The sequence below is a fragment of the Chryseobacterium sp. MYb7 genome, from assembly GCF_002979455.1.
Taxonomy (GTDB): Bacteria; Bacteroidota; Bacteroidia; order Flavobacteriales; family Weeksellaceae; genus Chryseobacterium.
In genome coordinates this window covers 57,672-173,014 of record NZ_PCOU01000005.1, presented here as the reverse complement: position 1 = coordinate 173,014, position 115,343 = coordinate 57,672, and the positions used below count along the sequence as shown (strand labels likewise).

General features: G+C 35.7%; 111 protein-coding genes and 1 other RNA gene (2 of these 112 cut by a window edge). 29 read left to right on the top strand and 83 right to left on the bottom strand.

The features are described 5' to 3' along the window. On the bottom strand, window positions 1-1,307 hold the beginning of the coding sequence (locus CQ046_RS06485) for a DUF2723 domain-containing protein (RefSeq protein WP_105701463.1). Its footprint begins 2,179 nt before the window's first position; only the first 1,307 of its 3,486 coding nucleotides appear in the window; it begins with the start codon at window positions 1,305-1,307; its stop codon lies beyond the left edge, outside the window. A 223-nt stretch (window positions 1,308-1,530) separates the two neighbouring features. On the opposite strand from CQ046_RS06485, the gene CQ046_RS06480 reads away from it, so the two are divergent. The 3 genes from CQ046_RS06480 to CQ046_RS06470 all read left to right on the top strand — a co-directional run bounded on the left by CQ046_RS06480 (window position 1,531) and on the right by CQ046_RS06470 (window position 4,869). After that, entirely contained in the window at window positions 1,531-2,568 is a 1,038-nt protein-coding gene (locus CQ046_RS06480; RefSeq protein ID WP_105701462.1) for a PLP-dependent cysteine synthase family protein, read from the top strand. An 84-nt stretch (window positions 2,569-2,652) separates the two neighbouring features. Then, window positions 2,653-3,924, top strand: a complete 1,272-nt coding sequence (locus CQ046_RS06475) for an aminotransferase class I/II-fold pyridoxal phosphate-dependent enzyme (RefSeq protein ID WP_185126156.1) — start codon at window positions 2,653-2,655, stop codon at window positions 3,922-3,924. 66 nt (window positions 3,925-3,990) lie between these two features. After that, window positions 3,991-4,869: a DMT family transporter gene (locus tag CQ046_RS06470; protein WP_105701460.1), complete on the top strand. Its 879-nt coding sequence runs from the start codon at window positions 3,991-3,993 to the stop codon at window positions 4,867-4,869. A gap of 72 nt (window positions 4,870-4,941) precedes the next feature. Here the strand turns inward: CQ046_RS06470 and CQ046_RS06465 are convergent, their stop codons facing one another. Both CQ046_RS06465 and CQ046_RS06460 read right to left on the bottom strand, forming a co-directional pair. After that, on the bottom strand, window positions 4,942-5,592 hold the full coding sequence (locus CQ046_RS06465) for an NADPH-dependent F420 reductase (RefSeq protein ID WP_105701459.1): 651 nt from the start codon (window positions 5,590-5,592) through the stop codon (window positions 4,942-4,944). A 138-nt stretch (window positions 5,593-5,730) separates the two neighbouring features. Next, window positions 5,731-6,318, bottom strand: a complete 588-nt coding sequence (locus CQ046_RS06460; RefSeq protein ID WP_105701458.1) for a Crp/Fnr family transcriptional regulator — start codon at window positions 6,316-6,318, stop codon at window positions 5,731-5,733. Window positions 6,319-6,671: 353 nt separating this feature from the next. On the opposite strand from CQ046_RS06460, the gene CQ046_RS06455 reads away from it, so the two are divergent. Next, the gene (locus CQ046_RS06455; protein WP_105701457.1) at window positions 6,672-7,433 is read left to right on the top strand and encodes a hypothetical protein; all 762 of its coding nucleotides are present in this window, start codon (window positions 6,672-6,674) and stop codon (window positions 7,431-7,433) included. A 125-nt stretch (window positions 7,434-7,558) separates the two neighbouring features. Next, window positions 7,559-9,748: a B12-binding domain-containing radical SAM protein gene (locus tag CQ046_RS06450; protein ID WP_105701456.1), complete on the top strand. Its 2,190-nt coding sequence runs from the start codon at window positions 7,559-7,561 to the stop codon at window positions 9,746-9,748. A gap of 399 nt (window positions 9,749-10,147) precedes the next feature. On the opposite strand, the gene CQ046_RS06445 is transcribed toward CQ046_RS06450, so the two are convergent. The 3 genes from CQ046_RS06445 to atpD all read right to left on the bottom strand — a co-directional run bounded on the left by CQ046_RS06445 (window position 10,148) and on the right by atpD (window position 12,924). Then, the gene (locus CQ046_RS06445) at window positions 10,148-10,966 is read right to left on the bottom strand and encodes a hypothetical protein (protein WP_105701455.1); all 819 of its coding nucleotides are present in this window, start codon (window positions 10,964-10,966) and stop codon (window positions 10,148-10,150) included. A gap of 80 nt (window positions 10,967-11,046) precedes the next feature. After that, window positions 11,047-11,328: a FoF1 ATP synthase subunit delta/epsilon gene (locus CQ046_RS06440; RefSeq protein ID WP_105701454.1), complete on the bottom strand. Its 282-nt coding sequence runs from the start codon at window positions 11,326-11,328 to the stop codon at window positions 11,047-11,049. Between the two features lie 87 nt (window positions 11,329-11,415). After that, on the bottom strand, window positions 11,416-12,924 hold the full coding sequence (gene atpD, locus CQ046_RS06435; RefSeq protein WP_105701453.1) for a F0F1 ATP synthase subunit beta: 1,509 nt from the start codon (window positions 12,922-12,924) through the stop codon (window positions 11,416-11,418). A 217-nt stretch (window positions 12,925-13,141) separates the two neighbouring features. On the opposite strand from atpD, the gene CQ046_RS06430 reads away from it, so the two are divergent. Beyond that, window positions 13,142-14,062, top strand: a complete 921-nt coding sequence (locus CQ046_RS06430) for a bifunctional riboflavin kinase/FAD synthetase (protein WP_105701452.1) — start codon at window positions 13,142-13,144, stop codon at window positions 14,060-14,062. Window positions 14,063-14,106: 44 nt separating this feature from the next. Here CQ046_RS06430 and CQ046_RS06425 read toward each other — a convergent pair whose 3' ends face one another. Next, window positions 14,107-14,598 (bottom strand): hypothetical protein, encoded by a 492-nt coding sequence (locus CQ046_RS06425; RefSeq protein WP_165790476.1) that lies wholly within the window; start codon window positions 14,596-14,598, stop codon window positions 14,107-14,109. Window positions 14,599-14,681: 83 nt separating this feature from the next. Next, window positions 14,682-15,035, bottom strand: coding sequence for an MmcQ/YjbR family DNA-binding protein (locus CQ046_RS06420; RefSeq protein ID WP_105701450.1), 354 nt, complete (start codon window positions 15,033-15,035; stop codon window positions 14,682-14,684). A gap of 118 nt (window positions 15,036-15,153) precedes the next feature. Here CQ046_RS06420 and CQ046_RS06415 point away from each other — a divergent pair, with 118 nt between their 5' ends. After that, the gene (locus CQ046_RS06415; RefSeq protein ID WP_105701449.1) at window positions 15,154-15,810 is read left to right on the top strand and encodes an NAD(P)H-binding protein; all 657 of its coding nucleotides are present in this window, start codon (window positions 15,154-15,156) and stop codon (window positions 15,808-15,810) included. Window positions 15,811-15,916: 106 nt separating this feature from the next. On the opposite strand, the gene CQ046_RS06410 is transcribed toward CQ046_RS06415, so the two are convergent. The 11 genes from CQ046_RS06410 to CQ046_RS06360 form a co-directional block, all read right to left on the bottom strand. Continuing rightward, a complete protein-coding gene (locus CQ046_RS06410) occupies window positions 15,917-16,432 on the bottom strand; it encodes a VOC family protein (RefSeq protein WP_317046993.1) in 516 nt (171 codons plus the stop codon). Between the two features lie 75 nt (window positions 16,433-16,507). Next, the gene (locus CQ046_RS06405; protein ID WP_105701448.1) at window positions 16,508-17,083 is read right to left on the bottom strand and encodes a glutathione peroxidase; all 576 of its coding nucleotides are present in this window, start codon (window positions 17,081-17,083) and stop codon (window positions 16,508-16,510) included. A gap of 34 nt (window positions 17,084-17,117) precedes the next feature. Further along, on the bottom strand, window positions 17,118-17,780 hold the full coding sequence (locus tag CQ046_RS06400; RefSeq protein ID WP_105701447.1) for a histidine kinase: 663 nt from the start codon (window positions 17,778-17,780) through the stop codon (window positions 17,118-17,120). A gap of 107 nt (window positions 17,781-17,887) precedes the next feature. Beyond that, entirely contained in the window at window positions 17,888-18,610 is a 723-nt protein-coding gene (kdsB, locus tag CQ046_RS06395) for a 3-deoxy-manno-octulosonate cytidylyltransferase (RefSeq protein ID WP_105701446.1), read from the bottom strand. Window positions 18,611-18,750: 140 nt separating this feature from the next. Further along, window positions 18,751-19,737 (bottom strand): phosphatase PAP2 family protein, encoded by a 987-nt coding sequence (locus tag CQ046_RS06390; protein ID WP_105701445.1) that lies wholly within the window; start codon window positions 19,735-19,737, stop codon window positions 18,751-18,753. A 249-nt stretch (window positions 19,738-19,986) separates the two neighbouring features. After that, on the bottom strand, window positions 19,987-21,240 hold the full coding sequence (locus CQ046_RS06385; RefSeq protein WP_105701444.1) for a pyridoxal phosphate-dependent aminotransferase: 1,254 nt from the start codon (window positions 21,238-21,240) through the stop codon (window positions 19,987-19,989). 28 nt (window positions 21,241-21,268) lie between these two features. Beyond that, the gene (locus tag CQ046_RS06380) at window positions 21,269-22,180 is read right to left on the bottom strand and encodes a hypothetical protein (RefSeq protein ID WP_123906580.1); all 912 of its coding nucleotides are present in this window, start codon (window positions 22,178-22,180) and stop codon (window positions 21,269-21,271) included. A gap of 17 nt (window positions 22,181-22,197) precedes the next feature. Beyond that, complete coding sequence (locus CQ046_RS06375; protein ID WP_105701442.1) at window positions 22,198-23,913, bottom strand: phospho-sugar mutase; 1,716 nt, start codon at window positions 23,911-23,913, stop codon at window positions 22,198-22,200. A 63-nt stretch (window positions 23,914-23,976) separates the two neighbouring features. After that, window positions 23,977-24,678 carry a GIN domain-containing protein gene (locus CQ046_RS06370; RefSeq protein WP_105701505.1) on the bottom strand — a complete coding sequence of 234 codons (702 nt, stop codon included), beginning with the start codon at window positions 24,676-24,678 and terminating at the stop codon, window positions 23,977-23,979. 436 nt (window positions 24,679-25,114) lie between these two features. Next, window positions 25,115-26,065, bottom strand: coding sequence for a glycosyltransferase family 2 protein (locus CQ046_RS06365; protein ID WP_047425488.1), 951 nt, complete (start codon window positions 26,063-26,065; stop codon window positions 25,115-25,117). Between the two features lie 16 nt (window positions 26,066-26,081). Continuing rightward, complete coding sequence (locus tag CQ046_RS06360; protein ID WP_105701441.1) at window positions 26,082-26,684, bottom strand: DUF4199 domain-containing protein; 603 nt, start codon at window positions 26,682-26,684, stop codon at window positions 26,082-26,084. 131 nt (window positions 26,685-26,815) lie between these two features. Here CQ046_RS06360 and ffs point away from each other — a divergent pair. Further along, window positions 26,816-26,913, top strand: an RNA gene (gene ffs / locus CQ046_RS06355) — signal recognition particle sRNA small type. A gap of 116 nt (window positions 26,914-27,029) precedes the next feature. Here the strand turns inward: ffs and CQ046_RS06350 are convergent. The 7 genes from CQ046_RS06350 to gyrA form a co-directional block, all read right to left on the bottom strand. Then, window positions 27,030-27,716, bottom strand: a complete 687-nt coding sequence (locus tag CQ046_RS06350; protein ID WP_077417039.1) for a metal-dependent hydrolase — start codon at window positions 27,714-27,716, stop codon at window positions 27,030-27,032. Between the two features lie 69 nt (window positions 27,717-27,785). Next, on the bottom strand, window positions 27,786-28,073 hold the full coding sequence (locus CQ046_RS06345; protein ID WP_105701440.1) for a hypothetical protein: 288 nt from the start codon (window positions 28,071-28,073) through the stop codon (window positions 27,786-27,788). Window positions 28,074-28,078: 5 nt separating this feature from the next. Then, window positions 28,079-28,525 carry an SRPBCC family protein gene (locus tag CQ046_RS06340; protein WP_105701439.1) on the bottom strand — a complete coding sequence of 149 codons (447 nt, stop codon included), beginning with the start codon at window positions 28,523-28,525 and terminating at the stop codon, window positions 28,079-28,081. Between the two features lie 18 nt (window positions 28,526-28,543). After that, window positions 28,544-29,473 (bottom strand): 1,4-dihydroxy-2-naphthoate octaprenyltransferase, encoded by a 930-nt coding sequence (gene menA, locus CQ046_RS06335; RefSeq protein ID WP_105701438.1) that lies wholly within the window; start codon window positions 29,471-29,473, stop codon window positions 28,544-28,546. Between the two features lie 75 nt (window positions 29,474-29,548). Beyond that, window positions 29,549-30,385, bottom strand: coding sequence for a 1,4-dihydroxy-2-naphthoyl-CoA synthase (locus CQ046_RS06330; protein WP_034697698.1), 837 nt, complete (start codon window positions 30,383-30,385; stop codon window positions 29,549-29,551). Window positions 30,386-30,605: 220 nt separating this feature from the next. Next, window positions 30,606-31,643 carry a tetratricopeptide repeat protein gene (locus CQ046_RS06325; RefSeq protein WP_105701437.1) on the bottom strand — a complete coding sequence of 346 codons (1,038 nt, stop codon included), beginning with the start codon at window positions 31,641-31,643 and terminating at the stop codon, window positions 30,606-30,608. Window positions 31,644-31,673: 30 nt separating this feature from the next. After that, window positions 31,674-34,262 carry a DNA gyrase subunit A gene (gene gyrA / locus CQ046_RS06320; RefSeq protein WP_105701436.1) on the bottom strand — a complete coding sequence of 863 codons (2,589 nt, stop codon included), beginning with the start codon at window positions 34,260-34,262 and terminating at the stop codon, window positions 31,674-31,676. Window positions 34,263-34,410: 148 nt separating this feature from the next. Between gyrA and CQ046_RS06315 the strand changes: the two genes are divergently transcribed. Next, entirely contained in the window at window positions 34,411-34,725 is a 315-nt protein-coding gene (locus CQ046_RS06315; RefSeq protein WP_105701435.1) for a DUF4286 family protein, read from the top strand. Window positions 34,726-34,768: 43 nt separating this feature from the next. Here CQ046_RS06315 and CQ046_RS06310 read toward each other — a convergent pair whose 3' ends face one another. The 4 genes from CQ046_RS06310 to CQ046_RS06295 all read right to left on the bottom strand — a co-directional run bounded on the left by CQ046_RS06310 (window position 34,769) and on the right by CQ046_RS06295 (window position 36,526). Further along, complete coding sequence (locus CQ046_RS06310; protein WP_228406888.1) at window positions 34,769-34,957, bottom strand: hypothetical protein; 189 nt, start codon at window positions 34,955-34,957, stop codon at window positions 34,769-34,771. Window positions 34,958-35,106: 149 nt separating this feature from the next. Further along, window positions 35,107-35,241 carry a quinol oxidase subunit 4 gene (locus tag CQ046_RS06305; protein WP_410493676.1) on the bottom strand — a complete coding sequence of 45 codons (135 nt, stop codon included), beginning with the start codon at window positions 35,239-35,241 and terminating at the stop codon, window positions 35,107-35,109. A gap of 275 nt (window positions 35,242-35,516) precedes the next feature. Continuing rightward, window positions 35,517-36,008, bottom strand: a complete 492-nt coding sequence (locus tag CQ046_RS06300; protein WP_105701432.1) for a GNAT family N-acetyltransferase — start codon at window positions 36,006-36,008, stop codon at window positions 35,517-35,519. Between the two features lie 5 nt (window positions 36,009-36,013). Then, the gene (locus CQ046_RS06295) at window positions 36,014-36,526 is read right to left on the bottom strand and encodes a DUF421 domain-containing protein (RefSeq protein ID WP_105701431.1); all 513 of its coding nucleotides are present in this window, start codon (window positions 36,524-36,526) and stop codon (window positions 36,014-36,016) included. Between the two features lie 119 nt (window positions 36,527-36,645). Here CQ046_RS06295 and CQ046_RS06290 point away from each other — a divergent pair, with 119 nt between their 5' ends. Continuing rightward, the gene (locus CQ046_RS06290; protein ID WP_105701430.1) at window positions 36,646-37,188 is read left to right on the top strand and encodes a DUF3828 domain-containing protein; all 543 of its coding nucleotides are present in this window, start codon (window positions 36,646-36,648) and stop codon (window positions 37,186-37,188) included. A 33-nt stretch (window positions 37,189-37,221) separates the two neighbouring features. On the opposite strand, the gene CQ046_RS06285 is transcribed toward CQ046_RS06290, so the two are convergent. The 7 genes from CQ046_RS06285 to CQ046_RS06255 form a co-directional block, all read right to left on the bottom strand. After that, window positions 37,222-37,356, bottom strand: coding sequence for a bacteriocin-like protein (locus tag CQ046_RS06285; RefSeq protein ID WP_089692266.1), 135 nt, complete (start codon window positions 37,354-37,356; stop codon window positions 37,222-37,224). Between the two features lie 108 nt (window positions 37,357-37,464). Next, the gene (locus CQ046_RS06280) at window positions 37,465-37,869 is read right to left on the bottom strand and encodes a hypothetical protein (RefSeq protein ID WP_105701429.1); all 405 of its coding nucleotides are present in this window, start codon (window positions 37,867-37,869) and stop codon (window positions 37,465-37,467) included. A gap of 246 nt (window positions 37,870-38,115) precedes the next feature. Then, complete coding sequence (gene uvrA, locus CQ046_RS06275) at window positions 38,116-40,947, bottom strand: excinuclease ABC subunit UvrA (protein ID WP_105701428.1); 2,832 nt, start codon at window positions 40,945-40,947, stop codon at window positions 38,116-38,118. 283 nt (window positions 40,948-41,230) lie between these two features. After that, window positions 41,231-42,118 carry a class A beta-lactamase, subclass A2 gene (bla, locus tag CQ046_RS06270; RefSeq protein ID WP_105701427.1) on the bottom strand — a complete coding sequence of 296 codons (888 nt, stop codon included), beginning with the start codon at window positions 42,116-42,118 and terminating at the stop codon, window positions 41,231-41,233. 86 nt (window positions 42,119-42,204) lie between these two features. Further along, entirely contained in the window at window positions 42,205-44,088 is a 1,884-nt protein-coding gene (locus tag CQ046_RS06265; protein WP_105701426.1) for a type VI secretion system baseplate subunit TssF, read from the bottom strand. Between the two features lie 24 nt (window positions 44,089-44,112). Next, a complete protein-coding gene (locus CQ046_RS06260) occupies window positions 44,113-44,553 on the bottom strand; it encodes a GPW/gp25 family protein (RefSeq protein WP_002979175.1) in 441 nt (146 codons plus the stop codon). 162 nt (window positions 44,554-44,715) lie between these two features. Further along, on the bottom strand, window positions 44,716-46,128 hold the full coding sequence (locus CQ046_RS06255) for an APC family permease (protein ID WP_105701425.1): 1,413 nt from the start codon (window positions 46,126-46,128) through the stop codon (window positions 44,716-44,718). Between the two features lie 142 nt (window positions 46,129-46,270). Between CQ046_RS06255 and CQ046_RS06250 the strand changes: the two genes are divergently transcribed. Then, a complete protein-coding gene (locus CQ046_RS06250; RefSeq protein ID WP_105701424.1) occupies window positions 46,271-46,768 on the top strand; it encodes a DUF4920 domain-containing protein in 498 nt (165 codons plus the stop codon). 238 nt (window positions 46,769-47,006) lie between these two features. Here the strand turns inward: CQ046_RS06250 and CQ046_RS06245 are convergent, their stop codons facing one another. Then, entirely contained in the window at window positions 47,007-48,116 is a 1,110-nt protein-coding gene (locus CQ046_RS06245) for a M14 family zinc carboxypeptidase (RefSeq protein ID WP_105701423.1), read from the bottom strand. A gap of 966 nt (window positions 48,117-49,082) precedes the next feature. On the opposite strand from CQ046_RS06245, the gene CQ046_RS06240 reads away from it, so the two are divergent. Next, window positions 49,083-49,619, top strand: coding sequence for a helix-turn-helix transcriptional regulator (locus CQ046_RS06240; RefSeq protein WP_105701422.1), 537 nt, complete (start codon window positions 49,083-49,085; stop codon window positions 49,617-49,619). 486 nt (window positions 49,620-50,105) lie between these two features. On the opposite strand, the gene CQ046_RS06235 is transcribed toward CQ046_RS06240, so the two are convergent. The 30 genes from CQ046_RS06235 to CQ046_RS06090 form a co-directional block, all read right to left on the bottom strand. Continuing rightward, the gene (locus tag CQ046_RS06235; protein WP_105701421.1) at window positions 50,106-51,275 is read right to left on the bottom strand and encodes a proline dehydrogenase family protein; all 1,170 of its coding nucleotides are present in this window, start codon (window positions 51,273-51,275) and stop codon (window positions 50,106-50,108) included. A gap of 64 nt (window positions 51,276-51,339) precedes the next feature. Beyond that, window positions 51,340-52,269, bottom strand: a complete 930-nt coding sequence (locus CQ046_RS06230) for a UbiA family prenyltransferase (RefSeq protein WP_105701420.1) — start codon at window positions 52,267-52,269, stop codon at window positions 51,340-51,342. Window positions 52,270-52,279: 10 nt separating this feature from the next. Next, window positions 52,280-53,206 (bottom strand): mevalonate kinase, encoded by a 927-nt coding sequence (locus tag CQ046_RS06225; protein WP_105701419.1) that lies wholly within the window; start codon window positions 53,204-53,206, stop codon window positions 52,280-52,282. Between the two features lie 132 nt (window positions 53,207-53,338). Further along, window positions 53,339-55,306: a M12 family metallo-peptidase gene (locus CQ046_RS06220; protein WP_228406887.1), complete on the bottom strand. Its 1,968-nt coding sequence runs from the start codon at window positions 55,304-55,306 to the stop codon at window positions 53,339-53,341. Between the two features lie 373 nt (window positions 55,307-55,679). Then, complete coding sequence (locus CQ046_RS06215) at window positions 55,680-57,170, bottom strand: MFS transporter (protein WP_105701418.1); 1,491 nt, start codon at window positions 57,168-57,170, stop codon at window positions 55,680-55,682. A gap of 106 nt (window positions 57,171-57,276) precedes the next feature. Then, window positions 57,277-58,455 carry an acetyl-CoA C-acyltransferase gene (locus CQ046_RS06210; RefSeq protein ID WP_105701417.1) on the bottom strand — a complete coding sequence of 393 codons (1,179 nt, stop codon included), beginning with the start codon at window positions 58,453-58,455 and terminating at the stop codon, window positions 57,277-57,279. A 57-nt stretch (window positions 58,456-58,512) separates the two neighbouring features. Then, entirely contained in the window at window positions 58,513-58,923 is a 411-nt protein-coding gene (locus CQ046_RS06205; protein WP_105701416.1) for a hypothetical protein, read from the bottom strand. 2 nt (window positions 58,924-58,925) lie between these two features. Beyond that, on the bottom strand, window positions 58,926-59,330 hold the full coding sequence (locus CQ046_RS06200) for a hypothetical protein (protein ID WP_105701415.1): 405 nt from the start codon (window positions 59,328-59,330) through the stop codon (window positions 58,926-58,928). Between the two features lie 342 nt (window positions 59,331-59,672). After that, the gene (locus CQ046_RS06195; RefSeq protein ID WP_105701414.1) at window positions 59,673-61,055 is read right to left on the bottom strand and encodes a nucleoside permease; all 1,383 of its coding nucleotides are present in this window, start codon (window positions 61,053-61,055) and stop codon (window positions 59,673-59,675) included. A gap of 22 nt (window positions 61,056-61,077) precedes the next feature. Next, on the bottom strand, window positions 61,078-61,677 hold the full coding sequence (locus tag CQ046_RS06190) for a bifunctional nuclease family protein (RefSeq protein WP_105701413.1): 600 nt from the start codon (window positions 61,675-61,677) through the stop codon (window positions 61,078-61,080). A gap of 188 nt (window positions 61,678-61,865) precedes the next feature. Further along, window positions 61,866-62,813 carry an electron transfer flavoprotein subunit alpha/FixB family protein gene (locus CQ046_RS06185; protein WP_034697637.1) on the bottom strand — a complete coding sequence of 316 codons (948 nt, stop codon included), beginning with the start codon at window positions 62,811-62,813 and terminating at the stop codon, window positions 61,866-61,868. A gap of 34 nt (window positions 62,814-62,847) precedes the next feature. Continuing rightward, on the bottom strand, window positions 62,848-63,594 hold the full coding sequence (locus CQ046_RS06180; protein WP_105701503.1) for an electron transfer flavoprotein subunit beta/FixA family protein: 747 nt from the start codon (window positions 63,592-63,594) through the stop codon (window positions 62,848-62,850). A 200-nt stretch (window positions 63,595-63,794) separates the two neighbouring features. Continuing rightward, on the bottom strand, window positions 63,795-64,811 hold the full coding sequence (locus CQ046_RS06175; RefSeq protein ID WP_105701412.1) for a T9SS type A sorting domain-containing protein: 1,017 nt from the start codon (window positions 64,809-64,811) through the stop codon (window positions 63,795-63,797). A 255-nt stretch (window positions 64,812-65,066) separates the two neighbouring features. Continuing rightward, on the bottom strand, window positions 65,067-65,771 hold the full coding sequence (locus tag CQ046_RS06170) for an SDR family oxidoreductase (RefSeq protein WP_105701411.1): 705 nt from the start codon (window positions 65,769-65,771) through the stop codon (window positions 65,067-65,069). Window positions 65,772-65,847: 76 nt separating this feature from the next. Next, on the bottom strand, window positions 65,848-66,786 hold the full coding sequence (locus CQ046_RS06165) for a T9SS type A sorting domain-containing protein (protein ID WP_105701410.1): 939 nt from the start codon (window positions 66,784-66,786) through the stop codon (window positions 65,848-65,850). A gap of 210 nt (window positions 66,787-66,996) precedes the next feature. Beyond that, the gene (locus CQ046_RS06160) at window positions 66,997-68,376 is read right to left on the bottom strand and encodes a dipeptidase (RefSeq protein WP_105701409.1); all 1,380 of its coding nucleotides are present in this window, start codon (window positions 68,374-68,376) and stop codon (window positions 66,997-66,999) included. Between the two features lie 157 nt (window positions 68,377-68,533). Beyond that, the gene (locus CQ046_RS06155; protein ID WP_105701408.1) at window positions 68,534-68,815 is read right to left on the bottom strand and encodes a hypothetical protein; all 282 of its coding nucleotides are present in this window, start codon (window positions 68,813-68,815) and stop codon (window positions 68,534-68,536) included. 128 nt (window positions 68,816-68,943) lie between these two features. Beyond that, complete coding sequence (locus CQ046_RS06150; RefSeq protein ID WP_105701407.1) at window positions 68,944-70,116, bottom strand: class I SAM-dependent methyltransferase; 1,173 nt, start codon at window positions 70,114-70,116, stop codon at window positions 68,944-68,946. 140 nt (window positions 70,117-70,256) lie between these two features. Further along, window positions 70,257-71,420 (bottom strand): methylmalonyl-CoA mutase family protein, encoded by a 1,164-nt coding sequence (locus CQ046_RS06145; RefSeq protein ID WP_105701406.1) that lies wholly within the window; start codon window positions 71,418-71,420, stop codon window positions 70,257-70,259. Window positions 71,421-71,517: 97 nt separating this feature from the next. Continuing rightward, window positions 71,518-71,874 carry an FtsB family cell division protein gene (locus tag CQ046_RS06140; RefSeq protein ID WP_105701405.1) on the bottom strand — a complete coding sequence of 119 codons (357 nt, stop codon included), beginning with the start codon at window positions 71,872-71,874 and terminating at the stop codon, window positions 71,518-71,520. A 3-nt stretch (window positions 71,875-71,877) separates the two neighbouring features. After that, window positions 71,878-72,492, bottom strand: coding sequence for a uridine kinase (gene udk, locus CQ046_RS06135; RefSeq protein WP_034697618.1), 615 nt, complete (start codon window positions 72,490-72,492; stop codon window positions 71,878-71,880). Window positions 72,493-72,702: 210 nt separating this feature from the next. Then, window positions 72,703-73,008 carry an ATP-dependent Clp protease adaptor ClpS gene (locus CQ046_RS06130; RefSeq protein WP_105701404.1) on the bottom strand — a complete coding sequence of 102 codons (306 nt, stop codon included), beginning with the start codon at window positions 73,006-73,008 and terminating at the stop codon, window positions 72,703-72,705. 10 nt (window positions 73,009-73,018) lie between these two features. After that, on the bottom strand, window positions 73,019-74,377 hold the full coding sequence (locus tag CQ046_RS06125; RefSeq protein ID WP_105701403.1) for a hemolysin family protein: 1,359 nt from the start codon (window positions 74,375-74,377) through the stop codon (window positions 73,019-73,021). 270 nt (window positions 74,378-74,647) lie between these two features. Further along, window positions 74,648-75,511 (bottom strand): ATP synthase F1 subunit gamma, encoded by an 864-nt coding sequence (atpG, locus tag CQ046_RS06120; RefSeq protein ID WP_105701402.1) that lies wholly within the window; start codon window positions 75,509-75,511, stop codon window positions 74,648-74,650. 76 nt (window positions 75,512-75,587) lie between these two features. Further along, a complete protein-coding gene (atpA, locus tag CQ046_RS06115) occupies window positions 75,588-77,165 on the bottom strand; it encodes a F0F1 ATP synthase subunit alpha (protein ID WP_105701401.1) in 1,578 nt (525 codons plus the stop codon). A gap of 16 nt (window positions 77,166-77,181) precedes the next feature. Further along, window positions 77,182-77,721: an ATP synthase F1 subunit delta gene (gene atpH / locus CQ046_RS06110; RefSeq protein WP_105701400.1), complete on the bottom strand. Its 540-nt coding sequence runs from the start codon at window positions 77,719-77,721 to the stop codon at window positions 77,182-77,184. Between the two features lie 2 nt (window positions 77,722-77,723). Continuing rightward, on the bottom strand, window positions 77,724-78,221 hold the full coding sequence (locus CQ046_RS06105; RefSeq protein WP_105701399.1) for a F0F1 ATP synthase subunit B: 498 nt from the start codon (window positions 78,219-78,221) through the stop codon (window positions 77,724-77,726). 83 nt (window positions 78,222-78,304) lie between these two features. Beyond that, the gene (atpE, locus tag CQ046_RS06100) at window positions 78,305-78,499 is read right to left on the bottom strand and encodes an ATP synthase F0 subunit C (RefSeq protein ID WP_002979108.1); all 195 of its coding nucleotides are present in this window, start codon (window positions 78,497-78,499) and stop codon (window positions 78,305-78,307) included. A gap of 47 nt (window positions 78,500-78,546) precedes the next feature. Next, entirely contained in the window at window positions 78,547-79,644 is a 1,098-nt protein-coding gene (gene atpB / locus CQ046_RS06095) for a F0F1 ATP synthase subunit A (protein ID WP_105701398.1), read from the bottom strand. A 59-nt stretch (window positions 79,645-79,703) separates the two neighbouring features. After that, window positions 79,704-80,075, bottom strand: a complete 372-nt coding sequence (locus CQ046_RS06090; protein WP_105701397.1) for a hypothetical protein — start codon at window positions 80,073-80,075, stop codon at window positions 79,704-79,706. A 155-nt stretch (window positions 80,076-80,230) separates the two neighbouring features. Here CQ046_RS06090 and ffh point away from each other — a divergent pair, with 155 nt between their 5' ends. Then, window positions 80,231-81,592, top strand: coding sequence for a signal recognition particle protein (ffh, locus tag CQ046_RS06085; protein ID WP_105701396.1), 1,362 nt, complete (start codon window positions 80,231-80,233; stop codon window positions 81,590-81,592). An 80-nt stretch (window positions 81,593-81,672) separates the two neighbouring features. Here ffh and CQ046_RS06080 read toward each other — a convergent pair whose 3' ends face one another. The 5 genes from CQ046_RS06080 to CQ046_RS06060 form a co-directional block, all read right to left on the bottom strand. Continuing rightward, window positions 81,673-82,335 carry an OmpW family outer membrane protein gene (locus CQ046_RS06080; RefSeq protein WP_105701395.1) on the bottom strand — a complete coding sequence of 221 codons (663 nt, stop codon included), beginning with the start codon at window positions 82,333-82,335 and terminating at the stop codon, window positions 81,673-81,675. Window positions 82,336-82,419: 84 nt separating this feature from the next. Continuing rightward, window positions 82,420-83,076: an outer membrane beta-barrel protein gene (locus CQ046_RS06075; RefSeq protein ID WP_105701394.1), complete on the bottom strand. Its 657-nt coding sequence runs from the start codon at window positions 83,074-83,076 to the stop codon at window positions 82,420-82,422. A gap of 460 nt (window positions 83,077-83,536) precedes the next feature. Beyond that, on the bottom strand, window positions 83,537-84,037 hold the full coding sequence (locus CQ046_RS06070) for a hypothetical protein (RefSeq protein ID WP_105701393.1): 501 nt from the start codon (window positions 84,035-84,037) through the stop codon (window positions 83,537-83,539). A 145-nt stretch (window positions 84,038-84,182) separates the two neighbouring features. Further along, window positions 84,183-84,848, bottom strand: a complete 666-nt coding sequence (locus CQ046_RS06065) for a porin family protein (RefSeq protein WP_105701392.1) — start codon at window positions 84,846-84,848, stop codon at window positions 84,183-84,185. Window positions 84,849-84,967: 119 nt separating this feature from the next. Further along, a complete protein-coding gene (locus CQ046_RS06060) occupies window positions 84,968-85,927 on the bottom strand; it encodes a PhoH family protein (protein WP_105701391.1) in 960 nt (319 codons plus the stop codon). Window positions 85,928-86,059: 132 nt separating this feature from the next. Here CQ046_RS06060 and CQ046_RS06055 point away from each other — a divergent pair, with 132 nt between their 5' ends. The 8 genes from CQ046_RS06055 (at window position 86,060) to rplI (ending at window position 93,546) form a co-directional block, all read left to right on the top strand. Continuing rightward, the gene (locus tag CQ046_RS06055; RefSeq protein WP_105701390.1) at window positions 86,060-86,887 is read left to right on the top strand and encodes an S-adenosyl-l-methionine hydroxide adenosyltransferase family protein; all 828 of its coding nucleotides are present in this window, start codon (window positions 86,060-86,062) and stop codon (window positions 86,885-86,887) included. Between the two features lie 63 nt (window positions 86,888-86,950). Continuing rightward, window positions 86,951-88,255, top strand: a complete 1,305-nt coding sequence (locus tag CQ046_RS06050; protein WP_105701389.1) for a dihydrolipoamide acetyltransferase family protein — start codon at window positions 86,951-86,953, stop codon at window positions 88,253-88,255. 155 nt (window positions 88,256-88,410) lie between these two features. Next, the gene (locus tag CQ046_RS06045) at window positions 88,411-89,844 is read left to right on the top strand and encodes a serine hydrolase (RefSeq protein ID WP_105701388.1); all 1,434 of its coding nucleotides are present in this window, start codon (window positions 88,411-88,413) and stop codon (window positions 89,842-89,844) included. Between the two features lie 261 nt (window positions 89,845-90,105). Beyond that, window positions 90,106-90,714: a hypothetical protein gene (locus tag CQ046_RS06040; protein WP_105701387.1), complete on the top strand. Its 609-nt coding sequence runs from the start codon at window positions 90,106-90,108 to the stop codon at window positions 90,712-90,714. A 42-nt stretch (window positions 90,715-90,756) separates the two neighbouring features. After that, window positions 90,757-92,109, top strand: a complete 1,353-nt coding sequence (locus tag CQ046_RS06035) for a chloride channel protein (protein ID WP_105701386.1) — start codon at window positions 90,757-90,759, stop codon at window positions 92,107-92,109. A gap of 146 nt (window positions 92,110-92,255) precedes the next feature. Beyond that, the gene (gene rpsF, locus CQ046_RS06030) at window positions 92,256-92,597 is read left to right on the top strand and encodes a 30S ribosomal protein S6 (RefSeq protein WP_105701385.1); all 342 of its coding nucleotides are present in this window, start codon (window positions 92,256-92,258) and stop codon (window positions 92,595-92,597) included. Between the two features lie 32 nt (window positions 92,598-92,629). Further along, complete coding sequence (gene rpsR / locus CQ046_RS06025) at window positions 92,630-92,932, top strand: 30S ribosomal protein S18 (RefSeq protein WP_034706728.1); 303 nt, start codon at window positions 92,630-92,632, stop codon at window positions 92,930-92,932. Window positions 92,933-93,042: 110 nt separating this feature from the next. Continuing rightward, window positions 93,043-93,546, top strand: a complete 504-nt coding sequence (gene rplI, locus CQ046_RS06020; protein ID WP_105701384.1) for a 50S ribosomal protein L9 — start codon at window positions 93,043-93,045, stop codon at window positions 93,544-93,546. Window positions 93,547-93,837: 291 nt separating this feature from the next. On the opposite strand, the gene CQ046_RS06015 is transcribed toward rplI, so the two are convergent. Next, on the bottom strand, window positions 93,838-94,641 hold the full coding sequence (locus CQ046_RS06015; protein WP_105701383.1) for a helix-turn-helix domain-containing protein: 804 nt from the start codon (window positions 94,639-94,641) through the stop codon (window positions 93,838-93,840). 214 nt (window positions 94,642-94,855) lie between these two features. On the opposite strand from CQ046_RS06015, the gene CQ046_RS06010 reads away from it, so the two are divergent. From CQ046_RS06010 to CQ046_RS05995, 4 genes are all read left to right on the top strand, one after another. Beyond that, entirely contained in the window at window positions 94,856-96,112 is a 1,257-nt protein-coding gene (locus CQ046_RS06010) for a TolC family protein (protein WP_105701382.1), read from the top strand. 5 nt (window positions 96,113-96,117) lie between these two features. Then, a complete protein-coding gene (locus CQ046_RS06005; RefSeq protein ID WP_105701381.1) occupies window positions 96,118-97,164 on the top strand; it encodes an HlyD family secretion protein in 1,047 nt (348 codons plus the stop codon). Window positions 97,165-97,363: 199 nt separating this feature from the next. Then, window positions 97,364-98,926 (top strand): hypothetical protein, encoded by a 1,563-nt coding sequence (locus tag CQ046_RS06000; RefSeq protein WP_105701380.1) that lies wholly within the window; start codon window positions 97,364-97,366, stop codon window positions 98,924-98,926. A 242-nt stretch (window positions 98,927-99,168) separates the two neighbouring features. Next, window positions 99,169-100,530 (top strand): aldehyde dehydrogenase, encoded by a 1,362-nt coding sequence (locus CQ046_RS05995; protein WP_105701379.1) that lies wholly within the window; start codon window positions 99,169-99,171, stop codon window positions 100,528-100,530. Window positions 100,531-100,603: 73 nt separating this feature from the next. Here the strand turns inward: CQ046_RS05995 and CQ046_RS05990 are convergent, their stop codons facing one another. Further along, window positions 100,604-101,176 (bottom strand): thioredoxin family protein, encoded by a 573-nt coding sequence (locus tag CQ046_RS05990; protein ID WP_105701502.1) that lies wholly within the window; start codon window positions 101,174-101,176, stop codon window positions 100,604-100,606. Between the two features lie 82 nt (window positions 101,177-101,258). Between CQ046_RS05990 and CQ046_RS05985 the strand changes: the two genes are divergently transcribed. From CQ046_RS05985 to CQ046_RS05975, 3 genes are all read left to right on the top strand, one after another. After that, window positions 101,259-102,143: a lysophospholipid acyltransferase family protein gene (locus CQ046_RS05985; protein ID WP_105701378.1), complete on the top strand. Its 885-nt coding sequence runs from the start codon at window positions 101,259-101,261 to the stop codon at window positions 102,141-102,143. A 6-nt stretch (window positions 102,144-102,149) separates the two neighbouring features. After that, window positions 102,150-103,127, top strand: coding sequence for a glycosyltransferase family 2 protein (locus CQ046_RS05980; protein ID WP_105701377.1), 978 nt, complete (start codon window positions 102,150-102,152; stop codon window positions 103,125-103,127). A 205-nt stretch (window positions 103,128-103,332) separates the two neighbouring features. Continuing rightward, window positions 103,333-103,887, top strand: a complete 555-nt coding sequence (locus tag CQ046_RS05975) for a 3'-5' exonuclease (RefSeq protein ID WP_105701376.1) — start codon at window positions 103,333-103,335, stop codon at window positions 103,885-103,887. Between the two features lie 33 nt (window positions 103,888-103,920). Here CQ046_RS05975 and apaG read toward each other — a convergent pair whose 3' ends face one another. From apaG to glgB, 8 genes are all read right to left on the bottom strand, one after another. Then, the gene (gene apaG / locus CQ046_RS05970; protein WP_065398091.1) at window positions 103,921-104,310 is read right to left on the bottom strand and encodes a Co2+/Mg2+ efflux protein ApaG; all 390 of its coding nucleotides are present in this window, start codon (window positions 104,308-104,310) and stop codon (window positions 103,921-103,923) included. 82 nt (window positions 104,311-104,392) lie between these two features. Beyond that, the gene (odhB, locus tag CQ046_RS05965) at window positions 104,393-105,646 is read right to left on the bottom strand and encodes a 2-oxoglutarate dehydrogenase complex dihydrolipoyllysine-residue succinyltransferase (RefSeq protein WP_105701375.1); all 1,254 of its coding nucleotides are present in this window, start codon (window positions 105,644-105,646) and stop codon (window positions 104,393-104,395) included. Window positions 105,647-105,685: 39 nt separating this feature from the next. Continuing rightward, window positions 105,686-108,499: a 2-oxoglutarate dehydrogenase E1 component gene (locus CQ046_RS05960; protein WP_105701374.1), complete on the bottom strand. Its 2,814-nt coding sequence runs from the start codon at window positions 108,497-108,499 to the stop codon at window positions 105,686-105,688. 125 nt (window positions 108,500-108,624) lie between these two features. Next, window positions 108,625-109,665, bottom strand: coding sequence for an SRPBCC domain-containing protein (locus CQ046_RS05955; RefSeq protein ID WP_105701373.1), 1,041 nt, complete (start codon window positions 109,663-109,665; stop codon window positions 108,625-108,627). A 239-nt stretch (window positions 109,666-109,904) separates the two neighbouring features. Beyond that, complete coding sequence (locus CQ046_RS05950; RefSeq protein ID WP_105701372.1) at window positions 109,905-111,173, bottom strand: glucose-1-phosphate adenylyltransferase; 1,269 nt, start codon at window positions 111,171-111,173, stop codon at window positions 109,905-109,907. A gap of 17 nt (window positions 111,174-111,190) precedes the next feature. Then, a complete protein-coding gene (locus CQ046_RS05945) occupies window positions 111,191-111,727 on the bottom strand; it encodes a hypothetical protein (protein ID WP_105701371.1) in 537 nt (178 codons plus the stop codon). A gap of 2 nt (window positions 111,728-111,729) precedes the next feature. Then, window positions 111,730-113,136 carry a glycogen synthase gene (locus CQ046_RS05940; RefSeq protein WP_105701370.1) on the bottom strand — a complete coding sequence of 469 codons (1,407 nt, stop codon included), beginning with the start codon at window positions 113,134-113,136 and terminating at the stop codon, window positions 111,730-111,732. A gap of 3 nt (window positions 113,137-113,139) precedes the next feature. Beyond that, entirely contained in the window at window positions 113,140-115,086 is a 1,947-nt protein-coding gene (gene glgB / locus CQ046_RS05935) for a 1,4-alpha-glucan branching protein GlgB (protein ID WP_185126153.1), read from the bottom strand. Window positions 115,087-115,286: 200 nt separating this feature from the next. On the opposite strand from glgB, the gene CQ046_RS05930 reads away from it, so the two are divergent. After that, window positions 115,287-115,343 carry the start of an alpha/beta hydrolase-fold protein gene (locus CQ046_RS05930; protein ID WP_105701368.1) on the top strand. The gene runs 1,065 nt beyond the window's last position, so 57 of the gene's 1,122 nt are visible here — the first part of the coding sequence; it begins with the start codon at window positions 115,287-115,289; its stop codon lies off the right edge, out of view.

The window sequence follows — 115,343 nt, the reverse complement described above, 5'->3', positions numbered from 1 at the left end:
TCATTTGCATAATTGAATGTAAAATCAGGAGCACCATACATAGAAATATAGTTCGCCATTACATCCTTATCTTCGTTAAACATTCTCGGCATTAAGCTTACCTGAGACTTGTTGAATACATAATTGAAACGGTCTCCGGTCTTTCTGTAGGTTCCGGTTTTTTCATCTTTTTCGTAGATTTCCCCGGTTTTTTGTGTTTTGAAGCTTCCGTCTTCGTTCTTTTCAATTCCATTAGCATCAAGGAATGCCGTGTAGTTTTGTCCGTAGATGGTAGGCCAGTCACCATACTGTTCTCTGTTATAATAATCCAGCATACCAATTGCCGTATCCGGATCATTAAGGTTCATTGGTGGGTTAGCATTCGCTCTGATAGGAATAACCATCCAGCAAGAGAATCCGATCATCATGAAAACTACAGATAATGCAGCCATTTGATAGATGTTTCTTTTTGCTTTTCTTGCATACTTAAGTAAGAAATAGCAAATCGCTACCATTAAAACAAAAGCTGCAATTGTTCCGGAATGGAAAGGAAGTCCAAGACCATTTACGAAGAAAATCTCAAGTCTTCCGAACATGGTCATAATTAAAGGGAAGATAATTTTGAAAACGATAATCAAAATCCCTAATGTGATAAGGTTTGCCCAGATAAAGTTTTTCCAGGTAAACTTATAATTTCTTGCATAGTATACCAGACATACTGCAGGGATTGCCAGCATACACATCATATGCACTCCCACAGAAAGTCCTAAAACAAAGAAAATAAGAATAATCCATCTTTCACTGTCTCCCGCTTTATACTCATTCTCCCATTTGGTGATTAACCAGACCAAAAGCGCAATAAACATAGAAGCCATAGAGTAAACCTCTCCCTCTACTGCCGAGAACCAAAATGTATCTGAGAATGTAAAGCAAAGTGCTCCCACTGCTCCGGCAAATAAAATAGAAATCTCCTGATGCTTTGTAATTTCTTCAAAATCTTTGTTTAAAAGCCTTCTCACAAAATGGGTGATCGTCCAAAACAAAAATAAAATAGTCAGTGCACTGAACAATGCAGACATCGCGTTGATCACGATAGAATAATTTTCGCCTTTCCCTAATGCAAAAATGGCTGCCACGGCACCCACTATCTGGAATAAGGCAGCTCCGGGAGCGTGCGTTACTTCAAGTTTTACTGCAGAAGAAATGTACTCGCCACAATCCCAAAAACTGAAATTGGGTTCTATGGTGGACAAGTACGTGAAAAACGCAATGACGAAAATCACCCATCCTGAAACGGTGTTCCATTGCCTAAAAGTCCAATTTTTCATAGTATTAAATCAATTATGCGAAAATAAGGCTTTTATCTTATTTTATGCGGGTTTTAACAAAATTTAAAAATTTTGGCGTAGTATTTGCGATTATAGACGTGTCAAAACTGTAAATACGAAAATAACTTTTTACAAAACTATGCCCTAGAAATCAAACAAAAGTTTAGTAATTATTTATTTTTTTGTATTTTTGCAGTCAGATTTTTATTGAAAATAACAAATAATGAGTAATGTTTACGATAATATTCTTGGCCTGATAGGACACACTCCGATGGTGAAGCTAAATACTGTTACAAAAGATATTCCAGCAACCGTTTATGCCAAGTTAGAATCATATAATCCTGGACATTCCACCAAAGACCGAATCGCACGTCATATTATAGAAAACGCAGAAGAAAGAGGCCTTTTAAAAGAAGATTCTGTAGTTGTAGAAACTACTTCCGGTAATACCGGGTTTTCTATTGCGATGGTATGTATCATTAAGGGATATAAATGTATTCTTGCAGTAAGTGATAAAACAAAACCTGAAAAAATTGCTTATCTGAAAGCATTGGGAGCTACGGTATATATATGCCCAGCCAATGTACCGGCGGATGATCCCAGATCATACTATGAAGTTGCTAAAAGAATCGCTCAGGAAACACCTAATTCTATTTACATCAATCAATATTTTAACGAACTTAATATTGATGCACACTATCAGACGACAGGTCCTGAGATCTGGGAGCAGACTGAAGGTAAGATCACTCACCTTTTTGCCTGCACAGGAACTGGTGGTACACTGTCCGGTTCTGCTAAGTTTTTGAAGGAAAAAAATCCAGATATCAAAATCATTGGTGTGGATGCAGATGGTTCTATCTTAAAGAGCTATCATGAGACAGGGGAAATACACAAAGAAGATGTACATCCTTATCAGATTGAGGGAATGGGTAAAAACCTTATTCCTGCTGCCCTGCTTTTCGACAAGGTAGATGAATTTGTAAGGGTAAATGATGAAATGTCTGCCTACAGAACCCGTGAAATTGCTTTGAAAGAAGCCATCATGGGAGGTTATACTACCGGAGCTGTAACGCAGGGATTGATACAGTATGCTCAATCTCATGAGCTCACAGAAAATGACTTAATTGTTTTAATATATCCTGATCATGGTTCCAGATATATCACTAAAGTATATAGTGACAAATGGATGGCCGAGCAGGGATTTGTCAATAATTGTGTTCACAATTATGATGAAGTTTTCAAAACAGAGTTTATCAAATAAGAACGAATAAAATCACGATACAAATAAAGCCTTTTGCGTGTTCTGACAAAAAAGGCTTTTTTACTTAAAAATTACGATACAATGTTGGATATTTTTGAAAGAATAAAAGAAAATCCAGGACCACTTGGACAATTTGCAGATTATGGTGAAGGCTATTTTATTTTCCCAAGATTAGAGGGACCTATCGGCCCTAGAATGCAATTTCAGGGGAGAGAAGTAATTTTCTGGAGTGCCAATGACTATTTAGGACTGTGTAATCACCCTGAAGTTATAGAAGCGGATGCAAAAGCGGCTGCAGAATACGGAATGTTCTATCCAATGGGAGCAAGAGCAATGTCTGGAGAAACAGATCAGCACCTTCAGCTGGAAAGAGAATTGGCAGACTTCGTAAAAAAAGAATCAGCATACTTATTGAATTTCGGTTACCAGGGAATGGTTTCTACCATTGATGCTTTGGTAAGCAGAAATGATGTCATTGTTTATGATATGGATTCTCATGCCTGCATCGTGGATGGAGTAAGACTTCATTCTGGTAAAAGATTTACCTACAAGCACAATGATATGGCAAGTCTTGAAAAAAACCTTCAGAGAGCAACTAAAGTAGCTGAAGAAACAGGAGGAGGTATTCTTGTAATTACAGAAGGGGTTTTCGGAATGAGAGGCCAACAGGGAAAAATTAAAGAGATCTGTGATCTTAAATCAAAATATCAATTCAGACTTTTAGTAGATGATGCTCACGGTTTCGGAACTCTTGGTACAACGGGTGCCGGTGTGGGTGAAGAACAAAACTGTAATGATCAGATTGATGTGTATTTCTCTACTTTTGCTAAATCTATGGCAGGTTTCGGAGCATTCCTTGCGGGTGACAAAGAAATTATCAGATATCTGAAATTCAACCTGAGATCACAAATCTTCGCAAAATCTCTTACGATGCCAATGGTAATCGGAGGATTAAAAAGATTAGAGCTATTGAGATCAAGACCTGAGATCAAAGCTAAACTTTGGGAGAATGTTGAAAAACTACAAAGAGGACTTAAAGAAAGAGGATTTAATATTGGAGATACCAATACTTGTGTAACTCCGGTTATGATGCAGGGAACTCCGGTAGAAGCAACTATATTAGTGAAAGATTTAAGAGAAAATTACGGTATTTTCACCTCTGTGGTGGTATATCCGGTCATTCCGAAGGGAATGATTCTTTTAAGACTAATTCCTACCGCTTCTCATACAGATGCAGAGATTAATGAAACTCTGGCAGCATTTGAAGCAATTCATGATAAATTAGTAGGTGGCTACTACAAGGAGCAGGAAGAAAAATTACTGCAGGAACAAGGATTAAGTTTTAAACCTATTTAATCTTAAAAAATAAAAAAAGCCACTGATTGATTCAGTGGCTTTTTTGTTTAATACCTATAAAAGCAAATGAAACTTAGAGGTTACACACTGGGAATTCTGTCGGCTGTTTCATATGGACTGATTCCGATTTTTATTCTACCTGTGAAGCAGGCACACTTTTCAATGGATATTACGCTGTTTTATAGATTTTTCTTTTCAGCTTTAATGGTGGGAGGATATCTGCTGTATTCGAGGGAAAGTTTTAAAATCAATAAAAAAGAAGCCTTAATTCTGGCTATTCTTGGAATCTGCTATGCCCTTTCTTCAGAGTTTCTGTTTTTAGGCTATGATTTTCTTACCCCAGGAATTGCCTCTACCGTTTTATTTATCTACCCAATTATTGTAGCGTTGATCATGCTTTTCTTTTATAAAGAGAAACTTACCAAATTATCCGGAGCATCTTTACTTTTGGCTTTTGCAGGAGTCATTGTTTTGTGTTTAAAAGGAAACGGATTGGAAATCAATTTTGCAGGACTGGGAATTGTGATGCTCAGTTCACTGTTCTATGCATTATATATGGTTATTGTCAACAAATCGAATATTAAGGTTTCAGGATTTAAGCTTACGTTTTATTCTATGTTTTTCACCTCAATATTCTTTATGACCAAGGCTTTGATGGCAAATGAATCATTTGCCATTCCTTCAACAGAGGTTTTCATCAACTTTCTTATTTTCGCATTTTTGACTACGGTTATTTCCAGCTTGTGTCTGGTATTTGCGATTAAATATATCGGTTCTACTCCTGTGGCTATTTTAGGAGCCCTGGAACCTGTGGTTGCTGTATTGATCAGTGTTTTGATGTTTCATGAAAAATTTACTCCCAATCTGCTGATCGGGATTACTTTAATCCTTTTTGGAGTTACGTTGAATGTAATTGGTGATCAAAAGAAAATAGGTCATGCTTAACTGATATAAAAAACAAAAAAAGCCGACTCCTAAAGAAGTCCGGCTTTTGTATCACTTGAGTTAAGTGTTTTTCTATAATTTTGATTGAGCTTCTGAAAGATTCACCGTTTTTCCCAGTGCTCCAAATTCATGCAGATCTCCAAAAACCTCTATACGGATCGACTGGTCAATCCCTCCTACTTTTAAAGGATTAAATCCTGCGCTTTTAATTACATCTTCAACATCTTTGTCTATTGAGGTATCATCTGACGCATAAAACAATACTGCTTTTTCCGGAATGTTGTTGGAAGCACCCGCAAGACTTCCTGCTCCTAATGTTCCAAATGCTTTTACCAGCTTAGCACCTTGAGGAAGCACTGCCCTGTTGAGTTCTCCAGCAGATTCTTTTTCTCCAATGATCTTTTTGAATCCTCCATTTCCATCCGGAGCGATAGGATTTGAGACATCAATAATGGTTTTTCCCTTCAGAATTTCCTCATGATCATTGAAGAATTCTTTAAAAGCACCAAACCATATTGCCGGAATAATAATGTCTGCAGTATTAATTGCCTGATCAATATCCATACTTTGAGCAAAACCATTAGACTGTTGAGCAAAATCAGCTGATTCTTCATTATTTCTTGAGGCTACAATCACTTCATGGTTGTTATTAATTAAATCACCGGCGATTGCTTTTCCAATATTCCCTAAGCCAATAACGGCTACTTTTTTTAATGTTTTCATTTCTTTTGATTTTTAATATTTATCTATGTCAAAATTAGGTGGAAACCTATTCAGAAAATGACAAACTAGTTTAAGAACTCATCTTGACATTTGGTAAGACAAATGATGAAACTAGTTTTATAAAGAAGATGAATATAATCAGTTTTTGATTCTTCGCTGTCTGATTTTACTTAAGAATTGGGGAGTAATTCCCAAATAGGAAGCAATCTGTGTATTGGGAAGCCTGTTTGCCAACTGGGGATAATGTTTGAGGAAAAACTCATACTTTTCTTCTCCCGTTGAGCTTATATTTTGAAGTACCCGATTTTGGAGCTCAATAAATTTTTGTTCAATAATTACCCTGAAGTTTCTGTCAAATTTGGGATAATAGGTATAAAGAAACCAAAGGTCATTTTTTTCAATCTGCAGTACAATGGAAGTCTCAAGAGCTGCAATATACAGCTGACTTGGCTTTTTATTATGAAAACTGTCTATATCCACAATCCAATCGTTTTCTGCAGCAAACTGAAGATTATGCTCTTCCCCATTCCCGTCTATATTGTACATTTTTAAGCATCCTGAAACCACAAACGTATAATACTGACAGATCTCGTTTTCTTGCAGAATAAATTGTTTTCGCTTAATTCTTCTTTCAACAAAACGTTCGTTCAAAACCTCAATTTCTTTCTTTGAAAGCGGAATATAGCTTTTAAAATATTCTACAAGCGGAGTGGTTTCTTTTGACATTGTAAATAGAATGTACTTGTTATACAGATTTTGAGTAAATCATTATTACAATATATCAAAAAAAACTGAACATTCTAAGGATGAATGACTCTAAAAAATCAATATCAAAAAAATATTTTCACATCGTTCTTTTTTGTATCAAAAATAATAAAATACTGCACAGGAGTTCGTAGAAGTCTGTTTATTGATAAAATAATATCATATTAAGATAAAAAAATATTATGTCTGAATATATTTAACAAAATAAATCCTTTACTTTCTGGCATAACAAAATTTATCTGACTATATTGCATCTGTCTATTAATAGGTGTTTCCTCCACTGAACAGACACATGTATATACTTTTAAAAGCCGATGAAAGAATTGCAAAAACTTACTAAAGATCAATTATACAAAAAGCTCAAAGAAAAATCAGAAAATCTATATAGCATTGCTCATGAAGCCTTGGAAAACAATTTTTTCAATGAAAGCTATTTAGACGAAGAAAGTCTTGCTGAATTTCTAGAAATGCTGGACGATGAAACAGCAGAAAAAATCAAAGATGCTTCTCTGCATATTAATAATGAAGATAATGCTCCCGAAATTGTCCTTATAGAAAATGAAAACAACATTTCTCTTGAATTGGTGACCATTGAAGATGAAGGGTACAAAATAATTCTTATAGAAGGTGACCTTCAGTTATCAAAAAAACTGTTTGTGGAAGATTACATTGTTCTCATTGTTACAGGTAATATTCAGGCTGAAAATATTATTGTCAACGGTTCATTATACTGTTCCGGAAATATTACATCCAAAGTATTATTCGGAGCTTCGGGCAATGATAATGAAACGTATATAGGAGGAAGTATTATGACCTCTCTTATTGCAGAAAACGGGCATTATACGGTGGCTGAAGGAAATATATATTCCAGATATTTAATCAGTTTTCATAATGAAATCATCGGAAAAACAGGAAAGTTCATCGAGAATATCAGTATTGAAAAACCTGGCGATATTGGATTATTGAAATCCGAAATTATTGATGAAGACGGATATTTCGATGAAAATTCGTTCCTAAATTTTATTGACAATAATTCTCCGGATGCTTTGTTTAATAAACCAGCCAATTTATTTTAGCAGATTCTCTTTTTCATTGAGAATGTAACAATGCAGAATTTTAAAGACTTTTCTTCACGGTGTATAATCAGGAGAAAAAATTTTTTTCTAAAAAAACTTTAGAATAACTTTGCAAAAAATTTCTGTTGAAAGACCTGCTTCTTATTACTCCGCCTTTTACCCAGCTTAATACTCCCTATCCTGCCACGGCTTATATTAAAGGATTTTTAAATACCAAAAATATTTCCGCTTATCAGGTAGATTTGGGGATCGATGTTATTTTGGAATTATTTTCAAAAGACGGAATTCAAAAGGTTTTCAGTAAAGAAATTGATCTTCATAACATCTCTGAAAACTCTCAGAGAATCTATGCCTTAAGAGAAGAATATGTAAAAACCATAGATCAGGTTATTACTTTTTTACAGGATAAAACGCCTACGTTGGCAAGACAGATCTGCAGTATGAATTTTCTACCCGAAGCTTCCCGTTTCAACCAGTTGGATGATATGGAATTTGCTTTTGGAAATATGGGGCTCCAGGATAAAGCCAAGCATCTGGCAACTTTGTATTTGGAAGATATTTCCGACTATATTGTAGAAAATATTGATTCTGATTTTGGTTTCAGCAGGTATGCAGAACGTCTTGGAAAAAGCGCCAATTCTTTTGATGAATTATATTCGAAACTATGTGGTGAACCCACATTTATTGATGAATTTACTTTAAAAATTCTTCGTGAAAAAATTGAAACTGTTCAGCCGAAACTGGTTTGTTTTTCAGTACCGTTTCCCGGAAATTTATATTCCGGATTCAAATGTGCCCAATGGATCAAAAAAAAATATCCACACATCAAAACAGCCATGGGAGGAGGTTTTCCCAATACAGAATTAAGGGAAGTGAAAGATCAAAGAGTATTTGAATTTTTTGATTTTATTACGTTAGATGACGGAGAAACTCCACTTGAACTTCTTCACCACAATTTAGAAATTCCATCTGAAGAAGGTGAGTTTAAAAGAACTTTCCTTCTCGAAAATAATGAAGTTGTTTATAAGAACAATTCTAAAAAACATGATTACAAGCAGTCTGAAATCGGAACTCCTGATTATACAGATTTAAAACTGGATCAATATATTTCTGTTATTGAAATCGCCAATCCGATGCACAGTTTATGGAGTGACGGAAGATGGAACAAACTGACCATGGCTCATGGATGCTACTGGGGAAAGTGTACATTCTGTGATATTTCTTTAGACTATATTAAAATCTACGAACCTATTTCTGCTAAAATTCTGGTTGACCGAATTGAAGAATTAATCCGCACCACTGGTGAAACAGGATTCCACTTTGTGGATGAAGCGGCACCGCCAGCCTTGATGAGAGAAGTAGCACTGGAAATTCTACGAAGAAATCTTGTCGTTACCTGGTGGACAAATATCCGTTTTGAAAAAAGTTTTACCCGCGATTTATGTTACCTCCTGAAACTTTCAGGATGTGTTGCTGTTTCAGGAGGACTTGAAGTAGCCAGTGACCGATTGTTGAAATTAATTGATAAAGGAGTTTCTGTAGATCAGGTCGCTAACGTAACCAGAAATTTTACTGAAGCCGGAATTATGGTTCATGCTTATCTGATGTATGGCTACCCTACCCAAACCGTTCAGGAAACCGTTGATTCTCTGGAAATGATTCGGCAGATGTTTGAAATGGGAATTCTTCAAAGTGGATTCTGGCATCAATTTGCCATGACTGCTCATTCGCCTGTAGGAATCAGCCCTGAAGATTTTGGAGTGGTTCCCGTAAAGCAGGAAATCTTATTTGCCAACAATGATATCGATTTTAAAGATAAAACCGGAATTGATCATAACAAGTTTAGTTTTGGATTAAAGAAATCTTTATTCAATTATATGCATGGAGTCAATTTTGAACTGCCTCTTCAGGAGTGGTTTGATTTTAAAATTCCAAGAACAACTATTCATCCGGATTATATTCATGACTGTCTTTTGGAAGATGGACAATTTAGTCTGAAAGGAAATTCAAAAGTGATCTTTTTGACCAAAAATGTAATCGCTGAGAATCGCGTAAAAAATAAAAAGAAATACTCTGGTACATATACGCTTCTTACATTCCACCTAAAAACCAATATTGTGAAGGTAGAGCTGGAACAAGAAAAGGCAGAGTGGCTAATGGGTGTATTGGAAGAAAATGCCATTGAAAATTCCAAAAAACCTACAGTTCAGCAACTTAAGAATCAATTTGAAGAAAATTTCGAAGATTTTGAGTTGTTCTGGTTCTCAAAACCGATGCAGCAATTGAAGGAAAATGGAGTAATTTTAAGTTTATAAAAATTTTCGTTTTTTTCTCAGGGATTTTTGAAATTGCAGAATTTTTTGTGAATTTTCATTTTTCTGGATGAATAAGACTTGATTGAATTATAATCTCCCGCAGATTACACGGATTTACACAGATTTTTATTTGAGGGAATAAAACCTTTTAATTTTTCATACAGAAAGGATCAAGTCTAAATTTCTGACTACTATAAATAAGACGTCAAAATATTCCCATCCTCTGGAGGGGTAGCGAAAATTCAAAGAATTTTTGACGGGGTGGTTTAAAGTAAAATTATATAAGTTTTGGCTAAAGCCGATGGAAATTTTATATTTTAATAAACGGGCTTCCTTCGTCTAAGCTCAGGATTATAACCCGTTCCTATTGATAATAAATAATTCCTTTTCTCAGATAAATCAATTAGGAGTCTCTTTTGTTACAGTTCCCACCGACACTTTCTCCTGTATTTTTATAAAATTAGGATCCATAATTGCCATACGCTCTGCAAGTGCTTTATAGGTTGGAAACTTTAAGATAGAAGCCCTGCCAGACATCTCCTTATAAATTGTAAATGATTTCCCTCCTGCTGTTTTCAGTTGTTTTGTAGTAGTAACATATCTTCCGATAAGTTTACTTTTGGCGTCATAAATTTCAATATCTATAGAGGTTTTATCCATGATAGTATCTTCCGAACCGAAACTTACCGGTAAATTGGTAAAATACCCTACAGGAACACCATTACTAAGAATCTCTCCTACTTTATTGACCTCAATATTCATCTTATCAATTTTCTTTCGGATAGCATATGCATCTTTCGTTTTAGTATCCAGCTTTCTTTTGGGTACATTGGAAAAAAGTTCATCGAGATTCTTGACATTGATTCCTTTGTTATCAATGATTTTAAGATCTTTAACTGAGGTAAAGACGGCAGATTTTTCCTCTCCGGAAAATGCAGAAGGTGATGAATAATCAATTTCGATGGTCTTATCCCTGTTGTATACTCTGTTGATGCTGATATAGCTGTCGCGAACAGAATCAACGATGCTTTTATCAATGAATTTTATCGTATAGAGCGGAGTCTCTTTTAAATCCATAAAAGTATATTCGCTGGATTTGCTGGAGAGCTTAGCTACCGGGACACCGTCAAGATTGATAATTCCTCTCTTGGTTTTAATATTCTGAGCATGGAGGAAAACACCCAGAACTGTAAAGAATATGATTATGCCTTTCTTCATACCATGAGACTTTTACATAAATAAAAAAAGTGTAACACAAAGTTACACTTTCTTGAAAATATATTTAGCTTTTCATTTAATTATTCACAAAGGATAATTCCTTTATTATGATTAAATTCTACAACACCGCTTTTGATAGCATAAGCAAAAACAGAGTCTTTTCCGGATTCTTTAGTGAAGTTTTTAGCAAAAGCTTCATCAATAGAATTAGCAAAAAGCTTTACATCACCTCCGATCAAAGAAGAAACGATTCCTGCGTGGTTTTTCATGATGTGAAATTCACCATTTTTTCCAGGCAATAATACTGAGTCTACTTCTCCTTCAAAAACTACGTATTCTGGTGTTAAAATTTTTATATTCATTTTAATTTAGATTTGAAGATTTCAGATTTCAGATTTCAGACAACCTAAAAGTCTCATGTCTGGTATCTTATATCTTGTGTCTAATTATTAAGCGTTTTCAGCTAACATTTTTTGTCCAGCTTCGATAGCTTCTTCGATGGTTCCTTTCAAGTTGAAAGCTGCTTCTGGTAAGTGATCTAATTCACCATCCATAATCATGTTGAATCCTTTGATAGTATCTTTGATATCTACTAATGATCCTGGAATACCTGTAAACTGCTCTGCTACGTGGAAAGGCTGAGATAAGAATCTCTGAACTTTTCTTGCACGGTATACAACAGATTTATCTTCTTCAGAAAGTTCTTCCATACCAAGGATTGCGATAATATCCTGAAGAGCTTTATATCTTTGAAGAATTTCTTTTACTCTTTGAGCACAGTTGTAGTGATCGTGACCTAAGATTTCAGGATTTAGGATTCTTGAAGTAGAAGAAAGTGGATCTACCGCTGGATAGATACCTAATGAAGCAATCTTTCTGTCAAGTACCGTAGTTGCATCCAAGTGAGCAAACGTAGTTGCAGGAGCCGGGTCAGTTAAGTCATCCGCAGGTACGTATACCGCCTGTACTGAAGTAATTGAACCATTTTTAGTGGAAGTAATTCTTTCCTGCATCGCACCCATTTCAGAAGCAAGCGTTGGTTGGTAACCTACCGCTGATGGCATACGACCAAGAAGTGCAGATACCTCAGAACCAGCCTGTGTAAAACGGAAGATGTTGTCTACGAAGAAAAGTACATCTCTACCTTGTCCGCTTTCTCCACCATCTCTATAGTACTCAGCCAATGTAAGACCAGAAAGTGCTACTCTCGCTCTTGCACCTGGCGGCTCGTTCATCTGTCCGAAAACGAATGCTGCTTTAGAATCTTTCATAGCTTCTAAGTCTACTTTAGAAAGATCCCAACCTCCGTTTTCCATAGAATGCATGAAATCATCACCATACTTGATAATACCTGATTCCAGCATCTCTCTCAAAAGGTCATTTCCTTCTCTCGTTCTTTCACCTACTCCGGCGAATACTGAAAGACCTCCGTGTCCTTTTGCAATATTGTTAATCAACTCCTGAATCAATACTGTTTTACCTACACCAGCACCACCGAACAAACCAATTTTACCTCCTTTTGCGTAAGGCTCAACTAAGTCGATTACTTTAATACCTGTAAATAAAACTTCTGCAGAAGTTGAAAGTTGATCAAATTTTGGAGCTGGTCTGTGAATTGGAAGACCACCCTCATTAGAAATATTTTGAAGTCCGTCGATAGCATCACCAACAACGTTGAATAGTCTTCCGTTTACCGCCTCACCGATAGGCATCATAATAGGATTTCCGTATCCAATTACGTCCTGCCCTCTTTTAAGACCGTCAGTAGCGTCCATTGCGATACATCTTACTGTATCTTCGCCAATATGTTGTTCTACTTCTAAGATTACTTTTTCACCGTTTTCTTTTGTAATTTCTAACGCGTCATAGATTGCTGGAACAGCTTCCACATCTGTGAAGACAACGTCGATTACCGGACCAATAATTTGAGAAATTTTACCTTTAATTTGGTTTGCCATTGCTAAATTTTTTCTTGGTGCAAATATAGTGATTCTTCATAAACCCGCAATTGGTAAAAAAAAGATTTTTATCATGCTTTTTAAGAATAGATTATTTTAGTAATATCCCGATATAACAATGTATCAAGGTAGCAATGTTAAGGTTACAGGTATTACTCTATTGTTATATTGATACATTGGTACATTATTTCTATATTTGCAATCAAATTTTTCCGTTTTGAAAGTTTTCAAGAATTTTATAGATTATTCCTCACAGAAGCCTTTAGCACTGTCTTTAGGTATGTTTGACGGAGTACATCTCGGGCACAAGAGTATCATTGATGAACTGACTAAAGTAGGTACAGAGAATAATCTGGAGACCGCTATCCTCACTTTCTGGCCGCATCCAAGGTTTGTTTTTAATCCTAATGAAGATTTAAAACTGCTGAATACGCTGGAAGAAAAGAAACAGCTGGTGGAGAAATATGGTATTGATAATCTGTTCCTGAAAGAATTTGATGAAGAATTCAGAAACTTAACCGGAGAAGAGTTTGTACGTCAGATTTTAGTTGATAAACTCAATGTAAAGTATCTTATTATAGGATACGACCATTCTTTCGGAAAAAATAAAAGCGGAAACTTCGAGCTTCTTCAAAAATTATCCAAAGAGCTTGATTTTGAAGTAGAACAAATGGAAGCTATTAACATCCACGAAAATAATATCAGTTCAACAAAGGTTCGTAATGCTCTTTTAAACGGAAATATTACAGAGGCTAATGAGATGCTGGGGTATCCCTACTCAGTATCTGGTACAGTAGTCCACGGTAAGAAGATCGGAAGAACCATTGGTTATCCTACCGCCAATATTGATACGGAATCTATTAAGCTTTTACCAAAAAAAGGAGCTTATATTGTAGAAGTATTTATAAAAGGTAATTCGTATAAAGGAATGCTAAGTGTGGGAACCAACCCTACGGTAAATGGAGAAAAATTAACTGTGGAAGTTTATATCCTTGATTTTGATGATGATATCTATGATGAAAAGATTACAGTAAGTTTCAGGGATTTTCTTCATGATGAAATCAAATTCGAAGGTCTTGAAAAACTGGTTGAAAGACTGGATGAAGATAAAAGATTAACAGAGAAATTTAATTTTTAAGATAAAAAAGGCTATTCAGTGATGAATAGCCTTTTTGCTTTTATTTATTTCAATACTTTTAAGTATATTTTTTGAGGTTCACTACTTAGTTTCACATTGGGAAAACGTTTATCATAATCAATAAAGAGATCCCCTTTTTCATCTGCTTTTCCGTTTCCATCAGAATCCCAACTTATTGTTACGTAATATTTTGCAGGACCTGTAGGTTTAGGATTGATCTTACTTTCGGCATCTTTAGGTACCGGAAGATCAATGGTGAATGGTACAGATTTCTGCTCGTACTCTTTTTCTGTAATTAAGGTAGCAGGAGCATCTGCCAGTTTTTCGTCTGCTCCATATAAACTTACTTTCAATTTTGGGTTTTTAATCGTAAAGTTCTCTGTTCCTGAAAATTCCAATTTAATATTTTCAGAAGAAGCTTCAGATGTTGAGGCTTCCGAAGCCGGATTTTCAGTAGTACTTTTCTTTCCCGGATTGGTGCAGCTTGATAGCATCAATGTGCCTGCTGCGACGAATAATAAAAGGTGGTTTCTCATTTGTTCTTTATTTTATTAACGTTAAATCTATATTTCACCGATAATAGATAACAAATTTCGTACCTCAATCTTTTCTTATACTTTTATAAAGAATTTACTTCATGCTGAGCTTTCTTTGTCAGAGATTTAAAAACCAGATCATACGACTGATCAATAAGCTTAAGAATCAAATCTCTTTTCAATCCTTCCAGCAATACAGAATTCCAATGGGTCTTGTTCATATGATAAGCGCCTGTGATCTGAGGATATTGCTCACGAAGCTCTGCACTCCACTCCGGATCTGTTTTTACATTGATTGCTAATGGCTGTCTTTCAAGCCCCATCAGTAAAAACATTTTGGTATCTACTTTCATTACAAGTGTTTCGTTATCAAACGGAAAGCTTTCCGTAACCCCTTTTTTGGCAAGACAATAGTCTAAAATCTCGTTGGCATCCATGCAGTTATTAATAATGTGTGATCAGTAATTAGTAATGATTAAATGATATAATTCTTTAATCTTTGATTCAAATTTAGTAAATTTAAGAAAGAAATAATCCCGCAAAATCACAATTATTATGAAAGCTCTGGTAATAGGCGCTACAGGTGCCACAGGAAAGGATCTGGTCAATCAGTTATTGAATGACAAAGAGTTTGATAAAGTGGATATTTTTGTCAGAAAACCTGTTGATATTCAGAATGATAAACTTAGAGTTCATGTTGTGAATTTTGAAAAACCTGAAGAATGGAAAGAAATGGTGAAAGGAGATGTTGCATTTTCGTGTCTGGGAACTACTTTAAAGGACGCCGGAAGCAAGGAAGCCCAAAAGAAAGTAGACTTTGATTATCAATATGAATTTGCGAAAGCAGCTAGAGAGAATGAGGTGGAAGATTATATTCTGGTTTCAGCTTATGGCGCGAATCCACAGTCTAAAATTTTCTATTCTAAAATGAAAGGAGAACTTGAAGACGCTGTAAAACAGCTCCATTTCAATAAGATCACTATTTTCAAACCGGGAATGCTTGAGCGAAAAGATTCTGAAAGAACCGGAGAAGTTTTAGGCAGCCGGATTATCAAATTTGCCAATAAATTGGGATTACTGGAAAGTCAAAAGCCCCTGCCAACCGATATTCTGGCAAAGGCAATGATCAATTCTTCGAAAATAAAAAGTAATGGCTACTCCAGTATAAAGCTTGGAAATATCTTTTGTTTTGCCGAGAAGAGTAATGAATGATTGGAATGTGGGGTTTGGGATGCGAGTTAATGGGGTTCGTGTTAAAAATGAGAACCTTCTTAGTAATTTTCATAAAACCTAATCCCTGCTACCTATCATCTATTACCTATTTTGTGGTTTTGCTGTTCATTTTCTGTCCTAATTTTTCGTATTCAACATCATTAGGCTCCCAAAGTTCTATTTTATTGCCTTCGATATCCATGATATGGACAAATTTCCCATATTCATACGTCTCAATCTTATCAACAACTGGTACGTTTTCTTTTTTTAACTGTTCAACCAGCTTTTCAAGGTTTTCTACACGATAATTGATCATGAAATCTTTCTCAGAAGGTTGAAAATACTTTGTCTTTTCACTGAATGGGCTCCATTGGCTGAATCCTTTTTTAGAGTTATCCGCACCTTGAAACCACTCAAATACGGCTCCGTATTCATTGGTATTGAGACCAAGATGGCTTTCATACCATTCTCTCATTTTCTTAGGATCTTTGCACTTAAAAAAGATTCCGCCAATACCGGTTACTCTTTTCGTATCATCAGATTTGTTTTCCGTAACAGCCTTAAAAGCAAACCCTAACATAAAAGAAGCCAGGACACAAAGAGTAAAAATTATTTTTTTCATAAGAAGCATTTACTAGGTTTAAAAATAAAAAAAGTGGATGTAAACACCCACTTGTAAAAATATAGTTTTTTATCTTTATTTCAGATACTTTGTAATCACCTCACCGTTAGGATTAGTAGTACTTACAAAAGTGTCTATCAGTTTTCCGTTTTCATCTACCAGGAATTTGGTGAAGTTCCAAAGGATACTTGTATTTTTTACTCCGTTTAATTCTTTCTCTGTTAAAAATTTAAAGATAGGTGCGGTATCATCACCTTTCACAGAAACTTTAGCAGCCATTGGGAATGTTACCCCATAGTTTTTCTGGCAGAAAGCTCCAATTTCAGTATTGGTTCCAGGTTCCTGGCCTCCGAAATTATTAGCAGGGAAACCTATAACTACCAATTTATCTTTGTATTGCTCATATACCTTCTCAAGATCTGCATACTGAGGGGTAAATCCACATTCTGAAGCAGTATTGACGATCAGGATTTTTTTCCCTTTGAAATCTGCAAAATTGATTTCTTTTCCGTCAAGACTTTCTACTTTGAAGTCATATATTGTTTTTCCCATAAGTTCGTTGGTTTTAGCTTTTGAAATTTCACTTTTTTGGTTGAAGCAGCTTTGCAGGCATGCGACGAAGGAAAGCAGCATTAAAAAAATCTTTTTCATTTTTTATCAGTTTATACAGCGAACTGCAATTGAATTAAAACTTGAAAATATTAGCCGGAAATACTTTATTGATATCTATTTTGTTTAATAACATCACGTAATCTCCGTCTTTTTTAGTACTGGAAGATTCTATTCTGAAAGGCATTGTAAGGTTTCCTACTTTTTTAAAATCAGAATAGACAAGCGTTTCATCTTTTTTCACTTCTTTTATCAGCATATAAGTTTTTGTATCAAAATAATACATATTCTTATTAACGTTCTTCGTAAGTTCCACTTTATGACAGTAGATCTCACCTATTTTTTCTTTTCCAAGGTATTTGGCATCAAACCCTTTATTTTCCCAATCAATGAAGTCATTATCAAAATTTTCCGGCACATATTCAGGATATTCCTGAAGCTTGTTCGCAGCATAATTCATTGCATAACCTTTGGAACCGTCAAAACCTTCAATCGCGGTTTCTTTTCCTCCGGTAGTAATCAATGTTTTAGTAAGATTCGGACGTTGCTGAAAAATTCTTATCGGATATTCATCTTTGATTCCCAATACTACTTTTCCCTGAAGCAATACCGAGTTCAGCAATTTCCAATTGGTTAACCCTCCGGATAATTCAATGTTTTTGTCAATAATTTCCTTTGCGGTCTGTCCAAATATTACATGCGAAAATATCAGTCCAAATACGAATAGTAACTTCTTCATTAATTTTATTTATAAATTCAAATATAGGGGGATTTATGTAAAGTTGCAAAAACACGAAGAAAGCAAAAAGGCCGATTGGCAAATTTACTGTACTTCTTTCTACAATTTTAAATTAACTTTCGGGCTTTTTCCAGATCTTCCGGTGTATCAATACCTACTCCAACGAAATTGGTTTCTATCATTTTGATTTTCATTCCGTATTCAAGATAGCGAATACATTCAATCTTTTCAGATATTTCCAATGGTTTCATCACCAGTTTTGAAAACTGCAGCAAGGCTTCTTTTCTGAAAGCATATACTCCAATATGTTTAAAATAACTTACATCATAGGAAACTTCTCTGTGAAAAGGAATTACGGAACGGCTAAAATACAAAGCAAAACCATTATTATCAGTAATCACTTTTACGTTATTCGGGTTTTCAATCTCTTCTTTTTCGTGCAGTTGAATTTTTAAAGAAGCTAAAGAGATTTCCTGCTGGTCATCATGCTTAAAAACTTCGATCAGCTGGCGTAAAGGTTCCAGCTTCAGGAAAGGTTCGTCTCCCTGAACATTAATTACAATATCACAGTCTATATTCTGTACAGCTTCAGCAATACGGTCGCTTCCTGTTTCGTGCTGTCCTGTCATTACGGCTTTCCCACCGTTTTTTATGATTTCATCAAGAATAATTTCGGAGTCTGTGGCGACAAATACTTCATCAAACAGTCCGGTTTCCACTACATTCTGATAGGTTGTAGTGATCACGGTTTTTTCTCCTAAAATCTGCATTAATTTCCCCGGAAAACGGCTTGCTTCGTAACGGGCAGGGATGACAGCGATTATTTTCATTCAATACGATATTAAGTAATTCTTTTAAAATCAGCAGGTTTTATTCCGGCCTTTACAAAAGCCTGAATAATCCTTTTATCCTGAGATCAAATGTAGTGAAAAGTATCTTATTTACTCTACAAAACAGAGATTTCAGCAGTTTAAAAAGAAAGTTTTACTCCTACCATATTGTATTCCCATTGGCGGGATGCTACAAAGTTGAGATTATATTTTGTCTTTCCTATAGTTCCTTCTGAAGAAGTATATCTGCTTTTTGAGATTGTTTTTCCAATGAAATATCCCATTAATAGAGCTAAAGGGTAATCTGAAGCCCAGTGAACTTTACTCTGCATCATCTGAAAACAAAGTGCGCCGGCTAAGGTATATCCTACCGGTTTAATCCATTTTGCATCAGGATAATTGTCTGCAATCACAGTAATACCAGCCATAAAGGTGGTTAGGTGTCCTGATGGCATCGCATCATAATTCGAGGTATTCTTTCCAAATGCTGAGAAACTTGGGAAAGGGTTCCATGCACCTCCTTTATTACCATTTATCTCTGCAATAAAAGGGCTTTCTCTTCCGGTAATTCTTTTAATAGTCTGGGTAAAAACTCCCGAAAGAATTAAACTTTCCATCAAACCACTGGCTGTGGCTTGTGCTCTGTAATCATTTTTAATCAAACCATAGGTTCCAAAACCAATTCCTAACAATACTAATGTAGAACCGTTTCCTACCAGGTACAACGCAGATCCGATGTCTTTTGGGATTTTAAATACACCTCCAACTTTGGTGTAGTTATTATCTTTGTCCATTCCCCATCTTTCTCCCAGCTCTCTGGAATTGTCAATCAGTTTCTGATCAACTGGTAAAAGAATCAACGTGGCTGCAACCGCTCCTCCCAGATAATAAGCATGATCCTGGGCTACAAAATCTTTATTGGTGTTGATAAAGTTTCTGGGTAGTTTGGTTACAAAATCTAATAATTTAGGTTTTGGGTACGTTCTGACAGATCCGTCTTTTAAGGTGTAGGTTTGTACTTTTGGAGACTCGAGGTCCTTTGGAAGTTCTTTTACTTGCAGCGTATCAATCTCTTGTGAGCATACCAGTATTGAAACTGGTAAGAGTAGAAATCTCAGTTTTTTCATCGTGTAATTTTCGACTTTATTATATTTAAGTGTGTGTAAAAGCCCCAAAGATAATTCCTAGTTGAGCTTAGTACAAAGAAATTATTTAATTTTTAATATTTATTTAATTTTTTATAAACAAACGTAAATTCAGTTTAAATATTTGATCAAAACGCTTCGGCTCCGCTCAGCATGACACTGATTCATACTCTTTTCGAGATCAAACAGTGTCACGCTGGGCAGAGCCGAAGTTTATATTTTACTAGAAAATTACTTTAATTTGTTCAAAGCGCTTTCCAGTTTTGGAAGCATTACTTTGATCTCATCTACAGCCAATCCTCCTACAGAAGCACGGAACCAAGGTTCTGATTTTTCTTCTCCGAAAGCTGAGAATGGTACTAAAGCTACTCCTGCATCATTAATTAAATAGAATACAAGATCTGAGGAGTTTTCAATGACAGCTCCGTCTGGTTTTGTTTTTCCGATATAGTTCAATTTAATGGTAAGGTAAAGAGCTCCCATTGGTTCAATACTGTCTACAGCCAGTCCTTTTCCTTTTAAATCCTGAATTCCACCGTGAAGAACTTTTAGACTTTCTTCAAGTTTAGCTTTAAAATCGTTAACGAAAGTATTTACATTCTCTGGATTTTCATAGAATTTAGCAGTTGCTTCCTGCTCCGGTTTTGGTGCCCATGCTCCAACGTGGGTAAGAAGCGCTTTCATTTTATCAAGAATATGAGCAGGCCCGAATCCCCATCCAACGCGTACTCCTGTTGCTGCAAGGCATTTTGAAATACCGTCGATGTAGATCGTATAGTTTTTCATTTCAGGGAAAAGAGAAACCGGATCTACGTGCTCAGCACCGAAAGTAAGACAAGAATAGATTTGGTCATACATTAAGTATAACGGTTTTTCGTCTGCTCCTCTTTTTTTGTTTTCAGCAATCACCAGTTCACAGATCTCTGAAAGCTGATCTTTTGTAAACATGGTTCCTGTAGGGTTCAATGGTGAGCACAGCGCCAATAATACGGCTCCATCCAAATGAGGTCTTAAATCATCTGCAGTTGGAAGGAAGTTGGTTTCAGGTTTTGTTTTTACTTCTACAGCGTTGGCTGAAGTAAGGTAAGCGTAATGGTTATTATTCCATGATGGTGTAGGATATACTACTTTATCACCTTCATCTACGATGGTTTTGTATACGGCATAGATCAAAGGTCTTGACCCTGCAGTAATCAGGATATCTTCAGGAGAATAATCAAGGTTCCATCTTTTTTTAAGGTCTTTGGAAACTTCTTTTCTTAAAGATAAAAGTCCGTTTGCAGGAGGATAGTTCGTCAGATTATTCTGATATGCTTTCTGAATCTCTTCCTTCAGCAATGCCGGGATAGGATAGATATTAGAATTCAGATCACCAATAGTAAGATTGGCAATTTCCGCTCCCTTTGCTTTTAGATCATTTACTTCGTTACCAATTTTTACAATTTCAGAACCTATCAGGTTCGCTGCTAATTTTGAAACTTTCACTTTTTTTCTTATTTAAAATTTACTAATATTATCGTTCTCCATTGATTCTCTCATCTATCTGATCTACGGGTGTTTGTGCATCAAAAAGGGTGATTATTTCCTTTGCCTTTTTTGCCGTATTGGAATTCGGATATTTTTTAATGATCCTATTGAATTCCGCTCTGTTTTCATCGTTTAGTTTTCCGGTTTCTTTGTCTGGTTCTCTTTCGTAGGTAGGTGTATTATCCATTCCCAGAAGATAATCGGACAGGTAGTAGTTATAGTCTTGTTTTACAGTTTTTATCAGCTTACTTTTAGGATATTTATTCATAAAATTCTCCCAGAACATCAGTCTGTCTCCCAGTTGTTCCCAACTGATTATCAATCCCGCATCTGCGGCATAATTGGTTTCACTTTCTTTATCAGTCTGTGAAATGTAGACTTCATAATCCGGAGTCACTTTATTCTTAAAAATAGTAGAATAATATCCCGGGATGGTCCATATTTCGGTGATACCTTCTCCTACTTCTCTGAATTCAAGACCTGCTTTCTTCAGTTCTGAAGCTATTTTTTTAACGTTATCCGGAAGATTATACTGATCCTTATCGTAATTATAATAATTCACATATTTATCCAAGACCTTGCTGTGTAAGTTCATCAGACATTCTGTATACTTACCTCTTATTTTTAAATAATCTTCGTATACTTTGTCATTCTGTTCCGGACTGTTTCCAGCTATTTCTTTTTCGATTTTGGTACGATACCACTGAAGAGAAGTAATATAATCCTCCGTTTTGTTGGTGGATGAGCAAGCCGTGTCTAGCGGCTTGTACTGATCTTCTTTAACCTCCGTTGTAACAACCGAATCGTTTACCGATTTTGTATCTGAAACTGCAGCTTCCTTTTTACAGGAAACTACAGCTGCAGACAATAGGCAAACTGCTATTATTTTTTTAATCATCTGCTATTTTCAGAGTATTATTCCAGTTTTAAATCTGTTTTAACGGCTCCGATTTTAGCTTCCAATGATTTTAATTTATCTCTGAAATCTGCTTCTGAAGTAATGGAATCCTTTACTGAAACATAGAACTTGATTTTCGGCTCTGTTCCTGAAGGTCTTACACATACTTTTGTTCCATCCTGTGTGTAATAGATCAAAACGTTTGACTTCGGAATCTCATTCATTACTTTTTTCTCGTTCGTAGAAATGGTAAGGCTTGTCTGTTCTTTAAAGTCTTTCACTTCTTCCACTAATGAACCTGCCAATTCTTTTGGTGGATTTTCACGGAAGTTTTTCATCATGTTCTGAATTTCTTCAGCTCCTTCTTTTCCTTTTCTTACAATATTGATTAATCCTTCGTAATACATTCCAAGATCTTCATAGATCTCAATCATGTATTGGTACATTGTTTTTCCGTTGGCTTTGCACCAGGCAGCAATTTCACAAGCTACAAGAATACTTCCGCAAGAGTCTTTGTCGCGTACAAAATCTCCGGTCATGAATCCGAAACTTTCTTCACCACCGCATACAAACTTTTGAGTTCCTTCTGCTTCACGGATCATTTTTCCGATCCATTTGAATCCGGTAAGACCTACTTTACATTCTACCCCGAATTTCTGTGCAATATCAAAGAAGATATCCGAAGTTACGATGGTAGAACCGATGAACTCTTTCCCGGTAATTTTCCCTTGTTTTCTCCATTCATTCAGGATATAATAAGTAAGAATTGTATTGGTTTGGTTACCGTTTAATAATTGCATTTCACCATCAAGGTTTCTTACTGCAATCCCTAATCTGTCTCCATCCGGGTCTGTTCCTATTACGATATCTGCATTGGTAATTCTTGCCAGATCCATTGCCATTTCCAATGCTGCAGGCTCTTCCGGGTTTGGAGAATCTACTGTAGGGAAATTTCCGCTCGGGATCATCTGTTCTCTTACAAGATCTACTTTTTTGAATCCTGCTTTTTCAAGAGCCTTAGGAACTGTGGTATACGTTGTTCCGTGGATAGATGTGAAAACTATATTTAAATTTTCTTTTCCAACATTCTGATAGGTAGAGTTTTCTATACAGGCATCGATATACACATCATCCTGCTCCTCTCCGATCCATTCGATCAGATCATCATTTCCGTTGAATTTAATTTCTTCGAATTTTACAGAATATACTTCATTGATAATTGCTTCATCATTAGGTGGAACAATTTGTGCTCCATCATTCCAGTAAACTTTATAACCGTTATATTCCGGCGGGTTGTGAGAAGCCGTTAATACAATTCCTCCATTACATTTTTTATCACGAACTGTGAAAGACAATTCCGGAGTGGGTCTGTGATCTTTGAAAAGCAATACTTTAATTCCGTTTGCTGTCAAAACATCTGCTACCAACTTTCCAAATTCTTTGGAATTATGACGAACATCATAAGCAATAGCCACTTTAATTTCTTCACCTTTGAACTGCTGCAGCATATAATTTGCCAATCCCTGAGTAGCCTGTCCTAGTGTATATTTATTCAAGCGGTTGGTTCCTACTCCCATTATCCCACGCATACCTCCTGTACCGAATTCCAGTTCTCTGTAGAAAGAATCTTCCAGATCAGGGGAATTGCTGTCGATCAATGTTTGTACAGCATCTCTCGTTTCTTTATCGAAGGTATCACTTAACCAAAGTTTCGCTTTTTCCAGTGTATTCATATTTGTATGTTGTTCTTTTATAGTTTGTAAAGTTCTTAGTTTCTAGTTTAAATAATACTGTTTTTAATCCAGTTTTTTGTTTTCGACTTTCGTCGTTTTATCAATCTTAAATGCTCTGATTGGATCGTTATAATAGATAAATTTTGCTGTGTTCTGAATATGCCCTTTTAACGAATCTTTTACATTTACTTCTGCATAATTTCCGTTTTTAGAATCAATATTCAGGTTGGTGATTTTCCAATAAGGAGCAATTAAACTTGCTGTATCTGAAATCTTTATCACTGCATTTTTTGACAATCCAAGAAAATTAGCACGGCTTCTGTTGTGCATTTCCACTTCTGCTCTTCTGGTGTTTACGGAACCCATGAAGCTTGCATTATTTTTCATATTAAGTCTGAAATTGTCTGTTTTGATTTCACTTGAAATATTGACTTCAACAGAATCAGAAACGGCTACTTTTTCAAGGTTATATTTTGAATAAATTGTTACGTTATAAAAATCTACTCCTTTCGTCCCTCTTTTTTCTTTAATGAAAAGAGTTTTGTCTTTTACATCCACATCCAGATTGCTCGCCACATTCGGATAGGTTTCTATTTCCACAAAATTTTTAGGACCTCTGGCATAAAATACACGGAATTTCCCTTCCAAATCAAGGTTTACGAACTCCGAAACATCCACATCTTTCTTTTCAATATTTCCTTTTGGAGAAACTTTTCCACAGGAAACTACTGCCACCAGCATTAATGTGTATACAACTTTTTTCATATTTAATTTTAAATATTCTATATTATAATCGCAACGATATTTACTGAAAATCACTGAAAACTTTTTCATGTCTCTCACAGGATTTTCAATATTACGTTTGAACAAAAATAGGATTAAAATTTCTAAAAATCTTTGTCTTTTGACAATAAAATACCTGATAATTTTCAATTTTGTGCTTTTTGGGAAAAGACTATTTCTTATTCTCTTTTTCGTTTACTTTTTATCTGATAAGTTTAAAATACAAAAAAAGCACTCTGTTTTTTACAGAGTGCTTCTTGTTTATTGAAATTGAAGTGATTATAATCTGTTAACCACCCCGTCAAAAATTCTTTGAATTTTTGACACCCCTCCAAAGGATGGGAATGGTCATATATCGACTGGATATTTACGCTAACAGATTGATTTTCATTTTGTTTCGAATGAGTATCTTTCCGTTTTATATCACTTCGTCAATATTATAATTCTTATGCTCGCGGTTCGTTCTGATAATCATTTCTCCTAAAAATCCTGCTACAAACAGAAGGCTTCCCAAAATCATCATTGTTAATGCAATAAAGAACCAAGGATTATTGGTAATTAAATGTCCATAGATTCCTCTCGCCACATCAATAAGTTTGGAAATTCCTAACCAAAGTGCCGAAAGAAAACCAACAATAAACATCAAAGTCCCAACAGCTCCGAAGAAATGCATTGGTCTTCCTCCAAAACGACTTACAAACCAGAGGGTTATCAAATCCAAAAACCCTCTTACAAATCTTTCGGTTCCGAATTTTGAAGTTCCGTAAGGTCTTGCCTGATGCTGTACTTCTTTTTCTGTAATTCTTCTGAAACCTGCGTTAGCCGCCAATACCGGAATATAACGGTGCATATCTCCGTAAACATCAACGGATTTTACAACCTGTTTTTTGTAAGCTTTCAAACCACAGTTGAAATCGTGAAGATATACTCCTGAAACTTTTCTCGCTGCTGCATTGAATAGTTTTGACGGAATATTTTTCGTCATTACATTATCAAAACGCTTCTTTTTCCAACCGGAAACAATATCATAATTATCATGAATTACCATATTATACAGTTCTGGAATTTCTTCCGGAAAATCCTGTAAATCGGCATCCATTGTAATTACCACATCTCCGTTTGTTCTTTCAAAGGCCGCATGAAGTGCCTGAGATTTTCCATAATTTCTGGAAAATTTAATAGCGTGGATCTGAGGATACTGAACTTTCATATTCTCAATAATACTCCACGACAAATCCGTACTTCCATCGTCTACAAACCAGATTTCGTAAGATAAATTGCTGGTTGTGCATACTTTATCAATTCTTGAAAAAAGCTCTTCCAGAGAGTCTTCTTCGTTCAGTAACGGAATAACTATAGATAAATTCATTTAATTTTAATAAAAATTAGGCTTGATTGGTTTCTTCAGGTTGATGTATCGTTCTTGTTCTGAAAAACGCTCCAAAAAACACCGACAAAACTACGTAAAATATAAGAATTGCTGCAAAATATCCTGAAAAATGACTTGCAGTAAGCATATCTTTTCCTTTAACAGCCTCAGGTGTGAAGCTTTGTAATCTTTCTTTGTACTTCTGATCCAGCTCATCAATATCTTTCTGATGCTTAAGAATTTTTCTTGCTGAAGTATATTCTGTATCCAGTTCTGATTTTTGTCTCTGAACATATTGGTAGTTCAACAGCTTTTTAGCAGCCGGATCTACAAAGTTTAAAAAGGCATAAATACTGAAGATGGAAAGAACTCCTCCCACAAACATTGGGACAAATGCTCTTTTGAAAGCATCTTTAAATTTTACTACTCTATGGTTGTTCCAGTAAGATTTTACAGACCAGAAAGCAGCTCCCGCATAGAGAAGAGGCAAAATAAAAGCATTGGATTTCAAAGAGATATCAAAATAATTGATTCCTGAGAAAAAAGTGTACACTACAAAGAAAACGATCATTGTAGCGATAAAAAGTATAATTCCTAGTGTTGATGGACTTTTCGTCATATTTAAATTTTTAAAAAAAAGTTGAAAAATTTTCCCTCTAAATGTCAGGCGTTTAGCTTTACTACTGCATTTTTTCAACTAATTTTCTTTGATAAAGTTTTGAAGTTTATAAAATATTCCTACCTTTGCAACGGCAAGTCCTAAACAACCAGCTCCTGAGAATCCTCCAGGGTGGGAACGCAGCAAAGGTAATCGGTCGTAGCGGTGTGATTTAGGTAGCTTGCCATTTTTTTTTGTTTTAAAGTAAGAAGAGAGGTAATTTGATAATTATCTTTTTTTGTTTTTAATACCTTACGCATCATTTTCATTTTCTAATTTTCAGATTACCTCCGGTTTCGTTATTGACTAAAATTCGAACGTCTCTCCCAATTTTGGTAAAACAAGTTCTACATTTTTATCTGCAAAATGCTTTAATGCACTTTCATGGTTGATTTCAATGGCAGGGAAAGTATCAAAGTGACATCCGATTACTTTCGGTGTTTTCAATAGCTCTGCTGCTGCAAAAGAGGCTTTTCTAGGACACATTGTGTAGTGGCTTCCGATGGGAAGAATAGACAGGTCTATGTTTCCGTATAATCTCGGGAACAGTTCCATATCAGCCATTACTCCTGTATCACCTGCCAAATAGATATTCTTACCTTCAGGAAGTCTGAAAATATACCCTACAGGAACGCCTCCATAGCTTCCATCCGGAAAAGAACTTGTATGATGAGCCGGAACCATGGAAATTTTAAGATCGTCGATTTTTGCCGATCCTCCTAAGTTCACATCGTCTCTATTTTTAGCCTGTTGAAAGTAACCACATACTTCAGGAACTCCAATAATGGTAGCTTCCGGATAATGCTGCAATACCTCTGCTACATCGGCAATATGATCACCGTGTGCATGGGTCAACAGGATGTAATCAATTTTTTGAGCAGAAATATCAAAACCTGATTCTGCTTTTTTGTAATTGTAAAAAGGGTCACTCAAAATTGTTTTGTCCTTGTACGTGAACAGGAAGCAATTTTGCCCTAAGAATTGTATTTTCATTTTAAATTTAGTTTAAAATTTTGAATAATGATGTCTCGTCCCTTTAAGGGAAAGAATCATCTTTTTTATTTAAGAACATCCCATGGGTGGCTTTAAAAAAAACTCATATATCAACAGACATGTTGGTATTATTATTAAAATCTGGAGACCCAATAACGGTTTCATTATTGGTAATTTCCCGATTAACACATAAAAAGCTAAGACAGCATTGGCAATGATAATCAAAGTGATCAAAGCAGGAATGAAATCAATTTCAAAAACTGACATACCACCCCTTAACTCTTCTATCAAATAATAAATAAGTAATAAAGCTAAAACAATAGACAAACAAGAAGTTATCTTTAAAGCAGTCTTCATATTTTCTATTTTTGCGGGAATTTATCCTCAATTAAGTTGAGATTAATTCCATGTTCCAGATAAGCTTTACACCCGTCTAAAACCGTTGTAAAACCTCCTGTATTGTCATTAATTACTTTTAACAGATCTTCACCACTCTGGCTGAATCCGTAGCTTTTAATGATAACAAGAGTTCCTTTTTCCATGGTTTTGAATTCATAGTCTACGTTGGTTGAAGGCTCTCCCCACTCTGTTCTGATGAGCTGGTTTGGAATAATCTGATGAACTTTCACCACAGATTTTGCTCCGTACATTTCCCATTCCCAGGTAATTGTTTTACCTTCCTCCAGCTTTCCGGTAGATTTTGTAAACCAGAAATGGGTGGTCACTTCCGGATTGATGAATGCTTCAAAAACATCTTCAACCGGTTTTCTGATAAGCATTTGAGCTTCAACATAGACATTGGAATTCATGAGTGTTTTATTTTTAAATTAGTTAAATAAATTAAGTCCGACCGCCGTTAGAATAGCCATTACAAAAGTCATGATCCCGACCTGCTTTAAATATTGGTCTAATTCTTTTGGTTCTTTTACGGATAAAATCTTTCTTCTCAATTTTGACAATGGGAATAATAGGATCATTACAATGAAAACGTAATAGTTTTGTCCCTGCATAAATCCATTTATTCCTAAAAACATAAGAATCAGCAATAACGGAAGCTGTAACAACACCATTTCATAGATCATTGCATTTCTGAATCCGATTCTCAATGCAAAGCTATTTTTTCCTGATAATTTATCACTTTCTATATCTCTCATGTTGTTCAGGTTAAGAACCGCCATACTCATCATTCCTACAGCTGTTCCGGGTAATAACATATCCCAACTGAACGTTTTTGTAAATAGAAAATAACTTCCACATACGGAAACCAGCCCAAAGAAGATAAACACGAAGATATCTCCCAACCCCATGTATCCGTAAGGTTTTTTACCTACTGTATATCCAATCGCTGCAAGAATACATGCTACTCCTAATCCTATGAAGATATAAAATTCATTCATATAGTTTGGAATGAAAGCTACATATAGCAAAGCAATGGTAGCAATGAAAGATAATGCTGCGAAAAGGATTACTGCATTCTTCATCTGTTTTGCAGTAATTTTTCCCGATGCTACAGCTCTTGCCTCTGCTTCATTGATCCTTTTGGCGTCTGTTCCTTTTACTCCATCACCATAATCATTAGCATAATTTGATAAAATCTGGTATAAAAGCGTCACCAAAAGAGCGAGTGCAAGGATCTTCCAATCCCAGGTTCCACCTTCTCCGTACAGTCTCCATTTTGCAATGAAGGCTCCCATAATAATTCCGCTTAGGGAAAGCGGTAAAGTTCTTAGCCTTGCGGCTTTTATCCAATCCGTCATACTATTTATAAGTAATAAGCAATGGGTAATAAGTAATGAATAATATTTTTCATTACTTATTACCCATCACTAATGTTATGATATCCATTGATCTTCTCCGAAGTTAGGCTTTCTTTTTTCAAGGAATGCATTTCTTCCTTCCTGAGCTTCTTCGGTCATATAAGCAAGACGTGTAGCTTCCCCTGCAAAAACTTGCTGTCCTACCATACCATCGTCCGTAAGATTCATAGCGAATTTCAGCATTCTGATAGAAGTTGGAGATTTAGCTAATATTTCCTGAGCCCATTCGTAGGCGGTATCTTCCAATTCTGCATGAGGAACTACTTTGTTCACCATTCCCATTTCGAAAGCTTCCTGAGCGGAATAGTTTCTTCCTAAAAAGAAAATTTCACGGGCTTTTTTCTGTCCTACCATTTTAGCAAGATAAGCGGAACCATAGCCACCATCGAAACTTGTAACGTCAGCATCTGTCTGCTTGAAAATAGCATGTTCTTCACTTGCTAAAGTAAGGTCGCATACTACATGAAGAGAGTGTCCTCCACCAACTGCCCATCCCGGAACTACTGCAATTACTACTTTCGGCATGAAACGGATCAAACGCTGAACTTCAAGGATATTCAAACGGTGTCTTCCGTCTTCTCCTACATATCCCTGGTGTCCTCTTGCTTTTTGATCACCTCCGCTGCAAAATGCCCAACCTCCATCTTTAGGACTTGGTCCTTCTCCTGAAAGTAATACCACTCCTATGGAAGGGTCTTCATAGGCATCATAAAAAGCATCGTATAATTCTGAAGTTGTTTTAGGTCTGAAAGCATTACGAACCTCTGGTCTGTTGAAAGCAATTCTTGCTACTCCATTAGATTTTTTATAGGTAATATCTTCGTATTCCTTGGCGGTTTTCCACTCGATCATCTTATAAAAATTTTTCTCAAAGATACGGAATTACAGAGAATTTCTATAAGGGAAATTTACTGATCATTGCGATAAGGAGGATAAATTTTGAATGACGGATTTCCTGTTGTAAATATTCAGCAAAAGGGCTGTTTTAGAATGGAGAGCACAGATTAATTTTGACCAAAAGAAAAGCTGGAACATTTCTGTTCCAGCTTTTTATTATTGAGTTATATAATGATTATTTTGCTCCAGCAGCTGTAAGTTCAGCTTCTTTAGCTTTCATTTCTTTAACTTTATCCATGTTTTTAGTTACTACATAAATTTCTTTTAATGCAGAAACCGCGTCAATGCTTTTTGGATTTGCTTTATACCATCCTTCAGCGTATGGTAATGCTTTTCCAAATCTTTCTCTTCTTGCATCGATTAATTTAGAAGCTTCATCCGGCTTGTCTTTTCTCAATGCATTGATTTCAGCTACTACTTTAGAATCATCACCAATAGTAGTGTACACTAAGTTTTGGTATGCATCAGAGAAATCAGGTTTAAGTTCGATTGCCTTTTTGAAAGATTCTACCGCATCGTTAACAGTAGCCGGGCTTTTTGCCTGCATTACTCCTAAGTTATACCAGTTTGTAGGATCACTTGGGTTTTTAGCCAACTGCTCTTTTAATCCTGAAACAAATTTATCTGTGTTTCCAGACTGAAGATATGCTGTAGTCTGAGCTTCTTTAAGCTTAGCACTGTTCGGGAATTTCACTAATCCTTTTTCAATAACAGCAAGAGCTTCAGGTCCTTTTTTCGCGTTAAGAAGTAATGAAGCCAAAGTTTCATACAAATCTGGTTCTATACTTTTTGACTGTTCAGTTTTGAAGTCAGAATAGTCAGAGTTTTTCTTCATAAGCTCCCAAGTGGATTTATCAAGATTCACGACCTGTCCTGTTTTCTTTTCTTTAGCAGTATACGTAGTTTCTACTCCTGTAAATCCTGAGTTAACAAGGTCTGTATAAATTTTGATTGATTGGTCACTGTTATTAGCTAACGCGTGGCTAAGACCAGCATAATACATATATATTTTGTTGTCCTGACCGCTAGACTTTAATAAGTCATAAACTTCAATAAACTTTGGTGCTGCTGCTGCATAGTTTTTTGCATTATATGCATCCATAGCAACTTTGTTAGCTTCCTGAAGCTGAGCATTCAAAGCAGCGGCATCTTTTTTCTGCCCAAAAGCAAAAGCAGATGCTACGATAGCCATTCCTAAAATTAGTTTCTTCATAATAACTATTTTATATTTATATTGTACAATTTATTCTTCAGAATCAGAATTTTCCTCTGCAGTATTTTCATTTTCAGTCTGAGGTGCTGTATTCTCTTCCTGATCATCAAATAGTGTTCCTACTCCTTCTTCTCCTTCTTCAAGTTCTTCAGAATCTTCTTCTACGTCTTTATCCATTTCTACTTTTGCAATGGCTGCAATTTCGTCATTTTTCTTAAGGTTGATCAACTTCACACCCTGTGTATTTCTACCCATTACTCTCATTTCATCCATTCCCATTCTGATGGCAACACCGGATTTATTGATGATCATCAATCCATCTTCATCTGTTACGTTTTGAATAGCGATCAGATTTCCTGTTTTTTCGGTAATGTTCAGCGTAATTACACCTTTTCCTCCTCTGTTGGTAATTCTGTAGTCTTCTACTGCAGTTCTTTTTCCATATCCTTTTTCAGATACTACAAGTACTGTTTCGTTCTCTACATCGTTCACAACAATCATACCAATAGCCTCATCATTGTCTTCCATAGCAATACCTCTTACCCCGATAGATCCTCTACCTACTTCTCTTACTTTTTCTTCAGGGAAACGGATACATTTACCGTTTTTAGTAGCAATCATGATCTCAGATGTCCCATTGGTAAGGTAAGCACCTAATAACTGGTCATTATCTCTGATTTCAATAGCATTTACCCCGTTTACTCTTGGTCTTGAATAAGCTTCTAATGATGTTTTCTTGATTGTACCGTTTTTGGTAACCATCACAACACTCATTTGATTTACATATTCGGAATCCTTAAGGTTATTGGTTCTGATATACGCTTTGATCTTATCATCCGGCTCAATGTTAATCAAGTTTTGTACCGCTCTTCCTTTTGCTGTTCTGGAGCCTTCAGGAATTTCAAATACTCTTAACCAGTAACATCTTCCTTTTTCTGTAAAGAATAACATATACTGGTGGTTGGTAGCAGAAACAATATATTCAAGGAAATCAGAATCCCTTGTTGTTGCCGCTTTATTTCCTACCCCTCCTCTGCTTTGAATTTTATATTCTGAAAGAGAAGTTCTTTTAACATATCCCGCATGAGAAATTGTAAGAACTACAGATTCGTTCGGAATAATATCTTCGATAGACATTTCTCCTCCTGAATAATCAATTTCAGTTCTTCTTTCGTCTCCGTATTTTTCTTTGATTTCGATTAATTCCTCTTTGATAATCTGGAATCTTCTTGGCTCGTTGGCTAAGATATCTTCTAAATTCTCAATTTCTTTCATAATCGCATCGTATTCATCACGGATCTTATCAAGCTCCATTCCTGTAAGACGAGCCAATCTAAGATCTAGAATCGCCTGAGCCTGAATATCAGAAAGTTCAAATGCCTCGATTAAACCTTCTTTTGCAGCCTGAGGATTAGCACTGTGACGGATAATAGAAATAGCTCTGTCTAAAGCATCCTGAGTTCCGATCACTTTCATGAATCCTTCAAGGATGTGTGCTCTTTCTTTTGCTTTTTTAAGCTCATACTGAGTTCTTCTTACGATTACCTCATGTCTGTGCTCTACAAAGTGATGAATGATATCTTTAAGGTTCAACTGCTCCGGTCTTCCGTGAACCAATGCAATATTATTGACACTGAAAGAAGTCTGAAGTGCTGTATATTTATATAATAGGTTAAGAACTACATTCGGGATTGCATCATTTTTCAATTCATATACAACGCGAAGTCCTTTTCTATCCGACTCATCTCTGATCTCGTGGATACCAGGGATTTTTTCGTCTTTAACGAGTTCTGCTGTTCTGGCGATCATTTCAGCCTTGTTCACCTGATAAGGGATTTCGGTAACGATAATAGCGTTTCTATTTCCGATTTCTTCAAAGTTAACCTTAGCTCTTAGAACTACTCTACCTCTTCCTGTGTGGAATGCATCTCTCACACCATCATATCCGTAGATGATACCCCCTGTAGGGAAATCCGGAGCAATGATGTGCTGCATCAGCTCATCTATTGTAATTTCTTTATTATCAATATAAGCACAGATAGCATCTACCGACTCAGATAAGTTGTGTGGCGCCATATTGGTTGCCATCCCTACCGCAATACCTGAAGTACCGTTCACCAAAAGGTTAGGAACTTTGGTAGGCATTACTGTTGGCTCCTGTAAACTATCGTCGAAGTTATTCTGGAAATCAACTGTTTCTTTATCCAGGTCTGAAAGAACCTCATCAGAGATTTTTTTCAATCTTGCCTCAGTATAACGCATTGCTGCAGGCGGGTCACCATCCATTGAACCGAAGTTACCCTGCCCGTCTACCTGAGGATAACGTAAGCTCCAGTCCTGAGCCATTCTTACCATAGCATCGTATACAGAGGAATCTCCGTGCGGGTGATATTTACCCAAAACATCCCCAACAATTCTCGCAGATTTTAAATATTTTCTATTAGAAAACACCCCTAATCCATACATACCATAAAGTACTCTTCTATGAACGGGCTTCAAGCCGTCTCTTACATCCGGTAACGCTCTTGAAACGATAACGGACATCGAATAATCGATATAAGACGACTTCATTTCATCAACAATGTTGATAGGAATCAGTCTTTCTCCTTCTTTTTGCATAAACAAATTTTATTGTAATGATATTCAAACCTTTAGCTGTAAGTCTGAAAATTATTTATTTCCAATTTTTATTAACGGGCTAATTTACGAAAAAAATGCCGATTTTTGCTGTAGAATTTATCCAAAAAATCTTAAAAATTCATAAAAAATGAGCGTATTAAGTATAACTTTCCACTGTACAAAAGATAACCTAGAAGAATGGGAAAATTATATTGATGAAACACTGGTTTTAATGACTGAAAACCTGATGGATGTAAATAAATATATCCTTTCTGAAGTGCACAGTGATTTTATTGAAGAAGGTAAAAATTATAATCTTCTGTTAATCTTTGATAATGATGAACTGCGAGAAGACTTCATTCAAAGTGAACTTTTGAATATTTCGGAAAGAATTGAGAAGAAATTCGGACAAGAAGTTATGATTTTTAACACTTTCCTGAATCCCAAAAAGTCGAGATTATAATTAATCATAAAAAAAGCACTGATAAATTCAGTGCTTTTCTTTTTTATCTATGGTATCTATGACCACGACCTCTGTGATGATGGCCACGCTCTTCATAAATATAGACTTTTTGAACCTCACCAGGTGCATAGTATCTTGTACTTCCGCCATAATACCTTTTTGCGTGTCCCGGCGGCATTCTTCTTCCATGAGGTTCATGCACTACGCAGGAGGACAGCATTAACAGGACCACGCCTGCCCCTACAATTTTCAACATACTTTTCATTACTTTCACTTTTTCAATTTCGATAGCAAAATATATCAATGTTAATGCCAGTATAAACTGAAATTAAGCCAATGTATGTTAAAAATGAGTGTTTGTATTTTTATTTTAAAGGCCTCTTAATAACCATTTCTTTTCTTTACCTGTCCAGGAGCATAATCTTTGGCACTTCCACCATATATTTTTTTAGCCTGTCCCGGAGGGATTGTATTTCCTCTGGCTCCATTATCATGAACTACACAGGATGAAAGCATCAATACCACAATAAGTACTCCAGTAATTTTAATTATATTTTTCATTATTTCTATTTTTTCAACTTAATGTAATATTACAATGGTAATGCCAAAAAGAAAGTTCAAAGTTGAAATATATAGTCTTTTATTGTCAATGGTCAATTTTGCTTCGCAAGTCAATAGTGAATTTTGTAATGGAGATTAGTGTGCTTATAAAACAAATTCATCATTCATCATTCATCATTCATCATTCATCATTCATCATTCATCATTCATCATTTATAATTTATAATTTTTTAAATCGTTTCGCTTCTTTTCTCCATCAGAACAAGATCTTTCCATTCCCCGTTGAGCTTTCCGATTTTTTTGCGGACACCTACCGTTCTGAACCCATTTTTTTGATGAGACTTGATTGCCATTTCATTTTCTGAGAAGAGATTGGTCTGTAATGTCCAGAATCCATGGTCTTCGCTGTCCAAAATGATCTTTTTAAGCAATATGGAACCCAATCCTTTGCCTTGGTATTCTTTATCGAAATAAATGCTTACTTCTGCCACTCCTTTAAAACTTTCTCTTTTACTGAATGGTTTTAGGGCGCACCATCCTATTACTTCATTATTTTCATTTTCAAGTACCCAACGGCAGTCGTTGAAATATTCCATGCTCCAGGCTTCCGGAGTGGGAACTTCTGTTTCCAAAGTGGCAATTCCACTGTCTATTCCCTGTCGGAAAATCTCAAGCACCCTTACTTCGTCACTGGGAAGCATTTCTCTTAATTCGTAATTCATCGTATTTAATGGTATTTTCGTTTCATTTTTCTTTTAATTCTTGAATAGTGAGTCTGTTTACTCTTCTCGTCCTGAGAAACAACGCTTATATTTCCATCCACTTCCAGAACAGAAAGCTTTACATTCTGTATGTTTTCAATCCCATGTTCTCTGATGGCTTCTTCCAATTCGCTTTCGGTGATCTTTACCCGGTTCAGGGCTGCCTGATCCGCAACTCCGTCTCTGATCAGAATGACAGGTTCATCTTCCATAAAAGTCTGAAAGGAACGATTGGAAAACATGATCCTTTTCAAGATAAAATTAGCAACAAACAAAACCAATGCCGCAATAATGCCTCCCTGAAGAGAGGTATCAGGACCTACCATTGCATTCTGAACAGCATTTGAAATTAATAATAACAATACAACATCTCCTGCATTGAGCTGAGAAAGCTGGTTTTTACCAAACAAACGGATAGCAATTACCATAAAAAGGTAAACGCAGAGGGAACGGACAGCAACATTAAGAATAAGATCCACAATTTTTTTTATCTACTCAAATGTATTGATTTTTGTCATGCATAAAAAATATTTTTTAACAGATTTTGGTATGCATTTTGACCTTGGGACTCTGATAAACACCACAAAAATAAGATCAAATGAAAAAATTATTTCTCTTTTTAGGAATTTTTCTACTTGCTGTATCCTGTAAAAAAAATGAGCCTAAGCCTTCTATATCTTCAGATGCAGCCATTAATGAAAAAGTAAATGCACTTTATACTCAATATGGCAAGTCTAACGAAGCTGTTTACAACAACCCTATTCCTGATACTTTGTTTTCTCAGGATTTAAAAAAAGTTTTAGAAGATGCAATTAATGCTTCAAAAGCAGATATTGAAAAGGTGAAAAAAAGTGACCATCCCGACGAGAAGCCTTTAATCTTTGAAGGAGCTATTTTTTCCAGCTTGTATGAAGGATTTACCAGCTATAAAATCAAGTCTGTAAAAGTACAGGATAATACGGCTGAAGCATTGGTAGCCTTTGAATATAATCATGCTGCACCTAAAGAAAAATGGATGGATACGGTACATCTGACCAATACAGAAAAAGGATGGAGAGTAGATAATGTTACTTTTGATAAAATAGGAAATTCTAAAGATCTTAAAGCAAGATTAACAGAATTTGTTCAGAGTACGAAATAATAGAAAAGCCGCTTTTATAAGCGGCTTTATTTTTTACGGGCATTGAACGATTGGAATATCACTGCAAATTACTTTATTTGCCCATTCGCAAAACGTACAGTATTTTTTAGGTTCTCCTCCGTACACTGATTTCAAATCTGACTTCGTCAGTTTCTTTAGATTTTTCATATCGTTTTAATTTTATGGTAGCCCAAAATTAAAACCTTGGAGTTTATTCTTTATTACAACTTAATCTGATAAGTTTTCATTATTCACATATTATTGAATAATATAATACTATCTGCTGTGGATTTCTACTGTCACAGGCATTACGTAAGTGTAAGCAACCATATTATCAGTTAGTTTATTGCGGTCTACTTTATAATCAAGATCACTTAGTACCATTTCAATTTCTTTGCTTACAGTTTTGCAATCTCCAGTGGAGTGTACGTTGACAATCTTTCCATTTTTTGCAATATCGAATTTCACCACTGAGTTTACGGTTCCCTGTTTATAATCAGGGTTGGTAAGATCAAAATTGGCTTCTAATTTATTTCTGATATCATTAAATGTTTCACTTCTATTCAGCTGAATTTCCTGAATGGTATTATGATCTGTAGTTTGAGCTTTAGCAGTGTTCAAAACAGCAGCAAATCCGCAAACGAAAAGTGAAGCCATCAATATTTGAATTCTATTTTTCATAACTAACTGGTTTTAAATATTATACTAACTTATTTTTGTATCTCTTAACCAAAGTTATTAAAAATAATTCATATTAATTTTACATTCAGTTAACATTAGGTTAACATTGAAATATAAAACACTGATTTACAGATAAATAAATTTTAAAAATAATTGAAAATTTAATATTGGAAGGCTATTTTAAGCATAAAAAAGGCTAAACCTGATTAGTTTAGCCAATAATTATCTTGATTTTTATTCTGATATCTACTCCAATTCTCTCTTCAAAAACTTCCCTGTCAAGCTTTTCTTAGATTTTACAATTTCCTCTGGAGTTCCCTGTGCTACAATCTGTCCACCATATTTTCCTCCTTCAGGTCCTACGTCAATAATATGGTCTGCTAATTTGATGACATCCATATTATGTTCGATGATGATGAAAGAGTTTCCAAGTTCTACCAATTGGTTGATGGCATCCATCAGGATTTTTACATCTTCAAAATGAAGTCCTGTTGTTGGTTCATCAAGGATATAAAGGGTATTTCCTGTTTGTCTTTTTGATAATTCGGTTGCTAACTTGATACGTTGTGCTTCACCTCCTGAAAGGGTTGTCGACTGCTGTCCAAGGGTTATATATCCTAAACCTACATCCTGTAATGTTTTTACTTTCGCAAAAATCTTAGGAATCGGCTGGAAGAAATCTACCGCTTCATCAATCGTCATATCCAATACGTCAGAGATTGATTTTCCTTTGTAACGAACCTCCAGCGTTTCTCTGTTGAAACGTTTTCCGTTACAGGTTTCACAATGTACATATACATCCGGAAGGAAATTCATTTCGATCACTTTTAATCCTTCACCCTGGCATGTTTCACATCTTCCGCCTTTTACGTTGAAAGAGAATCTTCCCGGCTTATAACCACGGATTTTACTTTCTGGCAGTTCTGCAAAAAGGTTTCTGATATCAGTAAACATTCCGGTATAGGTAGCAGGATTCGAACGAGGTGTTCTTCCAATCGGAGTCTGGTCTACGTCTACAATTTTATCAATATTCTCCAGTCCTTCAATCTTTTTGTACGGTAGCGGTTCCTGAACCGCTCTGTAGAAATGCTTGTTAAGGATTGGATACAATGTACCGTTAATCAATGAAGATTTTCCGCTTCCTGAAATTCCGGTTACCACTACTAATTTTCCAAGAGGAATATCCAGCGTTACATTTTTAAGATTGTTCCCTGTAGCTCCTTTTAAAACAATATTTTTACCACTTCCTGCTCTCCTTTCTTCAGGAATTGCAATTTTTCTTTTTCCGTTAATATATTGAGCAGTAATGGTATCAGCTTTCAATAAATCTTTTGGTTTTCCCTGCCAAAGAATTTCTCCACCGAATTTTCCAGCTCTTGGACCAATATCCAAAACCTCATCGGCTTCCAGAATCATGTCTTTATCATGTTCTACCACCAATACAGAATTTCCGATATCTCTCAGGTTTTTCAAGGAATGAATCAGTCTTTCGTTATCTCTCTGGTGAAGCCCGATACTAGGTTCATCAAGAATATACAATACATTCACCAACTGAGATCCGATCTGTGTTGCCAGACGAATTCTCTGTGACTCCCCTCCTGAAAGGGTTTTTGAACTTCTACTCAAACTTAAATAATCCAAACCTACATCCAGAAGGAACTGAAGTCTGGTTTCAATCTCTTTTAAGATCTCGTGAGCAATAATTTTATTTTTTTCTGAGAATTTATCTTTAACGTCAGCTAGCCAGTCTTTTAAATCTGCTAAGCTTAAACCGTTAACCTCAGCAATATTTTTTCCGTCAATTTTAAAGCTTAAACTTGAAGGCTGAAGACGGGTACCATTACATTCCGGGCAGGTTTCTTCTGTGGTGAAATGTCTTTCCAATAAAATGGCTTCATAAGATTCTCTTTCCTCAATGATTTCTTCCATGAAGGTGATCAAACCGTCAAAGCCAATCTTTATTTTCTTGGTAATTCCTGCATATTTCAGGTCTTTATTGAATTCTTTATGGCATCCGTTGTAGATATAATCCAGTGCTTCTTCCGGAATATCCTGAAGCGGCGTTGTTAATCCCAATCCGAAAATTTCAAGAATATTCTTAATCTGAGAAAGAATCCATTTGTTAGATTTGATATCTTCCAACGGTAATAATCCTCCCTGGTTGATTGACAATTTAGGATTATCTATAAAGTAATCGGTATTGATCTTTTTAATTGTTCCCAGTCCTTTACAGTTCGGGCAGCTTCCTTTTGGAGAGTTGAATGAGAAAGTATTCGGCTCCGGCAGTGCCAAAGAATGTCCGGTTTCTGCATCCATCAGATTTTTGGAAAAATATTCGATATCTGTACCTCCCAGCTTTTGAATTCCGATAATCCCTTCTCCCATTTCCATTGCGGTACGCAGGGATTTTTCCATTCTGCCTTCTGAGGCATTCTCCCCGATGATCCAACGGTCGATAACAATGTCGATGTCGTGGGTTTTATAACGGTCAAGTTTTAAATCATATTCAATATCCTGCAGTTCACCATCAATTCTTGCCTGTCCATAACCTTTTTTAGCCATCTGAACAAAGAGCTCATGATAATGTCCTTTTCTGGAACGTACCACAGGCGCCAAAAGCATTATTTTTTCTTTTTTATAGTTTTCTTTGATGGTTTCAAGAATCTGATCTTCAGTATAACTTACCAATTTCTGTCCTGTAGACAAAGAGTAAGCATCTGAAACTCTTGCATACAAAAGACGCAGAAAATCGTAAAGCTCAGTAACCGTTCCTACGGTAGAACGAGGGTTTTTATTGGTCGTCTTCTGCTCGATAGCAATGACAGGAGAAAGCCCTTCAATTTTATCTACATCAGGACGCTCCAGCCCGCCCAAAAACTGACGTGCATAAGCAGAGAATGTTTCAATATAACGACGCTGGCCTTCTGCAAAAATAGTGTCGAAAGCCAATGACGATTTTCCACTTCCGGAAAGGCCTGTAATAACGACCAATTCATTACGTGGAATTTTAACATTAATATTTTTAAGATTGTGTTCACGTGCTCCGTAAACTTCTATATATTCTGTTGATTTGCTCATAATTTGGAGTGACTTTGCCTGAAAATCACGACGTGCAAAAATACGGAATTTTATGGAATTTTTTTGAATTTAAAAGGGATAAAAGTTTCATAAAAAATTCTTAGGTTTTGTTAATGGATTGAATAAGATATTATTGAGTTTTGATTTCAGGTAATTATGTTTTGGCTAAAGCCAGCAGGTTTGTTTTTAAAATTAAAAATGGATTAAAGCCCATTCCTATTGATGTTTAGAAAAAGAATAATTCATAATTCATAATTCATAATTCATAATTCATATTACAAACTTATTTGCGCGTGTAGTAATCCCAGACAGCGCGGGTGACATCTGCAATGATTTTTTCCGTATCTGTCATTTCTTCATTGATATTTTTCAGATAAATGGATAAAACGATGTGTTTTCCATTAGGAAGTTTTATAGTTCCCACATCATTCATTGCTGCACGTAGATTATTTTCGTTTCTTCCGGAAATTCCTGTACGGTGAGCCAGTTCTGTACCTGTGGGTAACCCTGCCTTCATCCAGGTAAGTCCTCGTGAGGTTTCTACCATTACCTGATACAGATATTTTGTAGATTCTTTTTTCAGCACTTTTCCTTTATAGAATTTTTCTAAAAGTTCCGTGGTTGCCAAGGGCGTTGTGGTATTTAGGTAGCATTTTTCGAAGGATGCCATTTCCTTCTCGTTTACTTTTATTGTAAAATCTTTAATTCCCTGTAGATTAATGAATTTCTGCACGGTCTCTGTTCCGCCAATGATATTCAGCAAAATATCGCAGCCATTGTTATCACTATGGGAAACCGTATATCTTATCAATTGATCTAATGTAAGATACATATTTCCCTGAGGATATTCTTCTCTGATTGGGCTCCAGGTATCAGGCAAAAGGTCTTCTTTTTTAATAAAGAATTTTTGATTAAGTTTTAATTTTCCTTTATCTACCTGATTCAAAACAGCTAAGGCAATATGAAATTTGAAAACACTCAACATCGGGGTTTCTTTATTTCCGTTGATGCTGAGCGTATCTTTATCTTCTATTCCTTTTAAAGATATTCCAACAGTTGCATTTTTTGTAGAGATAATCTGATTGATCTTATTTCTCAGCTCTTTAATAGTCTGGCTTTTCAAATGGGCTCCGAAAAGGAGAAGCAGCAGCAAAAAAGATATTTTTTTCATTGAATTGTGATTCTGATTATTACATTAAAAATGCCGTAGTGGGTACGGCATTTTATATTTTAAATTGATTTTATTTTTAAAATGATTTATATATCCTGAAAATCAACATCTTCATTGTTAATTCTTACAATATATTCAATTCCGTCAATAGCTTTGGCGATAATCTGATTTCTGATAATATTCGCCATATTTTCCCAATACGCCCTTCCGTAGAAAGAATAATTCTGAGGGATAATTTCTACCTCAACTGTTCTTACAAAACCTTCTTTAGGCTTATTGCTGATCATTGTTCCTCTTCTTACCCTTACTTCTCTTACCTCATCTTTCAGGATCATTCGGCAATAATTTTTAACGTCTTCCAAGGAAATGATTTTATCTCTGGTCGTGAGTGCATATTTATAAGCCTGAATACTATCTGTTCCTTTCTGTTCCTCAGCTCCACCCAATGTTTCTGTAAGCAGTACAACGGTTTGTGATTTCAATTGATTGGAAAGTTCAGTTCCGGGACGCATATGATTGGCAAGCGTACAATGAGTTACCCAGAAAGCAGCATAGGTATGATCTGTTTTTTCAACAGGCTCCATGATCACGTAGTTCAGCTCTTGTCTGATACTCCTTTTGGCATTGTTTACTTTTTGTACCATGGATTTCATTTTATCAGACATTTCGCTGAGAACTCCTTTTACATTATCCCTGTTCAAAAGGGAAAATGCTGCAATTTCGTCCCTTGTCAGTTCCAGAACATTGGCAATCATATCAACAGCATTTCTGCTGGTGAAGCGCTCCATTCCTCCTTTTCTTACCGTATATAAGCCTTTTTTAAGATCATCAGCCGGAGTGAAAGGGATTTCGGTGTACTTTCTTCCATCACCGTCCTGAACTTCGTCTACATAAAGGAAGTGTTCCCCTTCATCTGTTACCAAGGGGATATTATTTCCCATGATATCAAGACTGTATTCTGTTTTTTTCCAGCCTCTGTTGTATACCGGAAAGGCATTCAGAACAAAGGAAAAATTATCAAGGATTTCTGCCGAAAATTGTGGTGGAAATTCAAAAGTAAGCCACAGGTAACGTTTATTATCCAGGAATTTGGTAATTTCTTCTTTCTCTGTAAGGAAATCAAGATTCTGTGGAAGCTGTCCCGGTTCTGAAAACAGACTTTGAGAAATTCCTGTAACTTCAATAAATTTATGACGGTAGATACTTTTAATATCCTCAATCACTTTATTTCTGATAGACTGTTCTTTGAACATCTGCTCGTAGCCATCATTTTGATTTTCTGTAAGGTAACTTAATCCCTCTCTTACAAAAAGCGGATTACCATTGCTTGTCACGTTGATATACGGTAATAATTTATACACAAAATCAAGGTGTTCAAAAGCAGGATTGGAGCAGAATACGCTCAGATATTTTGGAAAGTTTTCACTTACATATTTACTGACATCAACTCCTATCGTAATTTTTCTGTAATCTTCCGGTCTTCCCTGAAATCTTGCAATAGGAATTTTATTGAACCTGTCATCTATACTATAACAGGTATTTCCTACAAACATAATGGAGGTGTGAACTTTATTGATTCTTACATTGCCTACCGGAGTAAAAGGAATATTAATTTGCTTATCTGATTCTGATTTTACCGTGGAAGTCATCTGTTTGCGGAAGAAAAATTCCGTATGTTCCAATAAAATTTCGGATGAATCATAAGGCTGTGTAAAAGCCACAGAATGAGCCGGGATAGGATGTGTATAAATAGACGGTGTAAGTAGTTTTGCCAGTTTTTCCAATATACGGGCATTTACCGTTTGTATTTCATTATTCGCTTTAAAAACTTCTGTACTAAATGCATCTATCAATAGTTTTACAAACGGATCTAAAGACTGAGGGCTTCTGAGTCCCCATACCTTAGTGGCATTCTGCAGCATTCTTGCTTTTACAGATTCTTTGGAATATATATTCTGATCTAAATTCATAATTTTCTTTCGCTGTTAAAAATATTAATCAATAGACATTGGGCTTAGAAACAGTTCTGTTGAAAAACTGAAACGTTCTCCTGTTTCTTCCATTTTTGCATTGATGGCAATTCTTACCTTCTTTTTAATTTCGGTGTGTTCTTTGGTATCGTAGCTGTGCTCTACAAACTGGATGTGAGCATCAATCTGCGGGTTTACGATTCTTGGTTCATATTCCTGAATCTGTCTCCTTAGGCTTTTGATAAAAACGCTTTCCCAGATGGCACTTGTTACTCCATTATCGAATTCAAGGTTCCAAACATCGTTTCCATAGTTTTCATCATATCTGTTCTCCCCTTTTTTGGTGGTGATCAGCAGCATAATATTGTGGGCAATACTTTCCCCCATATCGCAGGTATCGATACTTCCGCCTTCGGTCATTAAAGTAGACGGTACGAAAGGCATTCTATAATTTGGTGTATCCATAACTTTTAGTTTTTACTTCATGGTTCCCGCTTATCTAAAAACGGAATACCAAAATACGCATTTTCACTAAATAATGATTATAATACTTTAAAATATTATTCAAAAAGAAAGGTCTTCAAACTGAATTGAAGACCCTTTAATCTGTTATATTTTTATTTTATTTTAAGCATCTGCTTTTTTTCGGTTGATAAAATAGTACACCGGAAGACCTAATAGTACCAACACAAAGCCAGGCCATGTATACTGCTGCTTGTAGATTAACAGTAAAATACAGAAACAAGTTCCTATTACAAGATAAATAACAGGGGTTACCGGATAAAGCCATGTTTTATATGGTCTTTCCAGCTCAGGCTGTTTCATTCTTAAGTAAATAACTCCAAAAACCGTAATCATATAAAACAAAACGATTACGAAAGAGATCATATCTAATAAATTCCCGTACTGCCCGCTCAGACACAAAATAGAAGCCCAAACTCCCTGCATCCATAAAGCATTTTCCGGAACTTCATTTTTATTGTTTTTCTCCGCCGACTTGAAGAACATTCCGTCTTTTGCCATGGTCTGAAAAACTCTTGCTCCTGCCAGAATCAACCCGTTATTACATCCGAAAGTAGAAATCATTACCAATAAAGCAATGATGATGGTTCCTGCACTTCCAAAAATATTCTGAGAGGCTGATACCGCTACTCTGTCGTTAGCAGCAAAGGCAATAGCATCTCTATCTAATGCATTTAAGTATACATAGTTTACCGCTATATAAAGAATCATTACCGCAGAAGTCCCGTAAATCATTGATTTTACAACGTTTTTTTTAGGGTTTTCAATTTCACCAGAAACAAATGTTACGCTTTCCCAAGCTACAGAACTGAAAACAGAACCTACCATCGCTGCTGCAATTCCGCCTAGAAGAGTCATTCCACCAATCGGTTCCCAGCCTTCTTTAAGAAAGTTACCACTCAGATCTTTTTTAAGATTATTAAATGAATCTGTGCCCCAGCTAAAGTTTTCTGATAAGTGAGAGATATCCACCAATATAAAACCAGCAGCAATTAAACCTAATAATGCAATAATTTTAGAACCTGTAAAGATATTCTGAAGGATTTTGCCGCTCTCTACTCCTCTGGTGTTGATATAGGTAAGCAAAACTATAACGGCAATCGCTAAAATCTGTATCCAGGTAATTTTAAATTCACCACTCTGGAAAATAGGTGCAGCATCGTTGAGTGAAGGAATAAGATATGCTGTAAATTTACCAAAAGCCATTGCTACGGCAGCAATAGTTCCTGTTTGTATTACTGTAAACAATCCCCATCCATAAAGAAATCCCATTCTTTTTCCGAAAATTTCTTTCAGATAGGTATATTGTCCTCCGGCTTTTGGAAATAATGCGGACAGCTCTCCATAGCTTATAGCTGCGGCTACCGTCATTATTCCTGTGATGACCCACACCACAATCATCCAATATCCGGATCCCAGATTCCTCATCATATCGGCACTTACAATAAAGATCCCGCTTCCAATCATAGATCCCATCACGAGCATGATGGCATCCCATAGTTTTAATTTTTTCTGCATAGTCAAGTATAGGGGTCAAATATAATCAAATCTGTCTTTTATTTTCAATTTTGTTGAAAATTCATTAAAACACCTGTTTTTTGTCATTTTTTATTCCTTTATGATTCAATTTTAATTAGTATTTTTGGAAAAAATATTAAACATGAAATTTAAAGCGATATTATTGGGTGCAGCATTAACAGCTTCTTCATTAGCATTTGCTCAATCCGGACCACCAGAAGGAAAAGCTTTGGTAGGTGACACTTACGGAGATCAGGTAACTTCTTCTGCTGAATCCAAAGCGGTTTCAGTAGATAAATTAAATAAACAGCTTAAAAAAGATAAAAAAAAAGTTGAGAATGTATCCGTTAAAGGAAAAGTAACCGATGTCTGTGACAAAAAAGGATGTTGGCTTACGATTCAAACGGAAGATAATTCTAAATTTTTTGTAAAAATGAAAGACTATGCTTTCTTCGTACCTACAGCCCTAAAAGGTAAAAATGTAGTATTGGAAGGAAATGCAGAAAGAAAAGTAACTTCTGTAAATGAGCAGAAACATTATGCAGAAGATGCTAAAAAGCCTCAGTCTGAAATTGATGCAATTACGCAGCCAAAAGAAGAGATCAGATTTGTAGCAAACGGAATTAAAGTGGTTAACTAAGATTTAATCATCGAATAAAATTTGTATTCTCGAATTAGGTTTTGGCTAAAGCCCATTCCTATTGAATAATAACCTTTGTAAGTTTGATTGGACAAACATTCCAATTTTAGAAGTCAGATATAAAAATAAAAAATTCGGCAGACCTGTAGGTCTGCCGAATTTTTTATTTTTGAGAGCTATTTTATAAACTCTTTTTATTTTTAAATTATTTCTGATAAATAGATATTACCAACCTTGTTTAATCTTCAATGGTAAAATCCACCACAGAATCCAGTTTTGGATATTTAGTGGCAGAAATAAATTTCTTTCCGGTACAGTCTATTTCCTTCCAGCCTTTTCTTTTTTTAACGTCTCCGGCTTCCATTACAAAAGGAATAAATGAGATTTCATTCTTCCCATCCTCTTTTATTTCTCTATACTGAACGGCTATATCCAAAATACATTCATGATCTGTATTCAGTTTTACATTTCTATAGATAAGATCATAATGGGTTTCCTGGTTTTCAGGGATTTCAAGGTAAGTTTCCCAACCTGTAATATCAGAATTCAGTTCACTGATTGCCTTCAATGCATAATAAAGAGCAATCGTATAATATTTTCTTGTTCCTGTTCTGGTATAATCATCTACAAAGTGGCCACCTTCAAATAAAATCGTTGGCATTCCGGCTTTGATGAAGTTGTCCCCTGTAGAAGTTGGATAAAATTCATCAGAATATCTTCCAATCTGATTAGGAATCATTTCCTTTAAATGGTTGTAAACACTTCCGATTACTGCCATGCATTTTTTTCTGTTTTCCGTCACAGTACGTTCTACGTTTTCAGAAGGTGCCAAAAAGGAAAGTGTAGCAGGATGAATGCCATCAGTAGTAAAAATCGTTCTCTGCTCATGGAGGTTTAATGCATAATCATACTTCTTGGAAGCAGCCGCTTTTTTCAGAAATTTAATCTCCTTACTTGCTTCATTATGAAAATCTCTGTTCAGATCAATATCGGCTGCATTCAGTCTGGTCCATCTTTCAGATCCGTCCGGATTCAGCATGAATATAAAATCGAGTTTTATTTTACTGAATAGATCCTCTTTCATTTCTGGAGCTTTATCAAGGCTTACCAAAAGGTCGAGCATAGCATGAGTAGCGTTGGATTCATTGCCGTGCATTTGAGACCAGGCCAATACCTGAATATTTCCGGTTCCGATGCTTAACTGATAAATAGGTTTATCTAAATAGGATGTTCCGATCTCCTGAATATAATCGCTGAGATTGGTCTGTAGGTAAGAAAATAATTTTTCAGGGGAAATATAGCGATTTGAGAAATCAGGTGCTTGAGAATAGATCTGTTCAAAATTCATTTTGGGAATTGTTTACAGGAATCAAATTTAGCCATTTTTAGTCAAAACTTAAATTAACATTTGTAAATATTACTAAAATTTACAAATTTACATTTGACATCAATTTTTAAAACTGTTTACAAGTCTTAAATCCACGAATTTTTAAGCTTTAAAAGCAAGTTAACACTTGTAACATTATTAAACACTACCAGAAGACAATTTGTCTGTTGATAAAATTGTGGATTGCGAATAATTTAAAGCAATATATTTAAGTTACTAAAATTCAATGATTTATAGAATTTACCTCAATTGTATTTGCAACAGTACTTTAAGTGTATAAAAGGATTATTTGGAAATTTGAGGGTTATTTTCTTAAACATTAAAATTGTGGATAACTCTGTAATTTAATACTGTATACATATGTAAAGTGTTTATAAATCCTATTTTTCTTTCAAAATTTAATCAAACAGTTATTTTTCGAAGCATTTTAATCCAGGATAAAAATTGTTGGTTAATAAGAATACTATTTCTCTTCAATAACACCTAAAATGGGCTTAAAATAGGGTGTTTACATCAGTAATTTACCAATGTAACATTCATAAAGGTGCTTTTATATGGCTTTTATAAGGGATTTAGCTATAATTAAAGCTATAAAAAGGATTTAGTTGGTTTAATAATGTATACTCAACTTTTAAAGAGATTTAAGGATCAAAATAGTCTTTAAAAATGTATGAATTTACATTTTTAAACCAATATTTAGGGTAAATCATACTCCAATACTACATCAAAGATGCCTGTTCAGAAGTCTTATAACGGATTGATATAGTAATTAAATACAATTGTAATCATATTTTAATACATTGATTTTAAAATAATTACACATGTATTACAAATGTATACAGATAATATTTTCATTTATTTACATTTGTATTTTGCATTTGTAAATTATAACAGTTACATTTGTAAAATAATTAAAGGCTTATTTTTATGAGTTTAAATGAAAGAATTTCCAAAATTATAGAGTATTCAAATCTTACTCCTTCTGAGTTTGCTGATGAGATTGATGTACAGCGTTCCTCTATTTCGCATATTACTTCCGGAAGAAACAAACCGTCTCTTGAGTTTATCATAAAAATAAAATCCCGCTTCCCGGAACTTCTGTGGGACTGGCTGGTTACTGGTGAAGGTGAGATGCTGAAATCTCAGCTGCCCGAAACAGAAACTTATGAAGAACATACCGAAGAGGAGAAAATAAAAACAACTCCACTACCCGATCTTTTTACGATGATGAATGATGATGATGAATTCGGGAGTGATGAAACGGAAGCGGAAGCTCCCAAATCAAGTTCTGGAGAATCGTTTATACCGACCCAAGATAAAGCTCCGGAAAAAATATCGGATTCTCAGCGATTAGAAAATTCAAGCGATCAAATATTAGGACAACTATTTGGAAATCAACAAAGTAAAATAAAACGTATTGTTTTGTTCTACGAAAACGGAAAATTCGAAAGTTTTGAGCCCTAAAAAAACCTGATCAAAGAAAAAATGATCAGGTTAAAAAATATTTGAAGAAGAAAACTAAAGCTATTGCTTTATTTTGTTTTTGAAATATAATGGGAAATTAAAGGGATGAAGTTTTCATCTTACTGCATCATCTGTTCCACAACTATACTTTCATAATTTCGGTTATTTATTAAAGGGTAATCTGTTCTGCTTATGGGGTTGTAAGATCCTGTTATAAGGAGGTATTATATCAGTAAATAAAGTCTTTTCATACATTGTTTTTTTTATGGCTATACCAAATATAAATATTTAAAACTAAATCAGCAATAAAAATCAAATTATTTTAACATATAATTAATGTAAGTAAAAATTATGTTGATTATTATTAATTTTGATTTATAATACAAATCTGAAAATTCAAGAAGTTACCCCCCTCTTTTTATTGAGTTTAATCCCATAAAAAAAGCCCGCAAATCTGCGAGCCTGATTGGTATATAAAGAACAATATTATTGTTTCTTTCTTCTTTCCAGTTCATTTTTAATCAATCCCAGTTCTCTTCCGGTTTGTCCGGCTACAGAGGTGTTTTCCTGAGCTCTTCTCGTTAAATAAGGCACAACATCCTTTACGGGTCCATATGGAAGATATTTAGCCACATTATAGCCTTTATCAGACAAATAGAAAGTAATATTATCACTCATCCCGTACAGCTGCCCGAAATACACATGAGGATTGTCGGTTTCAAGAGATTTAGCTTTCATTTTATCCATAATCAGCTCTGAAGAGATTTCATTGTGGGTTCCGAAAAACGCTGAAACTTTGTCCAGATGATTCATGACAAAATCAATTCCTGCATTGTAGTTTTTATCTGAAGCGTCTTTGGTTGGCTGAATAGGATCTGCATAGCCTTTTTCTGCTGCTCTGGCCCTTTCTTTTTCCATATAAGCACCACGCACGATCTTGTATCCAATGAAGTAGTTTTTCTCTCTTGCTCTCTGAAGATTAGCTTCCATATATTCCAGCCTTCCGGTTCTATACATCTGAATCGTATTCCAAACGATCGGTTTTTCCTGGTTATATTTCTCCATCATCTCTTCGCAAAGGTGATCTGCTGCATCCTGCATCCAGGTTTCTTCAGCATCTACCATTACTTTTTTATCATTTTCGTGGCAAAGACTGCATACTTCATCAAATCTTTTCACTACTCTTTCCCATTCTTCTTTTTGGCTGGTAGTAAGCTCTGCCCCTTTTCCAACTGCTTCATAAAGATCAATTCTTCCAAAAGCCGTAGGTTTAAACACAATAAAAGGAATTGCCGGATTTCCTACTGAGAATCTTACAATGTCTTTAATTTCTTTGCATACCGCATCAAAAGTTGCTTCATCTTCTTTCCCTTCAATAGAGTAATCGAAAATACTTCCAACTCCTCTTTTGAACAGCTGTTTCACAACTTTCATGCTTTCTTCGCGGGTTTCACCACCACAAAACTGGGCAAATAAGGTACTTTTTACAATTCCGGTAACGAAAGGAAAGTTGTTGTGTACTGTAAAATTCAGGACAGATGTTCCAAGGCTTGTAAGAGCAGGCTGTTCAATCATTTTAAACATCCAGTAAGCCTTTTTCAATTGTGCATCAGACTTGTCTGCAAATGCGACTTTTGTATCGTTAAAAATGGGCATTCCTATTTATTAAATTTAGTTAGGCAAAGGTAGTAATAACCTCAGTTTATTTAAAGATTTTTTTTTATAATTTATGCTCTATTCCGTTTAAAAGCATTGCAATAATTCCTACAAAAACCCAAAAACGTAATACGTTCAATGTAAAGAAGTTACTTCTACGAGATGCATTGATAAGAAGATAGATGCATAGGATCATAACAAAAAGCCCTCCGGCAAAGTAATAAGCCATGAAGCCGGTAACTCCGGTTTTAGTAATGATCTTCATAGAAACCGCCATAGTGATTATCAATAAAGAAGCAAGTATAATTTTCGTGTTTCTGGTTTTAAAATAGTTGGGAATCGTAGTATATCCAAAGGTTTTATCTACACTTTTGGTAAGAGTATCTTTTACAATATCAATACACAATAAGATCAGAAAAAGGAAAACGGCCATCAGAAATACCTTTTTGGAAAAGGTTTCATAGTACACCATCATTCCAAAAAACGGATATAATGTAAGGCTGACAAAAGTAAGGTTATTTAAAATCAGTATCCTGCTCAGTTTATGGCTATAAAACCACATAAAAAACTGATATATTACAAAGAAAACAAACACATTATGGGAGATCATCCATGCTACTCCTAAAGAAATAGCACTGAGTGCCAGATACGCGTATAGAAAATATTTTTGTTTGATAAAACTCTGAACCCTTGTTCTGAAAGGTTTTACAATGTGATCTTTCTCGATATCATAGAACTGATTAATAATACCACCCGCCAGTATCGTAAGAACAGTACAGAAAATAATACCATGTACTTTGAAATCGAAGACAAATTTCTGGAAGGATTCATCCTGGTTGAACAGGAAAAAAGTAGAAACATACAGGGCAAATGTCAACAGAGCTGCTACAAAAAAACGTGCTCCGAGGAGAAAGCCCACGAATTGTGAAAATCTGTAAAATATAGATTTTGATACATAGTTTTTAGATTGGAAAGTTTCTTTTTCAGAATTCATTCCAATCTGTTTAAAATCTGTAAATCACTTCTTTTTGGAAGCCTTCAAGCATTTTTTCTGCTTTTGCATAATCTTTGGTAAATCCTAAGATATAGCCGCCACCGCCACTACCGCATAGTTTCAGATAATAAGCATTAGAATCCAGACCTTTTTTCCAGATATTAAAAATACTTTCAGGAATCATAGGACGGAAATGTTCGTATGCCCAGTGAGAAAGTTTTTTCAGGTTTCTGAAGAAAGGATTCATATCTTTTTTAAGGAAAGATTCAATACATGCGTTGTTGTAACGGATGAATTCTTCTTTCAGAGTTTTACGGAAACCTTCTGTTTTCATTTTTTCAAAGAAAATCTGAATCATAGGTCCTGTTTCTCCCGTCATTCCGGAATCAATCAGAAAAATAGCTCCTTTTCCTTCTTCTCCTTCAGGAATATTTACTCTGTCTAAATTTTCTTTATTTTCGATCAGAATTGGAAGATTCATATAACAGATCAGTGGATCCATTCCAGAACTTTTTCCATGGAAATAGCTTTCCATTTCTCCGAAAACAGCTTTTAATTTTTTAAGATTATCTTTTGAAATATTCTCAGGATTCAGTTTACTGACAGAATATTTTTCAAAAATAGCAGCTACCAAAGCTCCTGAACTTCCTACTCCATATCCTTGCGGAATATTGGAATCAAAGAAAAGTCCATTTGAAATATCGTTTTTGAAGCTCTCAATATCCAACTTAAAATCATCGGAAAGATCAAGAGTTGTAAGAAATTCAGAGTATTTCTGCAGATGTCTGTTGGAATTAAGTTCAAAATCAGAACTCAGATCTGAAAATTTCAAAGTTCCTTTATAGAAACTGTAGGGTACTACAAGTCCCTGGGAATCTTCGATCATTCCATATTCTCCGAACAGAATTATTTTTGCATAAAATAAAGGGTTGGTCATATTGACAATAAATCTTTTTGCAAAGTTAAAAATTATTCCGCTGAATATAAGCAAAACTCAGGCCGAAATTTTTCTATGAATATACAAAAAAAGCCTGATAATCTCAGGCTTTCATCATAAATTATTTAAAGACTACTGTTTGATCAACTTTTTGTTGATAGTTTGCTTCTCTGTTTCAACGGTAATCACATAGTTTCCTGTCTGAATTGAGGAAAGGTTTATTTCCTGTTTATTCCCTTTTAAAGAAGAATCAGAAATAACCAGTCTTCCAGCTTCGTCATAAATTTTATACCCTTTCAGTCTTTCTTTTGAAGAGAGGGTTATCATATTTTTAGCAGGATTCGGATAAATATCTATTGAATTATTTTTAATATTAACATCTTCTACTGCTAATACACTGCAAGAGAAATTTGCATTCCATCCATTTCCTGTTACCCCTCCATCTGAAATAAATTTTACGGTTATTGCTCCTGAAGGATCTGTTGATACAAAAGGACCAGGAATTGTACTTCCACTTAGATTATTTCCATTGGCAAACAAAGGTGAAGCTGTAGAAGGACCATTATATACAGACATAAAATCGTATCCCTGCTCAATATCAAATGCGGTAAACGTCATTGTCATAGAAGATCCAGAAGTAGGATAAAATGTTTTTACCAATTCTTCATTATCCTTATACTGCCCTGTTGAACCTCCTGTATCTACAAATTGAGTTCCGTCACACCATGCTCCATCCGTTAAAAACAACTGTGATAACTGGAAAGCATTAGGCCCGCTGCAATCTGTCCCTACACTTAATCTGTAATAAGTAGCTGGCTGAAGATTTGTAAAATTAAAAGATGGTGTATTTGCATTTCCGGAAGATATGGGTGCTCCGCTACTTGTTGTCAGTTTATACTTCCATGATGTAGAGGCAACATCAGTAAAATTAGCATTTGCAGAATTTTGTGTGATATTGTTAACCATAAAATTGGAGATAGATGTAGGACATGATGTGGTACAATTGGTTCCAAGACATCCTTTTGAATCAACCGTATTTCTGATCAGTGTTGCTGGCTGTATGCCAAAACCATTCGCAAAGTTAATTCCTACACTGCTTACCAAATGGCAGTAGCTCATAATGGTACCACCTCCTGCCGGAGGAAGAGCCGCAGTACATCCTTCATTATTTCCTGACGCAGGCCCACATCCATCAATAGCTGTATTATTTCCATTCCAGAAACAAGAATGTGTATGCGGAGAGCCTAAATTGTGCCCAAGTTCATGCGTCATCACTTCTATATTCCAGGAATAGGTAGGTACGTTCTGATAGTTTAAATTCATTCCACAATAAGAATATTTGTAGGTAGTACATAGTGAATTAACATAAGCAATACTTGTTGTAGCAGGGTTTCTTAATAACTGTGCTACATCTCCGTTAAAGCTTGTTCTTGTGGTTCTAAACTGGTTCAAAATAGTGCTTGGAGATCCTGCATAAGGATCTGTAGTGGTCCAAACAAAAACTTCGCTTAAAGCTACATTCACGTTCTCATTGGCATACAATGTTGAAAGATTATTATGCATTGCAGTTACCCAATTTGTCGTTGTCGTTGTATTGCTTCCATTCTGGGTATAAGGACCAAAACCTACTTCATAGTAGATTCTTACACAGTTGTCCGTTTTCTTTTTACTGGTATTATTAGGGTTAAAAACAGGTCTTTGAACTTGGTTTTCTTTCAGCCCATCCACATCACAGGCAAACGGATTGGAACCTGTTAATTTAGAATCTGAATAGCTTACAAAATCTTCAGAATTTTTAGCTTTTCCTACTACAATATTTCCTAACTCGGGTGTAGAAGTGACTCCTACAATATCATCATTAAAAAAACTAAAGGCTGCAATTGAAGCATTGTCTCCTTTTACAATTCCCTGATAATAAACTCCAGGTGTATATTGTACGGTTGTCCCCTTATCTGTAAGTACTTTAAAATCGTTAGTCAAGATCTGATGTTTGTACATTTCAACAGTGATCTGTCTGCCACCATCAAAGGGAAAAGATATTTCAAGAAAATCAGGTTTTTCTTTGATTAACCTTTTCAGTTCTGTAATCTTCAGGGACATAACAGTGATATCAGTTGCAGCCTTTTGGTACTCAGTAATTTTATCAGCATTTTTATTTGTCTCAAATAAACTGTAGCTTTTAACTTCTGTTTTCCTATTATGAAATTCCGAAACTTTTTGAGCAACTGGCTTTAAATTTTGAGAAAAATTGAGAATAAAACATTGCAAAAAGCAAATTAGTAGAAACTTTTTCATGATTTTGGTAATTTTTTCATTAGTACAAATAAACAAAAAAAATCAAAACATAGTGAAAAATCATTACTATATTCTAGTATTTATAACAACCCTTTAAATAAATCAAACCAAACAATTAAATAAATGTTTTTTATTCGTTAAAATAAAAAAAAAGACGTTAAAAATAACGCCTTTTTTTTTATAATGTTTCTCTGTCTGTTCTCATTTTGACCTTCAGAAATCGAATTAAAACCAATCCTGCACCAAAAAATATGGTCATTGACAAAGCGGCAATACGCATGTTATTGAAATGCTCAATCAATGTTGCAAAGATGAATGTTCCGATGATGATGGCAATTTTCTCCAATACATCATAAAAACTGAAATAGGTAGTATTTTCCATTGAGTTTTCCGGAAGTAATTTTGAGTAAGTAGATCTGGACATCGCCTGAAGTCCGCCCATTACCAAACCTACTACTGCTGCTACTCCATAGAACTGGTATTCTACCGTAGGATTTTCTTTGTTCAGGAAATAAGCCCATAAACATGCTACAATCCAAAGGATAATGGCAATTGAAATAACGTTTCTGTTACCAATTCTCTTGGATAATCTTGAGAAAATAACAGCTCCGATAATTGCTTCAATCTGAATTACCAAAAGGGTTCCGATCAGTTTATCCTGCGCAAGGTTAATCTCACTCTTTCCGAATAGCGTTGCCATAAGGAAAATAGTCTGCATTCCCACACTGTAAAAGAAGAAACTGGACAGGAAAAATTTCAGGTTTCTGTCTTTGAAAAGCTCTCCTCCTACTTTAAACAGTTCGTGAAAACTTTCCTTTGCAATATCTTTATAGAAGCTCAGATTATCTTTAAATACTTCAAAGAATCCTCCCTGCTCTTCATGTTTTTTGAAGATGTTCTTATAATTCAGTAGTACTAAATCTTTAGGAAGTTTATCTTTCACATCTCCAAATTGAGGAAGGTGTTTGAATGTATATTGGGAGAACCCGAACCACCATGCTCCTGTTAAAAGGAAACTGATTCTTGTAAATAATAACTGCTGCGCGGCTCCTTTAGCAAAAACCTGAATCAGAACTAAACAGATTACTACTAAAACCACGGAACCAATGTATCCGTAGACATATCCTCTTGCAGAAAGTGCATCCTGCCTGTCCGGCGTTGCAATATCCGGCAGGAAGGAGTTATAAAACACCAGACTTCCCCAGAATCCGACACTGGCCGTTATACTGAATAATAGCCCCAGAAATACATTGTGCATTCCCGTAAACATGGCTAATCCCATACAAGATGTTGCTCCCAGATAGCAGAAAAACTGCAGGAAAGATTTTTTATTCCCGATGGTGTCTGCTAATGAAGATAAAAATGGAGACAATAATACTACGATAAAGAATGATATGGTAAGTGAATATCCATATACAGCATCCGGCTGATATCCTTCTCCAAAAATTTTGATGGTATGCCTTACCGGGACATCAATCCATGTTTTGGTTTCTGCTATGTATTCCTTTTTCTCATACGCTGTGGTAAGGATAGAGTAATAAATAGGGAAAATAGTAGAGGTAATAACCAGGGAATACACGGAGTTTGCCCAGTCATATACAGCCCAGGCTTTCATAATCTTCGGATTATTCTTTATGTTTTTAGGCTGTCGATTCTCAGTTTCAGACATTTCAAATATATATTAGTAGCACAAAAATAGAAAAACCATTAAGAAATGGATAAGTTTTTAAAAAAATTATCAATTCCTTAATGGTAATATATTCGTAAACAGAATATTAGATATTTTCAATCACGATAGCAGAAGCACCTCCACCACCGTTGCAGATTGCTGCTGCACCGTATTTTGCATTATTTTGCTTCAATACGTTAATTAATGTAACGATAATTCTTGATCCTGAACTTCCCAGTGGGTGTCCCAGAGCAACAGCTCCTCCGTTTACGTTTACTTTAGCGGCATCTAATCCTAAGATTTTGTTATTAGCCAATCCTACTACTGAGAACGCTTCGTTGAATTCGAAGAAATCGATATCAGAAACTTCTAATCCTGCTTTTTTAAGAGCGATAGGTAAAGCTTTAGCCGGAGCAGTGGTAAAGTTTTCAGGCTCGTGTGCTGCATCAGCGTAAGAAACGATTTTTGCAAGAGGTTTTAATCCAAGTTCTTCCATTTTTTCTTTGGAAACAAGGATCAATGCTGAAGCACCATCATTCAGAGTAGATGCATTAGCTGCTGTTACTGTTCCTTCTTCTTTTTTGAAAACAGTAGGAAGTGTTGAAATTCTGTCGAAATTTACAGCTTTGTATTCTTCATCTTCAGCAAAGATTACGGGTTCTCCTTTTCTCTGAGGAATAGAAACCGGTACAATTTCTTCGTTGAATTTACCTTCGCTCCACGCTTTTGCTGATCTTTTGTAAGATTCTACAGCGAAGTTATCCTGATCTTCTCTTGTAATATTATAGTCTACAGCACATTTTTCTGCACATACTCCCATATGTACTTTGTTGTATACGTCTGTAAGACCGTCAAGTACCATTCCGTCAAGCATTTTGATATCGCCTAACTTGGTAGCAACTCTTGCATTGTAATAGTGAGGAACTAAAGACATATTCTCCATACCTCCTGCAACAATTACTTCTGCATCTCCAGCTTTGATTGCCTGAGCTGCCATTGTTACAGCCTTCATTCCTGAAGCACACACTTTATTTACTGTAGTAGAAGGTGTATTGATTGAAAGACCTGCTCCTAATGCTACCTGACGAGCCGGAGCCTGGCCTCCTCCTGCCTGAAGAACATTTCCCATATAGATTTCCTGAACAGTATTAGGATCTAAACCAATTTTATCTAATGCTCCTTTTACGGCAGTTGCTCCCAGTTTTGTAGCCGGAACTGTTGATAAGCTTCCCATAAAACTCCCCATAGGTGTTCTTACTGCGGAAACAATGAATACTTCTTTCATGTATATAATTTTTATTTAGCCAAAACGGAACCAGTGTTCCATTTTTATAGTTAGAATTTATTTTACTTTTACGTATACCACATCAAATGATGTTCCTTCAATCTTAGTATTTACTTTCAGAAGATTATCCTGAGTGGCTACTATTTTGTTATTGAAAACATCTCCTACCTGTGCAGGATCATTTTTATCAGACTTCTCCATGACAATTGCTTTGTAGTTGCAATCATCTACGAAAACCAATGTTGATTTGATAAAGTCTTTTCCATTATTGAAATATTCGGTCTGAACATTATCTTTAATGGTCATATTCCATATGGATTCCGGGTAGTTTGCTCTGATAAACTTCCCTTCTTTGATATTAGCACATTTAGCCGGATTATCCGGTTTTTTCTGCTCTGCTGTCTGAGCCTGAATCTGAATAGCTGCAGCCAACAGCATTCCTGCTGAGAATATTTTTAATAAGTTCATTTTTATATTTGTGTTGTATTATTAACTTTCTTATTTCCTCCTGAGAAAACCAGAAGAAAAGCTCCTAAAAACTCTACGATCCAGCCCCATCTCAGTTTAACGATTCCGGCAAAAGTTTCCTGCCAGGATTTGAATGGTAAAAAGCTGAAATATTGTAAAGACTGCATTTTTACAGCAAATAAGGTAAACGCAAATAAAAGAATAAGCAGAATACCAAAAAGCCTTACAATTTTCGCACTGTTATTCACAATTCCAAAAGCCGCACATGCAGAAAAAATCCAGCATGCAATAGCCAGGTAATGATCAAGCTTCCAATAGTTCCAATTCCCTATAATCGGTACATGTACCAAGGGCAGAAAACTACCTGCAATTACTAACAGTAATCCTAATAACTGAATATTTTTCATATTTACTAAAGTGCCAAAATACGAAAAAAAACACACTTTTAAAGAGTGTGTTTTAAAAATAGAAATTCTGTATCCGAACACTTGTTAGTTATAAAAAAGACTCGATATTTTTTATAATTAAACAAATAAATAGGATATTTATTATCAAATTAAAAATTAACATTTAAAAGTTCTAGATCGGTTTGAAGTCCTTATTTTTCTTCGGAAAAGCATCGTTTCAGAAATCGGGAATAAAAGTATTTTTTAATAAACAGGTTCCTGCCAACACAATGGCTTAAAAATAAAAAAAATTGCATTTTTTTCAAAAATGCAATTTAATATCTTAATAAATGTAAGTTTCGATTAATGTTTTACTGAAGAAACATCTTCCGGATTGTGTTTATGTTTGAATAATATGGCAAAGAAAATCGCCAGTATCAACGCATAAATTGCGAAAGAAAGCCATATCTGCTGCCAGTCTTTTACCATTACTACAGAGGAGAGGGTTCCGTCTGCATTCACAGCTGCATTGAAGCTATTCTTTAAAATTTCCAGGAAAGTAGGATTATCAGGGGTAGTTTCCAGATAAGTAGAGAGATCTGAAGCTGTTGTAAATTGATGGGTAAAAAATTTATCAATAGCCCACCCGGCAAGATAACTTCCAAAAACAGCTCCAAAACCGTTGGTCATCATCATAAACAATCCCTGAGCCGAAGAACGTATCTTTTTGTCAGTGGTCGTTTCTACGAAAAGTGAACCTGAGATGTTAAAGAAATCGAAAGCCATTCCGTACACGATACATGAAAGAATGATTAATGAAAGTCCAAATCCATCCGGAACCCCATATGCGAAGAATCCGAATCTTAAAACCCATGCTAACATTGACATCAACATTACTTTTTTGATTCCAAATTTCTTCAGGAAGAAAGGAATTGCCAGAATAAACAGAGTTTCTGAAACCTGAGAAATTGACATAATAATGGTGGATCTCTGTACTACAAACGAATCGGCATATTTCGGGAAATGTGCAAATTCACTTAAGAAAACATCTCCATAGGCATTCGTAAGCTGAAGTGCAGCTCCCAGAAGCATTGAAAATAAAAAGAACAATGCCATTTTATAGTTTCCAAAAAGCTTGAATGCATTCAATCCTAATTGCTCGGATAATGGTGAATTTTTATCAATCAGCTTTTGTGGTGGACATTTTGGTAATGTAAGCGCGTAAATTCCTAAGAAAATGGCTACAGCACCTCCAATATAAAACTGTCCTTCTGTCGCTTTGTTTCCACTAAGGTTGGTGATCCACATGGCAACAATAAAACCAATAGTTCCCCATACACGAATGGGTGGAAAATCTTTTACTACATCCAGATTATTATTTTTCAGGATCGTATAAGAAATGGAGTTGGCAAGTGCGATAGTAGGCATATAGAAGCACATGGCTATAAGCATTACCGAAAAGAAAGAATTCGGATCTGTGGAATGAGGTAATATAAAAAGAACAACCCCATAAAGAATGTGTAATGCTGAAAATATACGTTCCGCATTGATCCAGCGGTCTGCAATAATTCCAGTAATGGTTGGCATAAAGATGGAAGCAATTCCCATTGTTCCGAACACAGCTCCAAACTGAGTTCCTTCCCAATGTTTGGTGCCAAACCAGAAGTTTGCCATCGTAATCAGCCATGCTCCCCACACAAAAAACTGGAGAAAACTGAGGATGGTCAGTCGTAATTTTAAATTCATAATTTATATAAAAAGTATCTCTTTAGTCAATTGTCTTTTTCCTCCTTTTGATTTCTTCCTGAATCTCAAGGGCAGTATCATAGTCTTCTTCTTTAACAGCATCTTCCAATAATTTCTGAAGCTCTTCCATGGAAAGAGATTTTAGATTATCTTCTGTCTGTACAGTTTCTGAGAAGGATTGATCTTCTTTTGCTACGTCTTCCAGCTCCAGTAAAATCCCGGCTTCATTTAAAACCTGCTGTGTGGTAAATATAGGCGCATCAAATCTTACGGCCATGGCAACGGCATCAGAAGTTCTGGCATCAAGGATTAATTCTTCTTCGGTAACTTTATTTTTAAAGTTGATATTAGAGAAAAATACTCCGTCTACAATCTGATAGATTATGACAGAAATCAACTCATAATTGGCAGAAACTATAAATTTTGTAAATAAATCATGAGTAAGAGGACGCGGTGGATGAATATCTTTTTCCAATCCAAGAGAGATAGACTGGGCTTCGAAATTTCCTATAACAACAGGTAATTTTATGTGTGTTTCTTCATGTTCCAGTAACAAGGCATAAGCCCCGGACTGAGTCTGGCTGTACGATATTCCGCGAATAATTAGCTGCTTATAATCCATAGCTACAAATATAGATTAATTTTTTGTTGTGTTTTCACTTTTTTACGCAAAAATAAAAGCCCGGAAAGCCGAGCTTTTATCTATATTATTGATGATTGTCAAAAGTCAATAGTGAATTTGCTTCGCAAGTGAATTATTTAATTAAAAATTGACGAGCAAAGCGAATTCACTATTCACAATTCACTTTCTTATCCTTTTATTGCTTTAATTTTCTCTGTTAATGCAGGAATAATCTGGAAAGCATCTCCTACTACTCCGTAGTCAGCAGACTTGAAGAATGGTGCTTCAGGATCACTGTTGATTACTACGATCGTTTTTGAAGAGTTTACTCCGGCAAGGTGCTGAATTGCTCCTGAAATCCCTACAGCTACGTAAAGATTCGGTGCAATTGCTTTACCTGTTTGTCCTACGTGTTCTGTGTGAGGTCTCCATCCGATATCAGAAACAGGTTTAGAACATGCTGTAGCAGCTCCTAAAACGTTTGCTAAATCTTCAATCATTCCCCAGTTTTCAGGACCTTTCATCCCTCTACCAGCAGAAACAACAACTTCAGCTTCTTTAAGGTCTAATTTACCTGAACTCTGTTCGTGAGAGATCACTTTTGTATCTTCATTAGCTACAGATAAGTTTTTCACTTCTTCTGAACCTGATACTGCATTTTCTTTAACACCGAAAGCATTTTGAGAAACCGTAACGATTACTCCGTTTCCTTCTGCTTTTGCATGCATGAAACCTTTTCCTGAGAATGCTCTTCTCTTCACCTGGAAAGGAGAAAGACTTTCAGGAGCCTCTAATGCGTTAGTAATTAAAGAATAGTTCTTCATTACAGCAAGCATAGGAGCAATTGAAGAAGCATCAGTAGTATGAGGGAAAACAATGATATTTCCGTCTGCTACTTCGCTTACAGCCTGTGCAAATGCTTTTGCTGAGAAGTTTTTAAGACCTTCGTCTTTGATATTGATAACGTTTGACGCTCCATATTTGTATAATAAATCTGAAGAATCGGTTGGGTTTACAGAGATTGCTGTAACAGTGTCTCCAGCTTTATCTGCGATAGCTTTAGCATAAGAAACTGCTTCGAAAGCTGCTTTTTTGTAAACTCCATTTATATTTTCTGCGTATACGAATACTGCCATTTTAAAATAATTTAAAGATTAAAAAATTTAAAGATTAGATTACTTTAGCTTCTTCGTGAAGTAATCTTACCAATTCATCCAGATTGTCAGGAGAAACCATTTTCACAGCAGCTCTTGCAGGAACGCTGTCATAAGACACTCCCTGAACTTTTACTTCTGAAGAAGAAGGCTCTACTACCTGTAGAGGTTTTGTTCTTGCAGACATAATTCCTCTCATATTCGGGATGATAAGGTCTTTTTCATCTACTAATCCTTTCTGACCTGCAATAATTGCCGGTAATTTTACAGAAATAGTTTCTTTTCCTCCTTCAATTTCTCTTACTGCCGTAGCTTCGCTTCCGTTCACGTCTAATCCTACTGAAGCGTTTACGAAAGGCTGGTTCAATAGCTGAGCCACCATTCCCGGAACAGAACCTCCGTTATAGTCAATGGATTCTTTTCCGCAAAGAATAAGATCATATCCTCCGTTTTGAGCTACAGCTGCAATTTCTTTTGCTGTAGAATAGCTGTCTTTCGGATCAAGATTTACTCTTACAGCATCATTAGCACCAATAGCTAAAGCTTTTCTGATTACAGGCTCTGTAGCAGCATCACCTACGTTGATTACTGTTACTGTTGCTCCCTGAGATTCCTGAAGTTTAACCGCTTTTGTCAATGCAAATTCATCTAGTGGGTTGATTACCCACTGAATTCCGTTTTTGTCGAAAGCAGATTTATCTGCTGTAAAGTTAATTTTGGAAGTAGTATCCGGAACACTACTAATACAAACTAATATTTTCATGTGTACTATTTTATTTTTTCCCTTTAATGCATCCACCCATGACGATTTTTGCAGAGATTTTGTTTGAATTAATTTTTGCTAATATAAGCAAAAAATATATTATGCATGCATAATATATATTGATTTGTTATTCAGAGCATTAAAATTAACAAAACGCCCTATTACAGAGCGTTTTCGTGTTATTAAAAGTAAGATTAAGATTATTTTTTAATAATTTTTTTAGAAAATTTATTTCCCTTTATTTCAATGTTGACTGTATAAATTCCCGCGATAAGATTCCGGATATCTACTTTATTATGATTTAACTGAACCTCCATTTTTCTTCCTGACATATTTGTAACTTCAACATGGGTAACTGGTACTTCTGATTGTATATTCAGAAAATCAGTTGCGGGATTTGGGTAGACTGAAATTCTGTTTTCTTGTGCAACAGCTTCTTTGGTTCCCAATGTTGCAGCATTTGCCGCTGTTACAATATAATCATCAAAAGAAGTGATAGTCGCTACAGTATTCCCTGCATTGGCTACTGAAACGAAGTCCATTTCAAAAGGATCTACACCTGCCGCTGCAGGAGTATGTGTTGATGCGGGGCTGTAAGTACCACCACCAGGGGTTGTCCATGTAACAACTCCTGTTGTTTTATTGAATGTACAACTCAAAGTAATCCAGGTATTGGGCGGATATGTCGTAGTAGCAGGTTCCAGATAAAATAGATAATTTCCGGTTACCCCTGATGATATTTTGGTGTAGTATGCAATTCCAACAATACGTTGTGTATTATATTCATATCCGGCTCCTAGTAGTGTTTTATGAGTTGTTCCGTCATAAATCAATACAGTTCCCCGTCCTACACCTCCTGTAGAGCTTCCCGTGTAAAGATTAAAACTCAGTTTAAGGATATCATTTCCGGAGGTTCTTCCTGCCCACGCCGTTCCAAGGCCATTTTTCCACATATATTTTGTTACCGGACCACCAGCGCTTCCTGTAAATTGTAAAGATTTTCCATGGGAAGCATCTATATTCACAATCTGTGCTTCGGAATTGGATCCTCCTGCAAAATCTGTATAAAACCCGCCTTGTCCGGGAGTAGCTGCAGTAATGTCTGTTCCTACATTTCCTACAGTGTATGTATTAAAGCTGTCACTTTCCAGTGTCTGGGCATTCAATGTTTGAAGTAAAATCAACAAAAATGCATTAATTGATAGAAAATTTTTCATATTTTTATTTTAATTCGGAACCAAACTTACTTCAGTTTAAAAATAGAATCAATACCAGTTATTAGGTAGATTTTAAACCCTATCCTATTAATGATTACATCATTAAACTGAAGAAAGAACGGTTTCTACTCATAAGACAACAAAAATTTTAAAAGGTTGCCTGCGAAATAAAAACAGCTGTCAATTAATGCATTCTTATTGAATTAGTTATACTAAAAAAATATTATTTGAAGTATCAATTTTTAAGCCCAATCGTTATGATGGCTTAGTAGCTCTAAACTCTATTTTACTAGGTAAAACTCTTGGATTCATCTTCAAAATATCCAACACAAGATTTCCCATATCTTCCGGCTGAATTTTCCAACTGTCCTTTTCCGATGGCGTATTTCCGTTAAAATGAGTCGCTACCGATCCAGGCATAATAACTGTGGACTTAATGTTATATTTTCTCAAATCAATCATGGCAGCCTGTGTAAAGCCTACTACTCCGAATTTTGAAGCATTGTACCCTGTTCCGTTTTCAAAAAAGTTTGCTCCTGCCAGACTGGAAATGGTAATATAATACCCTTCTGTCTTTTTCAATTCTTCTACAGAGGCTTTTAAGGTGTAAAAAACGCCGGTAAGATTGGTCTCTATCATATCATTCCATTCTTCTGCCGTCAGTTCATCTACGGGCTTAAAAATGCCTAATCCTGCATTGGCAATGATATAATCTAGTCTTCCAAACTTTTCAACTGCATATTTAACAGCTTCCTGCTCGCTTTCCAGACTTCTTACATCAGAAACAATTCCCAACACATTTTCTGAGTGTTGTTTAAGCTCTTCTTCAGCCTTCATGACGTCTTCTCTTTTTCTGCCTGAAAATGCTACTGATATTCCATTTTCAAGTAAAATTTTAGCAATTCCGAAACCAATACCTTTGGTTCCTCCTGTTATATAAGCTGTTTTATTTTCTGACATATAATAATTTTAATTGTCTAAAATAACAAAAACGCCCCAATTGGAGCGTTTTGCTGTTGCTAAGATTGATCAGAATTTATTTTTTAATGAATTTCTTATTGAATTTTCCTTTCTCTGTGTCGATGATAAGAATATAATTTCCGGCAGTCAGTTCTGATACATTTACAGAAGCATCATTTTTCTTATCACTAGACAATACAGTTTTTATTGATTTTCCAGTCATATCGATAATACTCACCAGATTAATTTTTGCTTCTTTTGAGGTAACATTGATGATATCCACAACCGGATTTGGATAAAATGTTAATTCTATATCACTTAAATCAGAATCTTTTACACCCATGACCTGTAATTCGGTATTAATTTTAATATTATCAATATAAGCTGATCCCAATGCATTATTATGTACAAAACGCAGCTGGTTGATATTCATAGTACCTGCAGCTGTACCTGTATAAATCAGATTCTCATTAAGATAATATCTTACATCTGAGGCAGTTCCAATAACCTTGAATCTATACCATGTATTAGGCAGCCAGGCTGAAGGAATGGAAATCAGATCCTGTACGCCTGATATGGTATTCAGAATCTTCACCAGTCCGGTTTTATCAAAATCTAATCTCACAACAACCTGGTCATCAACACCATTTACCCCCTGAAAACCAAAATCAGAGCCGTTGAGTTGTGACATATTGATGTCGAATGATACTGAGAAGTTGTTGTAAGAAAGAGGGGCTGACAGATTATAAAAGCCCCCTATAATGGGCTCAGATTGGGTTCCATAGGTTGTTTCTTTGACAATTTTGAGGGAAGTGCTTCCGTCACTTGCTTTATCAGAACTGATGATTTGATGGGTTATATTTTCAGGAACACCTCCTGTAGGTGTACTGATCCAGCCAGCCTGTCCGTTGATGTTTCCAGCGTTAAATCCTTCATTGGATTCAAAAGATATAGTCTGTTGCGCGAAAACGCACATTGACCCTATCAAAAATGCAATTGAGTAGTATTTTTTCATAGTAAATCAAGTTTTACATTAAAAATATAAACTTTCCATGAATGGTGAAATAACTTATTGCAAATAAAAATTAACACTTTTATTTTCAGTGAATTTAATTTTTAAATGACCCTAAAAACACATTTCTAACAGGTCATAATGGTTTGAAATGGATAAAAAAATAAGGTATTTCTTTGCAGAAATACCTTATCATTTATTATTTTCTTTGAATTACTTTGAATAATTTTCGAAAAACATTGGAATACTTTCAATTCCTTTATAGAAATTAAATAATCCATAATGTTCGTTTGGAGAGTGGATTGCATCAGAATCCAATCCAAAGCCCATCAATACAGACTTAGCCCCTAAAATCTGCTCAAACATGGCTGTAATTGGAATACTTCCTCCTCCTCTGTACGGAAGAACTTCTTTTCCAAATGCTGATTCCATTGCTTCTTTTGCTGCAGCAAATTCTTTAGTATCTGTTGGTAAAACGTAAGGCATACCTCCATGGTGAGGGGTTACTTTAATTTTCACTGTATCCGGAGCGATCTTTTCAAAATATTTTGTGAATTTCTCTGTGATCTCCTGAGGAGTCTGGTAAGGAACCAAACGCATTGAAATTTTAGCAAAAGCTTTTGAAGGAATTACTGTTTTTGCTCCTTCTCCTGTATAACCACCCCAGATTCCGTTGCAGTCTAAAGTAGGACGAATAGATGTTCTTTCTAACGTTGTATATCCTTTTTCCCCTTCGATATTGCTTAATCCAATTGATTTTTTGAATTCTTCAGGATTGTCTTTCAATTTGTTCATTTCAGCTCTTTCTGCGTCTGAAACTGTTTCTACATTGTCGTAGAACCCGTCAATGGTAATATGCCCGTTTTCATCGATCAGATTAGCGATCATTCTTGAAAGAACGTGAATAGGGTTTGGAACAGCCCCACCATAAAGCCCTGAGTGCAGGTCTCTGTTTGGTCCTTCCACTTCTACTTCTACATAGCTTAAACCTCTTAATCCTGTTGTCACAGTAGGTTGTTCGTTGCTATAGATATGCGTATCGGAAATCAAGATACAATCGCAAGTTAATTTCTCTTTATTTTCATTTACCCAGTCTCCCAGGCTTACAGATCCTACTTCTTCTTCTCCTTCTAAGATAAATTTAACATTGCAAGGAAGAGCATTGGTTTTCATCATCGCTTCAAAAGCCTTCAGGTGCATGAAAAACTGTCCTTTATCATCAGCAGAACCTCTTGCGAAGATAGCTCCTTCAGGGTGTAATTCAGTTTTCTCAATATAAGGCTCAAAAGGAGGTTTTGTCCATAATTCCAATGGATCTGCCGGCTGAACATCATAATGTCCATATACCAATACTGTAGGTAAATTTTTATCTAAAATCTTTTCCCCGAAAACAATTGGATACCCTTTTGTCTGGCAAATTTCAACATTATCAGCTCCTGCATTCTTAAGGTGTGCTGCCACTACATCTGCACATTTCAAAACGTCATCTTTATACGCCGGATCTGCAGAAATAGAAGGAATTCTCAATAACTCAAATAATTCATCCACGAAACGCTGTTTGTTTTCGTTAATGTAATTTAATGTCTCTTGCATTGTAAAAATTTATTTTGCTAAAATTAAAAAAAATGCTTGGCAGGGACAAACAAAAAGGAATGATTTTCCAAACCTTGTGTTTATGAACCCGTTAGTCAGATTTTTTAATAAAAAATGCCCTGCAGAAACAGGGCACTTGTATATTGTATACTACTAATTAGTGTTCAGCTTTTGGAGCTTCTTTTGCTTCAGCAGGTTTTGCAGCGGCAGTACTGTCTGTTTTGTGAGTTTCAGGTTTTGCAGCTTCTTCTTTGTGTCCTTCAGCTGTTGCAGCAGCCTCATGACCATGTCCGTGAGCCTCTCCACCTTTCTGAACGTCATCAGAATATCTTTCTGCTCCTTCTTCTAGTTTTAGAGTATTTTTATTCCCTCCAGCAGATATTTTTTTACAGCTTACAGCTACAGTTGCAATAGCCAAACATATAATCAATTTTTTCATATGTACAATTTAATTTTTTAAAATCATATGAAACCGCACTATTTTTGGTTATTTAAACAGCCCGCGATTTCATGCTTAAATTTTTGATTGCCCAAAATTAAGAAATCCTGCATTTTTCAGCAACATTTTTATACTGATTTTAAAATAATTTTCCCTTTTTTGGATTGTGTAAAAATAAGGTAGTGCTCTCCTCCATCTTTCAGTCCGTATTTCTTTTTGATTTCTTCCGGTTTTAAAGGGTAATTTTTTGAAATAATATTGAACTGCTCTTTCTTTTTAATCTTTTTAGAATCAACCACTTCCATCTCTAAAATCCTTCCTGGAAAGTTTTCAATTTTCTCAGCTGAAGTATATAAATGACTATTCGGGTGCAGTTTTTTTAATGCAAATTTTTGTGAAATCAAATTAAAGATTCCCGCTTTCAAAATGGGGTGATTGGGAATGTATATGTATTTTTCAGGTTCAGAATACTCCGATTCAGCGGTTTCTTCTTCCCCAAATCTGAATGTAAAGGCTTCTTCCTCACTTTCAAGATTCACACAGTTGCATATAATTCCTTCTGTATTTTCGTTGGATAAAAAAACTACAACTTCTTTTACATCATTTTTCAAAGCAATAATATCAATTCTTGAAATGCCCGACAGTACTGAAACAAGGTATTTAAGATCAATAAGCGGAGAAAGCTTTATGACCACAAGATCGGAAATAGAGCGTAATTTTTCCTGAATTTCAAGAATATCGGGAGACAGGTCTTCTAAAAGAAAAACTTTGTTTTTTTGCTCATCTCTTCTGGCCGGATCAAGATAAATAACATCAAAATGTTCCTGATTGGTCTCCAAAAAATCTTCAAGCTTAAGATTAATAAATTTTGCTTTTCGGTTTAATATAGTCCAGTTATTTTCAACAATCTTTAAAAGTTCGGTATTCTGTTCTACTAAAGTGATATTATCAAAGTTTTGAGACAGATAATAGGCATCAATACCAAAACCGCTTGTAAGGTCAATAAATGTTTTTCCTTTCAGTATTTCGGATTTATATAGGGCTGTTTTTTCTGATGATGACTGTTCCAAATTAAGCTGTGGCGGGAAAAGAATGCCTTCCTTCAACAGAAATGGAAATTTTCTATCTGCCACTTGTTTTCCTTTGATCTGCTGTACAATTTCCTGCATAGAAACCTCTGGAAATGGCGATTTTTTTAATAATAATGAGTGCAGATCTGTTTTTAGATTTGCATTGATATAGTTTTGGATTTCTTTATCTGATATTTTGTTTCCCACAGATTTTTCCAGATTGTGAATCATTATTTGTTATAAATGCTTCAACTCCGCTCAGCATGACAGCGCTAATACTCAATGTATAAATTTATTATTGAAAATTAATACAGGATATTTAACAGTGTCATACTGAGCGGAGCCGAAGTATAAGTTTATTTTAAGATGTCCTATTCAAACATTTCAGCCCAACGAACGGCTTTTATTTCTTTTTCGTTGTAAAGGTCTGCAATAGACTTTTTAACGTCTAATTTAGGGTATAAATTCACTCCAATCAGCTTTATTTTTCCTTCTTCAATCCATTGTTGCTCTTCAATAGCATGATCATAGATCTTTTTCTGAACAATTCCCTGTTTCAAAAGCTCAAGATATCCTCCCGTTTCTTCTATTTCAACAAATAAATCCCAAGATTTCTCAGCAAACTGACGGGTAATATCTTCTACATAATAACTTCCATTAGAAGCATCTTCAAATACATTGATAATACTTTCGTAGGCCAGAACAATCTGCTGTTTGAAAGAAATTTCCTCTGAGTTATCAGTACTTCTGTCTACAAGATAATTATTAGTGAAAACCGCATCAGCACCTCCAATCATGGCAGAAGCAAGTTCTAATGTAGAACGGATAAGGTTGTTTTCGTTGTCAGAAACAGCTTTATTTCGCAATGAAGTTTCTGCAAAGATGTATGGAACTTCATCCAGCCCATATTCTTTGGAAAACTGATTAAAAACGATTTTAAAAGCTCTCAGTTTAGCCATTTCAAAGAAATAGCTTCCTCCTACTGCTATTCTAAAGATCAGTTTACTTAAAATTTCAGCTCCATATGCTTCTACTAATTCTTTAGCTTTTGCCAAAGCAATACCCAGCTGCTGATAGATGGCAGCTCCTGCATTCTGATGCAGTGAAATATCAACACAGATGCTTCTTTTGAAGTCTTTTGCCAGTAATTCTTTTACCAACTGATCATCAATAATTCCTGTTTTTTCATCAAAAACATCTATCAGTGAAAAATACTGGTCTTCTTCTGTGGGACTGATATGTCCTGCAAGTTCTTTATTATCAATAAAAAGGGTTTTCTGATCAAGGTTTTCTACATTCTGATCAAGAACAAATGCAAATACTTCATCTTCCAGACTTTCATGGTATCTTGCTACCAAATGGGTACTTTCTTCAACTCTGGGTAGATTTAACAAAGGTTTTTCAACTTCTGTATAAAAAGGCTTCACCTCTACTCCTTCCAGATTCTGTTTTTCTAAAACGGGATAAATATCCTCTGTTTTAAGCTGTTTTTTGACTAAATTTTCCCAGTTTGAAAGTATATCTGTATTTGACATTAGTTTTTTTATTTGTGAATGGTCAATGGTGAATTCTGCTTCGCAAGTGAATTTTAAAAATTCATTTCATCATTAACGTTATTCTATTCAACTTTTATTACTTTTTAGCTACTTTTGTGCTGTCTACCACCAGAATAAAAATCTCTTCATTCGGTTTTTTCATAAAATAATTTTCTCTTGCATACTTTTCTTTTTCTGATTTGTTATTCATCAGTTTTTTATAAAAAGCATCGTTTTTCTCGTATTCTTTTTTATAATAATCCAGCTGGTCTTCATACTTATGAATCTCTCCATTCAGTTCATTAATAACAAGAAATGAGGTTTTATCGAAAAAAACCATCCATACCAAAAACAGACAGATCGTAATGGTATACTTATTCAAAACATATTTCTGGATAAGTTTGAATGTTTCAGATTTCGGCTGAATGTCTTTGATAAGGTTGTTTTCTTCCATTTTTTAATGTTTTTTCAAAGAATTTTTAATAACGGTAGTTAAAAAATCAATGGCTACGGAATTCTGCTTCATATTTGGAATAATAAGATCGGCATCATTTTTAGATGGCTCGATGAATTCCTGGTGCATTGGTTTTAATGTGGTCTGATAACGGTGTAATACTTCGCTCAGATCTCTTCCTCTTTCCTGAGTATCCCTTCTGATCCTCCTGATCAGCCTTTCGTCAGAATCTGCATGTACAAATACTTTCAAGTCAAATTCTTTAAGTAATTCTTTGTTGGTAAGAACAAGAATTCCTTCTACTACCAATACATTTTTAGGTTCTACAGTGACATGATCTCCTGTTCTGGAATGAGTAACAAAGCTATAAATCGGCTGTTCAATAGATTCATTATTTTTTAAAGCTTTTACATGTTTTATCAGTAGGTCAAAGTCTATTGATTTCGGATGGTCATAGTTTAGAGCTTCTCTTTCCGTTAATGTAAGACCTTGGTTGTCGTGATAATAATTATCCTGAGAGAGGATATTCATTCCCTCAATATCAAGCTGCTGAAGTATCTTATCAACAACTGTAGTTTTGCCGGATCCTGTACCACCGGCAATTCCTATTACAAGCATTGTTTTTTTGTTTCTTTATAGTTGGTACAAATATACTATTTTAGATAAAATATGACAATGTAAGTGTACTGAGAAATTAAAAGATTAAAGCATTTAAAGATTAAAAGATTGCCCGGATGCCCGTTAGTCTTTGTCATTTATCATTATTACTCAACTTTCCTATCCGGATTTAATAAAAAAACCGACAAATTGATTGTCGGTTTTTTTATTTTATGCGATTTCGCTTGTTAATTCGCGCGAAATTAATTTTTCATGCATGGGCTTCAAAACATCCATTGAACCTGTTTTTACGGTACACTTGCCTTTGTAATGAACCAACATGGTACACTGCTCAGCCTGTTCCAATGTATGCTTACATATTTCGATCAGGCAGTCTATTACGTAATCAAATGTATGAACATCATCATTATGCAATACCAGTTTATAAACTTCATCTGTATCATCCAGGACAAGGACTTCTTCCTCATACTGACGTTTTGGATTTTCGTAGTCTTTTATGCTGTTATAAAAACTCATTCTAATTCTTTTAAACTTCTCCAATTTTATCTGCTAAATTATCAATAGCATTGGGTTCCTGATATACCAGCTCCACCAGTTCTACACTCTTATTATTCATTTTCAGAATCTTGAAGTGATAATTTTCAAGATCAAACTCCTGGTTTTCTTCAGGAATTTCTTCCAATTCATAAAGAATAAATCCGGCTAATGAATTGTATTCGCTTTCTTCGGAAAGAGGAAGCCTTTTAGGTAAAAATTCGTTGATTTCGTCCAAAGGCTGTGTAGCCTGTACCCAATAGGTATTATCAGCTATTTTATCAACTATTTTCTCTTCGTCATCTTCTTCATCCTGAATTTCTCCTACAAGTTCCTCAAGGATATCTTCCAGGGTAATAATTCCCTCAGTTCCTCCAAATTCATCAATAACAATGGCAATATGTTGTTTTTTAAGCTGAAACGTTTTCAGTAAGTCTGACACTTTTTTACTTTCTACCACGAAGAATGCATCACGCATTAAATCTTTAAGGTCTTCGTGATCCAGATCTCCTTTTCTCTTCACAAATTCTCTTATAATTTCCTTTGTGTAGAAAATTCCGATTATATTGTCAATAGAGTCAATGTAAACAGGAATACGGGAGTAACCGCTGTCCATAATTTTGTTGATAATATCGTTGACATCTTCTTCAAAGTCTATAGAAGTAATATTCTGTCTTGGAACCATGATCTGCTTGGCAGAGTGATCTGTAAAATCAAATGCATTTTTGATGATCTCATAGTTTTCTTCTTCAATCTCACCACTGTCTGCACTTTGTTTTACCAAAAGCTGAAGTTCTTCCGTAGAGTGAATTTCCTGTTCGGAAGCAGGGTGAATTTTAACAAGTCTAAGGAAACCGTTTGACATCGAGTTCATCAACCATATAAACGGTTTAAAAACCGTGTAAAAAACTCTCAGCGGAACTGCAGTTGCCATTGTAGTTGCTTCAGATTTTCTGATTGCGATTGATTTTGGAATAAGCTCACCAAATACAATGTGCATAATGGTAATCAATACAAAACTGGTCACCACTGAAATTGTAGTAATTGTTGTTTGAGTAAGATCAATACTTAAAGACGTGAAAATATTTTCAACAACATGATGCAGGGCACTTTCTCCCACCCAACCCAGGGCAAGGGATGCCAATGTAATTCCTAATTGTGTAGCGGAAAGATATTCATCAAGATGCTTGATGATATGTTCTGCTTGTTTTGCCATAGAGTTTCCTTCTGCGGCTTTTAATTGAATTTGTGAGTAACGAACTTTAACAATTGAAAATTCTGCGGCTACGAAAAAGCCATTTAGTAAAACAAGAAATAAGGCCAGCAATAGCCTGACTATGTCCGAGTCCATTTAGAGATTGTATATATTTTTATTAGCTACAAAGATATGTAAAATAAAAATAACCTGAATCCGGGATTGATTATTTCCATTAAGGATTTTTTTAAGAGAAAAATGAAGTGATAGAATGCTGTTATTTTTCAATAAAAAAAATAATTGGAACACCTATTCATTTCTTTGAAAAAAGAAGGTTTTTAAGTTGTAAAAAGCGTTTTTCAGATTTGTATAAATAAAAAAGCACCGATAATTTCGGTGCTTTAATTTGTATAGTAAAATAATTCTTTACGAATTTTTCAAAGCTTCTGCTCCGGAAACAATTTCCAGAATTTCGTTGGTAATTGCAGCCTGTCTTGCTTTGTTGTAGAAGATCTTAAGATCATTTCTCAAAGCCTCTGCATTATCTGTCGCCTTGTGCATTGCAGTCATTCTCGCTCCGTGCTCAGATGCTACTGAATCCAGGATTGCTTTGAAAACCTGAGTTTTGATAGACTTTGGAATCAAATTATCAAGAATCTCAGTTCTGTTAGGTTCAAAGATATAATCTGTTTCAACCTGTGGCTCAGTGTTTTCTGGCATTGAGATGGGAAGAAGTTTTTCTGTAGTTACTTCCTGAGTAGCAGCATTAACGAATTTGTTATAGATAACATAAACTTCGTCAAATTTACCTTCTCTGAAGCTTGTCATTACCCCTTCAGTGATATGAGCAACTGCATCAAAGTTCAGATTATCATACACAGAACTTCCATTAGCATATACCGTACGGTTTCTTCTTACAGCATCATATACTTTTTTACCTACAGGTAGAATTTCAATCTCATATTGAGAATTATTCTGAAACTGAAGGTTAAGCTCTTTTACGATAGAAGAGTTAAAAGCTCCCGCAAGACCTCTGTTTGAAGTAACAGCGATGAATAGTACTCTTTTAACCTCTCTTTTCTGAGCATATACAGAAATCTGATCAGGATCTGAGCTAGAATTTACATTCTGGATAAGCTCCTGTAATTTTTCAGAATAAGGTCTTAACATTACGATTGCATCCTGTGCTTTTTTAAGTTTCGCTGCGGAAACCATCTTCATAGCACGTGTAATCTGCATCGTAGATGAAATTGACGTAATTCTGCCTCGTATTTCTTTTAAGTTTGCCATTAATTTGGGTTCAAAGTTTAAGGTCTAAAGTTTAAGGTTTAAAACACTATATTTTAAACCTTAAACATTGAATTTTTTAGTTGTATTTAGAAGCTAAATCGTTAGCTGCCTGCTTAAGAACACCTGTAATATCGTTATCGATTTTTCCAGCTTTAATAGCAGCCATTGTATCTGGGTGCTTAGATTTTAGGAACTCGATATATTCGTGTTGGAATTCTTTAATCTTGTTCAATGGAACGTTTCTCATTAAGTTTTCTGTTCCAGCGTATACGATCGCTACCTGACTTTCTACAGGAAGTGGTGCATTTACCGGCTGCTTAAGGATTTCTACGTTTCTTTCTCCTTTAGAGATAACTGCTAAAGTAGAAGCATCAAGGTCAGAACCGAATTTAGCAAACGCTTCAAGTTCTTTATATTGAGCCTGGTCAAGTTTTAATGTACCAGAAACTTTTTTCATTGATTTGATCTGAGCATTACCTCCTACTCTCGATACAGAGATACCAACGTTGATCGCCGGACGAACCCCTGAGTTGAATAGATCAGACTCCAAGAAGATCTGTCCGTCTGTAATAGAGATTACGTTTGTAGGGATATATGCAGAAACGTCACCAGCCTGAGTTTCGATAATTGGAAGGGCTGTTAATGAACCACCACCTTTAACGATTGGTCTAAGAGACTCTGGCAAATCGTTCATTTGCTTAGCAATGTTATCATCAGCGATTACTTTTGCTGCTCTTTCCAATAGTCTTGAGTGAAGATAGAAAACGTCTCCAGGATAAGCTTCACGGCCCGGTGGTCTTCTCAATAGTAGAGAAAGCTCACGGTAAGCAACAGCTTGTTTAGATAAATCATCATAAACGATAAGCGCTGGTCTACCAGTGTCTCTGAAGAACTCACCGATAGAAGCTCCTGCCATTGCAGAATATACCTGCATTGGAACCGGATCTGATGCGTTAGCCGCAACGATTACAGTATACGCTAAAGCTCCTTTATCAGAAAGAGTTTTAACGATTTGTGCTACAGTAGAAGCTTTCTGACCGATAGCAACATATATACAATATACTGGGTTACCAGCATCAAAGAATTCTTTTTGGTTGATGATCGTATCAATTGCAACAGTAGTTTTACCAGTTTGTCTGTCACCAATAATAAGCTCTCTCTGACCTCTTCCTACAGGGATCATCGCATCAATTGCAACGATACCAGACTGTAAAGGCTCAGTTACCGGCTGTCTGAAGATAACTCCAGGAGCCTTTCTTTCCAATGGCATTTCGTATAAATCCCCAGTAATAGGACCTTTACCATCGATAGGGTTACCAAGAGTATCTACTACTCTTCCTAACATACCTTCTCCTACTTTGATAGAAGAGATTCTGTTTGTTCTTCTTACTGTATCACCTTCTTTTACTAATTTACTTTCACCAAGTAGAGCAACACCCACGTTGTCTTCTTCAAGGTTAAGTACAATACCTTCTACATCACTAGAAAATTTCACCAACTCTCCGTATTGTACGTTTTCTAACCCGTATACACGAGCAATACCATCACCGATGGTTAAAACTGTACCTACTTCCTCAACGTTGGATTGAGTATCGAAGTTGGCCAATTGCTGTTTTAAGATCGCAGATACTTCTGCCGGATTTATTTCTGCCATTGTATGGTTGTTTTTCTTAATTTAATTGGAAATCTTTTTTAACTTGGTTCAGTTTTGTTTTCACAGACGCGTCTACCTGCTGGTCACCTACTCTTAGAACATATCCTCCAAGAATTTCAGGCTTCACATTCACTTTCAGATCAAAGTTTGAATCAGCATTCACAAGATTGGTAGATCTTAAAATCTGATCAAGGTTTTCTTTTGAAAGCGGCGTTGCTGTAGTAAGTGTTACTCTCTGTACACCACTAAGGTCTTCAACTTTGTTGATGAATTCCTGAGCGATATTTTTCAATTGGCTTTCACGTCCGTGTTTAATTACCAATCTAATCAGATTCTGAGAAGAAACAGATAAACCTTTGAAAATTTCGTTTGCTACTTCTATTTTCTTTTTAGAATCGATGTAAGGAGTCATGAAAAATTTATTTAAGTCCGCAGACACTTTCATGATCTTTACTACATCTTTCATTTCAGAAAATACAGTAGCCGTTTGACCTGACTCGTTTGTGAAATCAAGTAAACCTTGTGCGTATCTTTTAGCTACTTTAGATGTAAGCATTCTTAGTTAAGGTTTGATTTGTTTAAATAATTTTGAACTAATTCGTTTTGAGCTTCACTGTTGTCTAATTTTTGTTTCAAAATAGACTCAGCAATGTTTACAGATAAAGTACCAATTTGAGTTTTGATGTCTGCCATAGCAGCATTTTTCTCAGCATTGATCGTCTGTTTAGCAGCTTCGATCATTTTGTCTCCTTCAGATTTAGCAACATCTTTAGCTTCCCCTACGATTCTGTCTTTAATTTCTCTAGCTTCTTTAAGGATAGCATCTCTTTCGATTTTAGCTTCACGAATGATTCTTTCGTTATCCTCTTTTAAAGTTTCCATTTCTTTTCTAGCTAATTTAGCTTGATTAAGAGCGTCAACAATAGATGTTTCTCTGTCATTGATAGACGTTAAAATAGGTTTCCAAGCGAATTTACCTAACAAAAATAATAATGCTAGAAAAATAACAGACTGGATAATAAATAATCCTGATGAAAACTGATGAATTAATTCCATTATATAAATGTATAAATAATTATTACTTTTTTTAAAGAACCATTATCTGTAACCAACCGTCACAGATAATGGTTTGATTTTAATTAGTTTACTGCGAATAGAGCAGCAAACGCAACACCTTCTACAAGTGCAGCTGCGATAAGCATAGCTGTTTGGATTTTTCCAGATTGCTCAGGTTGTCTAGCGATAGCTTCAAGAGCAGCAGCTCCGATTTTACCAAGACCGATACCTACACCTAGTACTACGATACCAGCACCTACAATTTTAGGGATTTCCATAATATATAATTTTAAAAAATTTGTTTTACTTTAATTTATAATTTCAATTAGTGAGCTGCATGATGTTCGTGCTCGTGCTCTTCTACTGCCATTCCGATAAACAGAGCTGATAACATTGTAAAGATATAAGCCTGTAGGAATGCTACCAATACCTCAAGTAAATAAATTACTAATGTAAGGAATGGGAATGCTACACCTGCGATGAAATTTTTGAATACGTAGATCAATCCGATCAAACTCATTACTACGATGTGACCTGCCGTCATGTTGGCAAAAAGTCGGATCATCAATGCGAATGGCTTAGTGATTGTTCCTAATAATTCGATAGGAAGCATAATCAACTTCATTGGAACCGGTACTCCTGGCATCCAGAAGATGTGTTTCCAGTAATCTTTGTTAGCTGAGAACGTTGTAATCAAATAAGTAAGGATTGCAAGGAAGAATGTCATAGTAATATTACCTGTAACATTGATTCCGAAAGGCATTAGTCCTAAAACGTTAAGGAAAAGAATAAAGAAGAATACAGTTAACAAATAACCCATAAATCTCTTATACTTGTGTCCGATATTTGGAATAGCAACTTCATCTCTTACGAAAATGATTAGCGGCTCTAAAAATCTTGCAGCTCCAGTAGGAACAACTGATTTTTTATAAGACTTAGCCATACCTCCGAATAATACTAACATAAAGATTGATACTAACAAAATGATCAGTACACTTTTTGTAATAGAAAGATCCATTGGTTTTTCGTTCGTTGGGTGACCGTGATCATCAAGAGTAATCGTTCCAGCTGCATCAGTCTTATAGATTTTCTCGTGGTGCAACACATAAAAAGAACCGTCTACTTCAGTAGGCTCTCCGTGCATGAACCCTTCTTTGTTACTCATGAAAGCATGAAAACCGTTGTCATATACAATAACAGGAAGAGGAAAACCGATGTGGTGACCTTCTTTATCAACCATCAATGTGAAATCATGTGCATCCAACAAGTGATGATCGATGAACTCTTTGTTTTCTTTGCTCACTTTGTCTTTCTCTGAAAGCTCTTGAACAGGAGCTGCGCCAGCAGTAGCCTCTCCGTGCTGTGCAGACACTAAGTTTAATACAAAAATACTGTAGAATAAAACTGCGAATTTCTTAAACATTGATAGGTTTTTTTCGTTGTGCAAAAATATGATATTTTTTCTAGTTTCAATAAATTATTTTACTGTTTTTTATCATGATTAATCAGCTTGATGGCATAGTATGTAAGCAGGGCTGTCAGGACAAAATAGGGAATAATAAAATGAAATTTATAGCCTGGAATCACTTCAAAGTTCAGTTTCTTTCTGATTAAGTACATTAAACCGAATTTTAAAAGAATCAAACCAATGACAGACAATCCTAAAAATTCCGGCGCTACTCTATTAATTAAAATTACAAGAGTAATCATCATCATAAACATAACGCTCAGAAAAAGATAAAATTTTATGATTATAATTTCATCCAGGTGAAAAACAAATTTCCAAAGGGAAAAGTGCACCAGAAACGTCAGGAAGAATAAAATGACAACAAGAATATTGGGATTAATTTTCATTCTAAATTTTAATTGACGCAAAAATAGACTTTTTCTATCGTATTATGATAAGATTTGATATATATCATTTTTTCTTATATATATAATATTACGTTCGGACACTTTAGATATGCTAAAAATTCCTTATTTTTGCAAACCTATAATTTACAATAAATATGTTTAATAGTTTACAGGATAAATTAGATAAGGCATTACATAATATTTCCGGGAGAGGAAAAATTACTGAAATCAATGTAGCGGAAACCGTAAAGGAGATCCGTAGAGCATTGGTAGATGCCGACGTTAACTATAAAGTTGCAAAAGATCTTACTAAAAGAGTTCAGGATAAAGCATTAGGAGAGAACGTTCTTACTTCCCTTACTCCGGGACAGTTGATGACAAAAATTGTTCATGATGAATTGGTAGACCTGATGGGAGGTTCTCAGGAGGGAATCAATCTTTCAGGGAAGCCATCTGTAATCCTTATTGCAGGTCTTCAAGGGTCTGGTAAGACTACTTTCTCAGGAAAACTTGCTAATTATTTACAAACAAAAAGAAATAAAAAACCTTTATTGGTAGCATGTGACGTTTATCGTCCTGCAGCAATTGACCAGCTGAAAGTATTAGGAGGACAGATTAATGTTCCTGTTTTTACTGAAGAAGGTTCTACGAACCCATCTACGATTGCTGAAAATGCGATCAATTTTGCAAAAGCAAACGGTCATGATGTTGTCATTGTGGATACCGCTGGCCGTTTAGCGATTGATGAGCAGATGATGAACGAGATCAAATCTGTTCATTACTTCATTAAACCAAATGAAACCCTATTTGTTGTTGACTCAATGACAGGTCAGGATGCCGTGAATACTGCAAAAGCATTCAACGATGCTTTGAACTTTGACGGGGTTGTTTTAACAAAATTAGATGGTGATACCAGAGGGGGTGCTGCCTTAACGATCCGTTCTGTGGTTGAAAAACCAATCAAATTTATCTCTACAGGAGAAAAAATGGAAGCTTTAGACCTTTTCTACCCGGAAAGGATGGCAGACAGAATCCTGGGAATGGGAGACGTTGTTTCCTTAGTAGAAAGAGCTCAGGAGCAGTTTGACGAAGAAGAAGCGAAGAAACTTCACAAGAAAATTGCTAAAAACGAATTCGGTTTTGATGATTTCCTTAAGCAGATCAATCAGATCAAGAAGATGGGTAACATGAAGGACTTGATGGGAATGATTCCAGGAGTTGGAAAAGCGATCAAAGATGTGGAAATCAGTGATGATGCATTCAAACACATTGAAGCCATCATCTATTCCATGACTCCTGAAGAAAGAAGAAGACCTTCTATCATCAATACACAGAGAAAAGGCAGAATTGCTAAAGGTGCCGGAAGAAAGGTAGAAGATGTAAATCAATTGATGAAACAGTTTGACCAAATGGGTAAAATGATGAAGATGATGCAGGGACCTCAAGGAAAGCAAATGATGCAGATGATGAGCAAAATGCCAAATATGCCTGGAATGGGCGGAATGTTTGGAAAATAACAAAAGAACATATTCAAAATATAAAATCCGACTCAAAATTTGAGTCGGATTTTTTTGTTTTTTATCTTTAAATAAGCTAATTATTTATCAGATTTCTGAGCCTTTCCTTTGATAAAATAAGAGAAACCAACATTAGCCCCGAAAGTTTTGATATTCGTTTTAACATCAGTATTCATAATAGTTTCTTTGTTTGAAAACTGATCATAGGAAATACCCAAATTGATTCCTAAAGACTGAGTCGCCATATAAGTTACCCCTCCTTTTACTGCCCACGCCAAACCATCCGTAGTATTCTCTGTATCCTGCATTAATAAAGGATCAAACCCTTCATTATTGATATTACTATTATAAAAAGAATATTTTGTCTTATTGGATGCATATCCAATACCTGCCCCTAAAAATGGAACAAGCTTGCTGGAATTGGTAAAATAATAAGTAGCTGTAGGCATTACAGAGAACGTAGAATTTGTAGATTTAACACCTTGATATTTAGTAGTAGTATTAAAATACCCTAAGTCGATACCAACTGCTAATTTATCAATAACAAAATACCCTACAGAAGGTGTAATTGAAAATGAGTTTACTTTAGGTCCGTCAACAGAGTTCCCTCCTACTTTTACCGTAGTTGTAGTGTTGTTAAAACCCATCCCGGTGTTCCCACTGATCACCCAGTCCCCTTTAGTCATTTGGGCATTAGAAAGCCCGAAAAGTGCCACAGCACCTGCTAATAATAGTTTTTTCATGGTTATTATATTAAAAAAATGTTTCCAAAAATACAAAAAAACCCCGAGAAAATCTCAGGGTTCTATTGTTATATGCTTTGTTTATTATTTTGCAAATACATATTTAACTCCGAAAGTTACAGAAGATAAATTCAATCCGAAGTTATAGTTGTTTGTAGCATCACCATCTTTTGGCTTGTAGTTGCTATAACCGAACTCACCGATAGTAGCTTCGATAGACCAGTTCTTGTTTAAGAAATAATCTAAACCTGGCTTCACAGTAACTCCAATTTTAGTGTATTTAGCTTCAGTAGAAGTAGAGTTTGAAACAACAGTGTTTCCTGTAGTAGCTACAGAACTGCTTTCAACCTCAGTTTTTCCGAACTGCATTGGCACTGCTAATTGTCCGAAGAAATATAGCTTGTCAGATAAAGTCCAGTATTTTCTTACGAATGGAGCTACAACAAAAGCTGGAGTTTTAGTTACGTTTTCGTTTACAATTGTAGTGTTTCCTAAAGTTGTAGTAGTAGATACAGTGTTCTTTTCAGTTTGGTATCCAATTCCTAATCCAACTGCTAGGTTAGTGTTTACGAAATATCCAACTGTAGGTAATACGTTGAAGTTTTCTTTTTTATCGTTACCGTTGTTAGATTCTACTTGAGAATAACCAACAGATCCTGATAAATATGTAGTTCCTTTAGCAATCTGAGCGTTAGATAAACCAAAAAGTGCAACAGCACCCGCTAATAATATTTTTTTCATTGTAAAAAATTTTAATACTTTCTGAGGACAAATTTACAGTGGTCTCCACTAATATTAAAATTTGTTAATGTGATTAATATCATTGTTAAAATTTGGACTTTTACAGAAATAAATCCTAGTTAAGAGAAGTTATTGAGTTTTTCACAATATTATGAATAAAAAAACTCTATTTTACTAACAAGAGCGAAATATAGTTGCTTTTTTAAATTTTACAATTATTTGTAAAACCCCATGAATTCAGGGGAAATGCTAAAATTAATTAACCTAAAATGCTAATATCTAAGTTATTAACTCTTAAAATTTAAACATTTGTTTATATTCGGATTCATTTTCACTATTTTCTAATCGCTATAAATACGTTATATCAAAAATTTCTGATAATAAATTTATGCAGCTTATTGATGAAGTATCAAAAAGAACTCCGGCCTTTGGCCGGAGTTCTCAATATGCAATTGCGTTCTTATTTTATAAAGAAATTATAACCAAGGTTTACAGCGCCTACATTCCAGCTGTAGCTTCCCCATCCTGGAAGGTCACGCTTGTTGCTGATTGACTGGTACCCTATGTACAATTCTCCTTTAGACATTTGATATCCAAATTTAGGTTGTGCATAAAAACCACCGTCTACTCCATCTTTAGTAGAAATACCATACCCAAGATCTAATCCTACAAAAATAGGTGCTCCAGAGAATCTGTATTTACCGGAAACCGCTACAGGAACAAATCCGAAATCATCAAAATGATCTTTTCCAAAGAAATGGGAATATCCTGTAGTTACTCCAAGATCAAGACCTTTAGCAATATTCCACATATAAGCAGCGTCTACTCCTAATGTAAATGAAGATACATCACTTGCATCAGACACAGGAATACCAATATGTCCTCCAATTTTAAAACCTTCCTGTGCTTGAGCAGCACCTCCTAAAAGTGCAAAAGCACCTAGTAATAATAGTTTTTTCATTTTTTTAGTAGCTTTAAATTACGATGCAAAAATACTAATTATTTTTCATCATATATAGAAATCAAATGAATGAAATACTATACAATAAAAAAGCAGAACAAAATTGTCCTGCTTTTTTTTATTATTTCTTGATAATATTTTCAGATTAGTTTCCTCCGAATTTGAAACCTACACCTACTTGTACAAAGCTGTTTGTCAACTTCTCATTTCCTTCTGCATGCTTAGCAAGGTTAGAAACACCAAGGTTATATCTTGCATCAAAGAACAATCCGTTTTCCAATGCATATTCAGCACCAAGGAATGGAGCGATATTCAATGTATTCATTTGATCTTTGATATCTCTTTCGTCATTAGCATCAATCTCGAATCCAGGAATTCCGAATCCAAAATCAGCCGTAAGCTTTTGCTTAGCAGAAAGAATAACTCCGAAGCTTGCTCCTGCAGAAACTGATAACCCTTCAGTGATAAAATACTTAGCAGAGATAGGTACTAATAAAGTATGATAAGTCTGCTTTGCTTTCACATTTAAAAAAGTAGTCGGATCATCCGGATCAGCTTCAGCTACGTTTACTTTTCCTCCTAGTGGAGAATATAAAAGTTCCCCTTGTAGCGCAAATTTATCACTCAGTTTATATTCAGCGATACCACCAATATAAAATGTATGTACAGGATCTGAAGTTTCAGACTGTCCGTCACCTTTCAATTTAATGGTAGAGTAAGAGTATCCGGCTTTTGGACCAAATCGAAATTCTTGTGCGTTGGCAGAAATTCCCATAACAGCAACTGCTGCAACTAGTAAAAGTTTTTTCATGTTTAGTTAGTTTTTACATTTAAGGACTGCAAAACTAATTATTTTTTTCAAATTAACAAATTTTAACCAAACAATTTAAGGTTAATAAAAGGTTAATAGAAACTTTTACTCATTCAGATCTAGTCATTTCTCACTCTTTTATCTTCATCGTTATAAGCAAGGATGATCTTTCTTACTACAGGGTGTCTTACTACGTCTTCTTCTGTAAGATGCACAAAACCAATTTCTTTTACCCCATTTAAAATCCTCATTGCTTCTTTCAGTCCGGACTGTTGATTTTTCGGAAGGTCAATCTGGCTTGGATCCCCTGTGATAATGAACTTAGCATTCATACCCATTCTGGTAAGGAACATTTTCATCTGTGCATGCGTGGTATTCTGTGCTTCATCAAGAATCACAAACGCATCATCCAGTGTACGTCCTCTCATAAAAGCCAATGGTGCTACTTCAATCACCTTTTTCTCCATGAAACCCTCAAGTTTTTCATGAGGAATCATATCACGTAGTGCATCATATAAAGGCTGTAAATACGGATCCAGCTTCTCTTTAAGATCACCAGGAAGGAATCCCAGACTCTCCCCTGCTTCTACAGCCGGTCTTGTCAGGATAATTCTTTTCACTTCTTTATCTCTCAAAGCTCTTGCTGCCAATGCTACACTGGTATATGTTTTTCCGGTACCTGCCGGTCCAATGGCAAAAACCATATCCTTTTTCTCCGTTTCTTTTACAAGCTTTTTAAGATTGGTCGTCTTCGCTTTAATAATTTTTCCGTTAACTCCCTTTACGATAATATCCTGATCGAAAACAAGCTGTTTCTCGTTTTCATCTTTAATATTCAATATATTTTCGACATCTTTCAGTCCTATTGAATTGTTTTTGGAGATAAAACTGACAATATCATTCAGTTTTTGCTTTAGTATGTCTAAAGCTTCCTGATTTCCCATGGCAAAGATAACGTGATCTCTTCCTGTAATTTTAATGGTCGGAAAGCTTGATTTTATTAAGTTGAAAAATTGGTTATTAACTCCATAGAAGATTTTCGCATCGATATCTTCCAAATCATATGTCAATTCAAACATGCAGTATTTTTATTTTTAGATTTTAAAATTAAAGCTTTTTTTCAATTTATATCAAATTCTTTTCAACAATCTTTCGGGCATTCTTTTTATTTTAAATAACTTTGCAATACTACACTATTCTAGAAATTGCTCATGTCAATTATTACCCTTACTTCGGATTTCGGAAATTTAGATTACAGAGTTGCTGCTGTGAAAGGCAAAATTCTGTCTCTAAACCCTGAGGTTAATATTATTGATATAACCCACGACATCCAGGCATTCAACCTTATACAAACTTCGTATATTGTAAGAAATGCTTATAAATATTTTCCTAAAGGAAGCATTCATATTCTTTCCGTGGACAGTTTTTACCACAAATCAAGAAAGAATATCATCTATAAAGCCGACGGATCTTACTTTCTGGCTGCAGACAACGGTCTTTTAAGCCTTATATTTTTTGATATTAAACCGGAAGCGATCTATGAACTCACGCTGAACAATCGTTTTGATGATGTTATCGACTTTACTTCTACTGATATTTTTGTACCGGCAGCGGTACATCTTGCCAATGGCGGACTTCCTGAAGTAATAGGACGAAAAATACAGTCGGCCAAACAGCTGATGTTCCCGAGAGCTGTATACAATGAATCAGAAGGGATGATCATTGGTGAAGTTACCTATATTGATAATTTCGGAAATATAATCTCAAATATCAACAAAGATTTTTTCGAGAATATCAGTAAAGGTTATAACAGTTTTACCATAAAATTCAGGAATTTAAGTCTTTCAAGAGTATTTTCCAGCCATACGGAAGTGGTTTCAGACTGGGAAAGGGAGACAGAATTCCATGGGCAGTCTGCTGCAATCTTCAATGATAGTCAATTATTAGAGCTTTCCATCTATAAAGGAAGCAAGAAAAACGGCGCCAAAAGCCTGTTTGGACTGAATGTAGGCGAAAATATTTATATTGAATTCAGCTAAGATTATATATTTCATAAAAAAACCGATTTTTTTTATATATTTGTCAAAATCTAAAAATCAAAAATGGCAGAATACAAATTATTGCTTCCTTCCATGGGAGAAGGTGTTATGGAAGCGACAATTATCACTTGGTTATTCAATGAAGGTGATAACGTAAAGGAGGATGACTCCGTAGTAGAAATTGCAACAGATAAAGTAGATTCAGACGTTCCGACACCAGTTTCGGGGAAAATCGTAAAAATTTTAAAGCAAAAAGATGAAGTTGCAAAAGTAGGTGAAGCCATTGCTATTTTAGAAATTGAAGGAGAAGGCACAGCTTCAGAAGAAGTGAAAACTGAAACTCCGGCAGCGACTCCGGATGCTGATACTTTAAAAGCGATTGAAGAGCCTTTACAAACAGTGGCTGCTTCAAACGTAGAATTCTCAGGAGACCTTTATTTATCTCCACTCGTAAAATCTATCGCACAACAGGAAAAAATTTCTGAAACTGAACTGAAATCGATCAAAGGAAGCGGTTTAGAAGGAAGAATTACAAAAGAAGATATATTAGCTTATGTTGCTAACAGAGGAAGCCAGCCAGCTCAGGCAGCTCCGGTACAGGCAGCTTCTACTCCAAAACCAGCAGTATCTGCTCCTGCAGCTACGGTTCCGGTAAGTGCAGGTGATGAGATCATTCCAATGGACAGAATGAGAAAGATCATCGCTGAAAACATGGTAAAAGCAAAACAAATTGCTCCACACGTTACTTCGTTCATTGAAACAGACGTTACCAACGTTGTAAAATGGAGAAATAAAAACAAAGCGGTATTCGAAAAACGTGAAGGTGAAAAACTTACGTTTATGCCTATTTTTGTAAAAGCTGTTGTGAAAGCAATCCAGGATTTCCCAATGATCAATGTTTCTGTAAATGGTGAAAACATCATCAAGAAGAAAAACATCAACATTGGTATGGCTACTGCCCTTCCGGACGGAAACCTTATTGTTCCTGTCATCAAAAATGCAGATCAGTTATCACTTTCCGGTCTTGCAAAAGCAATCAACGATTTAGCGTACAGAGCAAGAAACAAAAAATTAAGACCAGAAGATACTCAGGGTGCAACGTATACAATCTCTAACGTAGGAAGCTTCGGAAACCTTATGGGAACACCAATTATTCCTCAGCCTCAGGTAGCTATTTTAGCCATCGGAGCGATCGTTAAGAAGCCTGCAGTTCTTGAAACAGCTGACGGTGATGTAATCGCGATCAGAAACTTAATGTTCATGTCTCACTCTTATGACCACAGAGTGGTAGACGGGTCTTTAGGAGGAATGATGCTGAAACATGTTCACGACTACCTTGAAAACTGGGATCTGAACACAGAAATATAAGTAATGAGTAATCAGCGATAAGTAATTTTGTTGATTTTAAATACTAAACCTTCGATTTAATCGGAGGTTTTTTTGTTGGAAAAAAGGTCTACAATGTAACAGAGGCCATCACTCAGTTGTCTTATATGAAAAGTATAACCTTGAACTATCAACAAATGAAACATATCCTTCTTGCAGCATTTGCATTACACATTTCCACAACGGCTTTTTCACAGCAAACCAATCAGTCTAAAATGATTGACAGCTATGTAAAAGAGGCCATGAAAAACAATAAAATTCCTGGATTAGCTGTTGGAATTATAAAAGATGGTAAAGTAATTTTCGAGCAATATTATGGAACCGAAAATCTGGAAGATCTAAAAAAAGTAAGTCCAACTTCAATGTTCAGGATCTACTCTACTTCAAAATTAACAGCCAATGTCGGCATTTTCCAACTGATTGAGCAGGGAAAGCTATCTTTGGAAGATAACGTCTCCAAATATGTTGAAAATTTTCCCAAAGAGTGGCAGGAAGTAAAAGTAAAAAACCTATTAACGCATTCTTCCGGAATTCCAAATTTTATCGCTTTCGAAGATATTCCGGTGAGTGATTCCAATGCAAAAGTGATTGAACGTCTTTCCAAAGAAAAAATGGAATTTAAAACAGGAAATGAATTCAGATACAATCAAACAAATTATATGCTCCTTACCATGATTATTGAAAAGATTACAGGACAGTCTTTCGATAATTTTATCATTAACAATCAATTTTCTGATTCGAAAAATCAGGTTTATTTCTCATCAAATTCTCTTGAGCAGATTCCCAACAGGGTTCAAAAATACAACTACAACAATCAAACAAAACAATATGAGAAAACGCTATTTGACAACGGTGTGAGATCACATTCCGGAAACGGATTAGCCATTACCCTCCCTGCCTTTTTACAATGGAGCAGCCATCTCAGCAATAATGATTTTTTGAATCCAAAGACAAAAGAAATGATGTGGAAGGCATTTGAGTACAGCAACAAAAAAGACGTTTTTGCTTATGGCTGGGAGATTAATAAAGCGAATGATATTCCATCTTATGGTTTTTCCGGTGGGAACGTTAGTGCTTACAGGGTCTTCCCGCAAAATAATATGGCTATTATTATGATGTCGAACGGGTATAATTTTTTCCCGGCTCAGTATCATATTGTTAATCATGTTGCATCCATCATTGATAAAAACCTGACCGATACTTATTCTATCGCTGAGGAATCCATTATTGCCGGATTTGCCAAAGCCAACAATCCAAACGCAGAAAAAAACTACTATGCTATTAAGGCCCAAAATCCAAAATGGGATTTTGACGGAACATTGAATAATATTGGCTATATTTTAATGGGAAATTCAAGAATTGATGAAGCAGTTAAAGTTTTTGAACTCAACGCAAAGGAACACCCACAATCCGGGAATGCTTTCGACAGCCTGGGAGAAGGATATTTCAAAGCTAAGAACTATCCTTTGGCGCTAAAAAATTATAAAAAATCCCTTGAACTGAACCCTCAGAACAACAATGGTTCTGACATGATTAAGAAAATAGAAAATCTTATGACTCAGAAAAATTAATTAAAATTGACATTCATTCAATACATAAAGTCCTGACGAAAGTTGGGATTTTTTATTTGATTTAAACATTATTCATTTTATTAAAAACTCATACTATTTGATTTTTAATTTTAAATATAATTCAAACAAAATGTCAATTTAATAAAATATTAATAATTTAAATAAGTCCATATTTACATTCCGATCACTTTCTTGGAAGTTTAAGTTATTAGTATTAATTTTAAAACAAACTATTTACTCCAATCCAACTTAAATTAAGATATGATAACCAAGCTTTTTGATTTTTCGAATGAAGAAGAGAAATTAATTTCTAAAGTGTACGATAAGCTTTTTGAAATATATGATATTTCTGTGATTGATATTGAAAACTCTCCCTATAACCAGTTCAAATCGGAGCAAAATGACCTGTCTCCATTATTTATACCTAAGATTTGCTATTTTGTAACAGATAAGAATAAAGCCTATTCTTTTTATCTTTTTATTGTCAATAAAGGGGGAACCACTTCCAGAGGAGCACGTGCGGACAACCAACTTGATACACTGCAGATTTGGGGATTAAAAAAAACTGACAATGATTTTGGATTCATTTCTGTCAATAAAAAAAGCCTCGCTGATAAAGTAGCTGGAATTTTCAGTCATTTTAACATTAATTTTAAAGATAATAAGGGTTTTAAAGATTTTTATGTGATCGGAAATGATCCGTACAAAACCATGTCATTTTTAGATAACAGAAGAAAAGACGTAATAAAGTCCTTTCCTGATGAAGATTTTAAACTTGTAGTCAAAAACAATATTATAAGTTTCGGTTTACCCAAGGAACTTACCGTTGAAAATGCTGAGATGGTTTCAAAATTTCTGGAAGAAATATAAAATCTGTAAAAATCACGTACTTTTACACCTCTAAATTAACAAATGCTGAAAATTTTCGCCCTCATCAAAAAATCTCTTAAAAATTCCTTCGATAATATCCGGAATGAACAACTGAAGAACAATCTCCTTCAGGCTATTCCTTTTTGGATAGGTTCTGTGATTACAGGTTTTTTTGCCGTTTTGTATGCACAGATATTTGCCTGGGGTGAACATCTGATGAATTTTATTTTTGACTGGCATGCATGGATGATTTTCATTATTGCTCCTATTGGATTTGTTTTGTCATGGTGGCTGGTGAAAGAATTCGCTCCCAATGCTAAAGGAAGTGGTATTCCACAGGTGATGGCAGCTGTAGAATTGGCTAATCCAAAAGAGCATCGTAAAATCAGGAATCTTTTAAGTATTAAAATCATCTTTTTTAAAATTCTGTCCTCTGTTATTCTGGTCATCGGAGGAGGTGCAGTAGGACGTGAAGGTCCTACGATTCAAATTGCAGGCTCTGTTTTCAGAAAGGTAAATGAATATCTTCCTGAATGGTGGCCGAAGATCTCTAAGAAAAACATGATCATGACAGGCGCAGCGGCCGGACTGGCAGCAGCATTCAATACTCCGCTTGGAGGAATTGTTTTTGCTGTGGAAGAGTTGTCAAAAACCCACATCAATTATTTTAAAACCGCTTTGTTTACAGCAGTCATTATTGCTGGTCTCACCGCTCAAACGCTAGCAGGATCTTATTTATATCTGGGGTATCCGAAGACCAATGATGTTTCTTTAATGGTGATGTTTCCGATCATGCTTGTTGCAGGTACTGCTGGTATTTTGGCCAGTCAGCTCTCGGTTATTATGCTTAAAATCAATTGTTGGAAGAAGAAAAAACTGAAAACAGATAAAGCCAATGTCGTTTTCCTGATCATTTCTGCTTTAATTATTGCTTCCATTGCTTATTTCATCAACAGAGAGATTCTGGGCTCCGGAAAGGAAATTATGGAGCGTGTTCTATTTACCAAAGATAAACACGAAGACTGGTATGTTCCAATTTTGAGAATGCTGGGCCCTGCCCTTTCTTTCACGTCAGGAGGTGCTGGCGGAATTTTCGCTCCGGCTCTTACTGCGGGGGCAAGTATAGGTTCTGTTATTTCAGGGGTTATTCATTTAACTCCGAATGAAACCAATGTGGTAATCCTTGCCGGAATGGTAGCTTTTCTTACCGGAATTACGAGAGCTCCGTTTACTTCAGCTATTATTGTGCTGGAAATGACGGACAGACACTCATTGATATTTCACTTAATGCTTGCCGGAATGGTATCTTCCATTGCTTCGATCCTTGTAAGCAGACATTCTTTGTATGATGTTTTGAAGGTGAATTTTCTAAAGGAGTTGAGAGAGAAAGATTAATTCTAAGATGGTTCAACTTAGAAATTTTAAGCAGCAGTTATTAAATAAGAAGACATTTCTACTCATTTTCCTTCAATATTCTTGTATATAAGAAATATATTTTCTACTTTTGCACCTCGAAATAATTAACAAATTCATTTAACATTATGAACAATTACGAAACTGTTTTCATTTTAACTCCCGTTCTATCTGAGGCACAGGTAGAGGAAGCAGTGAACAAGTATGTAGATCTTATCAAAGAAAAGAACTGCGAAATCGTTGCTAAAGAAAATTGGGGATTGAAAAAGTTAGCTTACCCTATCCAATTGAAAAAGAATGGGTTCTATACTTTAATCGAGTTTAAAGGTGAAGGTACTGTAGTTGCTGATTTAGAATTAGCATTTAAGCGTGACGAAAGAGTAATCCGTTACCTTACTACAAAACTTGACAAGCATGCTATTGAATATGCTGTAACAAGAAGAGCAAAAGTAAAAGCAGCTAAAGCTTAATTATTAACCCTATTTTTTAAAAAAGACAAGACATGGCAATAGATGAAATGGCTAAACAAGCCTCAGCTGGAGGAGAATCAGAAGTAAAATTCCTTACTCCACTTGATATCAATACAAAATCTGAAAAGAAATATTGTAGATTCAAAAAATACGGAATTAAGCACGTTGACTACAAAGATGCTGATTTCTTATTACAATTTGTAAACGAGCAAGGTAAAATCTTACCAAGAAGATACACTGGAACTTCTTTAAAATACCAAAGAAAAGTTTCTGCTGCTATCAAAAGAGCAAGACACCTTTCTTTACTACCTTACGTAGCTGACTTATTGAAATAAGACAAAAAATAAATAAAAGAAGAGGTCTCCCTCTTCTTTTGTTGCTGAATAAATAATTAATTCTAACTTGATTTTAGATCACTCTAAAATCCCAAAAAAGGACAACAACAATGGATATCATCCTAAAACAAGACGTAGAAAACTTAGGACTTGAGTTTGATACAGTAAGCGTAAAGCCAGGTTATGCTAGAAACTTTTTACTTCCTCAAGGAATTGCACTTTTAGCTACACCTAAAAACAAAGCAGCTCTAGAAGCTACTTTAGAAGCTAGAAAAGAAGAAGAAGCTAAATTAATCGCTGCTGCTAACGCTGTAGTTGAGCAATTGAAGAAAACTTCTATCACTATTCCTGCAAAAGTAGGTTCTGGTGATAAACTATTCGGATCTATCAACAATGCAGATCTTTCTGCTGCTCTTGCTAAAGCTGGAGTTTCTGTAGAGAAGAAATACATCAAAATTCCAGGGAACACTATTAAGAGAACTGGTAAAGTAACAGCTAACATCAGATTACATAGAAACGTTGAGTACAATTTCGAATTCGATATCGTATCTGACGCTCCAGTTGTAGCTGCTCCTGCTGCTAAAAAAGAAGAAGTTAAATCTGAAGAAGCTTAATAAGCGACTGAGATTTTCTCACAATACAGACCACTTCAATTTATTTGAAGTGGTTTTTTTGTATATAGTTCGGAAGGATTATGCATATGACTACCCCGTCTTTTTGCTTTGCAAAAATCCACCCCTTCAAGAAAGGGGAATATAGGAAATCCTAATTGATATTATGCATACAATAAACTTCCTCCCAGATTCACATCGTTCAAATACAACATAAGAGAGATCAAAGGATCTTATTATGTATTACAAAACCTGCACTTCACAACTCTCCTACTCTAAAACCCTCCAACCCAACTACCGGTTTCCCCTCAGTTTCCGCTGATATTCCGTAGGAGCAATACCAATTATCTTTTTAAAAATATTGCTGAAAGACGACAGACTGTTGTACCCTACCATCATTGCTATTTCGTACATATTGTATTTATCTTCCAGCATTAGCTCAAGTGAACGGGTAATTCTTAATGCTCTTAGAAAACGGATGTAATTCATGCCCAAAATCTCCTTAAATTTCCTTGATAGGGTTCTTGTACTCATTCCGAATTCTTTTGCTGTAGATTCGATAGTAAGGGGCTTTTCAAGGTTGGCATGAATATATCGTGCAATCTTCAATAATGTTTCATCTTTAGGAAAAGGATGCTGTATTGGAAACGCAAGATGTTTGTATTCTTTCTCTTGTAAAACGCCTTTCAGCGCTTTGAGAAAAAAATATTTAGAAGTATCATTTTTTGTGATTTTCCCATCCCATTCTTTAGTATACAAAATCATGTCTCTGAGTAAATCATTAACAGAATAAATGTTAATTTCATCAAAGAAGCCATTTTCACCTTCTTCTTTTTTAAAATAAAAATTATATAAATCCACTTTAGGACTGGTAGAAAAAATATAATGAGGGGTTCCGGCGGGAATCCACATAAAACATCTCGCAGGAAGATACCAGTGCTTCTGATCAGTAAAAACATGTACAATACCGCCTTCTGCATATACTAATTGTGCAGAACTGTGATAATGAATCTCTGTAGTAACATTTCCGGTAAGGACATGATAAACATAAAATTCGGTATCATCTTCTTCTACTTCTTTAAAATGGCTGTTGTTCATCCCATAAAGGTAAGAAGAATTTTCAAATTGGCGTAAATGAGCAAATCTTTTTCTGTTTTCACAAATAGAGTCTGTGGCGGCTCATCGTAACTTTGCTGCATCAAAATCATTTTAGCAAAAATCCTTTAATTAATTTATGAATATCATATTGAACGCGGGCCAATATCTGTGCATTGCGTTGTGCTTATTATTGAGCAACTTTTTACATTCACAGATGATAGATTACCTACATCTCAGTTTACAACAAGCTGTAGAGATTGGTCTGAAAAACAACAAAAACATACAGATAAGTCATCTGAAACAGGAAATGTCCGTTACCAAAGAGAAAGACCTCAAAATGGAAAAACTTCCGGACATTGAATTTCATACAAGCTACAATCAGGTAACCAACCTGTTTCAGCATCAGAATGGCGTATTTAATAAAGCCACCAAGTATGATGTGATCAATGGGATGTATGATTTTACCTTATCTGCTTCCATTCCGGTGTACATGGGTGGCAAAATCAAAAATACAGAGAAGAAAGCGGCTATTGATACTGAAATTTCAGCTTTAAAAACGCATTTGGATGAGAGACAGCTTAAAATGGCTATCATTACTGCTTTTCTGCAGATTCATCACTTAAAAGAACAGCAGAGTCTTATTAATGATAAAATGAATGAAGATTCTGTCAATATTAAGCAAGTAAAAGTTCTGAAGGCCAACGGTGTTGTTACTGTAAATGAAGTCTTAAGAACCTCGCTACAGCTTTCTAATCATAAAATGAGCTGGACAGAACTGGATAATGATATTCAGATTGCGGAGCATAAACTGAAAACGATTCTTTCGCTTCCGGAAAGTCAGGAAATGCATGTGAATACGGAAGATCTTATTTCGGACAATGCTTCGATTCCTTATTTGGATGAACTGACAGAAACCGCTTTAAACAAAAATGAATCTGTTGAAATCACTCATAAAAACCTTTCATTAAAGGAACTGGATCAAAAGATTACCAAAGCAAATTATTTACCCAAAATTACCGCTGGTGGAGAATATTTTTTAAAGTATCCGAATATGATGTTCTTTCCTCCCGAACCCTATGCATATCGTCTGGGAATGGTGGGTGTGAACCTAACTTATCCTATCGAAAATCTATACAAAAATAAGTACAGAATGCAGGAATCACGGGAAAATATTGACCTGGCCAAACTTCAGATAGAAGAAAACGAGGAAAATGTAAGACATAATGTATATGAAGCTTATAAAAAGTTTGAAGAGACAGACCAGAAGGTAAAAATTGCTGAAGAGGCGATTAATCAGGCTAAGGAAAACTACCGTATCGTAAGAACAAAATATGCCAATAAGCTAAGCCTTATCACTGAACTGATCGACGCTGATAATACTTATCTGGAAGCAGAATCTAATCTTATTTCCGTAAAAATCAACAGACAACTTAAATATTACCAACTCCAATATACGATTGGAAACTTATAAAAACTATGGCACAGAAACAATTGACACAAAAGGAAAAAAGAATCAACAAGTCCATTACTTTACTGGCCTGGATCCTGATCATCAGCGGAATTACGGGAATGGTCAGCTTTTATCTTTTTTCGAGAAAAAATGTTACAACAAATGATGCACAGATTGAGCAATATATAACGCCTGTATCCAGCAAGGTTTCAGGGTTTATCAAATCAATACAATTTAACGAAAATCAATTTGTATATAAAGGAGATACTTTAATTGTCATAGACAACAGAGAATTTGTGAATCAGGTACATATGGCAGAAGCTAATCTTCATGCAAATGCAGCAACCATCAGCACTATTGAAAGCGGTGTTAATACCAAAGAAAGTGATACCAAGATCATTGATGCTAAAATTGCTTCCGCAAAAATTGATATCTGGAGAACAGAACAAGATTATAAAAGATATAAAAACCTTTTGACAGAAGATGCGGCTACAGAACAGGAATTTGAGAATGTGAAAGCTTCTTATGAACAGTCAAAAGCTAATCTTTTAGCATTGGAACAGCAGAAAAATGCAGTAAGAGCTGGAGCCAGTGAGCAGCAGACTAAAGTGGCTCCTGTAAAAAGCCAGATTCAGCAGAGTTCAGCAAGTCTTAACAATGCTAAACTCTATCTTTCTTACACAGTGATTACCGCTCCTTATGACGGATGGGTAGGAAAAAAGACCATTCAGGAAGGACAGCTGATTAAAGAAGGTCAGGCTCTGGTACAAATGGTTAGCAAAGAGAAATGGATCATTGCCAATTACAAGGAGACACAGCTTGGGCAGATTGACCAAAGCCAGGAAGTAATTATTACAGCGGATGCTTATCCTGATGTTGAATTTAAAGGAAAAATACTTTCTGTTTCACCTGCTTCAGGATCTCAGTTTTCATTAGTAAAGCCCGATAATGCAACCGGAAACTTTGTGAAAATCGAGCAGAGATTTCCTGTGAAAATTATACTGGATAACAATAAAGACAACGAAAAACTACTTTCCGGGATGAATGTTCTGGTGAGTGCGAGGAAGATATGAGTTTGAGGGTTTTAGAGTGCGAAATTAACTTAGAATCAACCTATCTCAAATTTTACAATTAAATTATTTTTTTAGCGAAAAGACAAACCGCAAAATAGCGAATGTGCTAATTTTTTCTTAAGCATTTTTGCCATTTTACCTTTTACTTATTTACATCTTTGCCCTTTGTCTTTTTGCATTTTTGTTCTTCATAAAAATTATGCAGCATAATACAGTTTATCATAAATGGGTACCACAATGGCTGAAACTGCCACTTCTTATACTGGCATTGTTTCCCCACCTGATGTTGTTGTCGCTTTTACATTCAAACAGCGCCTTCACATCTTCTTTCATGGATGTAGATTCAGATGACATCCAGTATTTAATGATTTTGATGTACGGGACATTTGTGGTTACCCTTTTAGTTTTGCAAAGATTTATGGCCTATTTCAGTGTCAAATATTATGTATTACTGATGGCTTCTATTTCCGTTATTATTCTTTACATCTTATCAGTGACCAATGATTATCATGTTATATTGGTGATCCGGTTTTTAGAGGGAATTTTCGGGCTACTGGAAGGTGCTATTTTCCTGCCTCTGATTATTGCAGAATTAAAAACAAAACACGCCAAAGTTCTCGCCTACCTTTTCATGTATACCATCATGCTGACCGGAGGAACCATTACCACTTCCCTGCTTAAATCAAGCATCGAAGATTACGATTTCCAGCATATGATCCTGATGATGGTCTATTTTCATGTGTTTGTCCTGATTATTGGTATTGCCCTGTTCAACAAAAACAGATTCTTTCCTAAAAAACCTTTGTACCAATTGGATATTACCAGCTGGTTTTTACTTTGGGTATGTCTGCAGGCGGGCGGTTATGCTATTATTTATGGGAAAAGATTGATGTGGTTCGAATCTGACACCATTATCATGTGTCTGTTTATCTTTCTTCTTTCAGGGGGATTATTTATGCTTAAACAAAGAAATTCTAAAAGACCGTTATTTCATTTCGAAGTTTTCAGTTCAAAAAATGTGATTGCCGGAATGATTCTTTTTTTCATTTTTTACCTGATCCGCTCCGGACTGAATAATGTCTACAGCATCATGGCTACGGTTTGGAAATGGCCTTGGGATTATATTGTGAACATCCAGTACTGGAATGTTGCAGGAACTCTTTTGGGAATAGTATTATCGGGAATTTGTCTTGTTCGCGGGATTTCCTCAAGAATTGTTTTCTTTACAGGCTTTCTGTTACTGGCCATTGACTGTGCATGGTTTACCTATACTTTTTATCCTGACACTACCCTTTCTATGATCTGTCCGCCATTATTTCTGCAGGGAGTTGCTCAGGGATTGTTATTTACCCCCCTCGTTTTCTTTTTGATTTCGGGAACTCCGGAAGAATATGTGGCTAATGCTACAGCAATGGGAACAACAACCCGTTTCTGGACTACCACTATCGGATATGCCCTGATGCAGAATCTGATGTTATTTTTAACATTAAAACATTCTGATACACTCAGCGTCAACTTTACTGATATCAATCCTGTTTTTTACAGTCAATGGAATCAACTTTTCGGAGCTAATATTTCCAAACTTTCAGTTAATGATTCTCTATCCATGACAGCAGGAGCCTTTAAAGCTAAAATAACGGCTCAGTCTATTCTCCTTTCCAATATGGAAATTTTCACAGGATTATTCTGGCTGGCGCTTGTTACAGCAATTGGTCTGTTGCTTTACCATCCTGTAAAAATAGCAGTGAGGAATATTATGTAGAAGGAAGGAAGCTAGAGGCTGGAAGATCGAAGCTCTTGAAGTCTCCAATACCAATTAGAGCACACTTTGATCGTTACTAAAACGATTAACAACTTTTCTCATAATGACTCTTTGTATCCAAACGGCTAAGATTATCTTCCCTCTTCCCATCTTCCGGCTCCATCCACTTTGGCCGATTTATTGTTAGTATTTTTAGACCGCAATATTGCGCAGATAACTACGTTTAACACAAAAGCCGACTCATGGAAATTGAAAGTATTTTACTGAAACAAAGAGATTTTTTCAAGACCCAGCAAACCAAGAGCCTTGCTTTCCGGAAAATGTATCTTGAAAAGCTTAAAAGTCTTATTATTTCTAATGAGAATATGCTGTGTGAAGCCATTAGCAAAGATTTCGGAAAATCAAAATTTGATACTTTCACCACAGAATTATCTTTTATTCTGAATGATATCAATTATTATATCAAAAACTTAAAATCCCTTTCAAAGCCTAAAAAAGTAAGCACCAATCTCGTCAATCAGTTGGGAAGCAGTAAAATTTATGCAGATCCACTAGGTTGTGTATTGGTTATCGGAGCCTGGAATTATCCTTATCAGTTATCCCTTTCTCCCATTATTGCCGCCATGGCTGCAGGAAACTGCTGCATTCTTAAGCCCAGTGAAATTGCTGAAAATACCATGAAAGCCATGGCTTCTCTCATCAATGAAAACTTTCCGCCAGAGTATCTGTATGTATACGAAGGAGGTATTGAGGAAACGACTGCTCTTTTGCAATTAAAATTTGACAAAATATTCTTTACAGGAAGTACAAAAGTCGGAAAAATTGTATACAAAGCAGCTGCAGAACATCTGACACCCGTAACACTTGAATTAGGTGGAAAATCTCCCGCTATTGTTACGAAAAATGCTAATCTCGAAATAGCAGCCAAAAGAATTGTATGGGGAAAATTCCTCAATGCAGGACAAACCTGTGTAGCTCCCGATTATCTTTTGGTAGAAGAAACTATTCAGGAGCAGTTTCTGGAAATGCTCAGAAAATATATCAAAGAATTCAAATACGGTCATGATTCTGAACAATACACCAGAATCATTAACCAAAGGAATTTTCAACGTCTGATTTCTCTGATTGATCAGGAAAAAATCTATTCCGGAGGCCACTTTGAGGAAGAAAAACTCTACATAGAACCTACTATTCTGAACCATGTAAACTGGAATGACGAAATCATGCAGGAAGAAATTTTTGGTCCTCTCCTTCCGGTCATTAGTTTTCAGAATTACAATGCAGCGCTGAACTCTGTTTTAGAACTTGAAAAGCCACTGGCAGCTTATCTTTTCACCAATAATTCTGAAGAGAAGGAAAATTTTACGAGAAAATTGTCGTTCGGAGGAGGCTGCATCAATGATACCGTGATGCATCTAAGCAATGATAATCTTCCGTTTGGAGGAGTAGGAAGTTCAGGAATAGGAAATTATCATGGAAAATATGGTTTTGAAACCTTTTCACATCAAAAAGCGGTTCTGGAAAAAGTTACCTGGGGAGAACCAAATATCAAATATCCACCTTATTCAGACAAGAAATTAAGCTGGATTAAAAAGTTATTATAATTTCTACAGGTTATTATTTTAACCATCACGCAATAAAAAAAACTGCTTCATTGCTGAAGCAGTTTTTTTTATTTTATCCTTTTTTAGGAGCCCAGGTAGTAAAGAATTCCTTTACTTTATCTTTACTGTAGCCTTTTCCTTCTTCCAACACGTCACTCTGCTGAACTTTGATCATTTTTCCGTCTTTATCTAAAATAATAAACACCGGATATCCAAATTTTTCACCCGGATTACCATATTGGGCAAAAACTTTTTCATTCTTATTCTCCGGAGAATAGTTCAGGTGATAATAAACATAATTCTTATCTGCCAATTCCTTCAATTCTGGAGTAGTCTGCACATAATTATTAAAACGAAGACACCAGATACACCAGTTTCCACCAGCCTGGATCATCACATTTTTGCCTTCTTTCTTAGCCTGAGCAACCAATTTATTAATATCAGCCTGCGCATCAGCTTTTGGATCATAGGGCTTTGGAAGCTTAGCTTTTTCTTCAGCTGCTTTTTTCTTTGCCTCTAACTCTTTCTGCTCCGTAGGCACTATAAGAGCTGTTTTTTGTTTTCCTTGATCAGGTAAATTCTTCACATCTTGCGAAAAAGCAAAAGTACTTAATCCCAGGAAAGCGAATATTATCAATTTTTTCATAATATAAAAGTAAAAAAAATAATACATAATCCTTCTGCAAAAATAGAACCATAATTTTATTATCACTAAATTTGCCTGTTTTATGAATTTCCTAATCAAAATATTATACCTGATCTCTAAGCTTCCGCTTAAAATATTATATATTTTTTCGGACGTCATCTTTTTCCTAAATTATTATCTCGTAGGATATAGAAAAGAGGTCATTACTCAGAACCTGAGAAACTCTTTTCCAGAAAAATCTGAAGAAGAGATCAAAGAGATACGAAAAAAATTCTACCTTAATTTTTCAGATTATCTCGTAGAAACAATAAAATCTTTCAGCATTTCTGAGACAGAAGCCCGAGTGAGAATGCAACATATCAATCAGGAGCTGTTTCATGATGCTAAAAAGGAAGGTAAAAATATTATTCTGCTGGCGGGACATGTGTTCAACTGGGAGTGGATCAATGCATTGGCAAAGATTGTTCCCCAGGCTCATTGCCATCCTGTATACAGAAAAGTAAACAGTGATTTTTGGGAGAACCAAATGAAAAAGGTCCGAAACAAGTTCGGAAACGAAGCACTGGAAGCCAATGAGGTGATCTTGAATATTTTCAGATCTAAAAACAACGGAGATTCTGCTTATATGTTTGTAGCAGATCAAACGCCTCACCACGCTCATGTCACTTATGGTTTGGAATTTTTGAATCAAAGAACACCTGCTTTCATAGGATATGATAAACTGGCCACAAGGATGGATCTTGTTTTCATCTATTGTGAGATGAAAAAAGTGAAGCGCGGTTATTATCAGGTTAATTATCACAGAATATACCCGGATGGGGAAAAGTTCACAGAAAATGAAGTGGTGAGAAAATTCCATAAATTATTGGAAAACACCTTACACAAACATCCTGACAACTATCTGTGGTCCCACAGAAAATGGAAATATCAAGACTCTATCAAAAATTTTGATTCTGAAAAAAAATAGATTGACATGCAGAAAAAACTGGCAATTGCCATCTTAAACTGGAATGGCAGAAATTGGCTTGAAAAATTTCTTCCGGGTGTCGTTCAATTTTCTCAGAATGCTGACATCTATGTGATAGACAATCTTTCTACCGATGATTCCATCGAGTTTTTACAAAAGAATTTCCCTACCGTAAACATTATTAAAAATGATATAAACTATGGGTTTGCAGGCGGCTATAACGAGGGATTAAAATCCATCAAGCATGAATACTACTGTCTTCTGAATTCCGATGTAGAGGTTACAAACAACTGGACAGAACCTGTATTGGAATTGTTGGAAAAAAATCCTTCAATCTCAGCAGTACAACCTAAAATTTTATCTTATCACAATAAAAGTCATTTCGAGTTCGCTGGTGCTGCCGGGGGCTTGATCGATAACCTTGGATATCCTTATTGTAGAGGAAGGGTCTTTGATGATCTGGAAGAAGATAAAGGCCAGTATAATGATGATGAAGAAATTTTCTGGGCTTCAGGATGCTGTTTTTTTATCCGTTCAAAAGATTTCTGGGATCAGAATGGCTTTGATGCAAGATTTTTTGCTCATCAGGAAGAAATTGACCTTTGCTGGAGGCTTATCAATTCAGGGAAAAAGATTTATTATACCGGAAAATCAAGTGTATATCATGTGGGTGGTGGAACGCTCAATAAGCAGAGTGTACAGAAGACTTATTTAAACATCAGAAATAACCTTTCCATGATGCTTAAAAACCTTCCTTTTCCTCAATTGATCTGGTTGATCTTTTTCAGATTATGCCTGGATAGTGTTGCCGGGATTTACTTTGGTTTAAAACAAGGTTTTCCACATCTGTGGGCGGTTGTAAGAGCTCATTTTGGATTTTATGCCCAGCTTCCCGGAACATGGAAACTTCGTCAGAAACACCAGAAGAGTCAGTTTTACCAATCAAAATGGTTGATCTTTAAGCATTTTTTAGGTGGCAGATGATAGGTTGCAGGTAATAGGGATTAGGGGAAATTACACCTTTCTTTACTTATCATGAACTAAGATTCATTAGAGTAAAAATTCATAACTTCAATTAACCTTAAACTGAAAACTTTAAACTTTAAACTTTAAACCTTGAACATTTAACTCTAAACCAGAGAACTAGTAACCAGCAACAATCAACCCAATAACTTATAATAAAAAAACAATGGATTTCTGCGCAATAGATTTTGAAACAGCCACTCATGAGAAAAGTTCAGCTTGTGAGATGGGAATCTGTGTGGTGCAGGATTCTAAAATTGTGGAAACAAAAACCTGGCTGATTAAACCTCCGAGTTTTCCTTATTTCAGCAGATTCAATATTGCCGTTCATGGAATTCATCCTGAAGATGTAAAAGATGCACCGACCTTCGACGAAGTATGGTATGAGGCTCAGGAAATGATGTATGGCAGTCTTATGATTGCTCATAATGCAGGATTTGATGCTTCTGTTTTAAGAGGATGCCTGGAACATTACGGAATGTTCACTCCAAAACTAAACTATCTGTGCAGCATACAGCTTGCTAAGAAATCATGGAATTATCTTCCGAAATATGGTTTAAAACCTTTGGCTGAATATCATAAAATTGATTTCACCCACCACAGAGCGGGTGCAGATGCTGAAGTGTGTGCAAAGATCTCACTGCTGGCTTTTGAGAAGCTGTTTCTTACCAGCAATGATGAAGTAAACGATTATATGAAGGCGAAAATAAAAAAGCTTTAATAAGAACCCGGGTTCTTAGTCTGCTCTTTATCATTAATTACTCAACACTTCAGACAATAGATTGAATTTTGGAATATCAATTTCAAATGTCTCCTGTGTTTCGAGGTTTTTAACAAGGTATTTTCCGCTCATATTTCCTACTCCGGAACGAAGCATTACATTGGAGAAGTAAGCGAAATTTTCACCTGTTCCTATTTCAGGAGTCAAGCCGATAACGCCATCACCTATAATCTCTGTGTATCCGAATCCGACATCGAAGATCAACCATTTTCTTTTCAATACTTTGATAGGAAAGCTTCCGTCATTTTCTATCGTGATATTATATTTAAAAACGTAACGGTTTTCGGATGGATAACTGTTTTTACTATCATATTCAGGTATTACTGAAACTTTGATATTGGAAGTCATTTTTGAAAACATCATTGTAGCATTTTCTTAATAAATACAAAAATCTCGCCTTTTTTATAAGGCGAGATAATATATTTACATTATAATTTCATTAAAACTATAATCCAAGGCCTTTTCTTTCGTCACCTCCTAATAATATTTCAACAGGATTGTCGATACCTTCTTTTACCGCAACAAGGAATCCTACAGATTCTTTACCATCGATAATTCTGTGGTCATAAGACATTGCAACGTACATCATTGGTCTGATTACTACCTGCCCGTCAACAGCTACTGGTCTCTGGATGATGTTGTGCATTCCTAAGATTGCAGATTGTGGAGGATTGATGATTGGTGTAGACATCATAGATCCGAAAGTACCTCCGTTTGTAATCGTGAAAGTACCACCAGTCATTTCGTCAACAGTAATTTTACCATCTCTTACTTTGATAGCAAGATCTTTGATGTTTGCTTCTACGCTAGCAAAAGACATGTTTTCAGCGTTTCTCAATACCGGAACCATTAATCCTTTAGGACCTGAAACGGCAATTGAAATATCACAGAAGTCATAGTTTACTTTGAAGTCACCATCGATAGATGCATTTACATCCGGATACATTTGTAATGCTCTTGTAACTGCTTTTGTAAAGAAAGACATGAAACCAAGTCCTACTCCATGTTTTTGAGCGAATTCTTCTTTATATTGCTTTCTTAATCTGAAGATTTCAGACATATCCACTTCGTTGAAAGTCGTCAACATTGCTGTTTCATTCTTCACAGAAACCAATCTTTGAGCGATTTTTCTTCTTAAAACTGAAAGTTTAGTTGTAGTGGTAGTTCTAGCACCTGTAGCCGTCATAGGGCTTCCTCCTAATGCAGGAACTGCCGCTAATTCAGCATCAGTTTTAGTGATTCTTCCGTCTCTTCCTGTTCCTGAAACCTGAGCAGCATCCATTCCTTTTTCGTCAAGGATTTTCTTAGCAGCCGGAGATGGAGCTCCTGTTGCATAAGTTTGTGGAGCAGCTACCGGAGCAGCTGGTTTTGGAGCTTCTTGTTTAGCAGGTTCAGCAGCTTTCGGAGCTTCTTCCTGTTTTGGAGCTTCAGCAGCAGGTGCAGCACCTTCTGGTCTTGCAGCATCCATATCAATTAAACAAACTACCTGACCTACCTGTACTACATCACCTTCTTCTGCCTTTAAAGTGATCACACCACTTTGTTCTGCCGGCAATTCAAGAGTTGCTTTATCTGAATCCACTTCGGCGATAGGTTGATCTTTTTCTACATAATCACCATCTTTTACAAGCCAAGTTGCAATTTCAACTTCTGTAATTGATTCGCCTGGTGAAGGAACTTTCATTTCTAAAACTGACATATCGAGTATTTTTTATTTTTTAATTGGATATTATTTAAATTAAGCTGTAACTGGTCTTTTTGCAGGAGCATCATCTCTGTCGAAAACTCTGTTGATCACTGCATTTTGGTTTTTCTCAAACATTTTGTGACTACCTGGAGCCGGAGCACCGCTTGGTACCGGAGCTACTACCTGAATTCCTGTATCTCTGAAGTTTCTCAGGATATAAGACCAAGCTCCCATGTTTTCAGGTTCTTCCTGAGCCCAAACCAATTGTTTTTTGTTTTCGTATTTGTTGAAGATCGCTTCAATAGCATCTGCCTGAAGTGGATATAACTGCTCGAATCTTACTAATGCAATATTTTCACAGTTCAGTTCTTCTTTCTTCGCTAATAATTCGAAGTACAGTTTACCTGAACAAAGAACTACTTTTTCTACTTTTTTAGGATCTGCAGTAGGATCGTCCAAGATTGGCTGGAATGTACCGTTTGCAAAATCTTCGATTGGAGAAACCACTTTAGGATGTCTCAATAGAGATTTAGGGCTCATTACGATTAATGGTTTTCTGAAGCCCCATTTCAACTGTCTTCTCAATAAATGGAAGTAGTTGGCAGGTGAAGTAATATTCGCTACCACCATGTTTTCATTAGCACAAAGGGTAAGGAATCTCTCCAGTCTTGCTGAAGAGTGCTCAGCACCCTGTCCTTCTGAACCGTGAGGTAATAACATTACCAATCCGTTCTGGATTTTCCATTTTTCTTCTGCAGCAGCAAGGTACTGGTCAACAATGATCTGAGCACCGTTCACGAAGTCTCCGAACTGAGCTTCCCAGATGGTTAATGTATTTGGAGATGCCATTGCATATCCGTAATCGAAACCTAGAACCCCATATTCTGAAAGGTGAGAGTTGAATACATCAAATCTGCTTTCTGATACGTGTCTTAACGGGATATATTCTTCTTCTGTATCTTCTGTTTTTACTACAGCATGTCTGTGGGAGAAAGTACCTCTTTCCACATCTTCTCCGGAGATTCTTACATTGTGACCTTCCACAAGAAGTGTAGCATATGCTAACCACTCTCCTAACGCCCAGTCTAATGAGTTTCCTTCAATAGCTTTGATACGGTTTTCGAAAAGTCTTGTAATTTTATTGATGAACTTTTTATCAACAGGAAGTGTTGACATTTTAAGCGCTAATTCTTTAAGCTTCGCTGCATCATATTTCGTATCTACAGGCAACTGAACTGCTCCTCTCTTTCCGATTGGATAGTTCGTCCAGTCTTCAGCCATGAATAGATCCATTACGTTTTTCTCAATCTCTTTAGAAGCATCAAAATCTTTGTCCAGAAGAGCTTTGAATTCCGTTTCCATCTTAGCAATTACGTCATTTGAAGTAACGCTGTCTTTCAATAATTTATCTTTATAAATTTCTCTTGGATTCGGGTGTTTTGAAATCGTTTTATAAAGGTTAGGCTGAGTAAATCTTGGCTCATCACCTTCGTTGTGACCATATTTTCTGTACCCTAAAAGGTCAATATAAACGTCTTTTCCGAATTTCGCTCTGAAATCAGCAGCAAAGTGGATGGCATGAACAACCGCTTCAGCATCGTCAGCATTTACGTGCATTACAGGGGATTCTGTAACTTTTGCAATGTCTGTACAATATGTTGAAGATCTTGCATCCATATAGTTAGTTGTAAATGAAACCTGGTTATTTACAACGATATGAACGGTTCCTCCAGTTCTGTATCCTTCCAACGTCATCATCTGAGCCACTTCGTAAGCAATACCTTGCCCGGCAATCGCTCCATCACCGTGAATGATGATTGGCAATACTTTAGAGTAACCTTTGTATTTGTCATCTACTTTTGCACGGCAGATACCTTCTACAAGAGCAGCAACCGTTTCAAGGTGAGACGGGTTTGGCGTAAGGTTGATACAAACTTCTTCTCCGGAAGCTGTTTTGATTTTTTTAGATGATCCTAAGTGATATTTAACGTCACCAGAGAATACATCCTCTTCGAATTCTTTTCCTTCAAATTCTGAGAAGATCTGCTTGTAAGATTTCCCGAAAATGTTAGTCAATACATTCAGTCTACCTCTGTGAGCCATTCCCAATACTACTTCATCTACTCCTAACTGAGAAGATCTTGAGATCAATTGATCTAAAGCAGGGATTAATGTTTCACCACCCTCTAATGAGAATCTTTTTTGTCCTACAAATTTTGTGTGAAGGTAGTTTTCAAAAGCAACTGCCTGATTTAATTTTAATAAGATTTCTGTTTTTTCGTTGGCAGAAAGACTTGGATGGTTTTCATTTACCTGAAGCCATCTTTTGATGAAATCTTTTTCTTCAACGTTGTTGATGTGCATGTATTCTACTCCGATAGAATCACAGTAGATGCTTTCAAGGTGTTTGATCAAATCTGCCAAAGTAGCAGGTTCTTTCATTCCTGTTTCAACCGCGCAGTTGAATTTTGTATTTAAATCTTCTTTAGAAAGGCCGAAGTTTTCGATGTCTAAAGTAGGTGTGTAGTGTCTTCTTTCTCTAACCGGGTTAGTTTTTGTAAAAAGGTGCCCTCTTGTTCTGTAAGCCTCAATAAGGTTTACTACTTTAAATTCTTTCTTGATATGCTCAGGAACTTCTCCGTTTGATACTGCCTGAGAAATCTGTTGTACTGCCGGGGCAGCGCTGGCCGAAGCCTGAATAAACTGGATGTTATCGTCGTCTCCATATTTCTCCAAAGCAAAATCGAAGCCTTGAAAGAAAGCTTTCCATGATGGTTCTAGAGAGTCTGGGAATTTTAAGTACTGTTGGTATAAATCCTCAATTAACTGAGAATGAGCTGCGTTTAGGAATGAAAATCTGTCCATTATTACAGTTTATCTATTTATTAAAATTTATTTGTAGAATTAATCTTCAAATTTAATAAAAAAAACCGAGTTAGAACAGTCTGAAACCGTTAAAAAAACTTAAGAAAAAAATAATTAAATAAAAATTACTTATACACTGATAATGAGAGCTTAACGTTTACCTCCTGACCTTCCATCGGACGTTCAATAAAGGTCTGGCGGATATCTCCAAAGCGCATCTCGTCTTTTTTGGCTTTCTGAATGAGCTGCTGAATTGCCCGAATTCGGCCCTCATAGTTACCTTTGTAGTACATTACGTAATTTTGAGACGGATTTACGGATCTAAAATTGAAATTATTATCCGACACTCCAATTTTCTTAGAAAGTGGAATTCCGAGGAAATAAGAAACCTCCTTGTCTTTGTAATTATCCGCATCTGTGATCAGGATTGGATATCCAAATTCATCATCTCTTTTTCCAAGATCCATCGTCACGAAATTATAGACTTTGTTATAATTCATCACGATATTTTTGTAAAGCGCATCTTTCTTGTTCGATGTACTTACATTGATCCCCAACAACAGTTTGTCTTCTTCATTTTCCACCATCAGACTGTCGTATTTAATGGCGGCCATCTGGTTATCCTTTTCTACTTTATTTCCTAAAGAGTTTTTAAGATTTGCCATACTTTTGTTGATGTTTTCGGCAAAACGGTCTTCCGTCCAGAAGTTCCCTACTCTTTTCCAGACAGATAATTTCGGGGTATGTACGTACCAGATGATTTTTGTTTTTTCTGCAGAAACAGGTTTAAACTTGACATCAACCAAAGTTGGATTTTCGTTTTCATCCTCAAAAAGCTGGTATTTCAGGGTCTTATTAAGGTTCTCATACCTGATGAACATTTCTCCATCGGTATCATTTTTAGGATCTACATAGCTAATGGCACTTCCCTGCCCTTCATAAGGTGTATAATAATCAATATCGATAGACTGTGAACTGGTAAAAAAATTATTCCATCTTGTGAAATTCTGAAGATTATTAAACTGTGAAAAAACCTTATCTACCGGATAATCAATCTCTTTTTCAATAGTGAAGTTTTTACTTTCGTCCACAAAATAATACATGGAAGCAGCATAAGCTCCTCCCAACAAAACAACGATAAAAGTTAATATCTTAAAAATACGCATCGCACAAAAATAATACAAATAAAAAGAGTGAACAATATGCTGATCACTCTGATTGTATGTTTAACAATAATTAACCTAGTTAAAGGCGGGAAGCGGGGTGAGGGAACCTGGAGGTTTCCATTTGAAAGATAATCACGTGCTGTCTTGCGATAAAAACATTCAAAAGGATTGAATAAAACTAGATTCAATCGAGGTAATATCTTTGATTATTTTCTGGCTTTGCTCTTGCTTCTTCCTCTTCATCCGATATGTGTTCCCGGAGCAATTACAGCTCCTTTTTTCACAACCACAATCCCATCCTGAACTGAATAAGTTCCATAATCACCATCAGGAATATGTTTTCCTCCGATGATCTTTACATTATCACCTATGTAACAGTTTTTATCAAGAATTGCTTTTTCTATATAACAGTATTTACCGATTCCCATATTAGGACGGCCGCCTCTGTCATTAAGGACAATTTCTGTTGTATTTTGATAGAAGTCGGCTCCCATTACGTAAGAATTCACGATGGTACTTCCTTTATCTATTCTTGTTCTGTTTCCAATCACGGAATTTTCAATTTTATCTGCCATGATGATGCATCCATCTCCAAAAACAGCTTTACTTACGTATGAACCGTTAATTTTTGATGGCGGAAGCATCCTTGCTCTGGTGTAGATAGGTGAAGAAGAGAAAAGATTAAATTGTGGAAGATCCAGACAAAGATCAAGATTGGCTTCGTAGAAAGATTCTATAGTCCCAATATCCGTCCAATATCCTTCATACTGATAGCTCAGGGTCTTGTATTTCCCAATAGAACTTGGGATGATATCTTTTCCAAAATCATCGCCGGCTCCTTCTTCAAACATCTTTTTAAGGATATTCTTGGTGAAAATATAGATTCCCATGGAAGCCAGAAATTCTTTTCCTGTATGTTTATTGGCTTCTGAAACTTCAGATTTCATGCCTTCCAGCAAATCATAATCCGGCTTTTCATAGAAAGAAGTGATATTTCCTTCATCGTCAGATTTTAAGATTCCAAAACCAGTGGCATCTTTTGCATTCACCGGAATGGTAGCAATGGTAAGATCTCCTCCGTTTTCAATATGAAAATCCAGCATTTCCCTAAAATCCATCTGATACAACTGATCTCCTGAAAGAATCAGGATGTAGTCATAATCATACTTTTCAAGGTGCTTCATCGTTTGACGTACAGCATCTGCGGTACCCTGATACCAGCTGTCATTTTCTACGTTCTGCTCGGCTGCCAGAATATCAACAAAGCCTTTGCTGAAGATATCAAAATGATAAGAATTCTTAATATGCGAATTAAGAGAAGCGGAATTAAACTGGGTTAAAACCAGAATTTTATTCAGTCCTGAATTCAGGCAGTTTGAAATAGGAATATCTACCAGTCTGTATTTTCCTGCAATAGGAACAGCTGGTTTTGATCTGGAATACGTTAATGGGAATAGTCTTGTCCCTCTGCCTCCTCCTAAAACAATGGAGATTACATTTCGATTCATAAATATCCTGCGTTTTTTTAATTTATTAAGTTTACGGTTCGGTTCTTAGTGTTTACTGCTACTTTAAAGCATTCTTTATTCTCATATTTCAGATTTGAATTGACTATGGCCACCTCGTATTCTCCCTGATCATTAAGTTCTTTAACCTGTTTATCCACATCATCAATAGGAATATTGTGGTCCCTCAATTTATTTCTGAACATTTTATTTACAATCAGCACATCCATTACATCTGCGCTTTTCATGGCAAAATTTTCTATATCCTTATGATATTTTGCTTCCCAGCCCTTACCATATCTCTTTGTAATGGCGGCCAGTGTTTTTTTATTCGCCCTGTTTATCTTTTTTTCCAATTCACCATCAATAACGCATCCGCCGGCATGTACTGTTTTTATTTTCCATTTTTCAGAAATACCATTGGCAGCTTCTTCCCCATATCTATCTTTAAGACCAGCCCCGTATAGCCAGAAATAACCATTACGGAGTCCGTCATCTTCTTTTTTACAGGAAGAGACTATAATTATTATTAATAGAAATGAAAAAAGCTTTCTCATATTTAGCTATTATATAAAGCTATGTATTTTTCTGCAGATTTCTCCCATGCAAAATCAAAATTCATGTTGGCATGGATAAGTTCCTCCATGACTCCTTTTTGATTATAAATTGCCATTGCCCTGTTCATCGCATGCACAACATCATCTACACCAGGATACGTAAAATTAAGCCCTGCTCCACCGGTTGAAATATCTTCTACGGTATCTCTAAGACCTCCTGTATATCTTACCACAGGGACGGTTCCATATCTCATGGAATACATTTGATTCAGTCCGCAAGGCTCTACCCTGGAAGGCATCAGAAGAAAATCAGCTGAAGCGTATATTTTATGGGAAAGATGTTCTTTGTATCCCAAATCTAAAGCAAAATTGGTGTACGTATAGTCGTATTCTTTTAATTTATTTTCAATATAGGTATTTCCTGAGCCGAGAATCATGATATTTAAAGCTCCGTAGCTTTGCTTAATGCTCCTCCATACTACATCCGGTAATAGATCAGCTCCTTTTTCCGTCGCGAACCTTCCAATAAAGGCAAATAAAGGAAGTTCGGGTTTCAAACCATACTCCTTGCAGAGTTTTTCTTTGTTTTTCTTCTTTTGAGCTACTGCATTTTTACTGTTAAAATTAAAATCCAGCATCGGATCGGTTTCAGGGTTCCAGACTTCGGTATCAATACCGTTGATAATTCCATAGGCTTTCCCGAATTCCTGACGAACCAGGCTTTCCAGTCCGCGGAAGCTAACAAAAAGTTCTTCAAGATATCCTTCGGAAACGGTAGTAAAAGCATCGGCACATTTGATCATACTTGCCAGAGGATTCATGAATCCGTTCCAATCCATCAGTCCCCATTGATAAGCATTAAAAGAAGGCATATAATTCGCCATATTCCAGCTCATCATTCCCTGGTATTCTCCGTTATGGATGGTACCTATTGTTTTCACTCCTTTTAAGAATCCGAATTCCGAACAGTTTTCTACCATAAAAGGAACCAGACCGGTATGATAATCATGGCAATGCAGTACATCAGGCCGAATTTCCATAGCGCACAGCCAATGCAGCACCCCATGCTGAAAGGCCAGAAACTGAAAGCTTTCATCCTGATATCCATAAGGATTCTCTCGATCTAATAATCCGGGAATTTTCACCATATACAGTTCAAATCCCAACACATTTGTTTTTTCTTTTAATACCTGAACCTGCAGCATATTGGTTCCCTGATGAATAAACCCATCAAAAACCAATTCAAATTCATGATCATAAACAAAGGTTTTATTATACCATGGCATTACTACCTTAGCATCTATTCCATTTATTTTATTCTGATATTTCGGAAGTGCTCCCACTACATCTGCCAGACCTCCTACTTTTGCTACAGGATAACATTCTGTACTTAAATGATAAATAACCATTCTTTATCTCTTGTGTTTAATTCTGTGTAATTTATACTTTTTATCTTTCTTCTGTCTTAAAATAATTCCCGCCAATGGTGGAAGCTTCAAGGTCATTGTTTTTGGATATCCTCTCCATTCTTCATATTTTTCGTCCAGGATTTCAGGTTCTACTCCGCTTCCGCTGTATTTTTCATCATCGGAACTTAAAACAACTTGCCAATGTGTCCCTGCAGGAATTCCTATCTTATAATCCAGTACTTTGGGTGCCAGATTTAAAGCAACCATCATTACATCATCTTTTCTTTTTCCTTTTCTCAGGTAGATATACACCGAATTTTCGAGATCATCGGCTTCCACCCACTCAAAACCATGTTTATCAAACTGATTTTCATAAAGGGCCGTTTCCGATTTATACAGATGATTCAGTTCTTTCACCATCTCCTGCATTCCTTTATGAACGGGATATTCCAGCAAATGCCAGTCAAGACTTCTGGTAAAATTCCATTCACTGGTCTGCCCGAATTCATCCCCCATAAAAAGAAGCTTGGCTCCGGGATGGGTATACATATATACATATAGAGCCCGCAGGTTGGCAAATTTCTGCCATTCATCGCCTTTCATTTTATAGATCATGCTTGCCTTTCCGTGTACGACTTCATCATGCGATAAAGGCATCATATAATTTTCATTATACATATACATGGAAGCAAAGGTCAGTTTATGATGATGGAATTTACGGTTAGGAAAATCTTCTTTGAAATAATCCAGTGTATCATGCATCCAGCCCATCATCCATTTCATTCCAAAACCTACACCGCCGTCATGAACAGGTTTTGTAAGCATAGGAAAATCTGAACTTTCTTCTGCTATGGTCATAATATTATCACCAAATTCCTTGTAAACAGCTGTATTAAACTCCTGAAGAAAGGCTTTTGCTTCCAGGTTTACATTCGTTCCATATATATTAGGTTCCCATTCACCTTCATTTCTGGAATAATCCAGATGAAGCATTGAAGTTACGGCATCAACACGCAATCCATCTGCATGATAACGGTCCAGCCAGAACATGGCATTTGAAATCAGGAAAGATTTGACTTCATTTCTTCCGTAATTGAAAATATATGATTTCCAGTCCGGATGAAATCCTTTTCTCGGATCTTCATGTTCATACAGATATGATCCGTCAAAACGATGAAGACCATTAGCATCTCCTGGAAAATGGGATGGAACCCAGTCCAGAATGACACCAATTTCGTTTCTATGAAGTTCATCAATAAGAAACATCAAATCCTGTGGTGAACCAAAGCGTGATGTTGCTGCATAAAAACCTGTAATCTGATATCCCCAGCTTGGCTCGTAAGGATATTCCATCACCGGCATAAATTCCACATGGGTAAATCCCATATCCTTTATATAAGGAACCAGTTTTTTGGCAATATCTCTGTAATTTAAAAAACGTTGGGGTTGGTCACCCTCTCTTACCCAAGACCCCAGATGCAGTTCATAGACTGATATTGGAGCATTCAGTCTGTTTTTTTCCCAGCGGCTGTCCATCCATTCCTGATCATCCCACTCATACCATGTAGTAGAAACCAGAGAAGCCGCCTGAATATTCTGCTCCCAACTTAATGCATAGGGATCGCTTTTTTCCAGAATTTCGCCTCTGGGTGTTTCAATAGCATATTTATATAATGTCCCCCAGGTTAATCCTTCGATAAAGCCTTCCCAAATACCGGATTCATCCCATCTTGGAAATAAAATATGATCTTTATGATTCCAGTTATTAAAATTTCCGATTACAGAAACTTTTTTTGCATTGGGTGCCCAAACTGAAAAATAGATTCCCTTTACACTATCTTTTTCCACAGAATGTGCTCCAAATTTACCGTACAGCTTATAATGTCTACCTTCTTTGAAAAGATACACATCATGATCGGTGAAAAGCGTGTAGGTTTTAACAGAATTCATCAAGATCAGTTTATATTTATAATTTCTTTGAAACTACGAAAAATACTGACAATAGCGGTTAATTATCCATCAAATAATTATCAATAACATTTCGTGTTTTGTCTTTCTATCAAATATATCATTTTTTACCTCACATTTTTATGATTTCAAAACAATCTTTTTTTATAAATTTAGCATCATTATTTTATTAAACACATACGATGAGGTTTGAACTTTATACAGAAGAAAAAGACGACAGGCCGGTATTTATCACCGGA

Bases quoted from the DNA above. Each gene is read 5' to 3' on its own strand.
- CQ046_RS06480 (WP_105701462.1), top strand. From the start codon at position 1,531: ATGAGTAATGTTTACGATAATATTCTTGGCCTGATAGGACACACTCCG.
- CQ046_RS06470 (WP_105701460.1), top strand. From the start codon at position 3,991: ATGAAACTTAGAGGTTACACACTGGGAATTCTGTCGGCTGTTTCATAT.
- CQ046_RS06465 (WP_105701459.1), bottom strand. From the start codon at position 5,592: ATGAAAACATTAAAAAAAGTAGCCGTTATTGGCTTAGGGAATATTGGA.
- CQ046_RS06460 (WP_105701458.1), bottom strand. From the start codon at position 6,318: ATGTCAAAAGAAACCACTCCGCTTGTAGAATATTTTAAAAGCTATATT.
- CQ046_RS06455 (WP_105701457.1), top strand. From the start codon at position 6,672: ATGAAAGAATTGCAAAAACTTACTAAAGATCAATTATACAAAAAGCTC.
- CQ046_RS06445 (WP_105701455.1), bottom strand. From the start codon at position 10,966: ATGAAGAAAGGCATAATCATATTCTTTACAGTTCTGGGTGTTTTCCTC.
- CQ046_RS06440 (WP_105701454.1), bottom strand. From the start codon at position 11,328: ATGAATATAAAAATTTTAACACCAGAATACGTAGTTTTTGAAGGAGAA.
- atpD (WP_105701453.1), bottom strand. From the start codon at position 12,924: ATGGCAAACCAAATTAAAGGTAAAATTTCTCAAATTATTGGTCCGGTA.
- CQ046_RS06425 (WP_165790476.1), bottom strand. From the start codon at position 14,598: ATGAGAAACCACCTTTTATTATTCGTCGCAGCAGGCACATTGATGCTA.
- CQ046_RS06420 (WP_105701450.1), bottom strand. From the start codon at position 15,035: ATGGATGCCAACGAGATTTTAGACTATTGTCTTGCCAAAAAAGGGGTT.
- CQ046_RS06415 (WP_105701449.1), top strand. From the start codon at position 15,154: ATGAAAGCTCTGGTAATAGGCGCTACAGGTGCCACAGGAAAGGATCTG.
- CQ046_RS06410 (WP_317046993.1), bottom strand. From the start codon at position 16,432: ATGAAAAAAATAATTTTTACTCTTTGTGTCCTGGCTTCTTTTATGTTA.
- CQ046_RS06405 (WP_105701448.1), bottom strand. From the start codon at position 17,083: ATGAAAAAGATTTTTTTAATGCTGCTTTCCTTCGTCGCATGCCTGCAA.
- CQ046_RS06400 (WP_105701447.1), bottom strand. From the start codon at position 17,780: ATGAAGAAGTTACTATTCGTATTTGGACTGATATTTTCGCATGTAATA.
- kdsB (WP_105701446.1), bottom strand. From the start codon at position 18,610: ATGAAAATAATCGCTGTCATCCCTGCCCGTTACGAAGCAAGCCGTTTT.
- CQ046_RS06390 (WP_105701445.1), bottom strand. From the start codon at position 19,737: ATGAAAAAACTGAGATTTCTACTCTTACCAGTTTCAATACTGGTATGC.
- CQ046_RS06380 (WP_123906580.1), bottom strand. From the start codon at position 22,180: ATGATTAAAAAAATAATAGCAGTTTGCCTATTGTCTGCAGCTGTAGTT.
- CQ046_RS06375 (WP_105701442.1), bottom strand. From the start codon at position 23,913: ATGAATACACTGGAAAAAGCGAAACTTTGGTTAAGTGATACCTTCGAT.
- CQ046_RS06370 (WP_105701505.1), bottom strand. From the start codon at position 24,678: ATGAAAAAAGTTGTATACACATTAATGCTGGTGGCAGTAGTTTCCTGT.
- CQ046_RS06365 (WP_047425488.1), bottom strand. From the start codon at position 26,065: ATGAATTTATCTATAGTTATTCCGTTACTGAACGAAGAAGACTCTCTG.
- CQ046_RS06360 (WP_105701441.1), bottom strand. From the start codon at position 26,684: ATGACGAAAAGTCCATCAACACTAGGAATTATACTTTTTATCGCTACA.
- CQ046_RS06350 (WP_077417039.1), bottom strand. From the start codon at position 27,716: ATGAAAATACAATTCTTAGGGCAAAATTGCTTCCTGTTCACGTACAAG.
- CQ046_RS06345 (WP_105701440.1), bottom strand. From the start codon at position 28,073: ATGAAGACTGCTTTAAAGATAACTTCTTGTTTGTCTATTGTTTTAGCT.
- CQ046_RS06340 (WP_105701439.1), bottom strand. From the start codon at position 28,525: ATGAATTCCAATGTCTATGTTGAAGCTCAAATGCTTATCAGAAAACCG.
- menA (WP_105701438.1), bottom strand. From the start codon at position 29,473: ATGACGGATTGGATAAAAGCCGCAAGGCTAAGAACTTTACCGCTTTCC.
- CQ046_RS06330 (WP_034697698.1), bottom strand. From the start codon at position 30,385: ATGATCGAGTGGAAAACCGCCAAGGAATACGAAGATATTACCTATAAA.
- CQ046_RS06325 (WP_105701437.1), bottom strand. From the start codon at position 31,643: ATGAAGAAACTAATTTTAGGAATGGCTATCGTAGCATCTGCTTTTGCT.
- gyrA (WP_105701436.1), bottom strand. From the start codon at position 34,262: ATGCAAAAAGAAGGAGAAAGACTGATTCCTATCAACATTGTTGATGAA.
- CQ046_RS06315 (WP_105701435.1), top strand. From the start codon at position 34,411: ATGAGCGTATTAAGTATAACTTTCCACTGTACAAAAGATAACCTAGAA.
- CQ046_RS06305 (WP_410493676.1), bottom strand. From the start codon at position 35,241: ATGCTTTCATCCTGTGTAGTTCATGATAATGGAGCCAGAGGAAATACA.
- CQ046_RS06300 (WP_105701432.1), bottom strand. From the start codon at position 36,008: ATGAATTACGAATTAAGAGAAATGCTTCCCAGTGACGAAGTAAGGGTG.
- CQ046_RS06290 (WP_105701430.1), top strand. From the start codon at position 36,646: ATGAAAAAATTATTTCTCTTTTTAGGAATTTTTCTACTTGCTGTATCC.
- CQ046_RS06285 (WP_089692266.1), bottom strand. From the start codon at position 37,356: ATGAAAAATCTAAAGAAACTGACGAAGTCAGATTTGAAATCAGTGTAC.
- CQ046_RS06280 (WP_105701429.1), bottom strand. From the start codon at position 37,869: ATGAAAAATAGAATTCAAATATTGATGGCTTCACTTTTCGTTTGCGGA.
- uvrA (WP_105701428.1), bottom strand. From the start codon at position 40,947: ATGAGCAAATCAACAGAATATATAGAAGTTTACGGAGCACGTGAACAC.
- bla (WP_105701427.1), bottom strand. From the start codon at position 42,118: ATGAAAAAAATATCTTTTTTGCTGCTGCTTCTCCTTTTCGGAGCCCAT.
- CQ046_RS06265 (WP_105701426.1), bottom strand. From the start codon at position 44,088: ATGAATTTAGATCAGAATATATATTCCAAAGAATCTGTAAAAGCAAGA.
- CQ046_RS06260 (WP_002979175.1), bottom strand. From the start codon at position 44,553: ATGGATACACCAAATTATAGAATGCCTTTCGTACCGTCTACTTTAATG.
- CQ046_RS06255 (WP_105701425.1), bottom strand. From the start codon at position 46,128: ATGCAGAAAAAATTAAAACTATGGGATGCCATCATGCTCGTGATGGGA.
- CQ046_RS06250 (WP_105701424.1), top strand. From the start codon at position 46,271: ATGAAATTTAAAGCGATATTATTGGGTGCAGCATTAACAGCTTCTTCA.
- CQ046_RS06245 (WP_105701423.1), bottom strand. From the start codon at position 48,116: ATGAATTTTGAACAGATCTATTCTCAAGCACCTGATTTCTCAAATCGC.
- CQ046_RS06240 (WP_105701422.1), top strand. From the start codon at position 49,083: ATGAGTTTAAATGAAAGAATTTCCAAAATTATAGAGTATTCAAATCTT.
- CQ046_RS06235 (WP_105701421.1), bottom strand. From the start codon at position 51,275: ATGCCCATTTTTAACGATACAAAAGTCGCATTTGCAGACAAGTCTGAT.
- CQ046_RS06230 (WP_105701420.1), bottom strand. From the start codon at position 52,269: ATGAATTCTGAAAAAGAAACTTTCCAATCTAAAAACTATGTATCAAAA.
- CQ046_RS06225 (WP_105701419.1), bottom strand. From the start codon at position 53,206: ATGACCAACCCTTTATTTTATGCAAAAATAATTCTGTTCGGAGAATAT.
- CQ046_RS06220 (WP_228406887.1), bottom strand. From the start codon at position 55,306: ATGTCCCTGAAGATTACAGAACTGAAAAGGTTAATCAAAGAAAAACCT.
- CQ046_RS06215 (WP_105701418.1), bottom strand. From the start codon at position 57,170: ATGTCTGAAACTGAGAATCGACAGCCTAAAAACATAAAGAATAATCCG.
- CQ046_RS06210 (WP_105701417.1), bottom strand. From the start codon at position 58,455: ATGAAAGAAGTATTCATTGTTTCCGCAGTAAGAACACCTATGGGGAGT.
- CQ046_RS06205 (WP_105701416.1), bottom strand. From the start codon at position 58,923: ATGAACTTATTAAAAATATTCTCAGCAGGAATGCTGTTGGCTGCAGCT.
- CQ046_RS06200 (WP_105701415.1), bottom strand. From the start codon at position 59,330: ATGAAAAATATTCAGTTATTAGGATTACTGTTAGTAATTGCAGGTAGT.
- CQ046_RS06195 (WP_105701414.1), bottom strand. From the start codon at position 61,055: ATGAATTTAAAATTACGACTGACCATCCTCAGTTTTCTCCAGTTTTTT.
- CQ046_RS06190 (WP_105701413.1), bottom strand. From the start codon at position 61,677: ATGGATTATAAGCAGCTAATTATTCGCGGAATATCGTACAGCCAGACT.
- CQ046_RS06185 (WP_034697637.1), bottom strand. From the start codon at position 62,813: ATGGCAGTATTCGTATACGCAGAAAATATAAATGGAGTTTACAAAAAA.
- CQ046_RS06180 (WP_105701503.1), bottom strand. From the start codon at position 63,594: ATGAAAATATTAGTTTGTATTAGTAGTGTTCCGGATACTACTTCCAAA.
- CQ046_RS06175 (WP_105701412.1), bottom strand. From the start codon at position 64,811: ATGAAAAATTTTCTATCAATTAATGCATTTTTGTTGATTTTACTTCAA.
- CQ046_RS06170 (WP_105701411.1), bottom strand. From the start codon at position 65,771: ATGTCAGAAAATAAAACAGCTTATATAACAGGAGGAACCAAAGGTATT.
- CQ046_RS06165 (WP_105701410.1), bottom strand. From the start codon at position 66,786: ATGAAAAAATACTACTCAATTGCATTTTTGATAGGGTCAATGTGCGTT.
- CQ046_RS06160 (WP_105701409.1), bottom strand. From the start codon at position 68,376: ATGCAAGAGACATTAAATTACATTAACGAAAACAAACAGCGTTTCGTG.
- CQ046_RS06155 (WP_105701408.1), bottom strand. From the start codon at position 68,815: ATGAAAAAATTGATTATATGTTTGGCTATTGCAACTGTAGCTGTAAGC.
- CQ046_RS06150 (WP_105701407.1), bottom strand. From the start codon at position 70,116: ATGATTCACAATCTGGAAAAATCTGTGGGAAACAAAATATCAGATAAA.
- CQ046_RS06145 (WP_105701406.1), bottom strand. From the start codon at position 71,420: ATGTCAAATACAGATATACTTTCAAACTGGGAAAATTTAGTCAAAAAA.
- CQ046_RS06140 (WP_105701405.1), bottom strand. From the start codon at position 71,874: ATGGAAGAAAACAACCTTATCAAAGACATTCAGCCGAAATCTGAAACA.
- udk (WP_034697618.1), bottom strand. From the start codon at position 72,492: ATGCTTGTAATAGGAATTGCCGGTGGTACAGGATCCGGCAAAACTACA.
- CQ046_RS06130 (WP_105701404.1), bottom strand. From the start codon at position 73,008: ATGAGTTTTTATAACAGCATAAAAGACTACGAAAATCCAAAACGTCAG.
- CQ046_RS06125 (WP_105701403.1), bottom strand. From the start codon at position 74,377: ATGGACTCGGACATAGTCAGGCTATTGCTGGCCTTATTTCTTGTTTTA.
- atpG (WP_105701402.1), bottom strand. From the start codon at position 75,511: ATGGCAAACTTAAAAGAAATACGAGGCAGAATTACGTCAATTTCATCT.
- atpA (WP_105701401.1), bottom strand. From the start codon at position 77,165: ATGGCAGAAATAAATCCGGCAGAAGTATCTGCGATCTTAAAACAGCAA.
- atpH (WP_105701400.1), bottom strand. From the start codon at position 77,721: ATGCTTACATCTAAAGTAGCTAAAAGATACGCACAAGGTTTACTTGAT.
- CQ046_RS06105 (WP_105701399.1), bottom strand. From the start codon at position 78,221: ATGGAATTAATTCATCAGTTTTCATCAGGATTATTTATTATCCAGTCT.
- atpE (WP_002979108.1), bottom strand. From the start codon at position 78,499: ATGGAAATCCCTAAAATTGTAGGTGCTGGTATCGTAGTACTAGGTGTA.
- atpB (WP_105701398.1), bottom strand. From the start codon at position 79,644: ATGTTTAAGAAATTCGCAGTTTTATTCTACAGTATTTTTGTATTAAAC.
- CQ046_RS06090 (WP_105701397.1), bottom strand. From the start codon at position 80,075: ATGAAAATTAATCCCAATATTCTTGTTGTCATTTTATTCTTCCTGACG.
- ffh (WP_105701396.1), top strand. From the start codon at position 80,231: ATGTTTAATAGTTTACAGGATAAATTAGATAAGGCATTACATAATATT.
- CQ046_RS06080 (WP_105701395.1), bottom strand. From the start codon at position 82,335: ATGAAAAAACTATTATTAGCAGGTGCTGTGGCACTTTTCGGGCTTTCT.
- CQ046_RS06075 (WP_105701394.1), bottom strand. From the start codon at position 83,076: ATGAAAAAAATATTATTAGCGGGTGCTGTTGCACTTTTTGGTTTATCT.
- CQ046_RS06070 (WP_105701393.1), bottom strand. From the start codon at position 84,037: ATGAAAAAACTATTATTACTAGGTGCTTTTGCACTTTTAGGAGGTGCT.
- CQ046_RS06065 (WP_105701392.1), bottom strand. From the start codon at position 84,848: ATGAAAAAACTTTTACTAGTTGCAGCAGTTGCTGTTATGGGAATTTCT.
- CQ046_RS06060 (WP_105701391.1), bottom strand. From the start codon at position 85,927: ATGTTTGAATTGACATATGATTTGGAAGATATCGATGCGAAAATCTTC.
- CQ046_RS06055 (WP_105701390.1), top strand. From the start codon at position 86,060: ATGTCAATTATTACCCTTACTTCGGATTTCGGAAATTTAGATTACAGA.
- CQ046_RS06050 (WP_105701389.1), top strand. From the start codon at position 86,951: ATGGCAGAATACAAATTATTGCTTCCTTCCATGGGAGAAGGTGTTATG.
- CQ046_RS06045 (WP_105701388.1), top strand. From the start codon at position 88,411: ATGAAACATATCCTTCTTGCAGCATTTGCATTACACATTTCCACAACG.
- CQ046_RS06040 (WP_105701387.1), top strand. From the start codon at position 90,106: ATGATAACCAAGCTTTTTGATTTTTCGAATGAAGAAGAGAAATTAATT.
- CQ046_RS06035 (WP_105701386.1), top strand. From the start codon at position 90,757: ATGCTGAAAATTTTCGCCCTCATCAAAAAATCTCTTAAAAATTCCTTC.
- rpsF (WP_105701385.1), top strand. From the start codon at position 92,256: ATGAACAATTACGAAACTGTTTTCATTTTAACTCCCGTTCTATCTGAG.
- rpsR (WP_034706728.1), top strand. From the start codon at position 92,630: ATGGCAATAGATGAAATGGCTAAACAAGCCTCAGCTGGAGGAGAATCA.
- rplI (WP_105701384.1), top strand. From the start codon at position 93,043: ATGGATATCATCCTAAAACAAGACGTAGAAAACTTAGGACTTGAGTTT.
- CQ046_RS06015 (WP_105701383.1), bottom strand. From the start codon at position 94,641: ATGAACAACAGCCATTTTAAAGAAGTAGAAGAAGATGATACCGAATTT.
- CQ046_RS06010 (WP_105701382.1), top strand. From the start codon at position 94,856: ATGATAGATTACCTACATCTCAGTTTACAACAAGCTGTAGAGATTGGT.
- CQ046_RS06005 (WP_105701381.1), top strand. From the start codon at position 96,118: ATGGCACAGAAACAATTGACACAAAAGGAAAAAAGAATCAACAAGTCC.
- CQ046_RS06000 (WP_105701380.1), top strand. From the start codon at position 97,364: ATGCAGCATAATACAGTTTATCATAAATGGGTACCACAATGGCTGAAA.
- CQ046_RS05995 (WP_105701379.1), top strand. From the start codon at position 99,169: ATGGAAATTGAAAGTATTTTACTGAAACAAAGAGATTTTTTCAAGACC.
- CQ046_RS05990 (WP_105701502.1), bottom strand. From the start codon at position 101,176: ATGAAAAAATTGATAATATTCGCTTTCCTGGGATTAAGTACTTTTGCT.
- CQ046_RS05985 (WP_105701378.1), top strand. From the start codon at position 101,259: ATGAATTTCCTAATCAAAATATTATACCTGATCTCTAAGCTTCCGCTT.
- CQ046_RS05980 (WP_105701377.1), top strand. From the start codon at position 102,150: ATGCAGAAAAAACTGGCAATTGCCATCTTAAACTGGAATGGCAGAAAT.
- CQ046_RS05975 (WP_105701376.1), top strand. From the start codon at position 103,333: ATGGATTTCTGCGCAATAGATTTTGAAACAGCCACTCATGAGAAAAGT.
- apaG (WP_065398091.1), bottom strand. From the start codon at position 104,310: ATGATGTTTTCAAAAATGACTTCCAATATCAAAGTTTCAGTAATACCT.
- odhB (WP_105701375.1), bottom strand. From the start codon at position 105,646: ATGTCAGTTTTAGAAATGAAAGTTCCTTCACCAGGCGAATCAATTACA.
- CQ046_RS05960 (WP_105701374.1), bottom strand. From the start codon at position 108,499: ATGGACAGATTTTCATTCCTAAACGCAGCTCATTCTCAGTTAATTGAG.
- CQ046_RS05955 (WP_105701373.1), bottom strand. From the start codon at position 109,665: ATGCGTATTTTTAAGATATTAACTTTTATCGTTGTTTTGTTGGGAGGA.
- CQ046_RS05950 (WP_105701372.1), bottom strand. From the start codon at position 111,173: ATGAATCGAAATGTAATCTCCATTGTTTTAGGAGGAGGCAGAGGGACA.
- CQ046_RS05945 (WP_105701371.1), bottom strand. From the start codon at position 111,727: ATGAGAAAGCTTTTTTCATTTCTATTAATAATAATTATAGTCTCTTCC.
- CQ046_RS05940 (WP_105701370.1), bottom strand. From the start codon at position 113,136: ATGGTTATTTATCATTTAAGTACAGAATGTTATCCTGTAGCAAAAGTA.
- glgB (WP_185126153.1), bottom strand. From the start codon at position 115,086: ATGAATTCTGTTAAAACCTACACGCTTTTCACCGATCATGATGTGTAT.